Source organism: Streptomyces sp. NPDC050264, from assembly GCF_040655895.1.
GTDB lineage: Bacteria > Actinomycetota > Actinomycetes > Streptomycetales > Streptomycetaceae > Streptomyces.
The window spans coordinates 1-111,067 of the sequence record NZ_JBFAKV010000030.1 but is presented as its reverse complement, the minus strand read 5'-3'; the positions used below and the strand labels follow the sequence as shown (position 1 = coordinate 111,067).

Sequence of the window (111,067 nt, the reverse complement as noted above, 5' to 3'; positions counted from 1 at the left end):
GCGCGACGGGCGGCCGCGGCCGGGACCGCCGTGCTGTGGGGCGGCGGGCACGACGCCGAAGGGCACACCCCTTACGGGGCGTTCGCAGAGGCCCTCGACGGTTGGCTCGCCGAGTGGGACGCGGGGGAGCGGGCCCGAGTGGGCGCCGAGTATCCCGAACTGGCCGCGTTTCTGCCGTCCTTGGGGCGCGCCCGGGTCGAGGGCGAGCGCTCGCCGGAAGAGGAGCGGGACCGGCTGTTCCGGGCCGCGTCCGGGCTGCTCGGCGAGCTCGCGGCGGCCCGGCCCGTCCTCGTCGTCCTCGACGATCTGCACGCCGCCGACGAGGGCTCGTTCCAGCTGTTGAGTCACCTGGCGCGGCGGGTCGCGGGCGGCGGCCCGCCGCTGCGGTTCCTGGTGACGTACCGGGACGAAGAGATGCCGGACGGCGATCCGCGCCGCTCGGCGCTGGCCGCGCTGCGGAGGGCGCGGCTGACCGTACGCGAGGACGTGGTACGGCTCGACCGGGACGCCTGCCTTGCCGTGGCCCGCGATGGTGGCGCCCCGGCCGACCGGCTCGACCGGGTCTGGGAACTTTCCCTCGGCAACCCGCTGTTCGCGCTCGAACTCGCCCGTGGGCCGGTCGATGACGAAGCACCCGACGGTGTACGACAGTTGGTGGGGGTGCGGCTGGGGCGGCTCGGCCGGAACACCCGGCGCGTCGTGGAGGCGTTGGCCGTCGCGGGCGGCGAGACCGCGCTCCCCGAACTCCTCGACATCGCCGCGCACGGACTGCGGCCCCCGCTCGACGCGGCGGCCGCCGCCGACGCCCTGGAGGACGCCATCGGTGCGGCGCTCGTCGAGGAACGGCTGGTCGTCGTGGCCGGGCGGGCCGAGGCGGGCCTCGCCTTCCGCCACCCGCTCGTCCGGCTCACCTGCTACGAGCAGCTGACCGTGGTGCGCCGCCGGCAACTGCACGCCGCGTTCGCGCAGACCGTGCTGCGCCGCCGCCCCGACGCCGTCGACGCCCTCGCCTCGCACTTCGCCCGCGCCGACGACCCGCGTGCCGCCGAGTACCTGCGCCAGGCGGCCGAACGGGCAGCCGCCGTCTACGCCAACGACACCGCGGACCGCTACTACCGCGATCTGGTGGCCCGGCTCGATGTCGATGCCGCGCGGGCCCGGCTCGCGCACGCCCAAGTCCTGCGCCGCATGGGTCAGTTCGGCGCGGCCGCCGACGTCCTGCGGCTCGCGCTCGCCGAGTTCGTGCGGCGCGGAGACCACGACGACACCGTGCTCGCGGCGGCCCGGCTCGCCGAGACCCTCGTCAAGGCGGAGAACCCGGCGGCGGGACTCGACGTGCTCCGCGCCCATCCGCCGACCGAGGGGACCGGGCCCGAGCCCACCGCCTCGCACCACCTCGCCCTGGGCGTCGCTCTCGGTGTGCAGGGGCGGTACATGGACGGTTACGCGGCGACACGGCAGGCCCTGGACGCCGCGCTGCGCGTGCCCGGCGTCGTCGGGCAGGGGCTGCTCGCCCGGTGTCACGCCGGGCAGGCCACCAATCTGGCCCTGGTCGGCCGGTTCCGGGAGGCCCGGGAGGCCGCGGACCGAGCGCTCGCGCCTGCCGAGGCGTACGGGGACTCGGCGCTGCTCGGCTCCGTGCTCTCGGTGCTACGGGAGAACGCGCGGCGGGAGGGGCGACTGCGGGAGGCCGTCGACACCGGGGAGCGGGCGCTCGGCCTCGCCGAGGAGTCGGGCGATCCGACGGCGGCCGCGTTCGAACGGGCCAATCTGGCCGAACTGTGGCTGCTGCTCGAGGAGTTCGAAACAGCCCGGGGATCCGCCGAGGCGGCCGTGGCCGGGGTCGACGCGGACGACGCCTGGTCACTTCCGTACGCGCTGGCCGCGTTGGCACGGGTACTGATGCGGGACGGCCGCGCCGAGGAGGCGGCACCTCTGCTCGCCCGGGCCGAGCGGTCGGCGGGCATGGACCAGCAGGCCCGCTTCGAGGTGCGCACCGCCCGCGCCGAACTGGCGCTGCGCCAGGAGCGGCCCGAGCTGGTCTCCGGTCTGCTGCGCGAGGGCGAAGCGCCGGTGCTCACGGCGTGGGGGCATCTGCTGAGCGGAGAGCGGGAGTTGGCGCGGTCGGTCGCCGCCGGGGAGGTGGAGCGGGCCCGGAGCACCGGGGAGCGGTTGGCGGAAGTGGATGCCGGGGTGGTGCGTGCGGTGGCCCTGAGCGGGGCCGCGGGGACTCGGGCTCTGGAGGCGGTCGAGGCTCTGGCGCGGGGGTTGCCGTACCCGGCCGGGGTGGGGCGGATCAGCGTGGTGCGGGGGTTGTTGGGCTCGGGGTGACTGCGTAACCGCGCGGCCCGGTGCGCCCGCTGCGATGTAGGTCGCCGATCGGTTCCACCTGTGGCAGGGCATCGGCCGAGCCGTGCAAACCTGCGTCGCCGCCCACCGGGCTTGCCTGAACGGAGTCAGGCTTCAAGGAACCGGCCCAGCTATGCGCTCAGCCCCATGTCCAAGACCTTCGCTGCGGTGCTGATGGAGCCGGGCATGAGGCGTCGGTAGATCTTGTAGGTGATGTCGATGCTCTTGCGGCCCATCCATTCGGCGACGTCGGTGATGGGGATGTTGTGGTGGAGGCAGGTGGAGGCAGGTGGAGGCGAAGAAATGCTGACCCAACGCTGACTTGCCTGATGGCGCGTCAGGTGTACTCGCCTTGCGGAAGCCCACGCCTGAGTGCAGGAACGAGCGGGTGCGGCTGTCGCTCCCTGAGCACCCGGTACGCGTCGAGTTCCCGCTCGTTCGTGACGCGGATCCTCACCGCGAAGGAGTCCCGGCTGCAGCGCGGGTGGCTGCTCATCGAGAACGCCGGATGAAGGTCGGCCCTCCACCGTGTGCACCGCTCCGGGACCCGCACCGGTCCCGGAGCGGTGCGGGGACCCTCAGCTGTGGGCGACGTTGAGCCCGTAGAAGGCGACCCGTGCGCCCTTGGTCGTGCTGTCGGACGAGGACTGGTTGTACGACCCGGCCTTGAAGTACTGCTTGTACGGGAAGAACGACGAAGGTATCGCGTAGTGCGTGGTGCTTCCGTTGACGGTGATGTCGAGGGTGTCGCCGCCGGAGACCGCGATGGTGTAGCTCCAGGTTTTGCCGACCGAGACGTGTCCCACCGTGTGTGTCGTCTGGCCGCCCGACGGCGAGTTCTCCGTGCCCACCACGATGTCGCCGCTCGCCCGGTAGTACAGCTCGACCAGGGGCTTGGTGGAGCTTCCGCCGGTGCCGAGGTGGATCTGGCCGACGCACACGTTGGATGTCACGGAGACGACGCGCAGGGTCGCGTTCAGCTGGTGGCTGCCGCTGAGCGACCAGTCGGCGGCGCTGCCGCTGCGGTTCATCTCCCGCAGTTCGGACCGGGCGTAGTTCGAGTTGGGGGTGGTGACGCCCTTCTCGGGCGCCCAGAAGGTCATCGCTCCGTCACGGGTGTCGGTGTAGAAGTACGAGTCCTGGAAGCCGTTGGCGCCCTGGAGCCGCGACGAGGAGATGGTGGTCGGCGACCCTGGCGAGCCGACGGGCTCCTGCAACTGCCAGACCGACAGGTCGAAGTTGCCGCCGGGAGCCTTTCCGGGGTCGGCGGCGCTGGCGCTGGGTCCGCCCAGCACGGCGAGGGCGCCGACTGCTGCGGCGACTGTGGCGGCGGACAGGACTCTGGTTCTGGTCATGTGGGGGGTCCTCCAGGTACTGACGCGACGATGCGGAGTTCATACATATGAACGTTGAGTTCACTTATGAACTCCATGTGCGGCGAACGTAAAGGTCTGAACCAGCGCAGTCAAGAGGGTGAACATGAACCTCTCCCTCGCCGAACTCACCGCACAGGACGGAGAGTTGGACGCGCGTGGGGAGAGCGCATGGTGGCCGGTCGGCCAAGGCCATTGCGCGGCCACGGGCTGGCCCTGGACGGGTCGGTGCTGCCCAGCGGCCCTGCGTGGATCTACCTGACGATTCTGGGGACCGCGGTGGCGCTGACGTTCGCCACCCTTGTCTTCCCTACGTCGGTCGCACTGCGGGCGAAACCCGCGGAGGCGGCCGGTGCTCCCTGACCCGGGTCGTGGGCGGGCAGCGAACCGGTGCGGGGGCGGTGTGCCCGCCTCCTGGGCTCCGCCGCGGTCAACTCGTCGGCTGCGATCGGGACTTCGCCCAGGAACTCGGCGCCGACACCTGACGATGCGCCTCGCGCGGCTGGCAGACTGCACAGATGATCGACAATCTTCCCGCTGGCCTGAGGGCCCGGCACCTTGCCGAAGAAGACCATCTCCGCGTGCTCGGCGTACTCGACGCGTGGTGGGGTGGCTTGAAGGGGGAGGCGGGGGCGACGGAACGGGCGCTGCTCCTGCCCCGGCTGTACTTCCAGCACTTCACCGCCACCAGTTTCCTGGTCGAACGCGGCAGCGGAGAAGTTGCCGCCTTTCTGGTCGGCTTCCTGTCGCAGACGGAGGCCGAAACCGCCTATGTGCACTTCGTCGGCGTCGACCCGGCGCTGCACGGGCAGGGTGTCGGGCGTGCCCTGTACCGGGCCTTCTTCACGCTCGCTCGGTCGCGCGGGCGCCGTTACGTGCACTGCATCACCAGCCCGGAGAACACTGCGTCGCAGGCATTTCACACCCGGCTCGGCTTCACGGCCTCCGCCGTGAAGCCGGACTACGACGGCCCCGGACTCGACCGGGTGGCGTTCACCATCGACCTGTCCGCGGGGCCGGTGGCCACCCCGTAGGGCGTGTATCGAAAGTGCCGGCGAGGATGGCGGAGAGCCGCTCTTCTGAACCAGAATGATTCGATGATCACGCTTGAGACTCCCCGTTTGATCCTGCGCCGCTGGCGCGAGGAAGACGTCGCGCCCATGGCCGCCGTCCATGCCGACCCCGAGGTCATGCGGTGGATCCGTGACGGCAGCGTCCGGGACGAACAGCAGACTCGCGTCGGGATCCAGGCATGGGAGAGCGAGTGGGAGTCACAGGGCTTCGGCCTGTTCGCCGTGGAGATCCGGTCCACTGGCGAACTGGCCGGGTTCACCGGCCTTTCGGTGCCCAACTTCTTGCCGGAGGTGCTGCCGGCGGTTGAGGTCGGCTGGCGCCTTGGACGTTCCCACTGGGGACAGGGCTTGGCCACCGAGGCAGCTGAGGCCGCTGTGCGGTTCGGCTTTGAGGAGCGAGAGCTGGAGCGGATCGTCAGCATCACTCAAGTGGGCAACGACGCCTCGGAACGGATCATGACCAAACTGGGTATGCGTCCGGTCCGTGAGACCGTCGGTCCCACCGGCGGCCGGCGAGTACGGGTGTTCGAGTTGTCGTCGGAGCAGTACGCCACCGCCACTCGTTGATGGCGGCTACGAGGCCGGTAGCCCCGTAGCGGACCGCGAGTTGGTCGTATCCGGTGCCCTGGCCTGGTAGGCGAGGACGGAGTGACGGCAGTCGGCTGACAGCTCGGCCACCGCCATGCAGGTCTACGGTGCGGCGAGGTCGGCGGCGGTCCAGGCCATCGCGAGGGCGCCGTCGAGGACGGCGCGGTCCGCGGCCGGTGTGACGCACGCGGCGGTGAACTCGCGCTGGTGGTTGACCGCGGGCGCGCAGTCGAGGCCGAGCATGGGGTGGATGGTGGGCACGACATGGGAGACGTTGCCCATGTCGGTTGCGGCTCCGACGGCGGCGCCGGCCGGCAGGTCGACGAAGGTGCGGCCGAGGGCTTCGGCGTTCGCCCGGTACAGAGCCAGCATCGTGGGGTCGGGGCGCAGGTCTGCGTAGTCGGGGCCGACGGGGCTCGCGGTCAGTTCGCACCCGGTGGCCAGCGCTCCGGCTTCGAAGCAGCGCGCCACACGGGCTTTGAGGGGTACGAGCGCTTCCAGGGTGTCCGAGCGGACTATCCATCGGCCTCGGCTGGACTCCGGGATGACGTTCGCCGCGCTGCCGGCTTCGGTGACGATGCCTTGGATGCGGTCCGTGCCCGCGGTCTGCTGGCGCAGCAGCCCGATGGCCACTTGGGCGACGGTCATGGCGTCGGCGGCGTTGACTCCGCGTTCGGGGTAGGCGCCCGCGTGCGCGGGCGTGCCGCGGTAGTGGATGTCGAACTGGGAGACCGCGGTGCCGGGCATGGCATCCATCTCGGCAGCCGCGGGGTGCACCATCATCGCGGCGTCCATTCCGTCGAAGGCGCCGCCTTCGAGCATCAGGATCTTGCCGCCGCCGCCTTCCTCGGCAGGTGTTCCGAGCACGGTGACCGTCAGTCCGAGGTCGTCGGCGAGTCCGGCGAGGCCGAGTCCGGCGCCCACCGCGGCGGCGGCGATGATGTTGTGCCCGCAGGCGTGGCCGATCTCCGGCAGCGCGTCGTACTCCGCGCAGATGGCGATGTGCAGCGGCCCGGAGCCCACGGTGGCGCGGACCGCGGTGGGCAGGCCGTAGCAGCCGTGCTCGACGTCGAACCCGGCCGCGCTCAGGCTCTCGGCGACCCAGGCGCTGGCGCGGACCTCTTCGAAGGCCAGTTCCGGATGGGCGTGGATGCGGTGGGACAGGTTCACCAGGTCGCGCTCCGCGGCCCGGATCCGCTTCTGGACAACGGTCTTGGTGGCGGTCGTGGCGACGGTCTCGGCATTCATCGGCGCGGCTCTCCCGACGCGGTCCCGGCGGCGATGTGGACGGAGGCCGGGCGGGTGGCGGCGTCGTAGGCCGCGCGCGCACCGGTGGCGCCCATGCCGCTGTCGCCTGCCGGTTCGTAGAGGCGTTCGGGGCCACCGCCCTGCCACTGGTTGATCCAGACGACGCCCGCGGGGAGCCGGGTGGCTGCGGCCACGTGGTCGGGGTCGCGGGTGTAGACGGTCGCCGCCAGGCCGAAGCGGGAGCGGGCGGCGCGCTCGAGTCCTTCCTCGAAGGAGGAGACGATCACTACGGGGGCGAGCGGTCCGAACGTCTCCTCGGTCATCACCAGCATCGACTCGTCGACGCCGGTCAACACGGTGGCCGGGTAGAAGAAGCCCTTGCCGTCCGGTTCGGATCCTCCCGCGCGGACCGTCGCACCGCGCTCGACGGCATCGGCGACATGCCGGCGGACCGTGTCGCGTTGCCGCTCGTCGACCAGGGGCCCCATCATGACGCCCTCGCCGTGTCCGTCGCCGACGGTGTACGTCCCCGCCGCCTCCGCCAGCGCCTCGATGAACTCCTCGGCGATGTCCTGGTGCACGTACACGCGTTCCATGGACGTGCAGATCTGACCGGTGTTGATGAACGCGCCGAACGCCACCGCGGTCGCTGTCGCGACGGGGTCGACTCCGGCGTCGACGATGACGGGGTCCTTGCCGCCGAGTTCGAGGACGGCGCGGTGCAGCAGCTTGCCCGTTCCCGCACCGACCTTCCGGCCCGCCCCGACGGACCCGGTGAAGTGCACGAGCTGAATGTCCGCGTGCTCGGCCAGCGGCGCTCCGGCACGCGCGTCGCCGAGGACGAGGTTGACCACGCCGGGCGGGAGGTCGAGCAGTTCGAAGAGCCGCACCGTCGACAACGGTGATCGCTCGGAGGGTTTCACGACGACGGTGTTGCCGGCGGCCAGCAGCGGACCGAGCGCGCCGAGCACCATCGCGACGGGGAAGTTCCACGGCGTGATCACCGCGGTGGCGCCCAGCGGATGGCGCAGGATCTTCGTGGCGCTGCCGTCGGGATGGCTGATGGTCTCCTCGAAGTCGTACGACAGTGCCTGGGCGGCGGACGCCTTGAGGCCGGCGACCGCACCGTCGATGAACGTACGGCCGATGCCGACCGGCTTGCCCATCTCCCGGCACTCCAGGCCGGCCAGTTCGTCCGCGTGCTCGGCGACGGCGTCCGCCCACGCCGAGATGTGCGCGACGCGTTCGGCCACGGGCAGCGCCGCCCACGCGGGCTGCGCCTGCACCGCCGCTGCCACGGCCCGGTCCACGTCGGCCCGACAGCCGCCGGGCAGGCGGGCGATGACCTCCTCGGTCGCCGGGTTGACGACGTCGAGCGGCGTGTCCTCGAAGGAGTCTCCCCAGACGCCGCCGGTCAGGTTCTGCAAGGTCTTCATCGGGAATCTCCTTCATGTGGCGGAAGCACGCGCCGGATGCGGAAGCTGCGTGCTGGGGCCCGGCGGCGCGGCAGGGTCATGGCGCGCCGGCCGCGGTCGGGCAGGCGGCGTCGTGTCAGGCGATGCGGTCGGCCATGAGTTCGCCCGCCATGATCGTGGCCAGATTGGTGTTGGCCCGGGGCACGGACGGGAAGACCGAGGCGTCGACCACGTGCAGGCCCTCGACGCCGAGGACGCGGCACTCGCTGTCCACGACGGTGCCGGGGTCGTCGGCCTGGCCCATGCGGCAGGTGCTGGTGCCGTGTTGCGCGTCCATGACCGTTGTCAGCAGGTAGTCGTCCAGGCCGCTGTCACTGTCCAGGACGGAGAACAGCGCCGCGTTCTCCTCCTCCAGCGATCCTTCCGTGATCGCTGCCGTCTCGGGCCGGCGTGCCAGGTCGACGAGCGCCCGCATGCCGTGGCGCATCCGACGGAGGTCCCGCTCGTCGGACAGCATCCGCTGCCGCACCAGCGGCTGGTCGAAGGGGTCGGTGGACGCCAGCGTCAGTACGCCCCGGGAGTGGTTCTGGTTCAGCCAGACTCCGAACGCCCCGGAAGCGGTGGTCGTCGTGGCGGCGGCCATCGCCAGCACGTTCTGGTTGAGCGAGACGAACATGAGGTCGTTGGCGGGGGCGTCGTCGCCGCTGGTCCACTGGACACAGACATTGGTGTGCCGATCGTGCGGCGTCTTGACTGCCGCCGACTCCCGCAGCGGGATCGACACCAGCGCCATCGGGTGGTCCTGCATGCCGTGGCCCACCGGCAGGTCGTGGCGTACGTCGATGCCGAGCGCGCGCAGGTGCGACGCGGGTCCGATGCCCGAGCGCATGAGGAGGGCGGGGGAGTGGATGACGCCGGCGCTGAGCACGACCGTGCCGGCGTGCTCGGTCACCACCTGCCCGTCGACGAGCAGCCGGACCCCCACCGCCCGGTTCCCGGCGAACAGCACCTTCTCCACCAGGGCATCACCCCGGACCGCCAGCGTGCTCAACTCCCGGGCCTGTTCCAGGTATGCGTCGTTGACCGACACCCGGCGGCCGTTCCGCGAGTTGATCGGGTAGGGCGAAACCCCTTGCGCAGAGGGGGCGTTGACATCTTCGGCCCAGCCGTACCCGGCCGCGAGGGCGGAGCGGGACAGGGCGGTGTCGACGCCACCCCACTCGTCCTGCGGCGTCCGGTGGATCGGTGTCGGCCCACCGCGGCCGTGATACGGCTCGTCCCCGAACTGCTCGTCGTCCTCCAGTTTCGCGAAGTACGGCAGGACGTCAGCCGGAGACCAGCCCGTACACCCGATCCCGCTCCAGGCCTCGAAGTCCGCCATGGGCGGCCGGATCGCGATCTGCCCGTTGATGGACGAGCTGCCGCCGACACCCCTGCCGCGCCAGTACGGCGCCTGCGTCTGCGAGTCGGTGCGCGAGGAATTCAGGCCCGTCCACAGCAGTCCCTCGGCCGCGGCGGGGTCCATCAGCGCGACCGCCGGATTGGGCGAGCGCCACGCCTCGTGCATCTGCGCCGAACGGTAGTCGGGGCCGGCCTCCACGAGGAGTACGCGCTTGCCCTTCTCCGCGGAGCGCACCGCGAGCGCGGCCCCCGCGGACCCCGCCCCCACCACAATGACGTCCCAGCTCGTGTTCGTCATGCTTCTTCTCCCGCGTAGGGCGATCCGACGTGGCCTAGGTATCGGGCCGGAGAGCTAGTAATATCGACCCCATAGAGAGTTCAGTCAAGACTGAACGTTCATCTTCTACTGACTTCCGGGGGTTCCGTGTCCCAGGCGGCCGAGCACGGCGCGGCAGACTCGCCCGACACGCTTGTCGAGGAGTTCGGCACCCACGTCGGCAGAGCCATGGGCTGGCCGCGCATGGCCGGCCGCGCCGCGGGACTGCTGATGATGAGCGACAGGCCGCTGACCCTCACCGAGCTTCAGGAAGCCCTGGACGCCAGCAAGGGATCGGCTTCGGAGACGACCCGGCTGCTCATCGCCAACGGCACCGTGGAGCGCTACAAGGAGGCAGGAGCGCGGCACTTCGTCTACCGGTGGCGCGACGACGCCTGGGTCGGCTGCCTGCGTCACATCGTGACCGCGACCACCGAACTGCGCGAACTCGCGGCGCATGCGCGGGAGCGCGGCGCCGACATGTCGGAGGAACAGCGTGGACGGCTGCGCGACATGCACTCCTACTACCGATTCATGGTGGGGCACCTTGAGTCGATGCTGGCGGAATACACCGCGACCTGGACGGCGAGCAGGGACCGGCCGTGACATCCCTGCGCCCTACTGCTAAATCGCCGGTCCGCTCGTCGATCGCGCCACGGGAATGGCCCATTGCGTCGGCCCATTTCCTGGCCACCCGCTTTCGAGCAGGAAAGTATCCGCCTCGCGCGTCATGTTGGAAATCCCGCCGCGAAAAGGTCGGAGCGGACGCCGCCGGGCGACTTGCCGAAACGGCATCCGGGAGTTCGTGCACGGCGCGGCGTTCGTCGAAAGAGGGCGTTGCCCGATTCCGGAATGGTTCCTGGCTGCACGCGAACTGGACGGCGGGAGCAGGTGTCGACTGAGTGTCGACACCTGTTCGGGCGGTGGCGGTTGAAGATGCTGCCGCTTTGCTGACCGACCGAGCACAGGGACGCCTCTGACCTGCGCAAAGCGGCGAAGTACTCTCTGTGTGGTGGGACTTGACCGGCCGCAGCCATCAGGACGTCGTCGAGGCCCGCCACGATCACCCCGCCCGAGAACACGACCCGGCACCGACGGCCACCGAACGGCACTGAAAGGCCCACCATGACCCAGCCCGCCACCCCACCCACCGTAGAACGCCTCGACGCCCGCCATCGTTACGCGATCCAGGTCGACGGCAGCACCGCCGGATTCACCGCGTACCGCGACCGCGACGACCGCCGGGTCTTCTTCCACACCGAGATCGACGACGCCTACGCCGGGCAGGGCCTGGCCTCCGTCCTCGTACGGGAAGCCCTGGACGACGTGCGACGCGCGGGCCTGCGGATCGTGCCGGTCTGCCCGTACGTGGCGAAGTTCCTGAAGAAGCACGAGGAGTACGCCGACATCACGGATGCCGTGACCCCCGAGGTCCTGGAGTGGCTGGACGGGCAACTCAAGCGCTGACGCGCGGACTGGACGCCGCGCCTCGCGGGTAGGGCAGACCGGCAGAAGTACGTGGCCGCCCGTGAGGAGTGTTCCGTATGCCGGACGTCGGGATCGTCGGAGCGGGGGTGGCGGGCCTGCATCTGGGACTCATGCTGCGCGCCCACCACATACCCGTCACCCTCTACACCGACCGCGAACCGAAGGCCGCCGCCTCCGCGCGTCTGCCGGCGACCGTCGCCCACCACGCGCCCACTCTGCGCAGGGAGGAGGGTCTCGGCGTGCAGCGGTGGCCCGCCGACGCGCACGGCTACGGCAGCCACCACCACTACGTGGGCGGACCCGCCCCTCTGCGGTTCCGCGGCGACTTCACCGCGCCGTCCCGGGCCGTCGACCACCGGCTGTACCTGCCGGCCCTGGCCGAGGACTTCCAGGAGCGCGGCGGCCAGCTGAGAGTGGCGCAACTGGCGCCCAGCGAACTGGAGTTGCTCTCCGGGCGCCACGATCTGCTCGTGGTGGCGTCCGGCCGGGGGCCGTTGTCCGGCCTCTTCCCGGCCGTCGCGGGGCCCGCCACCCACCGCACGCCCGCACGCCTGCTCTGCGCGGGCCTCTACGAGGGAGTGACGCCGAGCGACCCGAAGGGCGTGACGCTGTCCCTGGCACCCGGCCGCGGCGAGGTGATCGAGATCCCGATACTCACCGCCGCCGGCGATGTCACCGCGCTGGTCTTCGAGTGCGTTCCGGACGGTGGCGCGGACGCCGTGGCCGGGACGGACCCCCGGGACGACGCGGGCCGCTTCCTGCGCACCGTGCTCGGCGAACTCGCCGTGCACCATCCGACCGTCCACGAACGCGTCGACCCGGCAGCGTTCCGGCTCACCGGCCCGCTCGACGTCGTACAGGGAGCGATCGTGCCGACGGTCCGGCAGGACTACGTCGCGCTGCCGGGCGGCCGCTACGCGCTCGCCGTCGGCGACGCGCACACCGTCGTCGACCCGATCGTCGGGCAGGGCGCCAACATCGCCTCGTACTCGGCGCAGATCGTGGCAGACGCCGTCGTCGAGGACCTGGCGTTCGACGAGATGTTCTGCCGCCGTGTCGCCCGGCGCCGCGCGGACGTGGTCCTGGGAGCGGCCCGGTGGTCGTCGCTCATGCTGCGGCCGCCACCCGAGCACATTCGCGACCTCCTGGGAGCGTTGAGCCTCCACAAGAGTGCGGCCGACACCTTCACCGACAACTTCGGGTACCCGGACCGGCAGTGGCGGATCGTCGCGACGCCCGAGCGGACACGCGCCTTCGTGGCACGGCACACGGCAGCGTGACGGCCTGTGCCCCATGAACGTCCGTGCCCCCGTCAGCGTCCGTGCTCGCCGGGTCGGTGCTCGTCGGGTTCGGGTCTGTCGGTGGCGTCGATCGGGGCGCCCGCGTCGTCGCTCAGGTCGAACACGCTCTCCCGCAAGGCCCGGATCACACCGTCGAGTTCGGCCACACCGCGCATCAGCCTCCGATGTGCGGGCCCGTCGCCGATCATCGCGGCCGTGCCGTGCAGGTTCAGCCCTGCCTCGAAGATCCTGCGCATCACGCTCTCACGGAGATCGTCGGCGATCCGGTCCCGCTCCCGGGTCAGGGAGAGCTCGCGAACCTCCGCCTGCAAGGCCGCGTTGGCCACCTGCGAGCCTCTGATACGGTCCCGCAGTCCATGGGTGGCCACCGCGATCAGCATGCCGAGGGCGCTCCAGAGCACGACGCGTCTGCCGATCACGGAGGCGGGGGCCGCCTGGGCGAGGGAGGACGCGGCCTGGACGGACACCAGCGCGACCACCACGCACACCGACTCCCAGCGGCGATGGAAGAGCACCGACCAGATCAGCGGCACCAGCAACACGAGGCCCACGCCGGTAGCCACACCCGACGCCAGGATCAGCTCCAGGACAGAACCGGTGTAGAGCAGCGGGACCAGAACCGGGGACCATGCGGGCATCCGCCGCCACGGCAGAAGGAAGGCTCCGGCGCACGCGAGCAGAAGTGCGACGCTCGCCAGGTAGGCGGACCAGGACTCCATGCCGACGTCCGGTACCAGGACGCTGAGCGTGGCCACCAGGGCGACCAGCCCGAACGGCACCGCTCTCGACGCCAGGCCGGGCTGCCGGAACTGCCAGCCGACGGTGTCGCCGTCGGTGCCGGTGAGTGCCTGCCAAGGATCGGGCGGTGACTTCACGGCACACCCCCGTCGGGCTGGAACGCTCAAAGGCCTCACCGGCGGCCATGTGTGACCGTACACATCATATCGGCGTACACCCTTGTCACGCAGGGCGGTTGGCTTCGAAAGCGTCGGGCCGGGCCGGGACGCGCCGTCGGCCGGGGAGGTGCCGGGTCAGGTGCGGTTGACGTTGGCGGTGAGCAGCCGGAGCAGTTGTTTGGCCGTGGCGTCCTGCTCGGGGGTCAGGCCCATGGCGTCGCCGATGGCCAGCGGGACGGCGCGGGCCTTCTCCTGGAGATCCACGCCGGCCTCGGTGAGGCTGACGGTCACCGAGCGCTCGTCGTCCGCGCGTCGCTGCCGAAGTATCAGGCCGCCGGCCTCCAGCCGTTTCAGCAGCGGGGAGAGGGTGCTGGACTCCAGCTGGAGCGCGGTCCCCAACTCGCTGACAGAGGCCGAGTGCTGATCCCAGAGCACCAGCATGACCAGGTACTGCGGATAGGTCAGCCCCAGCTCTTCCAGCAGGGGCCGGTAGCGCGCGGTCACCGACCGCGAGGCGGCGTACAGAGCGAAGCACAGCTGATCCCGGAGGAGGAGTGAGCCCTGTTCTGCGGCGTGGTCCACGAGCGCGGTCCTAACGTCGAATCTCGGCACCGTCCACTTTACCAGTTCCTTATGTCCACGATCGTATACGGTGCGATTAAGTTGTGCACGACTCAGTCGGGAGGTACCTTTCATGGCGTCCCCTTCGGACGGTCATCCGGCCGCCGACACGACCCCTGAGGAGCACCTCATGTCCGAGTCCGTCACGCCCCCGGTGCTGGAACCGGCTGCCGCCGCCTTCGCCGAGGCCACCGCGAACCCGCCCTACCTCTTCGATCTCGGTCCGGTCGAGGGCCGCAAGGCTGTCGACGAGGTGCAGTCCGGTGAGATCGGCAAGCCGGAGATCGCCGAGGAGTGGATCACCATCGAGGGCGGGCCCACCGGCTCGGTCCGGGCCCGCATCGTCCGGCCCGCCGACGCGGAGGGGACGCTGCCGGTCATCGTCTACATCCACGGCGCGGGCTGGGTCTTCGGCAACGCCCACACGCACGACCGGCTCGTGCGCGAACTCGCCGTCGGCGCACGGGCGGCCGTCGTCTTCCCCGAGTACGACCTGTCTCCCGAGGCCCGCTACCCGGTCGCGATCGAGCAGAACTACGCCGTCGCCCAGTGGGTCGTCCGTGAGGGGGCCGACAACGGCCTGGACGCCACGCGCATCGCGGTGGCCGGCGACTCCGTCGGCGGAAACATGACCGCCGCGCTGACCCTGATGGCCAAGGAGCGCGGCGACGTGCCGCTGGTCCAGCAGGTGCTCTTCTACCCCGTCACCGACGCGTCCTTCGACACCCCGTCGTACCACCAGTTCGCCGAGGGGTACTTCCTCCGCCGCGACGCCATGCAGTGGTTCTGGGACCAGTACACCACCGACGAGAAGCAGCGGGCCGAGATCACCGCCTCACCGCTGCGCGCCACCACCGAGCAGCTGCAGGGTCTGCCCCCGGCCCTTGTCATCACCGGCGAGGCCGACGTGCTGCGGGACGAGGGCGAGGCCTACGCGAGCAAGCTCCGGGAGGCCGGCGTTGCGGTCACGGCCGTGCGCTACCAGGCCGTCATCCATGACTTCGTGATGCTCAACCCGCTGCGCGAGACCCACGCGGCCGAAGCCGCCATCAACCAGGCCGTCGCCACCCTGCGCACGGCTCTCGGCACGGTGTAACCCCCCACCGCCTCGGTCCGTAGCCCGGGCGGCACACGCCGCCCGGGCTACGGCACGCGCGCCACGCCGACGTAGAAGCCGCTCGTCTCCTGCTCGGGAGCGGGGGAGTCCTTGTACCACTTGGTCGCCGTGACCAGCCCTGGATCCACCAGCTCAAGGCCCTCGAAGAACGGCTCGATCTCCGCCCGCGTGCGCATACGCAAGGGGATCTCGCCCTTGCGGTAGGTGGTGGTCACCGACTGCACGAGGTGCGGGTGCTCATCCGTGGTGCCGTGGGAGAACATGAAGTAGCTGCCCGAGGGCAGCGCGTCGAGAAGGGTCCGCGTCAGGCCGTACGGGTCCTCGTCGTCGGTGACGAAGTGCATCAGCGCGATCATCGACAGCGCGATGGGCCGGGTGAAGTCCAGGAACGACCGCGCGTGGTCGAGGATCATCTCCGGCCGGCGGACGTCGGCCTCCACGTAGTCGGTGGCCCCCTCCGCGCTGCTGACCAGGAGCGCCTCCGCGTGCCGCAGCACGATGGGGTCGTTGTCGGCGTACGCGATCCGTGCCGAGGGCACGATGCCCTGCACGATCTGGTGCAGGTTCGGCTCGGTCGGTATCCCCGTGCCGATGTCGAGGAACTGGTCCATGCCCTTACCGGCCAGCCAGGCTGCCGCGCGGTGCATGAACGCGCGGTTGCGCATGGCGTTGTGGCGCGCCTCGAGCGGCAGCTTCTCCGCCACTTCCTGGTCGACCAGATAGTTGTCCTTGCCGCCCAGCAGCCAGTCGTAGACGCGCGCCGGATGGGGCTTGCTCGTGTCGATTCGGCTTCCGGAGAACTGTGCCGTCATGCCTGACTCCAGCGTGCGTTGGCGAGACCGTGAAGGACCTGGTGATTATGCCATTGGCCATGCCCTCACTCAGAGCGCCGTGGCGGCGGTGATCGCGTCGAGGGCCGCGGTCAGTTCCTTGCCGGCGTGCGTCCGGGTCCAGCTCCGGTGTGCGGGGTCGTACCGGCGGGGCACCGTCTCGACGAGCATGATCAGGTACAGGTAGGCGCGGTACGGCTGGTAGCACAGGTCATGGAGTCGTTCCAGAGGGCCAGGCCGCCGCCTGTGGCGTAGCCGGTCAGGAAGTCCTCGTCCTCTTCTATTTCTACGTCACCGAACAGGGCGAGGGAGACGAACCCGGCGACCGGATCGCCGTAGAACATGCGCTCGCCGTCGATGATGCCGCTGAGCGTGCGGTTGCCCGGCGGGCCGGGTGGCGTCGTCCAGGACGTCCGCGGCCGAGGCGAGTAATTTGCGAAGGGGCGGGCGGGGTACCCGTAGGCAGGGCCGGTCAGTGTGTGCAGCCGTGCCGCGTGACCGACCAACTCCTCGCGCAGCGAGCCACGTTCGCGTGCCCTCAGCTCCTGATCGACCTGGTGCCAGGGGATTCCGGGGCGCTCGGTCGCGCGGCACGGGCACTCCGTCGACCCTGTCCGCGCTCAGCAGATCGTGCTCGTAGGTCATCGAGGACCCGGCGGCGCCGGGCGGCGGCACTCCACTCCAGGATGTCCTCGGGGGCGACGGAGGCCGCGGCGAGCGCGCGGACCACCGACGGGCTGAGCGGCTGACTCATGTGCGCTCCTGACGAGTGCGGGTGTGGGTGTGAGAGGTCGGCCCTCCCACTCAACCCGCACCTCAACTCGCCGGAATATTCCAGAGGTTGAAGGGTCTCAAGTCGTGACAATGTCAGCCCTTCACGTGGCAGGAGAGGCGTGCATGGCGACGTTCGTTCTCGTTCCGGGCGGGTGGCACGGCGGCTGGTACTACTCCGGCCTCGCCGACCGGCTCGGGCAGGCCGGACACCGGGCTCTGCCCGTCACGCTCATCGACGACGTGCTCGCCGTGCTGGAGTCCGAGCGGGTCACCGATGCCGTTCTCGTCGGTCACAGCTACGCGGGCATGGTGATCACCGGCGTCGCCGACCGCGCGGCTGCCGGTGTGGTGCGACGCCTGGTCTACAGCGATGCCTACGTTCCGGAACACGGGCAGTCCTGTTGGGAGTTGACCACCGAGGCGTTCCGGGAGCTCTTCCTCGAAGGTGCCGCGGCGGACGGCTTCTCGGTCCAGCCGCCGTCCGGCCTGGACCCCCGGGCCACCGCACACCCCCTCGCGTCGTTCCTCCAGCGGCTGACGCTCGGCGCCGGCGGCCTGGACCGGATCGAGACGCGCGACTACGTGTACTTGTCCGGGTGGGCGGGGGACCCCGTTCACCGAACTCCACAAGCGTCTCTCCGTGGATCCGCGATGGCGCACGCACGTGCTGGACTGCAGTCACCACGTCATGCGTGACGCGTTGGACGACTTCCGGCGCATCCTGCTGCTCGGCCCGTGAACCGGCAGGGCCGCGCCCCCAACTAGCGGGCAGATACATGAGGTTGTCACCTTCGCGGGACGTTTCGGCCGAGGCGCGGAGGACAGGTGGGGTGTCAGACAGACGGAGACGACTCCGGAGAACATCCGACACAGTCCGCGGACAGCGCTCGCGGCGGAGAGGACAGACCCATGAACGACAGCGTCCAGGTCTCCGGCACCACGAGTGAGTACCTCGCGCCTCCGGACCTCGTCGGCTACGCGGTCGAGGCGAGCGACGGCACGATCGGCAAGGTCGACCGCTACTCGGCGGAGGTCGGCCCGGACCATCTCGTCGTCGACACGGGCGGACCACTGCTCAGCAAGAAGGTGCTGCTGCCGCGGTGGGCCGTCGCGCGCGTCGACGAAGCGAACCGGACCGTGCACGTGGCCCACGCGCAGGGCCGGATCAAGGCGGCCCCGCGCTTCGACAGAGACATGCGCGTCACCGACGCCGGTTATCGCGCGCAGATCGACGACCACTACCGCCAGAAGCCCGCGCACTGACGGGCGTACGACAGACAACGGGGTGACCCACGCGTGAGAAGGGGAAGCACCCTTCGCGTGGGCACCCCTGTCCTGTTCCGTGAAGATTGCGCACCGCCCCCGCGTCCGGCCGGGTGACCGGGCCTTCGCCGGTGATTACCTGCCGGGGCGCACACGACCGTGCGGTCGACCATGTGATCCCTAGAACGACAGGAGGGGCGGCATGCCCACACTCCACTTGAAGACGCTCAAGTGCGTGGAGCAGGAGGACTGGACCTTCCACGACGACGTCCTCCTCAAGGTCAACGGCGCCACGGTGGAGTTCACCTCGATGGACAAGGGTGAGAAGCACTCCGTGGACCAGTACATATCGTTCGAGGGGAAGGCCGTCGTCAAGCTCTACGAGGCCGACTACGGGGCCGATGACGACGACTTCCTCGGTGCTCACGCGGTCAAGCGGGGCAGCGGAGTCCTGCACTTCACGCGGGACGACGCCACTTACCAGCTGACCTACGCGGTGAGCTGAGTCCCTCCCGCTGATCGCGCCCGGTGCGGGCGTGATCAGCGGGACCTGGTCGCCATCCGGCGGGCGAGAGCGCGCAGGCCGTCGGAGGCCTCGGGCGGAAGGTCGCAGCCGTACAGGGCGTCGAGGGCGCGGCCGAGGTGGTGCTGGGCGAGTGTGTGCGCGGCGGCGTGCCCTCCGAGGGCCTCGACCAGGACGGTGGCCTCGCGTGTCTGCGCCGCGTCGAGCGCCGAGTCCGTGTCGAGCAGGTCACGGAGCCGACCGGCGCCCCGCCCGGGAGCGTGCAGGGCGGCCACCACCGGCAGTGTCTTCTTCCGCGCGGCGAGGTCACTGCCGACGGGCTTGCCGGTGCGGCGCGGGTCGCCCCAGATGCCGAGGATGTCGTCGGCGATCTGGAAGGCGATGCCCGCATGACGTCCGAAACGCTCCAACGCCTCGACGACCGCCGCCGGTGCGCCTGCGAGCAGCGCGGCCAACTCGCAGGCCGCCGCGGTCAGCGCGCCCGTCTTGCCCGCCGCCATGGACACGTACTCCGCCACGCTGACCTGGCGCTCGTTCTCGAAGGCGAGGTCGTCGCTCTGGCCTCGCACCAGGTCGTCCATCACGCGTACGCACGCGTCGACGGCTCTGATGTCCTCGGTGTCCGTGAGCACGCGCAGCGCGAGTGTCAGCAGGGCGTCACCGGCCAGGAGCGCGGCCGGTGTGCCGTAGGCGACCCAGGCCGCCGGCCGGCCGCGGCGGGTTCTGTCGCCGTCCATGATGTCGTCGTGCAGCAGCGAGAAACCGTGCAGCAGCTCGACGGTCACGGCCGCCGTGATCGCGCGCCGGGGCTCGGGACCGCAGCGGGCGGCGGCCAGGGCCAGACGGGCCCGTAGCGCCTTCCCACGGGGCCGGGTGTGCTGGTGTTGTCCGCCGTCCGGGTCGAAGCCCATGTGATACGCCGCCACGGGACGCACCCGGGGCGGCAGCCGGTCGAGAGCGGACAGGAGCGCCGCGTCGACCTCGACCGGATCGGCGGCGTCGGACGCGGGATCGGACAGCGGGGAGGCGGGACAGGTCTCGGACGGAGTCATGGGCTCTCGGAAATCGGTGTGGTGCGAGGGTGTGCCCCCTCGTCGGGCCGTGCGCCCGGGCACCTGCGGCTGTCCGGCCGTAGGACTCGGCGGTCGGGGAGGCGGGGCGAGCCGGCCGGCAGCGCAGTGCGGCTCCGCCGAGCGAACGACCACGGCCACCGTACTTCAGACGCTGTACGGAGTCCGACGACGGCCTCGGCCGAGTCGCGCCGTCGGCCGCTGCGCCGTACAGCTGGCGAGTGGCCCCGGCAGGTTCGCCGTGCAGCGGACTGGGCACGCGGTGGGGGCGGCTGGACGACACGGCCGACGGACCGCCTGTGGCGCTCGGCCGCAGGTGCGAACAAGAGGGCAACAAGGGCATCCGGGAGGCACCGATGAATTTCGTGAAGATCGCCTACAAGCCGCTCGGCATCGGGCTCGGCATGGCGTCGGGTGCGGTGGCGGGCGCCGTGTTCCAGCAGGTCTGGAAGCGGCTCGGGCATGAGGACGACGCACCCGATGCCACGGACGAGCAACGCCACTGGCGCGAGATCCTGGTCGCCGCCGCGCTGCAGGGGGCCATCTTCGCCGTGGTCCGGGCGGCCGTCGAACGAGGCGGCGCGCGCACCACACAACGGCTCACCGGCGTCTGGCCGGACTGAGCCCGCCGAAGCCGTAGCCGAAGCCCCCGGCGGAATGTGCGGCCCGGCGCAGGTCATGCCTTACTGGACGTGGCCAGGGGGCGCCCCTCGTAGGGCCAATGTTGAGGAGCGCGGATCGGGGCACCCGGCGGGAGCACCGGCAGGACCGAACCCCCACGCGAACGCGGGAGGCAGCAATGGCGCGGCGTCATCGAATGGTCAAGGCAAGTCCCGCGGCGGTGTGGACCGTCCTCGCGGACGGCAGCCGGTACGCGGACTGGGTGGTGGGGACGTCGTCGTCCCAGCCCGTGAGCGGCCGGTGGCCGAGTGTCGGGGCGGCCATCGAGTACGAGGTGTCGCTCGGCCCCGTACGGCTCACCAACGAGACGGTCGTCCGCCACTGTGAACCCGGCACCCTGCTGGAGCTGGAGGCGAAAGCGGGGTTTCTGGGCACCGCGCGGATCTCCTTGCAGCTACGGCCGTGGGGCGAGCACTGTCTGGTGACAGTCGACGAACACCCGCTGCACGGCGCGGCCGGCACCCTGCACAACTTCGGGGTGGAGGCCGTGATCCAGCTGCGGCACCGCGCGATGCTCGCCCGCCTGGCCCGGGTCTGCGAAGCCGAACAGGCACACTCCAAGAACGCCGACGACCCGGCGACCGCCGGGAGTGGTGCCCGCCACGGCGCGGGCGGAGCGGCTCATGCCTGACGCTGTGGTGATCGGGGCGGGGCCCAACGGGCTCGTCGCGGCGAACCTGCTGGCGGATGCCGGCTGGAGCGTGACGGTGCTCGAAGAGCAGCCGGAGGCCGGCGGCGCGGTGCGCCACGACCGCGGCGTGGACCCGGACTTCGTCAACGATCTCTTCAGCTCGTTCTACCCGTTGGCTGCTGCGTCCCCGGTACTGGAACAGCTTCGGCTGCATGAGCACGGCTTGCGGTGGAGCCATGCGCCCAGCGTGCTGGCGCACCCCCTCACCGACGGCCGCTGCGCGGTCCTGGACCGCAGGATCGACGTCACAGCCGCTTCACTGGAGCGCTTCGCGCCCGGGGACGGTGCGGCCTGGCGGCGGCTGCACGACGTATGGGAAGACGTCCGCCCCGACATCCTGGGAGCGCTGTTCACCCCCTTCCCGCCCATCCGTTCGGGCGCGCGGCTCGCCTACCGGCTCCGGTCGGCCGGCGGTCTGCGCCTGGCCCGCTCACTGGTGCTCCCGGCACGCCGGCTGGGCGAGGAGGAGTTCACCGGCGAGGGCGGCCGGATCCTGCTCGCGGGCAACGCGCTCCACGCCGACCTCGCGCCCGAGGCGGCGGGCAGTGGCGGGTTCGGCTGGCTCATGGCGATGCTGGGGCAGACCTACGGCTTCCCCGTGCCGGTCGGCGGCGCCGGTGAACTCGTGCGCGCACTGGTCGCCCGGCTGGAGGCACGCGGCGCGACGGTGCAGTGCGGCCGCAAGGCGGAGGAGATCGTCGTGCGGGGCGGACGGGCGGTCGCGGTACGTACGGCGGACGGCGAGACCGTGAGCGCGTCGCGTGCCGTGCTCGCGGACGTGTCGGTGCCCGCGCTGTACGGCGAACTCGTCGCTCCCGAGCACCTGCCGTCCCAGCTCATGGACGACCTGCGCCGCTTCCAATGGGACTTCAGCACCTTCAAGGTGGACTGGGCGCTCGACGGGCGGGTGCCCTGGCAGGCCGAGGAAGCAGCCGGCGCGGGCACCGTCCACCTGGCCGACGGCGTCGACGAACTCACCCGGTTCGCCGCACAGATCGCCATGGGCCAGGTGCCCGACCGTCCCTTCCTGCTCTTCGGCCAGATGACCACCTCGGACGCCTCCCGCTCACCCAGCGGGACCGAGTCCGCGTGGGCCTACACCCACGTGCCGCAGCACATCCGGGGTGACGCGGGAGACGAGAAGCTCTCCGGAACCTGGGACCGCTCGGAGCAGGAACTCATGGCCGACCGGATGGAGCGGCAGGTGGAGCGGTTCGCTCCCGGCTTCCGTTCGACGATCCGCGCTCGCCGCGTTCTGGCCCCGCCCACCTTGGAAGCCCTCGATCGCAATCTGCACGGGGGCGCGATCAACGGCGGCACCGCGGCCATGCATCAGCAGCTCGTCTTCCGGCCCGCGCCGGGCACCGGCCGCGCGGAGACCGCGGTCACCGGCCTGTATCTCGCGTCCGCGGGGGCCCACCCCGGCGGCGGGGTCCATGGGGCGCCGGGTGCCAACGCGGCGCGCGCCGCGCTGCGCCGCCGGGCACCGGCCCCGCTGGCCGCGGTGCAGCGCGTGTTGGCAGGCCGTGACCGTACGGGCCGCACGTCTCAGCAGTGACCGGGAAAGGGCGGACACGCATGCAGGACAGCCCGTTGGCAGGCCGCACGGTCGTGGTGACCGGGGCCGCACGAGGCCTGGGCGCAGGCCTCGCCCGGGAACTCGCCCACCGCGGGGCCCGGATCGCGCTGCTCGGCCACGAGAAGGCGGCCCTCGAAAACGTGGCGGCCGGCCTGCCCACGCAGGCACTCGCGCTCGAAACGGACGTCACCGACGCCGAGGCGCTGCGGGCCGCGGCGGACACCGTGCGGACCCGGCTGGGGCGGCCGTCCGTGGTGGTCGCCAATGCGGGAATCGCGGAAGCGGGATCGCTCCACACGATGGACCAGCGGTCGTGGCGCCGCGTCATCGACGTGAACCTCATCGGGAGCGCGCTGACCGGGCAGACCTTCCTGCCGGACCTGGTGCACACCCGCGGCTACTACCTGCAGATCGCTTCGCTGGCCGCCGTCGGGGCCGTACCCATGATGAGCGCGTACTGCGTCTCCAAGGCCGGGGCGGAGGCCTTCGCCCACGCCCTGCGCACCGAAACGGCGCACCTGGGCGTCGCGGTGGGCGTCGCCTATCTCAACTGGGTCGACACCGAGATGCTCCACGACGCGGACAGCGATCCCGCGCTCCGGGACGTGCGCTCCATGCTGCCGCCCCCGGCCCGCCGTATCTCCCCGGTGGGACCTGTCGTCGACAAGCTCGCGCACGCCGTCGAACACCGCCGAACCTCCGTCTACCTACCCGCCTGGCTGCGCCTCGTCCAGACGGGACGGGGTCTGCTGCCGCCCGTGATCAGCCGCGTCGCCCGCGCCCACTTCGAGCGCCTGGCGGCGGGCCAGCCCCTCCAGCAGTCGGGCCCTTTGGGTCAGGGCGGCCGCGCCGACCAGGACACGTCGGATCGGAGCCGGGGCGCGGATCTCCGCCGGATCAGGTAGTCAGGAGTGGTGGAGAACAACCCTTCCGACCGGTTCGTGCGGGTACGGGGCGCGAACGAGCACAACCTGCGGAACGTCGACGTCGACGTGCCCCGGGACGCGATGGTCGCGTTCACCGGAGTCTCCGGTTCGGGCAAGTCCTCGCTCGCCTTCGGCACGCTCTACGCCGAGGCCCAGCGCCGGTACTTCGAGTCCGTCGCGCCGTACGCGCGCCGTCTGCTGCAGCAGGTCGGCGCGCCGCAGGTCCAGGAGATCACCGGGCTGCCGCCCGCCGTGGCGCTGCAGCAGCGCCGCGGAACCCCGACGTCGCGGTCCACGGTCGGCACCCTCACCACACTCTCCAACCTCCTGCGCATGCTCTACTCGCGGGCCGGCGACTACCCGCCGGACACCGAACGCCTGGAGGCCGAGGCGTTCTCGCCCAACACCGCGGCCGGCGCCTGCCCGCACTGCCACGGGCTCGGCGTCGTGCACGACGTCGCCGAGGACCTGCTCGTCCCCGACCCGTCGCTGAGCATCCGCGACGGGGCGATCGCGGCCTGGCCGGGCGCCTGGCAGGGGGCGAATCTGCGCAGCGTCGTCAGCGGCCTCGGCATCGACATCGACAAGCCGTGGCGCAAGCTCAGGAAGAAGGACCGGGACTGGCTGCTCTACACCGATGAACAGCCGTCCGTCCTCATCGAGCCGGAAGAGGACCGCATCGACTACGGCTACTACGGCAAGTTCTGGAGCGCCCGCGCGCACGTCATGCACGTCCTCGCCGACTCCAAGAGCGAGCGCATGCGCGAGCGGGCCCTGCGGTTCGTCCGGAGCGTGCCCTGCCCGGAGTGCGAGGGCAGCGGCCTCGGACCGGAGGCGCTCACGGTGACGTTCGCCGGTCACACCATCGCCGAGATCAACGCGCTGCCCCTCACCGACGTGGTGAAGCTCCTACGGCCCGTCGCGGACCTGCCCGACGCGGGAGCCGCCACCGAGAACGCCGGGTCGGGGGAGAGGACCGAGGTGGCGGTCCGTATCTGCGCCGACATCGTCGCCCGCGTGTCCGTGCTGCTCGACCTCGGTCTGGGCTACCTCGGCCTCGGCCGTCGCTCCACGACGCTGTCGCCCGGCGAGGCACAGCGACTGCGGATCGCCACCCAGCTGCGTTCGGGGCTCTTCGGAGTCGTGTACGTGCTCGACGAGCCCTCCGCGGGACTGCATCCGGCGGACGCGGAGCCCCTGCTGGACGTGCTGGACCGGCTGAAGGCGGCGGGCAACTCGCTGTTCGTCGTGGAGCACGACCTGGACGTCGTACGGCGGGCGGACTGGGTCGTCGACATCGGTCCCGGCGCGGGCGAGGGCGGCGGCCGGGTGCTCTACAGCGGTCCGGTGCCCGGCCTGGAACAGGTGGCGGAGTCGGCCACGAGCCGGTACCTGTTCGGCCGCGCGGAACCGCTCGAGAACCGTCCCCGCACGCCGCAGGGCTGGCTGCGCCTGGGCGGCGTCTCCCGGCACAACCTCCACGACGTGTCCGTGGCCGTCCCGCTGCGCGTGCTGACGGCCGTCACCGGAGTATCGGGATCCGGGAAGTCGACGCTGGTCACCCAGGTGCTGGCCGACGTCGTACGCGACCACCTCGGACCGGCGCCCGACGAGCCCGACGAGACGGTGGCCGGAATCGAAGTGGGGGAGGTCTCGGGCCTGGAGACCTTCGACCGCCTGGTCCGGGTCGACCAGCGGCCCATCGGTCGCACCCCCCGGTCCAACCTGGCCACGTACACGGGGATGTTCGACGCGGTACGCAAGCTGTACGCGGGAACGGACGAGGCGACGGCCCGCGGATACACGGCCGGGCGGTTCTCCTTCAACGTCGCCGAGGGGCGCTGCGAGACCTGCCGGGGGGAGGGGTTCGTCGCGGTCGAACTGCTCTTCCTGCCCGGCACCTACGCGCCGTGCCCGACCTGCCAGGGCACGCGGTACAACGCCGAGACACGTGAAGTGACCTACCGGGGAAAGAACATCGCGGACGTGCTGGCGATGTCCGTCGACACCGCCGCCCAGTTCCTCGCCGACGTCCCGAGCGCGGCCCGGAGCCTCGACACCCTCCAGGAGGTGGGCCTGGGGTACCTGCGGCTCGGCCAGCCGGCCACCGAGCTCAGCGGCGGCGAGGCCCAGCGCATCAAACTCGCCACCGAGCTGCAGCGGGCCCGGCGCGGTCACGCGCTCTATCTGCTCGACGAGCCGACGGCGGGGCTGCACCCCGCCGACATCGCGCTCCTGCTGAAGCAGTTGCACCGGCTCGTCGACGCGGGCAACACGGTCGTCCTGGTCGAACACGATCTGGACACCGTCGCCACCGCCGACTGGGTCATCGACCTCGGCCCCGGTGGCGGCGACGCGGGCGGCCGCGTGATCGCCACCGGGCCGCCCGCGAAGATCGCCCGGGCCAAGCGCAGCGCCACCGGCCGGTATCTGTCGCCTCGGCTCACGCACAGCCGGTGACCCACCCGCCGTGACATACGGTGTTCGAGGCCCGCGGTGGACGCGCCACCTCGGGGTCGAGATCGGAGTGCACGATGAAGGCGGTCCGCTTCAGCCGGTTCGGGGGCCCGGAGGTCCTCGAGATCGTGGATCTCCCCGCACCGCATCCGGGGCCGGGACAGATCCGGATCGCGGTGCGCGCGGCAGGCGTCAACCCGAGCGACTGGAAGAAGCGCCAGGGCCTGATGGACGAGGACCTCCCGCAGACCATGGGCCACGAGGCGGCGGGCGTCGTCGACGAGCTCGGCGAGGGCGTGACGGATGTGGCGGTCGGCGACCGCGTGTTCGGCTTCTCCGCCGAGCCCGCGTCCCAGGCCGAACTGGCGGTGCTGTCCCACTACGCGCCGGTCCCGCCGTCGCTCGACTTCTCCGGCGCCGCCGCGCTGCCCGCGGCCATCGAGACGGCCACGCGCGCGCTCGACCAGCTCGGTGTCGGGGAGGGCGGCACGCTGCTCGTCAACGGCGCCTCCGGCAGCGTCGGCAGCGCCGCGGTCCAGCTCGCCGTGGCGCGCGGCGCACGCGTGATCGGCACCGCGAGCCCGGCCAACCACGAGTACCTCCGATCCCTCAAGGCCGAGCCGGTCGCGTACGGCGAAGGTCTCGTCGAGCGGGTTCGCGCGCTCGCGCCCGAGGGTGTCGACGTGGCGCTCGACGTCGCGGGCAGCGGTGTCCTGCCCGAGCTCATCAACCTCGCCGGCGGTCCGGAGCACGTCGTGACGATCGCCGACTTCGCGGGTGCGCGGGAGCACGGGGTGCTGTTCAGCCGTGGGGACAGCGGCCGCGCGCTCCACGCGCTCGCCGGGATCGGTGAGTTGATCGAGGCGGGCCGCTTCTGGCTGCCGGTCGCGCGGGCCTTCCCCCTCGCCGAGGTCGCGGAGGCGCATCGCGCCGGCGAGAGCGGTCACGTACGGGGGAAGCTCGTCCTGCTGGTCGACTGATCCGGTATCGACGACCTCGTACGCTGCCGATCATCCGCTTGTTCTTTCTGTATCTGCTTGCGTATCGGAACGGATCATTGATGACCGTTTCCGACATGAATGATCGGAGTGAACACGATGAGTACGTCAGCGGCGTACGGGCCGAACTGACCGGCGGCTACTGGCTCGACACCCCCGGCCGGGGCGGGCGCGACGCGGACGGCTGCCGCTGGTGCGAGGAACTGCTGAAGGCCGAGGCCGCCGCCAGGGCACGGCGGAAGGGGCCGGCGTGATGCGGGCGGAGCACACCGGGCCCACGCGGTAAGGCCGCGATGGGCGGTAGGCTCGTCCATTGTCGACCCCCACTTTCGGACGGGAGGGTGCTGGGATGCCGCGGAGTCTGCCCTCCCGCACCCCTGAGCACGTGGCCCAGGTCGCGTGCCATGTGTCGGAACTGCTCGAGGTGCTGTGGGGACGCGGCCAGGAAGCCGCGTCGACCGGGCCGCTCCCGCCGTCGCAGTTCCGGGCGTTGACGGTGATCGAGGACCAGCAGCGGGTCAATCAGCGGGCCCTGGGCGAGGCGCTCGGATCGCGCCCGTCCTCGGTGAGCCGCCTGTGCGACCGGCTGGAGGCCGCGGGCCTGGTGGAACGGCTGGCCAGCACCACCAGTCGCCGAGAGGTGGATCTGCGGCTGAGCCGTCGCGGATCCGCCGTTCTCGATGACTTCCGGGCCTCTCGCGCACGCGAGATCGAGGCAGTGCTGCAGAGCATGTCACCGGCGCATCTGCGCACGTTGGCCGAGGGGCTTGAGCAGTTCCAGGATGCCGCCGCCGCGCACATCGGCCCGGGCGCTGCCCGGGGCGGAGCGGAAGGTCCCTCGGAAGCCATCGCCTGACCGGCTGGAGTCAGGGCCCTTCCGGCGGATCGGCGCGGGATAGAATCGTTCGATAGTTGCCTGATGGCAATTTTTTTTGGTGCTGTGACGTCCCGTTCGGCTCGTAGGTGCGGTTCGGCGGCGTCTGGCGCCCGCTCTCGCCTCCTGCTCGGCAGCCGGCTCGACCCATTGAAGAAGGCTGTCGTGAAGAACTTCCTGGCCGCGGAACACGCCGTCCGCACTGCCGCGCCCTTCGAACTCCTGGATGCGGTGCGCGCGACGCTGGTCGAGCACTACGACGCCCTGAGTGTCGAACTGTTGATGGCCGACTACGGTCTCACCGTCCTGCAGCCGGTGACGGAGTTGCCGCACACCTCCGAACCGCTGTCCGTCAACGGCACCCCGGCAGGCCGGGCCTTCGCCAGCCAGGACCCACTCAGTCATGCCGTCAGCGGCGGGGGAGCGGTGGATCTCTTCCTGCCGGTGACCGTCCGCGGCGACCGGCTCGGCATCCTCACCGTGCGGGTTCCGGAGGAGAGATGCACGCCGGAGGAGGTGGCGGAGCTGACCGCCCTCGCGGAGATCCTCGGCCGCGAGATCGTCGTCGCCGACCGGGACACCGACGTCTATCTGCAGGCGCGCAGGGCCAGCCGCCTCACCCTGGCGGCCGAGATGCAGTGGCAGCTGCTGCCGGGGCGGGCCTGCACCCGCACGGAATACGCGATCGGCGCACAGCTGGAGCCCGCGTACGCCATCCACGGCGACAACTTCGACTGGGCCGTGACCAGCGAGACGCTCACCCTCACCATCACGAACGGGATGGGGGAGGGGATCGAAGCCGCGCTCCTGACCAACCTCGCCGTCAACGCCCTGCGCAACGCCCGGAGGGCCGGAATCGGCATCGCCGATCAGGCGGCCCTCGCCGACCAGGCGCTCTACGCGCAGCACCGGGGCGAGGAGTACGTCTCGACCCTGCTGCTCTCCTTCGAGCTGGAGACGGGCCGTGTGCGGGCGGTGGACGCGGGCTCGCCCCAACTGTGGCGCCAGCGCGGCATGACAGTGGAGCACATCCCCTTCGAGGCGCAACTTCCTCTCGGCATGTTCGAGGAGTCCCAATACGTCGCTCAGGAGTTCCAGGTGCGGCCGGGCGACCGTCTGCTGTTCGTCAGTGACGGCGTCTACGCGGCACTGTCCGAGACGGGCGAGGAATACGGCGAGCGGATGCTCGCGCGGGCGATCCAGGCAGCGAGCCTCCTGCCGGCGTCGGCGGTGCCCCGCGCGATCCTGCAGGAGCTGGCGGACCACCTGAACGCCGTCGCCGACGATGACGCCCTCGTCGTGTGTTTGGACTGGTTCGGGCGCGAAACCCGGGCCTGAGCCGGAATCTTCGCGGGCGCCGGGGCGAAGCGCCCGGGGTGGTGGTTGCCAGGCACCCTCAGCCGTGCAACTGTTGCCCTATGGAAACTGTAATCGTGCACGCTGAAACCGGAGCGGGACAACTCCGCTCCCGTCAGCGACGGTTGCTGTCCTGAGATTCCCCAGCGAAGGGTGGTGGGGATCCGCAGTACGCGGGTCCCACGTGATGGTTTCCCCCACGGAGCCGATGAGCTCCCGAGGTGTCGACGCGGCTACCGCTGTCGGCCCGCGCGACCCGTATCCGACAGTCACCGTGGACGAAGCGGGCCGCGTCCTGTCCTGTAACGACCAGGCGAACGCGCTTCTCGAAGGCCTGCGCGCCGGTGCGCTGTTGGTGGACACAGCGCCTGCCTGGCTGGCCGAGGCCCACGCCGAGGTACTCAAGAGCGAGGACCCCGGTCTGCCGGTGGCGTGGGGCCGCGTCGACGAGCGGACGGTGGACGCCTTTCCCAGCCGCGGGGCCGACGGTGCGGTGTCCTGGTGGCTGGTCGACGACGGTGATCTGCGGTTCGCCCGCGATCAGTTGGAGAGCGAGCGGACCCGCTCGCGGGTTCTGCAGGAGGTCTCCAGCGAGCTTCTCGCATCGCTGAACGCGGACCGCTGCATGGAGGTCACCGCCCGCATGGCTGCGCAGCATCTCGCGGACGCGGCGGTCATCGTCGGCGTCCGCGCCGGCCGCACGTACCCGGTCACCCGTTGTACGACCGGGGGTGAGGTGGTGCAGGAGAAGATCTCGCTGGACCCCGGCGACCTGCCCGGCCTGTCGGAGGCGCTGCTGGGTTTCCCGCCGGTGCCCTCGCGCTGGATCGACCCGGCCCAGGTCCCCGCGTGGGCGATCCCGGCGCAGTTCACGGCCGGCGGCGGACGGATCGGCTCGGTCGTGGTGGTCCCGCTGCCCGGGCACGGCCTGCCCGCCGGCGCGATCGTGATGATGCGGCAGAGCGAGGAGGCGGCGTTCACCGAGGCCGAGGAGGCCTTCGCCCGGCTGTTCGCGGCCCGCGCCGGTGCCGCCCTGTCGGCCGCCCGGATATACGCCGAGCAGACGCACATCACCGACGTACTGATGCGGGAGCTGCTGCCGCCGGTGCTGCAGGGCGTACGCGGCGTCGACTTCTCCGGCCGTTACCGCGCGGCCGCCGCCAGCGAACGGATCGGCGGTGACTTCTACGACGTCTACCCCGCCGACAGCGACGAGGCGGAGACGTTCGCGGTCCTGGGTGACGTGTGCGGCAAGGGCCTTGAGGCAGCCGTGCTCACGGGAAAGATCCGCAACACGATCGAGGCGCTGCTGCCCTTCGCGGCCGACCACCACCGGGTGCTCACGCTGCTGAACAACGCGCTTCTCACCTCGCACCACACACGGTTCGCGACGCTGGCCCTGGCCTCGGTGCAGCGCGAGGGCAGTCGCGTGCGGCTGCGGGTGTCCAGCGCCGGTCATCCCACCCCGCTCATCGTGCGCAGCGACGGCCGGGTCGAGGAAGCCGATACGCAGGGCATGCTGATCGGCGCCCTGCCCACGGAGATGGTCAAGGTCACCACGGCGACGGTGGAACTCGCGCCGGGGGAGACCTGCCTGCTGTACTCCGACGGCATCACCGAGGCGCACGGCGGCCCGCTCGGCGACGTCATGTTCGGTGAGCAGCGGCTGCGCAACACGCTGGCCCGGTGCGCGGGCCTGCCGGCCGAAGCGGTCACCGAGTACGTACAGATGGTCGCTTCGCAGTGGGTCGACGGGGGCCCGCACGACGACATGGCCGTGCTGGCCATCACCGCACCGCGAAACAACCATCTCACCGCGGTGGACGGACATACTCGGGGCAGGTTCACAGCATGACAACAGGTGAGACAACCGCCGGCGCCCCCGCGGCGCTGACCTACGACGATCTGCGCGAGCAACTGTGGCGAGCACTGATCGACTGCGACGCCACGCACGCCGTCGCGCTCGTACGGTTCGCCGTGGGCGAGGGCGAACCCGCACAGGTCACGGCGGTCGCCGAGCGGGTGCTCCTCGAACTCATCGCCCCGGCGCAGGAGCGGATCGGCGTCGAATGGGCGGCCAACAGGATCACCGTCGCGCAGGAGCACGCGGCGACCGCGATCAACGAGCGATGCGTCTCCGCCGTCGCCGACGCGGCCGCGCCCTCCCTGGCCGGCCCGACGCGGGGCCGCGTGACGGTGGCGTGCGTGGACGGCGAATGGCACGCGCTGCCCGCCCGCCTGGTCGCCGAAGTCCTGCGCCTGCGGGGATGGAGCGTCGACTACCTGGGAGCGCAGGTGCCCACCGAGCACCTCATCGCCCACCTCCACCAGCGTCCGTCCGACGCGGTGCTGCTCTCCTCCTCGATCCCCTCCCACCTGCCCACCGCCCACACGGCGATCAGCTCCTGCCAGACGACCGGCACGCCCGTCCTGGCCGGGGGCGCCGCGTTCGGCCGGCAGGGCCGCTACGCCCACCGGATGCAGGCGGCCTGGGCGCCGGACGCCGTCGGCGCGCACCTGCTGTTGGAGCAGGGCCTGGAGCGGCCCACCGTCGACGCGGCCCGTCTGCCCGACCTGGATCTGCCGCACCTCTCCGACCAGGAGTACACCCTGGTCAGACAGACGAAACGGCAACTGGTCAAGCAGACGCTCGCCGATGTCGAGGACGCCTACCCACCGATGCGCTCCTACAGCGAGCCGCAACGGGAGCGCACGGCCGAGGACATCGACCACATCGTCACCTTCCTCGTCACCGCCCTCTACGTCGACGACGCCGAACTGTTCACGACGTTCATCGCCTGGACCGCGGGCATTCTCGATGCCAGAGGTGTCCCTCCGCAGAGCCTGCTGCCCGCACTGGACTCACTGCTGCACCAGCTGAAGGACTTCCCGCGCGCCACCGGAATCCTCACCGGAGCCCGCAAGGCCCTGACCGTTCCCGGACCGGGGCGGGCCGCATGACCACCTACGCCGCACTGAACCTCAGCACGTCCGCGTCACGCGACGGCGTACTCGTCCTTCAGGTCGACGGAGCGCTCGACTACGACACCAGCGGCTACTTCCTCAAGTACGCCACCCAGGCCCTGGCAGATCACCCCGACACCCGCGCCCTGCGCCTCGACTGCGCCGGTCTGAGCGGTGTCGACTCGATGGGCCTGTCCACCCTCCTCGGGCTGCGCCGCCGGCTCGACCAGGCCGACGCGACGCTGCACATCGATGAGCGCTCCCCGCGGCTGGACCGGCTGCTGACCATCACCGGCACCTTCGAGTACCTCGTCGGAGCGGCCGCGTCGGCAGAGGCCGAACAGGAGTCGAAGGGCGCCGAGTCCGAGTCCGGGCCGGGCTCCGAGAGCGATCAGTCCGACGGTTCGAAAACTGGCAGGCGTGCGGGCGGAGTGTCGGGGTAAGCGGGCGAGGCAGGGAAGAAAGCCGGTTCGAAGGGGCGGGGTACATGATCACCGTGGCGACGCAGCAGCAGCAGCGGAACCAGGACGCGGACACGCAGGTACAGCAATTGCTGGAGCGTGCCTACGAAAACCCCGCTTCCATCGCGCCGAGGGACGCCCGCGAGGTCGGCCGGCACTTCTTCGACCGCCTCACAGGTCTTGAGGAGGGCACGCGCGAGTACCAGTACGTGCGCAACGCGCTCATCGAGATGAACCTCTCGCTCGTCAAGTACGCGGCCTCCCGCTTCAAGCACCGCGGTGTGCAGGAGATGGAGGACATCGTCCAGGTCGGCACGATCGGCCTGATCAAGGCGATCGACCGGTTCGAACTGACCCGTGAAGTCGAGTTCACCTCCTTCGCGGTCCCCTACATCACGGGTGAGATCAAGCGGTTCTTCCGGGACACCTCCTGGGCCGTGCACGTGCCGCGCCGGCTGCAGGAAGCCCGTATCGAACTGTCCAAGGCCACCGAGGAGCTGCGCACCCGGCTGGGCCGCATGCCTTCCACGGCCGAGCTGGCCGAGCTGATGCAGCTCGACGCGGGCGAGGTCGCCGAGGTGCAGAAGGCGTCCAACGGATACAACTCCGTTTCCCTCGACGCGGCCGTGGGCGGCCAGGACGACGAGTCCGACACGATGCTGGCCGACTTCATCGGCATCGACGAGGACCGCTTCGAACTCGTCGAGAACTTCCATGCCCTGGCGCCGCTCATCGCCGACCTGGACGAGCGTGACCGCACCCTGATCCACCTGCGTTTCGTCGAGGAGCGCACGCAGAAGCAGATCGGCGAGGAGCTGGGCTGCTCGCAGATGCACGTCTCCCGGCTGATCAGCCGCGTGGTCGCCAAGCTCCGCACCGGCCTGCTGGCGACCAACGAGGCCTGACCGGGGCGCCCGGCCGGCGTCGATAGGGTGTCCAGGTGGAAAGTCGTGAACCTCACCCGGATCTGCAGGCCCTCGGCGTCCAACTGCGTCGTCTCAACGGTGAACTGAACCGCCTGGTGCACGGCTTCGCCGCCGGCCAGGGCCTGCACCCCACGGACGTGCAGGCCCTGGCCGCCATTTTGGATTCCGAGGTCCCGCTCACCCCGAGCCTGCTGCGTCAGCGGCTGGGGCTCACGTCCGGCGCGGTCACCGCGTGTGTGGACCGGCTGGAGCGGGCGGGTCACATCAGCCGGGTCCGCGAGAGCGCGGACCGAAGAGTCGTTCATCTGCACTACGTGCCGGGTGCCCGGGTACGGGCCAGACGGTATTTCGGCCCCCTGGCGGAGGCGGCCGACCGAGTCCGGAACGGCTACAGCGAACCCGAACTGGCCGTCGTGCTGCGGTTCCTGAAGGACCTGAACGAGGAACTCACAGAAGCGAAGTGAGGGTCAGCAGCACCCGCTCCTCTTTTAACTCAATCATTAAGATACTTTTTCATTGAGAGAGTTGCCTTCTCCGCACCGCTTTCTCTGCCCGCTTCCGTCTGCCCTGGGAGAACCATGTCCCGCACCACACGAGGCACCCGCTGGCTCGTGCCCCTCGTCCTGCTGATCGTCTGGCTCGCCGTGGGCGGCACACTGGGGCCCTACGCCGGACGGCTCGGAGAGGTCGCGACCAACGACCAAGCGGCGTTCCTTCCGCGCAACGCCGAGTCGACCCGCGTGATCGACGCCCAGCGCGCCTTCCAGGAGGACGAGACCCTGCCGGCCATCGTCGTATGGACCGCCGACGACAAGGGCCCCCTCGACGCCGGCCAGCGGGGCCAGGCCACCCGCGCGCTCGCCCAACTGCGAGGAACCGCCGGAGTGGTCGGACAGGTGTCGCCCGCGGTGCCCTCGAACGACGGGAAGGCCCTGCAGGGAGTCGTCCAGCTCCGCCCCGACCTCGGCGACGAACTCTCGCCCACCCTCGACCGCATCGAGCGGGCGGCGGCCGGCGCCACGGGCACCACGGTCGCCGTCGCCGGACCTGCCGCGAGCCAGGCGGACCTCTCGGGCGCGTTCGCGGGCATCGACGGACTGCTGCTCGTGGTCGCCCTGGTCATGGTCCTGGTGATCCTGCTGCTCGTCTACCGCAGCGTCCTGCTCCCCTTCGTGATCATCCTCGGCGCGGTGTTCGCCCTGGGTGTCGCGTGCGCGATCGTCTACGTCCTCGCGGATCACGACGTCGTCCGCGTCGACGGGCAGGTGCAGGGCATCCTCTCGATCCTCGTGATCGGCGCGGCCACCGACTACGCCCTGCTGCTGACCGCCCGCTACCGCGAGGAACTCGCCTCCGGAACAGACCGGTTCGCCGCGATGCGAGCAGCCCTGCGCCGGTCCACCGGCGCGATCGTCGCCAGTGCCGCCACCGTCGCCCTCGGCCTGCTCGCTCTCCTGCTGAGCGACCTCACCAACAACCGCGCGCTCGGCCCGGTCGGCGCGATCGGCATCGTCTGCGCCGTGCTGAGCACCCTCACGTTCCTACCCGCTGTGCTGGTGCTGCTCGGCAACGCCGCGTACTGGCCCGCGCGTCCGCGCCCTGCCGGTGCCGCGGGCGGCCGCGATGGGGTGTGGCCTCGTATCGCGTGCGCGGTGAAGAAGTCGCCTCGCAAGATCTGGGCCGTCGCGCTGGGCGGTCTGCTCGTGTGCGCGGCCTTCGCTCCCACGCTGGACTCCAAGGGCGTGCCGCTCGACGAGATCTTCGTCAATGACGCGCCGTCGGTCGCCGCGCAGGCGACCCTGGCCGAGCACTTCCCCGGCGGCTCCGGGAACCCGGCCGTGGTCATCGCCGACGCGCGGCATCAGCAGGAGGTCACCGAACGGGCCAAGGCGACCGGGGGCGTGGCCGACGCGGCGGCCCTGACCGGACAGGGACGGCCCGGCGGCGGCCCGGCTCGCGTCGTGGACGGCAAGGTCCGCGTCGACGTCACGCTCAAGGACCCCGCCGACAGCGACGCGGCCAAGGCGACGGTCTCCCGGCTCCGCTCCGCGCTGCACGACATCCCCGGAGCCGACGCCCTGGTCGGTGGCTACACCGCGCAGCAGTACGACACCCAGAACACCGCGGAACGCGACCGCACGCTGATCGTTCCCGTCGTCCTGCTCATCATCCTGGTCATCCTCGTCGGACTGCTCCGCTCCCTCCTCATGCCGTTGCTGCTGGTCGCGACGGTGGCCCTCAACTTCCTTGCCACACTGGGCATTTCCTCGCTCGTCTTCCAGCACATCCTCGGCTTCACCGGCACCGACGCCTCCGTGCCGTTGTACGGGTTCGTGTTCCTCGTCGCGCTCGGCGTGGACTACAACATCTTCCTGATGTCCAGGGCCCGGGAGGAATCGCTGGAACACGGTGTCCGCGACGGAATCCTCAAGGCGCTCGTCGCCACGGGCGGGGTGATCACGTCGGCCGGTGTCGTGCTGGCCGCGACGTTCGCCGCGCTCGGCGTCATCCCGCTCGCGTTCCTCGTGCAGATCGCGTTCATCGTGGCGTTCGGCGTACTGCTCGACACGCTGGTCGTACGATCGCTGCTGGTTCCCGCGCTGGTGCGGGACATCGGGCCGAAGGCCTGGTGGCCCGGACGGCTCAGCCGCCGGGGGGAGTGACGCGCCCGGCCCGTGGCTGGAGTCGCGGGTGCGACGCGGGGTACGTCCCAGGCGTACGACGTACATGCCGCCCCGTCCCAAGGACCGCGGCGCCCGACCCGTCGGGCGCCGCGACGCGTCCCCAGCCTCAGGAGTTGAGTCATGCCCTTCGATGTCGCCGCGATCCGCGCACAGATCCCCGCCCTCGCCGCCGGCTCCGCGCGCTTCGACTCGCCGGGCGGTACCCAGACCCCGCGGCCGGTCATCGACGCCATCGTCGCGGCGCTGACCGGACCGCTGGCGAACCGGGGCCACACCACCGAGGGCGAGCGCAACGCGGAGCGCATCGTGACCGGTGCGCGGCAGGCGCTCGCCGACCTGCTCGGCACCACGCCCGACACCGTGGTGTTCGGCCGCAGCGCCACACAGCTCTCCTACGACCTGTCCCGGATGCTGGCGAAGACATGGCACCCCGGTGACGAGGTCGTCGTCACCCGGCTCGACCACGACTCCAACATCCGGCCGTGGATCCAGGCCGCCGAGTCCGTCGGGGCAACCGTGCGGTGGGCCGACTTCGACCCGGCGACGGGCGAGTTGCGCCCCGAGCACATCGAGGCGCAACTGTCCGCGCGTACCCGGCTCGTCGCGGTCACCGGCGCCTCCAACCTCACCGGCGCGCGCCCGGACCTGGCGGCGATCGCTGCCCTGGCCCACTCGGCTGGCGCACTGTTCCACGTCGATGCCGTGGGGTACGCCGCGCACGCCGTCGTGGACCTGGCGGCGTTCGGTGCCGACACCGTCGTCTGTTCGCCGTACAAGTTCCTCGGCCCGCACCTGGGCGTGCTGACCGGCCGGGCCGACGTGCTGGAGTCCTTGCGGCCGGACAAGCTGCTGCCGTCCAGCGACAAGGTGCCCGAGCGCTTCGAACTGGGCACTCTGCCTTACGAGTTGCTGGCCGGGGCGCACGCCGCCGTGGACTTCCTCGCGGGACTCGACCCGGACGCGCGGGGAAGCCGCCGGGAGCGGCTGATCGCCTCGTTCGCCGCGCTGGCGCAGCACGAACAGGCGCTGTCGAAGCGGCTGGAGCACGGACTCGCGAACCTGGCCGGCGTCACCGTGCACGCCCGGCCGACCTCGCCCTCGCCGATCCTGCTGTTCACCGTGGCCGGTCATCAACCGGGCGAGGTGTCACGGCACTTGGCCACGCACGGCGTCGACGCGCCGGCCGGTTCCTTCTACGCGGTGGAGGCCGCGGACCGCCTGGGCCTGGGCGTCGAAGGAGGCGTGCGGGCAGGGCTCGCCCCCTACAGCAATGCGGAGGACGTCGACCGGCTGCTCGCGGCCCTGGCGACGCTCGGTCAGGCCTGAACGCCACGGCATGCCCGTTGGATGGGGCCGCGCTCGCGGGGTAAGCGGGAGGCCTGACGAACGGGGGTGTCCAACGTGACGAGTACGGCGTGGAACGCGGACAGGCACGAGCACCGGCGCTGGGTGGCATGGCAGGTGCTCGTGTCCGTACTGGCATCGGCGTTCATGGGTTTCCTGATCGGCGCGCTGCTGAGTTACTCGGAGAGCTGGATCGTGTCCGGCTTCGTCACGGGCGCGACGCTGCTGGCCTGCGTGACGGTTCTTCTTGCCGTGATCTGGCGACAGGAGGGAAAGCGGGCGCGACGCTACGGCCTCAGTGCCGGGCAATTCATGCGCATAGGCCGGGTGACCGGGCGGGGGCGTCCTCCCCTGGAACCAGAAGTGCGCCCCGCGGTACTGGCTGTTCTGGACCGTCAGCGCAAGGCGGTCGAGCAGCAGAACAGCAGGCCGTACATCTGGATGCGCGTCGTGTTGATCGCCCTGTGGGTGCTGATGGCATCCGAAAACATCGCGAGCGGGTCGTACGGACCTGCCGCGCTGATGCTGTGCGGCGCCGCCATGTTCCTGCTGATTCCCCTGTCCCTGCGCCGCCGGCAGCGCCAACTCGATGCGGCGCAGCGATCGGTCGACGCCGCCCAGTGACGTGAACGCGCATCACGCGCACCGTGCCCGGTGCCTGTCAACGGCATTGCGTGTGGCGGCAGTTCACTCGCCCGGCCGGTACCTCCGCTCGACGTGGCCCTTGAGGTCTGCCGGGTAGAAGTACACCGGGCGCCAGGGCGCCGTCGGCTCGAGTTGAACGCCCAGCCGCTCTTCGGGTTCACGACGTGCGGCATGCTGTCCAGGCTGTGCAGCCCGTGCCAGTCGGTCGCCGGATCACTGCCGTGGACGGGTTTGAGATAGTCGAAACGACCGGCCCGCCTCGGCATGAACTGCGGCATCAGGAAGGCGATCTCACCTTTGGAGTCCGCGAAGAGCGTGTTGTTCGAACTGTTGGCCTTCAGGCCGGCCACCCGGAGGTAGTCCGCGTAGCTGCCCGTCGTCGTGCGCAGGAAACTCTGCTGGAGCGCCTCCACGGGCTTGTTCATCAGCGCGCACGCGATCCACTTGCCGTGCGCTTCGCGCACGACGGGTCCCTGATGTGTGGCGAACGTCGTGAAGTCCCGCTTCTCCTGTCCGCCGTCCTCGGTACGGAAGGAGAGGGTGATCGTCTTCGTGGTGACGGGGCGCAGTTCATCGCCGTAGCGGTAGGAGCGGGTTCCGTCGGCCGCCGTCACGATCGTCTCGGCGAACTCGTCGATGTTGTCGACACCGCTCGTCGTGTGCATCCAGCCGGTGTGCGCGTTGAAGCCCTGGTAGATGAAGAACTGGCCCCAGGTGGCGGCACCGTGGACATTGAGCCCCTCACGGCTCGTTCTACGCCGGCCGCGACGTGCCGATGACCGACGAGGAGCGCGGCCTGGTGCTGCGCGAACCCACGGGGTCGAACGGCCTTCGGAGCCGATGTCGCCCACTCCCTCCACGACATCCTGAAGGGCGAGCGGGTCACTGCCCGCCCGGTGCCGACGCCGACCTCCACTCCGCGCGGCTCCACGGCGGCGACCCGCGCCCGAGAGGGAACGGCGCGGGGGCGGTCTGACACTCCCCAGTGATATTGACCGCCCCCGCAGCACATCCTGGTGTTGTGTGTCCCCGAACCGGTCGGCTACTCCTGCGATCATGCACGTACATATGTGTCGCTGATCACTGCCCGCCGGATCGGAGTGCTCGCCGGGACACCGGCGGGCGGGTCAGATGGCCAGTTCGCGGACGGTGTCGGCCATGCGGCTGAAACGGGTGACCCGCTCACCCGGGCCGTCCTCCTCCCCGGCCAGGATGCACAGCACGAGCAGGACCTGGCGCAGCTGCCCCAGCAGGGCGAGGGAGAGCGGCAGGGCAGGGGAGTGCGGGAAGTCCTTGCGGAGGTGCTCGAGTTGGGCGTGGACGGTGCGCGCTTCCTCGTGGTTCCGGGCCAGCCCGTATTCGAGCAGTGCGCAGATGGCCGTGACAGTGCGCTGTGGGGTCGCGATCAATCGCTCATCGGTCGGCATAGCTCACGGATAAGCCGGATTTCCCCCGTCGGCAACCGTACGCCTCCCGCGGGGTGACGCGGAGCCGAGAGGTTGCGCACCACGACGCACGCATCCGCGGCGCTCGACCGGACATCCGCGAAAAGGGTCGAAAGTCCTGCTTTGAAGCGGTATCCGACGGAGCAGACGGTAGGTCAGGAAGGGCTTCGGGGTCCGGGATGCCGGACGGTGCTAGGAGATCAGAATGTTGCTGCCCACAGCTCGTGACCTGCGTGGGGCGTTGACCCGCTACGCCGAGGCGGTCATCGAGGACGAGCGTTTCCCGACGGCCGCCACGGCGCGGACTCGCGAGGACCGCGCGTACACGCTGTGCGTCATGACCGGGGCCGCCGAGGTCGTGGCGGCGCTGCACGCCGCCGATGCCCTCCTGGAACGGCGGGGCACGCGAGTGCGGCGTACGAAGAGGCTGCCGGCGGTGCTTCCTCTGGAGACACTGCGTGGTGACCGTGTGGGTACGCCGAAAGACGTGCGGCCCATGTCCGCGCCCTCGCCCCGGCCGGTGCACAGCGTCGACGAGGCGGCCTGATCCGGTGAGGTGGCGGGTGAGGGCCTGGCTGAAGACCGTCGTCACGTGGGACCGGGCGGAGGCTCATCCGGCACTCCCGGGGGAGCGGTAGCCCAGACGGCGCAGGTCGGCGGAGCGGCCGCCGGCGGGCTGCAGGTCGGCCCACGCGCCGATGCTCGCTCCGGCGGTGCCGTCCTCCAGGACACGTCCGCGCGTCGCCCGGTCGGCCGGCGTGGGCGCGGTGCTGTCCTGTCCGAGGAGGTCGAGGGCGGCCTGCGGGCCGTGATCGCGGCGGGCGGCCGCGACGGCCTCCAGGTCCCAGACCATGTCGCCGACGACAGTGCGGCGGGGACCGCGGGCTTCCACGGTGCCGCGGACCAGGAGGAGACCGGAGTGGAAGATGGTGTGGGCGCACGCCTCGTGCGAGTCCTCGAAGAAGGCGAGGTCGACGAGACCGGCCCCGTCTTCGAGCGTGACGAAGATGACCCGCTTCCCGGACGGGATGGGCGGCGTCTGCGTGGAGGCGCGCACTCCGGCGACCAGGACCTGCTGCCCCGGGTGCAGACGCCGCAGATGAGCGGCGTCGGTGGCGCCGAGTTCACGCAGCAGCCGGTGATGGTGCTCCATGAGGTGCTGGGAGACGTCGATGGCGAGGACGTCGAGTTCGGCGCTCATCCGCTCGCGGCCGGAGAGTTCCCGCAGTCCGCTGGGCTCGGAGGTGACGAGTTCGCCGCCGAGGGCGAGCTGGCCGTCGGCGGTGGTGCGGTTGCGCGCGTGCCGGTGCAGTTCGCCGGCCTGCAGCATGAGGTCCCGGCGCGTCAGCTTCCCCTTGACGGCATCGAGCGCGCCGATCCGGATGAGCCGTTCGGCGATCGGCAACGAGGGTCTCGCACGCTGCCAGAGATCCTGCAAGGACGTGTAGGGCTGCTGGGCGGCGATACGGGCGGCCTCGGCCTCGCTCATGCCCTTCACCGTGGACAGGGCGAGGCGCACGCCCCAGCCGTGGGCGGTGGCCTCGACCCGGTGCTCGGGCCGTGAGCGGCTGATGTCGACGGGCAGGACGGGCACGTGGTGGCGGCGGGCGTCGGCGACGATGACGCGCATCGGCCACATCCCCGGATCGTGCTCGAGGAGCCCGGCGTACAGGGCGGCGGGATGGTGGGCCTTGAGCCACGCCGACTGCACGGCGGGGACGGCGAACGCGACCGCGTGCGCGCGGCAGAACCCGTACGCGCCGAATTCCTTGACGACGTTCCAGACCTCGTCGACGACCGCGGGGGTGTAGCCGCGCTCGGCTGCCGCACCCCTGAACCAGGCCTCGACACGGGGCAGACGCTCCCGGTCGGCCAGAGCACGGCGGGCGACGTCACCGGCGGCCCGGTCGCAGCCGGTCATCTTCGCGAAGATCGCGATGATCTGCTCGTGCCAGATCACCACCCCCTTCGTGTCGTCCAGGATCGGCACCAGGTCGGGGTGCGGATAGTACGGTTCCGCGCCGTGCCGGGCCGCGATGAACCGCGCGGGCATACCGCCTTTGACCGGGCCCGGCCGGAAGAGGCTGATGTCGGCGATGACGTCCTGCATGTGCCGTGGCTGGAGCCGCCCCACGAGGTCCATCTGGCCGGGGGACTCGATCTGGAAGCAGCCGAGCGTGTCCGAGCGGCGGATCATCTCGAAGGTCCGGTTGTCATCGAGAGGGACGTGGTCGGGGTTGTCGAGGTCGAGCTGGCGGCCGGTGGCGCGACGGATCTCGTGCACGGCATGGGCCATCGCGGACTGCATCCGCACGCCGAGCACGTCGAGCTTGAGCAGGCCGAGGTCCTCGACGTCTTCCTTGTCGGCCTGCACCATCGGGTAGTCGCCGCCGGGGGTGGGCTGCACCGGCAGCCGGTCCAGCAGGGTGACGTTGGACAGGATCACGCCGCACGGGTGCATGGCGTAGCCCCGTACGAGCGCGTCCAGGCCCTCCGCGAGTTCGAACAGCGGCCCGTACTCCGCCGCACGCGCGGCGAGTTGCCGAAGCTCGGGCAGCTCGGCGAGGGCGGAGCGGATGTCACAGGCCCGGATGTGCGGGAAGCTCTTGGCGATCATGTCGACGGTCTGCGGCGCCAGCCCCAGCGCGAGGCCGGTGTCGCGCAGCGCGTGCCGGGCCCGGTAGGTCTCGGGCATGCCGGTCACCGCGACCCGCTCGGAGCCGAACCGCTCGAAGATCCGGTCGTATACGTCCAGGCGTCGCGCGGACTCCACATCGACATCGATATCCGGCAGTTTCGTCCTGCGCTCGGACAGGAAACGTTCGAACAGGAGCCGGTGTTCGAGCGGGTTCGCCGTCGCCACGAACAGGCTGTGGTTGACCATCGACCCGGCGCCGGACCCGCGGGCGGCGACCCGGATGCCCATCGCCCGCACATCCGCGACGACTTGGGCGACGGCGAGGAAGTAGCCCTCGAAGCCGAGCCGGCCGATCACATCGAGTTCGTGGTCGAGCTGCCCAGTGGCACGCTCGTCACGGTCCAGGCCGCGGGCGACCATGCCCGCCTCGCAGCGCCGCCGCAGCAGCCGCATCGCCCCGCCCCGCTCCCGGTCCGCGCCGACCACGTGCGGCTCGGGGAAGTGCTGCGTGCCCAGGCCGAGGTCGCGGACCGGATCCACGACGCAGGAAGCCGCTGTCTCCTCGGTCTCGGCCAGCAGCGCCGCCGCCCGCTCGGGCCCGTGCCCGGCGGCCTCCGCGATGCGCGCGGCGACCGCGGTCATCTCCGCCGGAGCCTTCAGCCAGCGCTCGCCGCCGTCCAGGGCGCGGCGGTCGATGGGGCGCAGCAGCCGAGCCGCGTCCAGAACGTCGGCCAGGCGGTGCTGGGCGGGATCGGCGTAGCGGACGGCGTTGGAGACGATGACGGGAACCCCGCACCGGTCGCCGAGCTGCACCGTCCGCCCGGCCAGCCGCAGCGAACCCGGACCGGTCCCGGTGTGTCCCAGATGGACGGCCTCCAGGCGCAGCCCCGCACCGGCCACCACCTGCCAGGGCGCGAGCAGTTGCTCCGCCACGTCCGGGCGCCCCGTCATGAGCGCCCGCACCGGCTCCGAGGCGGGACCGAGCAGCACCACCAGGCCGTCGCCGAGGTGCTCCTGCAGCACCGGCCACGCCACCACGGGCACTCCCGCCACGGGCGCGGCGTGCGCGGCGGAGACGATCCGGCACAGATGCGCCCACCCGGCCGCGGACTGCGCCAGCAACGTCACCCGAAACCGCGCCTCCACAACGTGCGCGCCGCCGCGCACCGGTGTCCGTTCACGCCTTGCCGGGCCCGGGGCCACAGCTGCGGGGGACACGGCGACGTCCACCCCGAAGATCGGCCGGACCCCGGCGGCGCTCGCGGCCTTGGCGAATCGGACGGTGCCGGCCACGGTGTCCCGGTCGGTCAGCGCGAGCGCGGTGACGCCCCGGTCGGCGGCGCGGCGCACCAGGTGGTGGGGGAGGGCGGCGCCGTAGCGGGCGGAGTAGCCCGAGGCGGTGTGGAGGTGGACGGATCCGGACATCCGGGCCACCTCCGATCACGTGAGACACGATTCAGGCCACTTGGCTTGATCTGTCAGCAATGTATCGAACATTATTCGAACATCGCGACTGCGCGACAGCGCGCTGGAGTCCTGCGGGGCTTGTTGTGACCTTTCGAGCCGCATGACACTTGATCGAGTTGGTTGTCACTGAAGGGCGGTGCCGGCGAAGGCGCGGAGGGGGCTGGGAGGTGTCCCGTCCCGTCCCGGCGATGTGTAGGCAGTCACTCTTGTGTAGGCGAGTGGGCCCCCGCGTCCCAGTTGTCTGTAGACGGGTTCTGAGCCCGTCGGTCTTGAGCCGGTAGCCGGGCGCCGCCGGCTCGGCGTGCCCCCTCTGGTCTGGGACAAGGCAGGTGGATACGTCGGCGGAACAGGCGGTGGCCGGGCAGGGCGTTTCCGAGAGCGCGGATGCTCTCGCCCGTGTGTCCTTCGGGGATGGCGAGCGGCCGAATCTCGCTTTGGATGGCACTTCTGACGTTCTCATTTCGCGGAAGAGTGAGGTCGATGCCAGGGACTGCCGCGAGAGTGCCGCTTCGGGATGACAGCGAGCTTCGCAGCGTGACGTACCTCGAGCTCTTCTTCGACCTCGTCTACGTCTTTGCCGCCACCCGGCTCTCCCACGGCCTGCTGGGACAGATGGACTCGACCGGTGTCGCCCAGACCGCGGTCCTCCTGCGGGCCGTCTGGTGGGGATGGTCCTCCACGAGCTGGTTCACCAACTTCTTCGACCCGGATCTGCCCTCCGCGCGCCTGGTGCTGCTCGGTCTGATGCTCGCCTCGCTGGTATGTCGGCGGCGCTGCCCGCGGCGTTCGACGACCCAGGCGCGGTCTTCGTCGGCGCGTACCTGGTATTCGAACTCACACCGCTGTGCGTGCCGTCCGTGAGGGACTCCCGAACGGCACGCCGGTGTGCCCGTTCAGATCGCTGTGGTGCCGCCGTCGGTGGTCAGTTCCAGGCCGTTCACATAGCTCGAGTCGTCCGAGGCGAGGAACAGCGCGACCGTCGCGATCTCCTCGGGGCTGCCCATCACGCCCCGGGGGATCAGCGACTCGAACTGCCGCTTGGTCTCCTCGTCGAACAACTCCTCCTGCTTGGCCGTGGCGACCTGGCCGGGCGTCAGCACGTTCACCCGGATCCGCCGGTCCCTCAGCTCGTTCAGCCACACACGGGCCCAGGCCTGCTGCACGGCCTTGCTCCCCGCGTACACGCTCCACCCGGGGTATCCCTTGAGCGAAGCGTTCGACCCGGTCATGAAGATCGAGCCACCGTCGTTGAGCAGCGGCAGCGCCTTTTGCACCGTGAACAGCGTGCCGCGCGCGTTCAGCGAGAACGTGCGGTCGAACTGCTCCTCGGTGATCTCGCCGAGCTTGCCCTGCTCACCCATGCCGGCGCTTGCCCACAGCACGTCGATCGAGCCCTTTTCCCGCCTGACCGTCTCGTACAGACGGTCCAGGTCCTCCAGGTCGGCCGCGTCGCCCTGCACGGCGGTCACGTTCCGGCCGATCACCTTGACGGCGTCATCAAGCGCTTCCTGCCGCCGGCCCGTGAGGAAGACATGAGCCCCTTCCTCGACGAACAGCTTCGCGCCGGCCAGTGCCATGCCGGTCGACCCGCCCGTGATCACCGCAACCTTGCCATCGAGCTTTCCCATGACCACTCCTTAAGTGAACCGAACTGTGTACTTAACGTATTCGGCGATCGGCGGGAACGCAAGCTAAGTACACCGATCGGTACCGTGCTGGGTTATGGTGGAGTCATGACGAAGCTGGAGAAGGGCCCTCAAGGCCGGCGCCGAGGCAGGGGGGCGCGCGAGCGCATCCTCAGTGCGTCACAGCAACTGTTCCGTGCTCAGGGCATCAACAGCACCGGCATGGACCAGCTCTGCGCAGTGGCGCAGGTCTCGAAGCGCACGGCCTACCAGCACTTCACCAGCAAGGACGACCTGGTCGCCGAATATCTGCGCCGATTCGATCCCGACGTCATGGCCGGAGTGTTCGACCGCACCGACCTCACGCCCCGCGAACGGCTCTTGGCCGCCTTCGAGGTTCCCGCAGCCGGTCCCGGGGAGATCACGCCCCTGTGTCCCTACATCGCGGCGACCGTCGAAATCCACGACCCCCAGCATCCCGCGTCCCAATACGCGCGCGACTACAAGCTCGCCGTCGCCGCGCGGCTCGCCGAAACCGCCCGCGAAGCCGGCGCCGCCAACCCCGAGCAACTCGGCGAACAACTGGCACTGCTCCTTGATGGCGCCTCGGCCCGCACCCGGGTCCTCAACACCGAATCCTTCCCAGCCGCCGCCGCCATCGCCGCCGTCCTCATCGACAACGCCCTCCCTGCGGCGGACCGGGACCGGGGAAGCGAAAGTGCGACGGCCGGATAGTCCGAGGGTGCGACTCCCTCGGGTTGCCGATGGTGGCGCAGAACGACTCGGCCAGTGCGTTGTCCCAGCACTGTCCGGTGCGTCCGACCGACAGGCGAACTCCGAACTCCGCGGCCAGGGTTGCGCATTGCTGGCTGCCGCGGTCGGAGTGGAAGATCACCGGGTCGGCGGGGCGGCGCCGGCAGCAGGCGGCGGTGAGGGCGGCGGGACCCGGTGGGTGCGCATGTGGTCGGCGGTCGCCCAGCCGACCACTCGCCGTGAGGCGATGTCGATGACGGTGGCCAGGTAGAGCCGACCCTCATCGGCCGGGGGTAGGTGATGTCGCGTCAGCTCGGCGGGTCGGACTGAAGGTCCCGGACGATGAGGTCGGGCCGGGCGGCCGCCCGTGGGTCGGGGACCGTCGTCCGAGGTGTCGGCCGGAGAGACCGGCCGACACCTCGGACGTGCCACCCGTCGGCGGCTGCCTTGACGCCCGACGATTGAGCTCGTCACGGCGCCAGTACTTCGCTCTCTGTGGGCGCGCACGGTGCCTTGCCCGCACTTCTGCGGGACAACGCACCCTCAGGTGTCCCGCAGAAGTGTGGGCAAGGCAGGTCGCAGGCGCGCCTTGCCCACCGTCATCCGAGACGGGACAGAAGGCCGATGTGGGGCTGCGCGTCAGGCGTTGGCGTGGATACCGAGTCCGCCGGAGACGGTGAGGTTGTCGCCGGTGATGTAGGCGGCGGCGTCCGAGGCGAGGAAGGCCACTGCCTCGGCGATGTCGGTGGGGGCGCCGACGCGGCCGAGCGGTACGTCCCGGCCCCACGCGTCGAGCATCTCCTGGGAGACGCCCATCTTGCTGTAGACGGGCGTGTTGATCATTCCCGGGCTGACGGCGTTGACGCGGATGCGGCGGGGGGCGAGTTCGAGCGCGAGGGACCGCATGAGAGGCAGGAGGGCTCCCTTGGCCGCGGTCATGGCGGGTCCGATTCCTTCGGCGGCGCCCACGGTGAACACGACCGAGGCGCCCTCGTTCAGGAGTGGGAGCGCCTTTTGAAGGGTGAAGAAGTTGCCCTTGACGTTGATGTCGAACAGGGCGTCGAAGGCGGCTTCGTCGGTGGCCTCGATCGGGCCGGGGCGGGAGATGCCCGCGTTGAGGAAAAGCAGGTCGAGGGAGCCGAGGTGCCGGCGTGCCCGGCCTATCGCCTGGTCGATGTCCGGCAGGGACCGCGCATCGGCCCGTACGACCGTGACGTCGTCGGGAAGCCCCGCAGCGGAGACATTGCCGAGCCCGGTGACCATGACGCGATAGCCGCGGGAGTGGAGCAGTTCGGCGGTTGCCCTGCCGATACCGCTGGTTCCGCCGGTGATCAAAGCTGTGGGTGCGGGCATGGAGTGTTCCTTTGCGTGCTAGTCGGGGCGGCACTTGGCCGGGGGTGAGTGAGCGCGCCGCGAATGGCCAATGCAGGCAGCGTACGCCTACCTGGCAGTGACTGCCAAAGCTCGTGCGTGTGCCTTCTTGGCAGTGCTGCGCTAATCTGGCAGGATGCAGAAGGACGCCGAGGCGGCGAGACGAAGCACGACCACGCTGTGGGACCGGACACGACAACTGGCGTCCCGGGAGATCCTCGAAACGGCTCTGCGTCTGTTCACCGAGCAGGGCTACGACGAGACGACCATCGCCCAGATCGCCCGAGAGGCCGGAGTCTCCCAGCGCACCCTCTTCCGGTACTTCGGCACCAAGGAGGACCTCCTCGGCGGCGACCAGGAACGCTTCGGGCAGGTCCTGACCGACACGGTCGGCGAACAGCCCGCCGAAGTCGACGTCTGGGAGGCCTTGCGCGCGGGGATCGCCGCCGCACTCACTCTGCATGACAGCCGCGATCAGGCCCTGGAGCGATTCCGCCTCCTGCACAACACCGGCTCCCTGCGTGCCGGTTGGCTCGAAAAGCGCCTGCGATTCCAGGAGGATCTGGTGCCGCTGATCAAGCCCCGCATGGGCTCCGGTGCCGGAAACACGGGACACAAGGCCCGCGCGGTGATCGCGACCGCACTCGCGTGCCTGGACGCCGCCTCGATGGCCTGGGTCGCCGACGAAGGCGAGGGGGACATCATGGACTTGTACGACGAGTGTCTGGTCGCCGTACGCGGCTGACCCCGGACAACGTGCAGCGCCCTGAACGGCAACAGCGGACGGGTGTGGGTGTGCCGGTACGTCTTCTCGTCCTGCACCGCCGCCGCGGTACGCGGCCTGCCCTTCCGGTGGCCGCAGGGCTATGGAGCTCGGACCCGAATTGCTTGATCAGATGGCCGGATTGATGCCCTGCAGGAGGTCCCGGGCCGGAGGGGCAGATCGTCCACGCCCGTGCCGGTGAGGACGAGGCGGGCGGCGTGGGGCGGTTCCACTTCGGTGACCGGAACCGGGGACAGCGTCGGATCTCCGTCAGTGTCGGGCCGACGGTACGGCCCTGCTGGTCCACGCAGTGAAAGCGGGCACCCAGTCGTGTCGTCGCCAGACATCGCACCACGATGGCGAGCAGGCCAAAAGTGCCGACGGTGTCCATCTGCACGATGCGGACCTCGGGTGCGGCGCTGCGGAGGGCCCGGTCGTGCTGCCTCTCAGGGCGTCGGGCGCTCAGTCAGAGGAGCGCGCGCGGCGTCGGCACGTACGCGGCGGCAGACCCGGCGCAGCCAGGCCGGGCCAGTGTCAGTGGGAGACGGCCGGGGCGCGGCATCACGGCCGCCATTCCTCCTGCCACATCCGGTGCACTTCGTAGCGTGCGGCGAGCGCCTTGAGGTTCACCAGGGCGGTCAGTTCGTTGTGCGGCCAGGCGGGGGCGGCGTGGTCGGCTTCGCGGATCGTGGTCTCGCTGGTGCGGGCGATGTTCCTGCGGACCGCGATGTCCTGGCGCGCGCGGTGGGGGGCGCGGCAGTCGCAGCGGCCGAGGGGGCGGTCAGGTGCGCCGGCTGTCGTGCATCCGGCTTCATGGAGAAGGTCCGCGGCGGTCGCCTCCTCGTCCAGACGTGCGTGCACGAAAGCGGTCAGGGCGGTGAGCCGTACGGCAGACGCCGGGCTGTCGAGCGGGAGCGCGCCGGACCCGCTCGCATCGTTCTCCTCCTGGCGCGGGGGGCGTCGGTGCCGGAGGCCGGCGCGGATCTTCGCCGCTTTCAGCCGGATCTGCACCGCCTCCGACCGCATCCGGCGGGCCCTGGCAGCTGTCTCGCGGGCTTGGCGGTGCAACTGCTGGCAACGCTCGAAGGTGTCGGCAACGCTCAGTGGCGTCGGGCTAGGCATCGTGCCTCCTGACACATCGCTCGCATCCCGTCGTTGGCGTTTCCGTGGTCGACGCCGAAGTCCGGGCGTCTGCTGCGGCACCGTCCGAGGCGGCGGTGCGCCGAGAGTACTCCCAGGCCACGCGACAGGTCATGGCGCGCGTGCCTCGTACTCAGTCGGCCGCCCCGAGCCGGCCCTGCGGACGGGCGACAGGCGCGGCTCGGGGAAGGTCCTGATCGTCCATGACATTTTGGGCGACGGTGCGCAGCGGCAATCGGTGATGGCGCGCGTGGCGGCGCAAGGTGTCGAAGGCCTCCGTGGGAGAGATGCCGCGCCGGGCGGCGAGGAAGCCTTTGGCCTGCTCGATGAGGACGCGGCTGTGCAGGGCGGCCTGCAGCTGTTCATTGACGGTGTCGGCCTGCTGGAGAACACGGGCGTGGAGCAGGCCGATGGCGGCCGCGTCGGCGAACGCCTGGGCCAGGGCCAGGTCGGCGGCGGGCGGCGGGCCGTCGTCCGTGCGCAGGAGCAACAGGCTGCCGAGGGTCTCGTGGCGTAGCCGCAGGGGCACGGCACACGCGTGGCTGTAGCCGGCGTCGCGGGCCCGGGCGGTGAAATCACGCCAGGCGACGGGCGCAGCGGCGAGGTCGCCGGAGGTGACGGCGGAGGCGGTGCGGCGAGCGTCGGCGGCGGGGCCCTCGTACACGGCCACATCCAAAAGCGAGGCCAGAGCGGGACCGGATGCGCAGGGGACCGGGCTGTACAGAGGTGCGTCCGGGGAGGCCAGCAGGACCGCGGCATCGGAGATGTCGAGGATGTCGCGGCAGCGGAAGGTCAGTTGCTGTAGGAAATTGATGACGTCGAAGCCGTCCGCCATGGTGTCGGCCAGCTCCACGAACGTCCTGGTGATCTTCTCTTCCCTGCTCATCCCTGCTCCTGGAGGTGCCGACACGGGCAGCGCGGCCGTCATGCGGACAGTCGTTCATGGGGCCGCCGCCGGGGAGGCGCTCGGCCTCGGCCGGAGCCGGTCTAAGAGGGACATTCGGGCTCACGTCCGCGGCAGCACCTTGTCGCCGGTACAGACCCCGGGCTCCATCACTGTTTCTGCCGAGGACGGGTGTACGGGTTTCAAAGGGCAGCCGTGTTCCGTGTCCGAAAAGGCTACCCGTCACAGGCCCGGCGGACCCGGCTCTTGGCGAAAGCGGTCGCCGTCCGAGCGGACCGGAGCCGCCGTCCTACGGCGAAGGGCAGGACCCGGGGCCGGAAACTCCGTGGACATCTCCAGGGACGTCACCTTGGACGAGCCGGGTGATGGCGGGTCCGATCGCGGTCAGGGGGAGGACGATGTCCACCTGCCCTGTTCCGATCGCGGCTTTGGGCATGCCCCGGAACGGGGCGGTCTCAGGATCCTGCACGATGACCGTGCCGCCGTGGGCCTTGACCGCTTCCACGCCCCGGGCGCCGTCGCCGTCCGCGCCGCTGAGCACGCAGCCGATGACGCCGGCCCCGAACGTGTCCGCCGCCGACTCGAAGAGCGGATCGGCGGCGGGGCGGGCGAAGTTGACCCGGTCCTCTTGAGTAAGGGACAGGACCCCGCTCTGCTGGACGCAGAGGTGGCGGTTGGGCGGCGCGATATAGACGGTCCCTGCCCGGGGGAGCCGTCCGTCCTCGGCGAGCTCGACCGTGAGCGCGGTGGAACGCGACAGGACGTCCACGATGCGTGTCTCGCGGGAGCGGTTGAGGTGGTGAGCCACCAGCACCGGCACGGGCAGAGTGGCGTGCAGCCCGCCCAGAAGCGCCACGAGGCCCTCGACTCCTCCGGCGGAGGAAGCGACCAGTACGGCCGCCCACCGGTTGTGTCCATCGTCGCGGGAGCGTGTCTGCACTCAGGAAGACTAACGCGTCCACGATGCCGTCGGGCGGCGTGAAGGCGGGCCATGGTGCGGAACAGTGGCCGTTTCGGGCGGCACGGTGCGGATTATCACCCGATGGTGCATCCGGCCGTGTCGGTACCCGGACAAACAGGGCCCGGGCTTCCGAGGTGGAGCTCTCGTCCGTGCGAGGCTGGCGGCATGCCGTCCGCACATCCGACGTGAGGAGCCCGATGAACTGGCGTGATTTTGCTGTGCACATGGCTTCGATGGCGCGCGGCTTCCTGGCCGAGGACTCCGTACCCATGACTCTGGACAAGATCACCTCCGCGGCGGTGGGGCTGGTCGACGGATGCGAGGCGGCGGGCATTCTGCTGCTGCGGAAGGGGCAGGCGGAGACCCTGGCGCCCACCGAACAGCTCGTCATCGACAGTGACCGGCTGCAGGAACAGCTCGAAGAGGGCCCCTGCTTCGATGCCGCCCGCACGGGACATCCCGTCTTCCGTATCGCGGACGTGAGTACCGAAACGGTGCGCTGGCGGTCCTATGCTCCCCAGGCCGCCGCGCTCGGGGTCGGCAGCATGATGGGCTTTCTGCTCTACACCGACGACAAGAGCGACCTGGGCGCCCTCAACATGTATTCGAGGCACCGTGGTGCGTTCACCGAGGACAGCGAGACAGCTGGATGGCTGTTGGCCTCGCACGCCGCCGTGGCCTTCTCGGGTGCCCGCGAGCACGCCTCAATGGAGCGGGCTGTCGAGACCCGCCACATCATCGGGGAAGCCATGGGCCTGCTGATGGCCCGCCACGGCCTGGACGAGGACGCGGCCTTCGACGTGCTGCGCCGCTACTCGCAGGACAACAACGTCAAGGTCCGTGAGGTCGCGCGGCGCCTGTGCGAAGGCGGCACTCTGTAGGTCCGGGGCGGCTCTCCTGGCTACAGCCTGAACCAGGAGAGCCTCGACGCGGCAGACCCCCGGAGGGTTTCACTGCTGCGCGCGCCGTCCCCCTTGAGTCCCCCCTCCGGCGACAACCACACATGAAACCCCTCCGCCTCGGGGCGCGCATGTCCGGGAAGAGGACCAAAGTCCTGCTATGAGCTCGCTGCAGGTGGGCAAACCGGACAGTGGAGAGGGCCCGGCGCACGGGTACGGGACGGACGACCATGGAGATGACGATGCTGCTTACCGCGGTCGGCGACCTGAGCACTACACCGCCGCGCCCGCTGCACAGTCGCGAACCGGTGAGGCAGTCCGGCCCCCGACGGCGTCCGCGGAACCGGTCGGCAGCGGCGAGGAGCGCGGGTGGGCTCGACTCCGGTCAGGCGGCGCTCCCGCTGACGGCGGGGTTCAGATGGAGGGCGGCGGTGATGCGTTTGCCGACGACGGTGGGCTGCATGGTGAGGGAGTGGGCGAGGATCGTGACGATCTCCAGGCCGTGCTGCCCGACCCGCTCCGGGTTCGCGGCAAGCGCGGCCGGCAGCACCGGGTCGCTGTCCCACACCTCCACCTGCACGGTCCCCTCACTTATCCGCAGCTGCAACAAGCCGGGTCCGGGCGCGTACTTGACGGCATTGGTGACCAGCTCGCTGACGATCAGCTGAGTGTTCTCCACGGCCCGGGCGGCCACCGTCACCTGGTGCTGCTCCCGGGCCTGGGCCAGGAAGTGTGCGGCTGCCTGGCGGGCCTGGGCTATACAGCCTCTGGTCCCGTCCAGGGAGATCGCCACCTCGAGCGGCCCCGCGCCGCTCGACGAGGAGGCGCTCGCGCCTGGCGTAGGTTCTTCCGGCATTCACGGTCCCCGATTTTTGTTGCGTGCCGACCGGTGCCTGTACGGGCCACGGGATACCCCCGGTACGTTACCCGCGCACTCCGCCGAATGGACAGGAGCGCAGGGATGCGGGGGCCGAGGTCGGTATCGGGTGGTCCGTATTCGCATCAGGCCGTGGTCATGGCCGCATGGCCACGGGCGTAGGAAAGGTTGAGAAGCGCGTGGTGGACATTCACGACACGGCAGAGCCGTCTGCCCTGCTGACGATCGCTCGCAGTTCTGTCTCCGGTATCAGGCTGCTCACCGCACGCGGAGAGATCGACGCCTCCTCCGCCCCTGAGCTGACCGAAGCCCTGACCGGACACGTCGGCGAGGCCGGTGAGCCACCGCGCACGGTGCTCGACCTGGGCGCGGTGACCTTCATGGACTCCACCGGTGTCAACGCTCTGCTCATCGCACACCGGGTGATGGCCGAGGCGGGCGGCTGGATACGTCTTGCCTGTCTCGACGGCCCGGTCCGCAGGCTCGTCGAACTCGTCGGCGTCGACTCGGTCATCGCGTGTCACCCGAGTGTGGACCAGGCGCTGGGTTCCTGAGGTCATGAGTTCCGCAGCCGTCCGCCTCGGCGTGGCTCAGGCCGAGCGCCGCGGCTTCTTCGCGGCGGTCTTCTGCGCTGTCGCTGTCGTCTTTTTCGCCGTCGCCCTTTTCGCTGTCGTCTTCTTGGCAGGTGTCTTCTTCGCGCTCTTCTTGGCCGCGCTCTTCTCTTTCGGTATTTCGTGCACCGTGGCGTGCCCGCCGTCGGCGCGGGACTCCTTCGCCTGCTGCACGGACTGCTCCAAAGCGGCCATCAGATCGACGACCCGGCCGGACGGCGCCTCCTCGGTCTCCACGGCCGGCGGTTGCTTGCCCTCGGCCTTGGCGTCGATGACCTCCTGCAGCGCTTTGGTGTAGCGGTCGGTGGCCCACTCGGCGTCCTCGATGGGTTCGTCCCTGGTCATCGAGTCGATGAGCAGGAGGGCCTCGTCGACCTCCTTGTCGGTGATGTCGACGCTCGGGGGCGCGAGCTGCTCGGGGGAGCGGACCTCGTCCGGCCACCGCAGGGCGTGCAGCGCGATCACGCCTTCCTTCACCCGCAGCAGGCCCAGCCGCTCGCGGCCGTGCCAGGCGAACTTCGCCACGGCGGCCTTGGCGTTGCGGTCCAGGGCTTTGCGCAGCAGCGTGTACGGCTTGTTCGCGACCTGGCCGTCGGCCTCCAAGTAGTAGCCCTCGCCGATCTGGATGGGGTCGATCGACTCGTACGGTACGAAGGCGACGATGTCGATCGCCTTCGCGGTCGGCAGCGGGATCTCCCGCAGTTCCTCGTCGGAAACGGCCACGACCTGGTCCTTCGAGACCTCGTAGCCCTTGCCGATCTCGTCCTGGGTGACCTCGCGGTCCTCGAGTTCGCACACCTTGCGGGTGCGGACCCGGGCCATGTCCTCCAGGTGGTACTGGTGGAAGCGGATGCTGTGGTTCTCCGTCGCGGACGTGACCTTGATGGGGATGGTCACGAGTCCGAAACTGATCGCGCCGGTCCACACGGGGCGGGGCATACGAGACCTCCCTCTCGGCCCCGAGCCCTCCCAGGCTATGCCGACCGCCTTATCGGGGCATCTGGTGCCCGATGCGACGAAAGTCCCGGCCGCACATTGTGCTGGAGTCAACATTCGGTATATATGCGAAGGCGTGGGTTCGGCAGTGAGCCCGCCAAACGCTCCCCGGCGCTCGCGCCGGGGAGCAAGGCTCTACCGCCGGGCGCGGGCGGTGACGCCGTCCGGGGCGGGTGCCGCCGGCTTCGAGTGGCGCGGCGGCAACTGGCGCCGCAGTTCGCCGCTGACCTCCGGAACCAGGTCGCCGGTACGCGCCCAGGAGATGAGCTGTCGGGCCACAGAGCGCAGCTTGATGTCCGTACGCATGGACACTTCGCGCAGGACGTCCCACGCCTCGGCGGGTGATATCCGGCCCACCGCCACGATGACGCCGACTGCCTGGTCGACCTCGGAACGGGCCCGCGGTACCTGCTTCAACCGCGCGATCTCGTCCTTCAACTCGGCTGCGCGCACCGCAACTTGGGCGGTGGCACCCGTGTCGTGCTGCGAAGCGTGGGCCATGGTGTCCCTCCGGGTGGCGGGCGTGGGTCGTCTTCGGGTCCCTGCCCTGGCCTGTGGGGGCAACACGTATCGGGGGCGTGAACACTCGGTTCCGCGCCTCTCGCGGCGCGATTCACCACATGCAGGGCGGACGCCTGTACCGATGTACGTCTGTGCGTCGGCGTCACTCGTGTGGCCGCCGCTTCCGCTGTTGACGTCGCAACTCCCCATGCTGGACAGGCCTGTTGAGGTGCGGAGGTGGGGCCCGCATGCGTGGCGCGTGGCCGCACGGCAATCGTGAGAGCCTCGACACTCCGATGGTGCGCGAGTAGCTTTGTCACTAGTCCGTGGAATATGCCTCACCGTCAGCGCGGCGATGTGCTTCCGGCGATCTCTCGGGCCCCGCCAGGGTCCTCACGTCAGCGGCTACCTTCTGGCGGGAGTCTGCGCCCGCTTCCATCAGCACTGTCGCGCGTCCTCTGTGGAGCCAGGCCCCCTGTTCAATGCGACGGCGCATTGCCCTCTGGACGACCTGATGCCCGCCTACTTCGTAGACGAACTCCTTCTCATCGCTCCCTTGCGCCACTCCGTCGGCGTGCGCCTGTTCGGCGAGGTCGTCGGCGTGCACAAAGCGCCCTTGTCGCGTGCGGTGGCGGAGCGCACCCGGGAAACGGTCGAGATCACCGTCGACCTCACCAGCGTGCACTATCTCGCCAACAGCGCCTTGGAGACCCTCGTCGCGCTCGCGCAGACTCTGCATCCGCCCCAGCGCCTGCACATCATCGCCTGTCCCGAACTCGGGTTGCGGCAGCGTCTCGCCGCACACGCATGGGACCAGGCGGAGACACTGCGCCTGAGTTCCTGAAGAAGGGCCTCGGCAGGGTTGGCCGGGTGACCGGATTCGAACCGGCGTCCTCGCGGTTTTGGAGACCGCGCGCGTCGACCACTGCGCTACACCCGCCCGCGGGGAATCGTAGCGGGCCGCGCACCTGCTCCCGGCCACTCGGTGTGCGCTGGACAGGAATGAGCTTCCCGCGGTTGAGGTGCGCGGACCGGGGCACTCAGGGGCAGGTATGGATCAAGCGGTCAGCCGGCGCTCGAAGTCGTCGCGGGTGGCGTGCTCGCGGACCTGGGTGCAGCTGCGGGCGATGAGGCGGGAGACCTGCATCTGGGAGAGGCCGACCTTCTCGGCGATGCGCAGCTGTGACAGGTCCTCGAAGTAGCGCAGATAGAGGATGGTGCGCTCGCGCTCGGCCAGTTGCCGGAGGCCTTGCTTGGCGGCCTCCCGGTCATTGATCAGTTCATAGGCGCCGTCGGAATCGCCCAGGGTGTCGGCGAGGGTGAACCCGTGCTGGAACGTGCGGTACTCGGCGTCCAGGGACAGGCTGCTGTAGCTCTCCAGGGCCTCCATGCCGTCGCGTGCTTCGTCCAGGGTGAGTCCGGCCTTCGCGGCGACGGCGGCGAGGTCCGGTTCATGGCAGTGGCCGGGCGCGTTGAGGAGGTCGCGGCGGGCGGCCCGGACCTTGTTGCGCAGGTCCTGGACCCGCCGGGGAACGCGTACGTCCCAGCCGTGGTCGCGGAAGTGGCGCCGTAGCTCACCGGTGATGGTGGGCACGGCGTACGCCTCGAAGGCGCCGCGTTCGGGTGCGTACCGTTCGATGGCCTTGATGAGGCCCAGGGCCGCGACCTGTTTCAGGTCCTCCAGGTTCTCGCCCTTGCCGCGGAACCGGGTGGCCAGCCGGTGGGCCATCGGCAGCCAGGCCTCCACCAGTTCTTCGACCAACACGTCGTGCTCGCGTCCTGCAGGCGTCGCCGCGAGGCGGGAGAAGGCCTGTTCGGTGCGTGGGGCATCGGTGTGCGGGTGGCGCGCGGGCATGGCTCGCTCCTCATCTCTCTAGAGCGCGCCTGTGTTCTCAAGCACACGAGAGTCGTCTGCTATTCGACTTTACGGACATATAGCTCATATCGACCACTCGTCCAGGAGTGCGCAGCGTCGGGCGCGGCCGTTCACCCGGTTCGCACTTTGCTCGTGCGTCCCTGGCGTTTGACGCGGGTGACGGCTGGCTACTCGTGCTCTGAGGTGGGCCGATCACCCGGGTCCGCCGCGCACAGAAGGAGTCAGCAGCATGTCGAATCCGGCCAGTAGCACAGTGTTGGGGGCGCCGTGCTGGGTCAGCCTGTCCACGCGTGATCTGGGCGTCGCGCAGGACTTCTACCAGGCGGTGCTCGGGTGGGAGTGGCGCACCGGGAAGCTCGGTGACCAGTACCGGTTCGCGAGCGTGAACGGGGTGCCGGTGGCGGGTCTGTCCGCGGTGGAGAGCATGCTGCCGACGACCGTCGCCTGGACTCCCTTCTTCGCCGCGTCCAGCGCGGACACCACCGTGGCCCGCAGCCACGAGCGCGGCGGGACGACCGCGGTGGGGCCGCTCTCCTACCCGCCCGGCCGGGCCGCGCTGCTGTCCGACCGCGACGGCGCCGTCTTCGGGATCTGGGAGGGCGAGCTGGTGTCGGACTGGGAGAAATGGCGCCGGGCCGCGCCGACCTTCGTGGAACTGCACACCCGTGACGCCTTCGACGCGGTCATCTTCTACGCCGAGGTCCTGGGCTGGGCGTCCAGTGCCCCCGGCTCCTGCGACGTCCAGTACGAGGACGAAGAGGTGGTGCTGCGCAGCGGCGGCGACGTCGTGGCCCGCATCCACTCGGGCGCGGTGGAATCCGCGCCGGATCCCGCGATCCGGCCGCACTGGCGGATCCACTTCATGGTCACCGACGTCGAGGCGTGCGCGCAGGCCGCCAGAGACCACGGCGGCCAGGTCCTGGAGATCGCCCTCGACGCGACCGAGGCCGTACTGACCGATCCCGGCGGAGCCCGCTTCGTAGTGAACTCGAAACAGTGAACGCCGCGGTTGAGGTGTGCGCACGGGGGCACTCAGGTGCGGCTGTTGATCAAGTGGCCAGCAGAGGTGAGCCGTCGGAGGGTGGGAAATGAAGAGGTCCCCGCGGGCGCCCGCGGCCAAGCGGGCTTGGCTGCCGGCGCCGCGCGGTGTGGACGCGCCGCAGTACGACACGGAGCTGCTGACGCGCGCTCCGCGCCTGAGTGACCGGCGGCCGACCGGGACGTGCGTGCGCCGGTCAGGTGAGCGCGGTGTCGGGGCGGCAGTGCGTGCAGGCCGGGACGGGCCCGTGGCGGAGGGCGTCGCGGGCCTCGTCGGCCGTGATGGAGCGCGTGCGGGTGCCCGCCGAGTGACAGCCGCCGGTGTGGACGTGGACGGCGGCGCGGCCGGTGGGCCCCAGCTCCAGCAGCCACGTCGCCGGCGCGCGGCGGGCAGCGCGCCGGCGCTTCTCGTCCTCGATCCAGCGTCGCGTCCTGGCGAGCTCCTGCAACTGCACACGTTCGAGGAACTCCAGGTGCGCGAGCCGGTCGGCCGCGGGCTGGTCCGTGTCCACCGTTCTCAGGCCGCCTTGTGCAGCAGCGCTGCCGGACCGACGCTGCCGGTGCCGTACCGCTGGTTGGCGCGGTCGACGGCCTGCTCGGCGCGCAGGCGCATCTCCCGGCCGTGGTCGAAGGAGATCTGCTCTGCCGTGGGGCCTGCGGCCACCAGGTCCTCGGCCCGCACGAGCAGTCCGACGAGGCGGCCGCGCTGCAGGCCGGCGCGGTCCATCAGCCGGTAGGCGGCGGTGCGCAGGTCCTCGTCGTGTGCGGAGGCCTCGGGCAGGCGCAGCGTCCTGGTCCAACGGGCACCGGCCGCGAAGTCGAGTTGCAGGGTCAGACCGCGGGCGACCTGGTCGCGGGAGCGCAAAGTGGCGGCGAGCCGGACGACGAGGTCCAGGAGACGGGCCCGTACGGTGGCGCCGTCCATTTCCTGACGTTCGAAGCGGTGCCGTACGGCCGCGGACAGCGGCAGGGTTTTCGGGGTCACCGTCCTGGGGTCGATGCCGCGGGCCCGGTCGAAGGCCAGACGTCCGGGCCGCCCGCCGAGCACCCGCTGGATCGTGCCGAGCGGCAGGGCGGCGAGGGCGCCCGCGGTGTGAATCCCGTAGTCGGTCAGCGCGGCCGCGTGCACCGGGCCGATGCCGTGCACCGCCTCGACCGGCAGCGGCGCCAGGAAGGCGGCGACCTCGGCGGGCTCGACGGCGACGATGCCGCCGTGCTCCGGCGCCCGCGCGGACGCGGTGGCCGCCACGGCCCAGGTCGGCGCGAGACCGATCCGCACATCGACGGAGAGCCGGGCCAGGCACCGGATCCGGGCCCGCTCGGCCAGCCGCACGGCCGACACCCCGTGATACCGCAGCGCGCCGCGCAGTTCGACCACCGCTGCGCCGGGCGGCAGGGCCTGCACGACGGGCGAAATCTCCGCGAGCAGTTCCAGCACCTCACGGTAGGCAGGCTCCGCCAGACCTCCCGGCATGCGTACGTGCATCACCGATGCCACATCATCTGTCCTGGTCATCACGGCACCTCCCACACCCCACAATATCGAACTGGAATTCGAACACGCGAGGCGAGCGGGATGGGACGTGATGGGTGGGGCAGCACGGGGCCGGGCCCGGCCAGGCGTTCCCGTTACCGTGTGGGCACACGATCCCGGCCGGGGGTTCGATGCCAGGGGAGCGGCATGACATTGACCGCAGACGACTTCGACCGCCTCAGCGTCTTTCTGCAGAACCGACTCGCCGATGCCCGCGCCCAACTGCCGGCGGACGCTCGCGACGCGGCCCTCGCTCTGGACGCCCTGCACTACGAAATCGCGCGCGCCGCGGGGGCCGTGGGCCTGTTGCGGGCCGGGGTGCCCGACCCCCGGGTGGCCGACGCCTGGGAAACCCTGCGCCACATGGCACGCCTCTGGAAGGATCACGCCGACTTCGAGGTGGCGTTCGCCCTGCCTTCCCGAGACCTCTCCGGAGCAACAGGGCACGTCCCCCTGGCGGGGTGATCTCAGGGCCGAACGCCGGGGCCCGGTATCCCGGGCGCAATGGGGACGCGCAGTCATGGTCCTGCACAGTCCTGACGCGATACGCCCCTACGCCTCCCGATACCGGTCCCGGATCTCGGGGAGCGGTCGGAAGCCGGCCGACCTGTACGTGGCGACGGCGCCGACATGGGAGCTCGGGGCGCAGACGAGCGCGCTCGACGAGCCCAGCTTCTGGAGTGCGGACGCCGCGGCGACGGTGACCGCGCGGCCGTGCCCTCGGCCGCGATGTTCCCGGTGCACGCCCATCGGTTCGAGCAGGCCGGGTCTGCCCGGGCCGGCCGACCACACCGTCACCGCCGCCACCGCGTGACCCTGACCGTCGTTCGCGAGCAGACACCTGGCATCGGTGAACGGCGCTCCTGTCGCCATCGCCTGCCAGAGCTCGTCCGTGAACCGCGAGCCGTCGAACGCCGCCCGGTGCACGGCCGTGAACGCCCGCACCTGCTCGGGTCCGATCACCTCGATCCGCCCGACGGGGTCCCGCACCGGCTCCCCGAGGTCGCGCCGCAACGGCGTCCACGGCTCGTCGGTGCCCCAGCCGTCGCCGGCCAGCAGATCGTGGATCAGTGCGCCCGCCGGCGCGTCGACGCACACCTTCCCCCGTACCGTCAGTACGCCGTGCTCCGGCACGGTCACGTCAGCGAGGAGCTGTCGCGCCAGCTCCTCGTCCCGCTGGGCGTCAGGCGCGATCGTCAGCCGCAGCAGCTCGGGCCCGTCCAGCAGTCCGACGGCGAGAATCCGTCCGTCCCGCTCCCACGTCCGGACCGCCGCGGCCGTCGCCTGCGCACCCGACCGCCAGAACCAGCCCAGGTCTCCCGGATGCAGCTGCATCGGCGCACCGTCGTACTGCCACTCCCGCAGCACATCCACGATCTCGCCCAGGCTGTCGACTCCCGGCCGCCCCATACCCATCGTCATCCCTCGATCACACACCACCGCGACGACCGCCCGCACCTGGTTTCCGCGCGCCCCGCTCCACGCATACGTTCGGGGCGAACCGGCCCCGCGGGTGGTACGCGCGGCCGGTCGGCGGGGACCAGTGGGCCATGACTGAGAATGAGGAAGGCCCTGCCCGTGCACATCAGCGGCCCGAGGGCGTCAGCGACGCGACGGTGGAAGCGCTGGGATCGGTGTCGAAAGCGCTGGAGACGGTGGAGCGGGCCCGCGGCCACCTCTACGCGTTCCACCAGTTGACCGGTACCGCCGATCTCGAACTGGGCCGCGCCGTCGGCCTGTTGCGCACCGCGGGCCATGAGGAGTGGGCGGAGCGGATCGACCGTGAGCTGGTGGGCCGCAATGTTCTGGAGGGGCGGTGGACGTTCCAACTCGTGGAGGAGTACGACGCCACCTTCTACGAGCCGTACAAGGACCTGGAGCGGCAGGTGCGCGATGCTCTCGTCCAGGGGCGCGAGCACGTGTACGAGGCGGAGATGAAGGAAGCCCGCCGTACGAAACAGCACCCCGATCACATCGCGCGTCCCTCCGACGAGGAGTGAGTCCGGGCCGGACGGGTGTGCTCGTATGCTGGGCGCCGATCCGGAGGAGGGACCCATGCCGACGTGGGGGCTGGTCGTCGAGACGACCACGGGGACAGGGGAGCGCAAGCACGTCGAGGCGTATGTGCTGGCTCAGCTGGACGCGACGCGGGACGACGCGCTGCGGGAACTGGAGCGGCGGGCGCACCAATATCAGCCCACGCATCCCATGAGCCCGAAGCGGCGACGGCTCTTCCGGACGGGCGACGGCTTCCTGCTCGTCGTGGACGGCGCCTGGCAGTCGTTCAGTACGCGCTTCACGCTCGCGGAGTTGCTGCACGACTCGGCGGCTCCGGCTCCGGCTCCGGCACCCGAACCCGTACAGGCGCCGGAACCGGCGGACGTCGCGCCGCCCGCGGACGTACCTCGGCCGGCACCGGCACCGGTACCTGAGCCGGATCCGGTGGCGCGGTACGACGACGGTGTGCCGGTGAAACCCTCGTGGCTCGGGCGCACCGACCTGTCGTGACGGCACGTCGAGGGATGGCGCCCGGGGCCGCTGGCCACGGGCGCCGTCAACGGCCCTCCGTCGCCACGATGAACAGCGGAGATCCCGGCTGACGGGCCCTTCGGCTTATCCGGCCCTGAGCCGGCCTTCAACGCAGCCTTAAGGATCATGAGCGGGGCCCGACAGGCCCCGATTCGGGGCCCGCCGCCGTCTACGTTCGGCCTTGTGAGTTCCGAAGCAGCCGTCCCAGATCCGTCCATGTACCCCGCGCTCTCCTCCTACTTGACGCGCCCCGCGGACCGGGAACCGCGTACGGCGCCCGGAATGCCGCACCCCGTGGCGGGACCGACGTACACGACGCCGCCGAGCGTCCCGGCCACACGGGGGCGTCATCGCGCCGCCGCCTCCACACGGCGGCGGCCTCGCCGTCACGTCCTTGCCCGGCGGCGCACCCCGTCGCCCCCGTTCGCCTACGCGTCCGCAGCCCTGCTCGCCTTCGCCACCGCCGCGCTCCTCGCGCCGTCCCACAGCCCCGCTCCCGGCCAGCCGCATGCCGCGCCCCCGCAGCAACCGGACGCTCCCGGCGGGCTGTCTCTGCCCGTGCCCGACGAGGCGCCCACGACACCGGTCCCGACCGACCGGCCCACCCGCACACCACACCCGGACCCGTCGGCGAGAACCGACGCCCCGACTCCCCGTTCGGAGCCGTCGAATGTGCTGCGTTTCGGCAGCACGGGGAGTTCGGTCCTGCGGCTGCAGGAACAGCTGGGGCAACTGCGGCTCTATACCGGCCCCCTGGACGGCTACTACAGCCATGACGTCGCCGCCGCGGTCGCCCGCATGCAACAGGCGCGCGCCATCGACGAACCGCTCGGCGTCTATGGCCCGGCCACCCGCAGCGCCATCAGCACGGCGGCTCTCTGACTCTCGGCAGAGGCGGCACACGGCGCCGAGCAGGAGCAGCGTGTCCCCGGCGAGCCGCCCCCGCCCGCGCGGCGCACTGCGCCGTCTGCAGGACGGGATCGCGCGTGGGCGCACTCGGACGTGCCCTGTGCCGCCCGGGGCCGCGAGAGCGGCACGGCTCGCGGGCACACCTGTCAGCACCCGGTGTTCCGTTCCCTGTTGTGGAAGGTCCTCGTGCTCGGACTCGAAGTCGTCGTGCTGCTCGCCGCGGTGCTCCTGGCCGGGCACGTTCTCGCCGCCCGGCTGCGACTGCCGCCGCCCGTGGTGCTGCTGGCCTGCGGGCTCGCGCTCGGCTTCGTGCCGGCGCTGCGCGAAGTGCCCCTGAGCCCCGAGATCGTCCTGCTGATCTTCCTGCCCGTACTGCTGTACTGGGAGAGCCTGACCACCTCGCTGCGGGAGATCCGCAGCAACTTGCGCCCCATCACACTGATGGCGACCGCCCTCGTGCTCGGCACGGCCGCCGCCGTCGCCGTCACCGCCCACGCACTGGACATGCCCTGGGGGCCGGCCTGGGTGCTGGGCGCGGCCGTCGCCCCCACCGACGCCACCGCCGTGGGCGTGCTGGCCCGCGCCCTGCCGCACCGCAACGTCACCATGCTGCGCGCCGAGAGCCTCGTCAACGACGGCACCGCCCTGGTCCTGTACGGGCTGGCCGTCGGAGTCACGGTCGGCGAGGAATCCCTCACCGCCGGGCACGTCGGCCTTCTCCTGCTGCTCTCCTACCTCGGAGGCGTCGCGGTCGGTGCCGTGATCGCGTGGGTCGGAACCTGGCTGCGCCGGCGGCTGAGCGACCCGCTGCTGGAGAACACGGCGATCATCGCGCTCCCGTTCACCGCCTACCTGCTCGCCGAAGTCATCGACGCCTCCGGTGTACTGGCGGTCGTGTCCTGCGGGCTGATCATGAGTCAGAAGGGTCCGTCCGTAGGCCAGGCACACGGACGGCGCCAGACCGAGGCGTTCTGGTCGCTGGCGACGTTCCTCATCAACGGCTCCCTGTTCGTGCTGGTCGGGATGAAGGCGCAGGACGCGGCCCGCGGCCTGGACGGCATCAGCGTGGGCACCGCTCTCCTCCTGGTCGGCGCGGTCACCGCCGTGACCATCGGGGCACGCTTCGCGTTCCTGTTCACCACCCCTTACCTCATCCGCCTGCTGGACCGGCGCCCCCAGCAGAAGGCCCGCCGCGTCGGTGCCCGCCCCCGCATCGTCAACGCCACCGCCGGCTTCCGGGGCGCCATCTCCCTGGCCCTCGCGCTGGCCGTGCCCACCACCCTCTCCAGCGGAGCACCGTTCCCCGACCGGGATCTGATCGTGTTCGCCACCTGCGGCGTCATCGTCTGCACCCTGGTCCTGCAAGGCATCGTCCTGCCCTACGTGACCCGCTGGGCCCGGTTCGAGCACGACACCGTACTGGCCGAAGAACTCCATCTCGCTCAGCGGGCCGCGACCGAACGGGCCCTGACCGCGCTGCCACAGCTCGCCGACCGCCTGGACGTCGAAGCCGATGTCGTCGAGCGCCTGCGCCGCGAATACGAGGAACACCTCTCCCTGGTGGAGGCGAACGCCTCGGACACGGAGGACGATCCCGCCCTCGCCCAGGCCGAGCAGTACAGCCGTCTGCGACTGGCCCTCCTGGACCACAAGCGCGACACCGTCATCCAGCTCCGCGACGAACACCGCATCGACGACACCGTGCTGCGCCGGATGCAAGCCGCTCTGGACGTCGAGGAGGTCCGGCTGCGGCGCACGGCCACCGGCCCCTGACTCCCTCTCGTCACCAAGAACACCGGCCCGCCCTGTCACCCGTGCGCGACGGCGGAGGAAAGCACTCCGGGAGGCGGGCCCGTCGTACTGTCGGCGCCATGACGGATCCTTCTGTGCGGACGCGGCCCGCTGAGGACGGCTCGAGCGTGGCGCGCCTCGTCGCGTTGTCCGACGGTATCTATGCCATCGCGATGACGCTGCTGGTCATCGACGTGGCGATTCCGGAGCACCTGGACGACGCCGCCTTCCACCATGCCTTGAAGGACGTACTGCCCAACCTTGGTGCTTTCGCCCTCAGCTTCACGCTCATCGCCGGATTCTGGCGTGACCATCGCAGGGTCCTCACCGGCCTGCGCTCCGGCAGCACCCTGGTGACCCGCGTGACGCTGCTCGGGCTCGGCCTCGTCGCCCTGCTTCCCTTTCCTACGGCTCTCCTGGCCGAGTACGCCTCGCAGCCCGACGCGGTCGCTCTGTACGCAGGGGCCATGGCCGCGATCCACGCGGTGCACGTCGCTCTGTTGCTGCTCACCCAGCGCCAGGTACATCCCTCGGCCGCGTCCGCGGAGGCCACGGACCGGCGTCGCTTCACCGCCCGGCTCGCGGCCGGGGCCCTGGTCTTCGTCCTCTCCATCCCCCTGGCGTTCGTCGATACGAACGTGGCCATGTGGTTCTGGCTCGTCCTGATCCCGGCCCGGCACCTGGCCCGCCTCCGGCCATCACGGCAATGAGCGTGGCGGGGCGGGCGACCCCTGGACACCACCGGCAGACGTCGCCCGCCCTGACCACTGGCAGACCCGTGGACGGGGGGGCGTTGCACGAGCCTGCTCCCCCTCCGGGTGCCCCCTGCGCAGCTGTGCACACGTCCCGGGCGAGGGTCCGCCCGTGGGGCCCAAGTGGCGGCGGCCTGAAAACCTTTCGGCATCGTCGGCGGGCGGCTGTACCCTCACGCCTCATGAGCTGGCTGCCTGACGACTTCGTCCACCCCGTCCATGTGCCCGTGCCCGGCACCGCGCTGCACCTGCGGCCGATCCGGGAGGCGGACACCGCGATCGACCACCCGGCCGTGATGGGTTCCCGGGACCGCCTGTGGGAGATCTTCGGCCCGGCCTGGGGCTGGCCCTCGGAGACGATGACCTATGACGAGGACCGCGTGGACCTGCTGCGGCACGAGCGGGAGATAGCCGCGCACCAGTCGTTCAACTACGCGCTGTTGGACGAGGAGGAGACGGTGCTTCTCGGCTGCGTCTACATCGACCCGCCGGAGCGCACCGGCGCCGACGGTGAGATCTCCTGGTGGGTGGTGGACGACCTGGTCGGCAGTGATGCGGAGCGGGCGTTCGACGCGCTCGTGCCGCGGTGGATCGCCGCCGACTGGCCTTTCCGGCAGCCCCGTTACATCGGCCGCGACCTCACCTGGCAGGACTGGCTGGAGTTGCCGTCCGCCTCGTGACCGGTGTCCTGCGGCGCTGTGGTCGAGTCGGGCAGGAGCAGGCGGAAGGTGCACCCCTCGCCGGGGCGGTTGTCCAGTTCGAGACGTCCGCCGTGTGCTGTCGCGATAGCGGTGGCGATGGCGAGCCCGAGGCCGGAGCCGGGGTCCGTGTCGCGTCCCGCTTCGCCGGACTGCCCGGACGGGGTCGCGCGGTAGAAACGGTCGAAGACGTGAGGGGCCTCGTCGGACTCGATGCCGGGTCCGTTGTCGGCGACCTCGATCACGCAGACGGGGGCGCCGGGCGGCAGTGGCGGGTTGCTGCTGAGGCCCTGCGGGGCAGAGGTGCGGGTGGCGCCGACCCGGACGTGGATACGGGTGTCGGCGGGGGTGTGGGCGCACGCGTTGGACAGCAAGTTGCCCAGCACTTGGGCGAGTTGGTGAGGGTCGCCGAGTGCCTCGATGATGTCGAGGTCGCTTTCCGGGGCCGGGGGACGGGTGGCCAGTGGCTCCAGGGTGATGCGGTGGCGGGGGTGGTCTATCGCGGTGGTGGCGATCGCGTCGGCCGCCAGGGAGAGCAGGTCGACGGGTTCGCGGTGTGCGGCGGGCACACCGCTGTCGCCGTCCCCGTCGCCGAGCTTGGCCAGGAGGAACAGGTCGTCGACGAGACGGCTCATGCGATCGGCGTTACGGGCTATCAGGGTGTGCGCCTCCCGGCGTCGCCGGTCCGCCATGCCGGGTTCGTCGAGGAGGAGTTCGGCGAAGCCCTGGATGGCGGTGAGCGGAGTGCGCAGTTCGTGGCCGGCGTCCGCGAGGAAGCGGCGCAGCTGCTGTTCGGAGGTCTCCGTGCGGTGCAGTGCCGTGCGCAGGCGGTCGAGCATGGTGTTGAGGGCGAGGCCGAGGCGGCCCACCTCGGTGTCCGGGTCCGCCACGGGCACGTTGAGTTCGAGGGCGCCTTCGGTGATGTGCTGCGCGGTGCGCTCGACGCGGGAGAGCGGGCGCAGTCCCAGGCGGACGGCGCCGTTGCCGAGGACGACCACGCCGACGGCCACCGCGACGCCGAGTCCGAGACTGAGCCAGAGCAGTTTGGTGGTGGCTCCGTCCACCGTCTCCAGCGGCAGGGCCACGACGGAGCGCATGCGGTCGGGGCTGGAGTAGGAGATCACCCGCCAGCCGGACCCGGCGCCGCCGTCCTCTGAAGGAACGGTGCTGGGGCGTCGGTCGGCCAGGTCCAGGTCGGCCTCGCTGCGCGGGAGTCGCGGACCCGGGCTGTCGCTGCTGCCCAGGGAAGCGGGCACCAGGTGACCGTTCTCGTCGTAGAAGAAGACGCGGTAGTCCGAGGGGAGCGCGTTGTCCGGGCTCGGCGGGTGCGGTGTTCTGTCCTCGGCGACGTCCTCGTAGGCGTGGTCCGGGGGCCGGAAATGGGAGAGCCGGTCGTCGACCTGGTGGGTGAGCCAGCCGCGCAGGACGGCCAGGCCCGCGCCCTGGCACAGGAGGACGGCGCTGGTGGCGAGCAGTCCGGCGATCAGGACGAGGCGGGCGCGCAGTGAGTGCGGGCGCGGAAGGCGCCTCCACCTCATCGCGTGGCCGTGTCGGTCTCGGCGCGCGGCAGCCGCAGGCAGTAGCCGACCCCGCGCACGGTGTGGATCAGCGACGGCGCGTCACGGTCGATCTTGCGGCGCAGGTTCTTGACATACGTGTCGACGATGCGGGTGTCGCCCGAGAAGTCGTAGCGCCAGACCTGCTGGAGGATCTCCGGCTTCTCCAGAACGCGTTCGGGGTGGGCCAAAAGGCAGGCCAGGAGCCGGAATTCGGTCGGCGACAGTTTCAGCGGGCGGCCCGCCCTGCGCACCTCGTGGGTGCTCTCGTCCAAGGTGAGGTCGGCGTACCGGAGGGGCGGACGGACGCCGGTGGCGGACGCGCCGCTGCGGCGCAGGATGGCGCGGATGCGCAGCAGCACCTCCTGGACGTGGAAGGGCTTGGTGACGTAGTCGTCGCCGCCGGAGCTCAGGCCGATGATGCGGTCCTCGACACCGGTCCGCGCGGTGAGGAAGAGGACCGGCGTGTAGACGCCCTGGGCGCGCAGCTCGCGGGTGAGCCGGAAGCCGTCGGTGTCGGGCAGCATCACGTCCAGGACGATCAGGTCGGGCCGGCGGCTGCCGGCCTCGGACAGGGCTTCCTGTCCGCTGGACGCGCTCGCCACGGCGTAGCCGGCCGCGCCGAGCGCGGAGGTGAGCAGGGTGCGGATGCTGGCGTCGTCCTCCACGACCAGGACGGTGTGCCCGGCGACGGGCATGCGCGAGGGGGTGTGCTGGTCGGTCACGTTCTTGCACCTCGGAGTACGGACAGGGGGAGCCGTGCGGCGCGATGGTAGACAGAGATCCTGTACGCGAAAGGCGTGAATCCGTGTCAACGGGATGAGATCCGGCATCCTGGACGCCGCCCTCTGGAAGCGGCGCCCAGGATGCCGGAGCGGTCAGCCGGTCACCTGTTTGTCCTTGGCGAGGGCCGTGGCGCGGTCGGTGACGGTCTTTTCGAGCTTGGTCACGGCGCTGTCCAGCCCCTTGGAGCCGGCGCCCGCCGCGCGCGCCTGTTCCGCGATGGCCTTGAGGTCCTTCGCCGCCGTGCCCGAGGCGAAGAACTTCTGGAACAGCTCCCGGTACGCCTTCTTGTACGTGCCGTCGAGGGCGTCGGAGGCGAGGAACTTGGTCTTCAGGACGTGCTCGGCGAAGCCGCCCCTGCCGGCATTCCCGCCCTTGTCCCCGTTCCCGCCCTGGCCGCCCTTCGCGTCCGCCCCGCCGTCTTGGCCGGGCATCCCACCGGGCTGCCCTTGCGGCGCGCCGGACGGGGCCGCGGAGGGTGCGGCGCCGGATGTGGCACCGTCGGGCGCCGCACCGCCCGGCATGCCGCCGCCACCCATGCTGATCGAGTCGTCAGGGCCGGACGTCGCGTCACCGCTGAAGGTCATGTTGTAGTCCCAGCCCAGGACGGAGAACTTCTTGGTGTCCAGGTCGTACCAGAGCAAGTAGTTCTTGCCGGGGCCCGCCATGTCGTCGAAGTTCAGCAGCAGGTTCTGCGAGGCGACATAGTCGGCCAGGGAGTCGACATCGACGTACTGGTCGAGGTCCTTCGCGAACTCCTTGTCCGAGGCGCTGTTGACCCACTTGATGAGCTTCATCACCGGTTCGAGGTCCTGGCTGCCCTTCTTGTTGAGCTGCTTGAAGGAACTCTCGTAGTCGCTGGGGTCGTCACCGCGGTAATCGAAGCTGCTGCCCGCCCGCGCCTTGTACATCACGCCGTTGCCGTCGGCGACGTCCTCGGCGTAGTCGGTGTCGGGCGCCTCGACCATCAGGCGGGTGGCGGTGGGCCGGTTGTTCATCTTCACCTTGGTGAAGGCGTACCGCTCGGCCTTCTGCCCGCTCTGCGTGGTCAGCGACAGCGACAGCGCTTCGTTGAGGGGCACCTGGTCGTTGCTGCCGGGGCGCAGCGAGATCTCCCGCTCGCCTTGGTAGGCGCGGCCCTCGACGTACTCGTCGATCTTGACGAGCAGCGGCAGTTCCTCGGGCTTCTGCGCGGACAGGTTGAACTGCGTCATGCCGCCGCCCATGCCCCCGGCTCCGCCGGGACCGCCGCCCGCCTTCTGGGCCTGGCCGCGGTCCCGGCCTCCGGCGGCAGCGCCCCCGGCACCCGCGGCGCCGGCCGGAGCGCCCTGCGCGCCCTCAGGCGCATTCCGGCCGCCACCGGGCATGCCCTGGGTGCCGCGCAGGGACGACAGGGTGGAGTTTCCCTTGAGACGGATCCCGACATCGTTGAGGTAGACGCCGTCGATGGTGAGGTCGGCCTCGATGTAGTCCTTGGTGCCGTCCTCCTTGAACTCCTTCATCATCTTGTCGAAGTCGGTCTGCTGGTAGGTGAGTTGGACCGAGTGCTGCGCCGAGGTGTCGTACAGGCCCGTCGTCCCCCGGACGTCGTCGGTGATGGCGTCCGCCTCGGCCCGCGAGGACGATGTCACATACGGGGAGATCCGCGCGTCACCCAGGAAACAGACCATTGCGGCGAGCCCGACGCCCAGCGACGCGGCCGGCTTCCAGTGGTGCCGCAGCCGGACGGGCAGCCGGTCCCGCAGCCGCCGCCGGCGCTGCGCGGTGGTCTCGCCGCTCATCACAGGTCCGTCGTGTCGTAGCCGGTCAGCACGGTCACCCGCTGGCCGGACGTACGCTCCTGCAGCGCGCTGACCAGCTCGCCGGGCTCGGCGCCCTTCTTCAGGCGCACCGTGTAGAAGACCTCGTTCAGCGCGCCGCCGCGGATCGTCTCCGTGCTCACCAGCTCGAACTCACTGGTGTACTTGATCAGTACGTCACGGATCTGCGGCGTGTGGTCGTCACCGGCCGGCACCTGCACCTTGACGACCTGGCGCTGCACGTTCAGGGCGAACCAGTTGAACTTGAACATCACGAGGACGACCGCGCAGATGACCACGGCGCCGACCGCGGCCAGCGTGTAGAAGCGGGCACCGCACGCCATGCCGATCGCCATGGCGAGGAAGATGAAGCCGACGTCCCGGGTCTCCTTGACCGCGTTCCTGAAGCGGACCACGGACAAGGCGCCGACGAGGGAGAACGCGCGGGCCAGGTTCGATCCGACGACCAGCATGATCAGGGCGACGATCATGCCGACGATGACCAGGGTCTGCACGTAGGACTGGCTGTAGGAGACGTTGCGGTGCGTGTACCGGTAGGTGTAACCGATCAGCGTGGACAGGATGAACGACAGCGCCATCGCCGCCACGACATCGGCCACGCTGAACGTGCCGCTGAGTTCCTGCAGATCGAAATTCACTGTGCTCCTACCTTCAACGGCGCGTCCTGCGCCGGCCGCTGCGCGAGCGGCTGTTCTTCAGTGGGGGTGGGTGGCGGACAGTCCGCCTCGTCGACGTGGAAGATCGAGCGGGGGGCGAGGCCGAACGTCTCGATGGACTGCACGTATTTCGAGATGCGTACGAGGTTGAGGTTGCGCCGCGCCGCGAGGTCGGTGATCCAGTGCGGTGTGCGCTCGTTGACCTTGATCTCCATGACCGACATGTGCGGCGGAATGGTGAACCGGTTCTCCGGTGCCGGTGTGTCGAAGCGGAAGTCCCGGTCCCGGCCGCGGACACGGCGGTCGAAGGTGACGCGTAGTCCGGTGTCCGAGGCCCGCCCGACCAGCGCCTCGCGCTGATATCCGGTGATCGCGGCGGGCCGCAGGTCCAGCCGCACGATCAGGTCGAGGACCTCGTGCACGAAGGGGCGCTCCGCCGGGGCGTGCTCGACCATCTCCCGGCCGTCGCACAACTGCCGCGCCGTGCCGTACGGGAGGGTGATGCGCCGCTTCTGCGTGACACGGTTGACGCGCTGCTTGATCTCCACGCAGACCGGTGTCTCGTCGGTGGCCCCGTCGAGGTCGCCGTAGTGCCGGATGCGCAGCTTGCGGCGGAACTTGAGACCCTCGATCTTCTCCCAGTAGAACCGGAGTTGAGGAGTGTCGTAGTACAGGCTCCACACGCCGTAGCCGCCCACCGGGCTGTGCAGGTCGCGGTCCATCCGCTCGGCCAGCTCGTCCCGGATGTCCGCGGCCTGTTCCACGGGGACCAGGTATTTGAGCTCGAACCGGTTGAACGCGTGCAGCCGGCTTGCCACATGCAGCGGTTCCTCGCTCCCCGGACTCCCGCTGTCCTCCGCCCGGGCTTCCTCTGCCCGGTCCTCACGCGCCGCGGCTGCCTTCGACAGGAACACCATGCGCCTCCTTGCTCATACGTTGCGGACCGTCCGGCTGTGCACACGCAACCAACGGCGTATGAGGAGCCCATGAGAATCACGGGTTGATTTCAGGAGTCTTCAAGGCGACGCGAAGGTGAACACGGGGCAACCGGGGGAGAAGCGCACAATATGAAGGAACGTGTTCCGCTTCGTGGAGGTAGTCCCGCATGCGCTTGCTGCTCATCCGTCATGGCCAGACCCCGTCCAACGTCAAGCACCTCCTGGACACCGGACGGCCGGGCCCGGAGCTGACGCCGCTGGGGCAGGAGCAGGCGGCCGCGCTGCCGCAGGCGCTGGCGGAGGAGAAGATCGAGGCGCTGTACGCGTCCACGCTCGTGCGCACCCGGATGACGGCCGCGCCGCTGGCCGCCGCCACGGGGCTGGAGGTCCAGGTGCGGGACGGCATCCGGGAGCTGATCGCCGGAGAACTTGAGATGCGGGGCGACGAAGAGGCGGCCGCGACCTATCTCACCACCGCTTTCGCCTGGTCCGCGGGTGACCTCGGACGGCGGATGCCCGGGGGCGAGGACGGCGTGGAGGCACTCGGCCGCTTCGACGCGGTGGTCGCCGAAGCGGCCGGGACGGGAGCGGGAACGGTCGCTATGGTCAGCCATGGCGCGGCGATCCGCATGTGGGTGGCCGCGCGGGCCGTCAACGTCGACGTGGCCTACGCGTCCGCACACGCCCTGGGCAACACCGGCGTCGTCGTCCTGTCCGGCTCGCCCGACGAGGGCTGGCAGGCGCTCGTGTGGGAGGGCCGCCCGCTGGGCCCGGAGGGAAGCTCCCCCGAGGACGGCGGCCCGGCCGGAGAGCCCACCCCGACGCCCTGACCCGAACCGTACGACGCGCGTGATGACCGCCCGCTGCGGCGGACTCACTACCTGGTTGCGCGCGTGTCCGACTGTGAAGCCAGCAACTCGGCAAGGCCGTGGCGGGTGGCGGCCAGGACGACCCGGTCGGTGGGGCGCAGCACATAGCCGGGGTGCAGATCCCAGATGAGGCCGGGCGGCGCGGCGGGGCTGTCCTCCTGCGGTGACGCGGCGAGGTCGGGACGCCGCTCGCCCGGGGCCGTGGAGTCGACGGCGATCACCCGCCACGACCCCGGCCGAAACGATTCTGCGATGGTGCGTCCCTCCAGTGGCGAGTGACCGGCGACGTCGAGTACGGCGAAGAGCAGCACCCTGCGTTCGACCGGGATCGCGCCGAGGATCTGGCGGCCCATCATCGCCCCGGCGAAGGCCGGCGCGGCAAGCGTGGTGACACTGCGGCTGCGGGTCAGGGCCCGGGGATGGGCGGCGCGCAGGGTGCGGTAGACGGCCGTGGCGAACGCGTCGTCGTACAGGCGCAGCGAGACCCGCAGATTCGGCTTGACGGACCGGGCGTACAGCGCGGCTTCGAGGTTGGTCGTGTCGTGGCTGGTGAGGGCGAGCAGGGCGTGCGCGCGCTGGACCTTGGCGGCCTCCAGGACGCCTTCGTCGCGTACGTCGCCGAGGATCGTCGGGACATGCAGGCGGCGGGCGAGCGGGATGCCGCGGGCATCGGGGTTCTCCTCCACGCACACCACGGGGATGCCGAGTTCGTGCAGCCGGGCCAGGACGCGGGTGCCGACCTTGCCGAGGCCGAGCAGGACGACGTGCCCGGACAGGCCGCGCGGCGGGCGGCGCAGGGCGGTGGCGGTGCGGAAGGTGCCCAGAGCTTCGAGCACGGCGGCGAGGAGTACGGGGAGCAGCAGCAACCCGGCCAGGCCGGTGAGGAGTTGGAGGATCTGGCGTGCGGCCGGTTCACCGATCGCGGGGTCGTCGATGGCGAACAGATCGAGCAGCGTGATGTACGCCGCGCCCAGCGGATGGCGCTCCGTGGTGGCCCAGGTGGCGAGGGCCAGGCCGAGGACACAGACCGCGAGCCCGGCCAGCGACCAGCGCAGCCTGCGGGAGAACAGGGAGCCGAGCGGCAGCCCGCGCGCGGTCAGGCGTCGTGGCGGCAGGGCGGGGCCCGCCGGGGCGACGGTGTCCAGGACGACGGTGCCCCGGCCGGTGGCCGCGCCGACCGTCCGGTCGTCCGGGAGGAGCAGAGGGCCGTCCTGGCCCGAGGAGTCCGAACCCTCCGCGCCCGCCGGGTCGTTGGTCGTCGCCGACAGCAGGGCGAGGGTGCACAGCCCGGTCCGGGCGACCGTTCCGCGGCCGGGCGGGTTGCGTTCCACCGCGCGCAGCAGCAGTCCGTCGGCCTGGATGACCTTGCTGGTGCCGGCGACCGCGGTGCCGGCGAGCGCCGGGGCAGCGGTGTCCGCGTCCGACAACACGGTGGTGGACGTGTCCAGCGTTTCAGGATCGAGTCCGGGTGACGCCAACGCGGCTGCCTGGTCCAGGAGTTGGGCCAGATGCTGGCCGAGCCTGCGATCGTAGAGCCGGATGACCAGGCGCAGGCGCGGATTGAGCCGTCGGGCGGCGAGCGCGGCGCGGATGTTGGTCTCGTCGTCGTCGTGGACGAGAGCCAGCGCGTCGGCCTCCGCGACCCCCGCCTCCGTGAGGGTCTCCTCGTCCAGCAGCGCCGCTTCCATGACGCGGGGCGGCTCTCCGGCGGGCGAAGCCGTCGGGGACGGCACCGCCCGGTTCATCGCGGCCTGTAAGCGACTCAACAGGGCCGCGGCGCGGACCCGGCCGCCGTTGCCGACCTGTGGTTCGGCGGCAACACGCATCGGCGGGACGACGATGGTGACCTGAGCACGGTAGAGATCGCGCAACTCCGCACCCAGCCGTTCGGCGAGTGCGTCGTCACCGCAGACGATCATATGGCGGGGCAGAGGCGGGTGTTGGGCCTGGTGAGGAAGCGACACGAGTGTCATGGTGCGGTCTCGACTCCGCCCGCGTCCACCGGAGCGGTGCGCGAGCCAGTCGCCCGGCAAGGTGTCGGCGCCCCTGCCGGGTCCGCGGTGCGTCGGTCAGCGTTCGAGCATCTTCAGCTGCGCCTCGTTGTGCGTGGCGCCGGCCGCGGGCGGGAGGTCCGTCAGACGCTCGAGCTGGGCGGGGGTGAGCAGGACGGCGTCGGCGGCTGCGTTCTCCTCCAGCCGGCTCACCCGCTTGGTGCCGGGGATGGGGGCGATGTCGTCGCCCTGGGCCAGCAGCCAGGCGATGGCGACCTGGGCGGGTGTGGCGCCCACCTCTGCGGCGACTGCCTGGACCTCGTCGGCCAGGCGCAGGTTGTGCTGGAAGTTCTCCTCGGAGAAGCGCGGGTTGTCGCGGCGGAAGTCGTCCTTGTCGAAGGCGTCCACGGAGCGGATCGTCCCGGTGAGGAAGCCGCGGCCGAGGGGCGAGAACGGGACGAAGCCGATGCCGAGTTCGCGGAGCGCCGGCAGGACACGGGCCTCCGGGTCACGGGTGAACAGGGAGTACTCGGACTGGACGGCGCTGACCGGCGTGACGGCGTTCGCGCTGCGGATCGTGTCGGGCCCGGCCTCGGAGAGGCCGAACGCGCGGACCTTGCCCTCGGCGATCAACTCGCCCACGGCGCCCGCCGTCTCCTCGATGGGGACGTTCGGGTCGACGCGGTGCTGGTAGTAGAGGTCGATGTGGTCCGTGCCGAGTCGCGCGAGCGACCCCTCGACGGCGGTGCGGATGTTGGCCGGGCTGGAGTCCAGGTTCCCGGGGCCTTCACCGCCGTGCGACACCATGCCGAACTTCGTCGCCAGCACCACCTCGTCGCGGCGTCCCTTCAGCGCACGGCCGAGCAGCTCCTCGTTGGTGTACGGGCCGTAGATCTCGGCCGTGTCGATGAAATCGACGCCCAGGTCAAGGGCGCGGTGCACGGTGCGGATGGACTCCGCCTCGTCGGTCCCCGCTCCGGTGTACGCCTGGGACATGCCCATGGCCCCGAGGCCGATCCGGGAGACTTCCAGGTCGCGCAGGTGGATGTGGTGCATCGGTGCTCTCCGTCCGTTCCGTCCGTACGTCTCGTGGGAAGCGTACGTCCAGGACGCGGCTGGAATCGCGTTCGCGCGCCCTCGTCGAGGGGCCGGACTGTTCAGGGGAATGACAGGGCTCCCCACGCCGCGCGGAGGGTGGCGGAGGTGCCTGCGAGCGGTACGTCGTAGGCGAGTGTTGAGACCTACCGCGTTGTGTTGCGGCCCTGTTGCAACCTTGTGCGCACGTGGCGGTGAACCGCTCCGGTCCGCCCAGGTCTGTGGTTACCTGCAGTCATGACCGCGTTCGTGACCCGCCGCTACGTCGACCTCGTGCGTGTCACCACCACGGGTTGTCGCGCCGAGAGCTGACCTCACGCCCGGCCTCTGACGCGGTCTTTCCCCGCGCTCAACTTCGGCCCCTTCCCGGCCTTTTCCGCCGTACCCCGTTTCCGCCGTAGCGAGCCCACCCCTGCCCGGGTGCGGCACGGCCCCTGTCCCCGCATCGCCATCCGAGGGAGAAGCATGACTCAGCCCATCGATTCCGTCACCGCCGGCCACACCCCCGACGACGAGCCCGCCGGGCCCGACACATCGGCATGGTCGTTCGAGACCAGGCAGGTCCACGCCGGTGCCGTCCCGGACCCGGCGACCGGGGCCCGGGCGACGCCCATCTATCAGACGACGTCGTTCGTCTTCCGCGACACCCAGCACGCCGCCGACCTGTTCGCACTGGCCGAGCCCGGAAACATCTACACCCGTATCCACAACCCCACCCAGGACGTCTTCGAGCAGCGCGTGGCCGCCCTGGAGGGCGGAGTCGCGGCCGTCGCCCTGGCCTCCGGGCAGGCGGCCGAGACCCTGGCGATCCTCACCCTGGCGAGCGCCGGTGACCACATCGTCTCCAGCGCGTCGCTGTACGGCGGCACCCACAACCTGTTCCGGCACACACTGCCGAAGTTCGGCATCGAGGTGTCCTTGGTGGACGACCCGGACGATGTCGAGGCGTGGCAGGCCGCGATCAGGCCGAACACCAAGGCATTGTTCGCGGAGACGCTGGGCAATCCGCGCGGGAACGTACTCGACGTGCGGGCAGTGGCGGACGTGGCGCACGCGGCAGGCGTACCGCTGATCGTCGACAACACGGTGCCGACCCCTTATCTGCTGCGGCCGATCGAGCACGGCGCGGACATCGTCGTGCACTCGGCGACCAAGTTCCTCGGCGGGCACGGCACCACCGTCGCGGGCGTCGTCGTCGACGGCGGCACCTTCGATTTCGGGGCGCACGCGGAGCGCTTCCCCGACTTCACCGAGCCCGACCCGAGCTACCACGGACTGCAGTACTGGCCGGCGCTCGGCCCGGGCGCCTTCGCCGTGAAACTGCGGGTGCAGCTGTTGCGCGACCTGGGTCCGGCCATCTCCCCGCACTCGGCATTCCTGCTCCTGCAAGGTGTGGAGACGCTCAGCCTGCGCATCGAACGGCACTCGGCGAACGCCCAGGCCCTGGCCGAATGGCTGGAACAGCGCGACGAGGTCGCCGCCGTCCACTACCCCGGGCTCCCTTCCAACCGCTGGTACGAGGCCGGGCAGCGGTATCTGCCGCGCGGCGCGGGCGCCGTGCTCGCCTTCGAGCTCCGCGACGGCGTCGAGGCGGGCAAGCGGTTCGTGGACGCTGTCGAACTGTTCAGCCACCTCGCCAACATCGGCGATGTCCGCAGCCTCATCATCCACCCGGCGTCCACCACCCACAGCCAGCTCGACGAGGCACAGCTGGAGGCAACCGGAACCAAGCCGGGGCTGGTGCGCCTCTCCGTCGGCATCGAGAACCTCGCCGACCTGAAGGCAGATCTGGAGGCCGGGTTCCGCGCGGCGAAGGGCGCGTCCTGAACACGATCCTGACGCCGTCCCAGGCCCCCCTCCCGCCGGCCTCCGGGGCCTGGCGGGACGGGGACCCGCTTGGGCGCCGCCAGTGGTACGTCCGGGAGCGGCCGCTGTCGCTGGAGGCGGGGGGTGAACTCCCGCGCCTGCGCCTCGCGTTCGAGACCTGGGGCCGTCTCGATCCGGATGCCTCCAACGCCGTCCTCGTACTGCACGCGCTCACCGGTGACAGCCATGTCGCGGGCCCCGCCGAGCCGGGGCACCCCTCGCCCGGCTGGTGGGACGGGCTCGTCGGTCCCGGCCGGGCGCTGGACACCGACCGCTGGTTCGTCGTCGCCCCGAACGTGCTCGGCGGCTGCCAGGGCAGCACGGGTCCCGCCTCCGCGCGGCCCGACGGGCGGCCCTGGGGCGGCGATTTCCCCTTCCTGACCCCGCGTGACCAGGTCGCGGCCGAGTCGGATATCGCCGACACTCTCGGCATCGACCGCTGGGCCCTGGTGATCGGTGGCTCGATGGGCGGAATGCGGGCCCTCGAATGGGCCGTGTCCCGGCCGGAACGGACCCGGTCCCTGCTGCTGCTCGCCACGGCCGCCGCGGCGAGCGCGGAGCAGATCGCCTGGGCGGCCGTCCAGCTGCACGCGATCCGCTCCGACCCCGGCTGGCGCGACGGGCACTACCACGACACGGGCCGCGGCCCCCACGCCGGACTCGGCCTGGCCCGCCGCCTCGCCCACATCACCTACCGGAACGAGCCCGAGCTCCAGGACCGCTTCGGACGTGCCCCCCAGGAAGCCGAGGATCCCTGGCGCGGCGGCCGCTACCGGGTCGAGTCCTACCTCGACCACCAGGCGGCCAAGCTGGTGCGCCGCTTCGACGCGGGCAGCTATGTGGTGCTGACCGAGGCCATGAACAGCCATGACGTCGGCCGTGGGCGCGGTGGCGCGCGGGCCGCGCTGCGCCGGGTCACGGCGCGGACCCTCGTCGCCGCTGTCGGCTCCGACCGGCTCTATCCGCCGTCGCAGCAGGCCGAGTTGGCGGCCGGTATCACGTCCGCGGACCGCCTCCGGGTGATCGAGTCGGCGCACGGGCACGACGGGTTCCTCGTCGAGACGGAGCAGGTCTCGGCGCTGGTCGCGGAGTTGCTTCCCTAGGGGCGTTTCCGGGTTGAGTCACACATCAACGGCCCCTGCGGTCGCCGGACTTGTGTCATGTCTCCTCGCGTCGCTCACCGGGAGCCAGTAGCAGCACCTCAAGGGCCCGCGCACATGTGCGGGCCCTCTCCAGGAACCACGGCAGCCGGCCGTCCGGGATCAGATCCGGGGTCGCCCGCACCGCCAGCGCGAAGCGGGCGTGGCCGGCCCGGTCGAGGACCGGCACCGCGAGGGTGCGGACCCCTTGCGCCGACTCGCCGTCGTTGAGGGCATGACCCTCCTCGCGTACCCGCGCCAACTCCCTTATAAGAGCGTCCCGTTCGACGATCGTGCGCTCGGTGAAGGCGTGCAGTGGCGGCAGTGCGTCGAGGTCGGCGTCGCCGGGGCGCGGCCACGCCAGCAGCACCTTGCCGAGCGCCGTCGAGTGCAGCGGACGGCGCAGCCCGACCTTCGGGGTGACCGAACCGCCTGCCACGATCACCGCGTACGGGCCGCTGCGCAGCGCCAAGTCGGCCGTGGCGCCCGTGCGTTCGGCCAGGTCGGTGAGTTCCGGCGCTGCCAGGTGCAGACCGCGCTGGTGGTAGGAGAGCCGGCCCAGCTCGGTGACCGAGGGGCCCAGCCGGTAGCGGGACGTGCGGAAGTCCTGCTCCAGGAAGCCCGCGGCGAGCAGCGTGCGGGCCAGTCGGTGCGCTGTCGAGACCGGCAGCTCCAGGCGCCGGGCCAGATCGGAGGCGCTGAGGTCGGGCCCGTTGTCGTGGAAGCAGTGCAGAAGGTCGAGCGCGCGACGCACCGCCTGGGCGCCGGACGGTGGGCGCACCGCGTGAGGGGAGTCGACGGGAGAGTCGGTCAAGGCGGGCCTCAAGGCTGACGACGACAAGGATCTCCCACATTACGGCAGGGACGAGCCCACTAAATCGGCCTCTGCAACAGTGCGTTCACACTCGTTCCCACATCATGGGAAGGCGCTTGCCGGGCTGTCGCGCGACATGTCAGGCTGCGGCCACACCGAGGCATCGAGCCCGTACCGGAGAGAGGAGCTGTGCCATGCGCCGTCGCACCGACCGCGTCACGCCCGCCCTCCTCCCGGTCCCGGCCGCGTTCACGCTGCGCCGCCACATCGACCTGGCCCGCGTGACCAGCGCGGCCTGTCGCGGCGCCCGCGCCTGACGCGCCGCTCCCTCTCCCTCCCGTACGACTCTCCCTTTCCCGTACGACTTCGCGCATCCCGGCACGCCCTGCCGCCTGCCTTCCTTCCCGCCCTCAGCGCCCCTCTCCGACTCCCGGGACCCGCCATGCCCACGCTCGCCGTCACCCGCTCCGTGCCCGACACCCTCTGGTTCACCCGCTGTCCCGTGCCCACGGCCACCGGCATCGCCGCCGACCGGCACTGGCTGGCCGACGAGTTCGCCGCCGACGGCATCGCCGTGCGGTCCTTGCAGGACGCCGCGCCCGATGTCGACCGGCAGACGCACTACACGCACGCCCTGCCCGGCCTGTTCCGCGAGGGAGGCAACGTACCCGCACTGTGGGCCCGTTCGCGGGGCGAGCGGACCCGGCTCATCGGTCTGACCTGGATCGAGGAACGCCAGGCGATTCTCGTCGCTCCCCACAGCACGGTGCGCGGCGCCGACGCGCTGCGCGGCCTGCGCCTGGCCGTCCCCCGGCACCGCATCGCCATCGACTTCTGGCGGGCCATGGCCCTGCGCGGCTTCGAGGGCGCTCTCGCCTCCGCCGCCCTCACCCTGGACGACGCCCGCCTCACCGACGTATCCGCCGACGGATACACCGGACAGTGGGCCGCTGAACTCGCCGCACTGCAGCGCGGCGACGTCGACGCCGTCTACGTCAAGGGCGCCCTCGCGGTCGAGGCGGCCCGCCGCGCGGGGGCCCACGTCGCAGTGGAACTGGACGAGTTGCCCGACCCCGTGCACCGCGTCAACAACGGCACCCCGCGCCCCATCACCGTGCACCAGCACCTCCTCGACGAGCACCCCCACCTCGTCGACCGGTTCCTGGCCGTCCTGCTGCGCGCCGCCGACTGGGCCGTGGACCACCCCGACGACGTCGCCCGCATCCTCGGCGCGGAGACCGGGGCGGGCGCCGAAGGCGTGGCCGGGGCCTATCGCCCCGGCACCCACCGCACCCTGCACCCCGACCTGTCCACGGCCCGACTCGACCTGCTCGCCCTGCAGGAACGCGGTCTGCGCGCGCACGGCTTGCTGCCCGGTCCCGTCGACGTACACCAGTGGGCCGATCCGGAGCCGCTGCGCCGGGCCCGCCTGCTCCACCCCGCCCCCGAAGCAGTCTGAGGACGCCCATCATGCGCATACCGAAATCTGTCGCCGCCCTCGCCGCGGCCGCGGCGCTCACCGCCCTCGCCACCGGCTGCGGCACCTCGGAGGCCGACGCGGGGAAGGCGGACAGCCGGCAGGTCACCGTCCGTATCCCCGACCCCGGCAACTCCGGCGCCCTTGCCGTCGGAAAGAAGGACGGCAGCCTCGCCAGGGCGCTCGACAAGGTGCACGCGAAGGTGCAGTGGACCGGCAGCGCCGGCCCGTTCGCGCCCGCCGCGCAAGCCATGAACGCCGACCAGCTCGACATCGCCACCGGCTCCATCACCTCCGGCCTCACCTCGCTCACCCAGACGCCCGGCTTCAAGTTCTTCACCGCGACGGCCCCCGACGGAGCGGGCGAGGGCATCCTGGCGAGGAAGGGTTCCGGCATCGACTCCGTGGCGGACCTGGCCGGCAGGAAGGTCGCCGTCAACCAGGGCGGAACCGGCGAGTACCTCCTGCTCAAGGCCCTCGCCCAACACCACATCCCCGCGTCCGAGGTCAAGCGGGTCCACCTGCGGCCCGACCAGACAGCCGCGGTCTTCAACAGCGGGAAGGTCGACGCCTGGGCGGTCTGGGCGACGTACTCGGTCGCCGAACTCGGCACCGGAAAGGTGAAGTTCGTCGCCACCGGTCAGCAGATCGGCTCCGACAACTACAGCCTCACCGCCGTCCGCACCGCCTTCGCCGACCAGCACCCCGACGTCGTCCGCGCCCTCTACGACTACCTGCACACCGCGAGCGGCAAAGAGAAGCAGGACCCGGCCGCATACCTGAACGTGAACACGGACGCGGGTCCGCAAGCACTCACCGGCGCCGCGAAGACACAACAGATCGCCATCACCCGCAAGAGCGGCACCGTCGAACCCATCACGGCAGAAGACATCAAGCGGTTCCAGGGAGTCGCCAGGTTCTACGCCGACCAGAAGGTCACCAAGACGACGGTGGACATCGCGGCACACGTCCTGGACGTGGAGAACCTCTCATGACGGCGCCGACCACCACACTGGTGGCACCCCGCCCGCCCCGCGTCCGCCCCCGCCGCGGCGGCCACACCGCGGCGATCCGGGCACTCGGCCCCATCGCCCTGCTCACCGTGTGGTGGGTGGCCTCCGCGACCGGCGTCCTCACCAAGGACGTCCTCGCGTCACCCGCACAAGTCATCGCCGCAGTAGGCGAGTTGTGGGGCAACGGACAGCTCTCCGACGCGCTCGCCACCTCCCTCACCCGCTCCGGTCTCGGACTGGTCATCGGCCTCACCGTCGGGCTGACACTCGGTGTCGTCACCGGTTTCACCCGCCTCGGCGACGAACTGCTCGACTCCTCCATCCAGACCCTGCGCACCATCCCGTTCCTCTCCCTCGTGCCGCTCTTCATGGTCTGGTTCGGCATCAACGAGACGGCGAAGATCCTGCTCATCGCGGTCGCCACCACGTTCCCCATGTACGTGTCCACATACAGCGGCGTCCGCAACGCCGACCGCAAACTCGTCGAGGCCATGCGCAGCTTCGGCATGAGCCGGCTCGCGATCGTCCGCGAGGTCGTCCTGCCCGGCGCCCTGCCCTCACTCCTCGCGGGCCTGCGCCTGTCGATGACGCTCAGCGTGATCGCACTGATCGCCGCCGAGGAGATCAACGCCACGGCCGGCATCGGCTACCTGATGGCCCAGGCCCAGAGCTACGCCCGCACCGACATCCTGGCGGTCTGCATCCTGGTCTACGGCCTGCTCGGCCTGGCCGCCGACGCCGTCGTACGCCTCCTGGAACGCGCCCTGATGCCGTGGCGCCGGGCCGGACAGGGAGCAGAGCGATGACCGACACCGCCGTCACCGCCGACACCGCCGTCCACATACACGGCCTGCGCCGCGTCTTCGGTGACCGGGCCGTCCTCGACGGCATCGAACTCACCATCGCGCGCGGCGAGTTCGTCGCCCTGCTCGGGGCGAGCGGCAGCGGCAAGACGACCCTCCTGCGCATCCTCGGGGCGCTCGACCGGGCCGACGACGGTGAGGTGCTCGTGCCGCCGGCCCGCACCATCGTCTTCCAGGAACCGCGCCTCGTCCCGTCCAAGCGGGTCCTCGCGAACGTCGCCGTCGCCCTGCCGCGCGGCCGAGCCTCGCGGGACCGGGCCCGCGGCGCGCTCACCGAGGTCGGCCTCGACCGGCACACCGACGCCTGGCCCGGCACCCTCTCCGGCGGCGAGGCCCAGCGCGTCGCCCTCGCCCGCGCCCTGGTCCGCGAACCCGAACTCCTCCTTCTGGACGAGCCGTTCGCCGCGCTCGACGCGCTCACCCGCCTCAAGATGCAGGACCTCGTCGGTGACCTCTGCCGGATCCACCGCCCTGCCGTCCTCCTCGTCACCCATGACGTGGACGAGGCGGTCCGGCTGGCCGACCGCGTCTGCGTCCTGCGCGACGGCCGGCTCGTCACCGACGAGCCCGTCACCGTCGAACGCCCCCGCGACCCCGGCGACCCCGCCTTCGTCGCACTGCGCCGCCGCCTCCTCGCCGACCTGGGCGTCCACCCCACCACCCGCACACACCTCCCGACAGGAGTCCACTGAATGACCGTCACCATCGGCGTCCACAACAGCAATCCGACCCTCTACTACCTCTCCCGCCTCGACTACGCCCAGGAGGAACTGGCCCCTCTCGGAGAGAGCGCCGCCTTCCACCCGTACACCAACGGCGTGCGCACCGGAGCCCTCCTGAGCGACGGGACCATCGACTTCGGCGGCACCGGCTCGACGCCGCCCGTCACCGCGCAGGCCGCCGGCCACGACATCGTCTACACCGCCGTCTCCGCGCCGCGCCCCGACCACGGCGCACTGCTCGTCCTCGAAGACAGCCCGCACCGCACCGCCGCCGACCTCAAGGGCGCCACCGTGCACCTCGCCATCGGCTCCTGGCAGACCCACCTCATCGCCAAGGCCCTCGACGACGCCGGACTCTCCTACGCCACCGACATCACGGCCGTACGGTCCGACGAGGACAGCGAACAGCGCCTGCGCGCCGGGGAGACCGACGCCTGGGTGGCACAGGGACCGCAACTTGTCGCCGCCCTGCGCACCGGCGGCGTCCGGGTCCTCCTGCGCACCGGTGACGTCATCACCGACCGGTCCGTCTTCTTCACCCGCCGCGACCTCGCCGAACAGCGCCCCGACATCGTCGCCGCCCTCGTCCGCGCCCTGCAGCGGGCCGACGACTGGGCGAAGGCGCATCCCCGCGAAGCCGCCGAGATCGCCGCAGGACACCAGGGCGGCTCCGTCGACGACTGGGAGACCGCGCTGACGGCGCTGCCCTGGCGCATCGAGGACGTGAGCGACACGTTCCTCGCGGAACAGCAGGAGGCGGCCGACATCTTCGCGCGGACCGGATTCGTGGACGGAGCCGTGACGGTCGCGGACGCCGTCGCCCGGCCGGGGGAGCGCCGACCGTGACGACCAGCGCCGCGCCCGAGGTCCTCTGGTACATCATTCCCCGCGAAGGCGCCTACCCCTGGGAGCCGGAGGGCCGCCGCCCCGTCGACCTCGGCTACCTCCAGCACCTCGCCGCCACCGTCGAGCGCCTCGGTTACACCGGAGCACTGCTCGCCACCGACCTCTACGACGTGTGGCCCCTCGGCAGCGCCCTGGCCGCCTCGACGAGCACGGCGTTCAAGCCGCTGCTCGCTGTCCACCCCGGTCTGATCCCGCCCACCCTGCTCGCGAAGATGGCCCTGAGCTTCGACACGCTCTTCGGCGGCCGCCTCCGGTTCAACGTCGTCAACGGCTCCACCAAGTCGCTCCAGGAGTACGGGCTGCACGTGGAGCACGACGAACGGTACGAGCTCAGCGCCGAGTACTGGTCGATCGTCAAACGGCTCACGGCCGGCGAGGTCTTCGACCACAAGGGCCGCTTCTACGACCTGCGGAACGCGGGCGCCTCCTTCCGCGACCTGAAGCCGGTCCAGGCACCGCATGTACCGCTGTGGTTCGGCGGGTCGTCGGCGCCGGGCATCGAGATGGCGGCCGAGCACGTCGACGTGTACCTGACCTGGGGCGAACCCCCGCACCTCCTCAAGGAGAAACTCGACCGGGTGCGGGAACGCGCCGCCGCGTACGGCCGGACCCTGCGCGTCGGGCTGCGTCTGCACCTCATCGTCCGCGACACGGAGGCCGCCGCGTGGGCCGCCGCCGACCACCTTCTGGACGTCACGAGCGAGGCGACGTACGCGCGTCAGCTCGGTGACAGGGCGGGGGAGGACGGCATCGGCTGGCAGCGCCAGTTCCGCCAGCACGGCGGCCGGGTCCCGGCCCGGGCCCGGGAGCTCGAGACCCACCCGAACCTGTGGCCCGGTATGAGCCTGTTCCGCCCGGGCCCCGGCACAGCGGTCGTCGGCTCGGCCGCCCAGGTCACCGAACGCCTCCTGGAGTTCCGGGATCTGGGCGTCGACACCTTCATCCTCTCCGGCAACCCCCTGCTGGAGGAGGCCTACCGGGTGGCGGAGACGGTGCTGCCCGCACTGGGGGTGGCCGGACGCACATGACGACGGCGCGCGCGGGAACGGGTGATCGTGGCCCGGACTGACTTTCCCCGTCCGGGGCACACGATGGTCATGAAGCTACTGATCATCCTGGTCGTCATCGCCGTCGCCGCCGTGTGGTTCGTGAAGTCGGGCAAGGGCCGATGAGCGGCCGTCGCGCAGGTGTGGCGAGCGCCGCGATAGGCGTGCACACGGCGCTCGGGACGGGCGGCCGCAGGGTGACGGCGCGGGGACGGATCCTCGGCCTCGCCCACTCGGACGCCGAGGTCGTCGAACTCCTGCGCGGCGCCGGACTGGCGGACGCGGAGGCGCTCCTCCACGACCCGGCACGGGTGACGTGGCGTGGCGGCCGCGCCCATCACTACGAGGCGGCTTGAGCATCGGCGCAGCCGTCCCGTACCCGCCGCGCTTGCCCTGCGCACCACCCGATTGATCACCCGTCCCGGTGACGGCGTGCGTGCCCGGGACAGGGCCGGGCAATCGGTCGGAGCAGAAGGGGTGCCCCCGCGCGCCGCACGGCGGTGCGGGGCTCGGGGGCCGGGCCGGTCGCATTGGGGTGCGGCCGGCCCGGCCCGCGTCCGAGGACGGCGATCAGGACGATTGGGCTAGCCGGGCCTGCGGTCCCGGCGGTACTCGGCAAGCCTGAAGGGGTGGAGATCCCTGTCGCTGTCGCGCTCGCCGAGTCCGTGGCCAACCTGCCCGCCGGTCCGGGCTGGTGGTACGAGCCCAAGTTCGACGGGCTCCGGCTCGTCATGCACCGCACGCGGGAGACCGTGAAATGTCAGGCCCCCTCGGGGCGCACCATCACCGGAGCGTGGGTGGACCTCGCCATCGCCGGGCAGGCCGCGCTGCGCCCCGGCACGGTCCTCGACGGCGAGGCCGTCGTCTGGACCGACGGCCGGCTCGATCCCTCGGCGGCACAGGTCCGCGGGAACTCGACGCCCCGCCGGGCGTCCGCGCTCGCGGCGGAGTACCCCGCGTACTACGCCGTGTGGGACTGCCTCGCGGTCGACGGCGTGGATCTGCGCGACCGGCCGTACACCGAACGGCGCGCGGCCCTGCTCGAAGTTCTCGCCGATGTGCCGCCGCCGATCCAGCCCGTGCCCGCCACGGACGACGCGGAGGTGGCGCTGGTCTGGTTCGAACAGCTCCGGAGGCAGGGGATCGGGGGCGTCGTCGCGAAGCGTGCGACGTCCCCGTACCAGCCGGCCAGGGTCTGGCAGAAGATCCGGCACTCGGAGCCCGTGGACGCGCACGTCGTCGGCTATGTCGGGCCCATGGTCCAGCCGCATCGGGTCGCGGTACGGCTGCCGGACGGGCGATGCGTCCTGTCGCAGGCGGTGATCGCGCAGGTCGCCGCGGAGATGGCCCGGCACATCACGGAGTCGGGGCCGGGGCGGCGGGCGCGGACGGACGACGGCGAGGCGTACACGACGACGGGGGAGGGGCTGGTGGTGGAGGTCGTGGCGGGGATGGCCCGGCACGCGACGGTGGCGGTCATCTGCGTGCGCTGACCGACACGGTCCAACAGGCGTCTCTCGGCGGCCGGTCGTCATGACCGGAGCCCTCCGGTGCGCGCGGCGTCCGACGGGACGCCGCGCGGTCCGGTCGCTTACGTGGCGAGGGCCGCATCCGGGGTGCCGCCGGGCCCGGCCGCCAAGGGCGAGGACACTTCGCCCCCGGTGTCGTCGCCGGAACGGTGAGCGTGGACCCCGGTCATGCCGAACGCGGTCAGCGCCGCGGCGAGGGCGGCCGTGGCTCCGCCCACCAGGAACGCGGAGCTGAAGCCGCTGCCCAGGGTGTCCGGGGCGAGCGCGTGCGCCGCGGAGCCCGGGGCACCGGACGGCAGGGCGTTCACGGCGATGGGGCCGCCCGCGTTGCCGACCGTGTTGCCGACCGCGTGCGCTGCCGCGGCCTGATCGGCTGCCAGGTCGGCACCGGAGAGGTTCACCGAGAACGCGGACCCGGCCCAAGCCGTGGCCTTGGCTTCGCCCGCACCCGGGGTACGCGCAGAAGGGGCCCGCGCTTCGCGGGCCCCTTCTGTGTGACGCGTCATCCGGTTGCGGCCACCGTCACCCGGTCCGCAGCCACACCGTGGTCCAGGGCGGGAGCTGCCCGTCCGGCAGGGGCGCGGAGGCGAGCAGGATCTCGCCCTCCGGCAGTGGCGCGGGTTCGTCGGACAGGTTGCCGACGGTGTGCCAGCCGCCGGTGCGGGCGAAGTGCAGGAGGCCCCGCTCCGTCTGCAGGTCCGTGCCTGCCCACTCCAGGGTCTCGTCCACCACGAGCGCACGGCGCAGGCGCAGCGCCGCGCGGTACAGCTCCAGGGCCGAGTCCTTGTCGCCGCGCTGGACGTCCGCCGCGTACGTGCCCCAGTCCGCCGGCTGGGGCAGCCAGGACCCGCCGGCGCCGAAGCCGAAACTCGCGCCGTCACGAGTCCACGGCAGCGGCACCCGGCAGCCGTCGCGGCCCTTGACGCGTCCGCCGCTGCGGACCCACATCGGGTCCCGCAGATCCTCACGGGCGAGGTCGGCGACCTCGGGCAGTCCCAGCTCCTCGCCCTGGTATACGTACGCGGAGCCGGGCAGCGCCAGCATCAGCAGCGTCGCGGCGCGCGCCTTGCGCAGGCCCGACTCCCTGTCGGGGGTGGGCTGTTGACCGTCCGTGCGGAGCCACGCCTCAATGTCGGGCTTGGTGTATCCATCGGGCAGTGCGTACCGGGACGGGTGACGCACCACGTCGTGGTTGGACAGCACCCATGTGCTGGTCGCGCCCGCGCCACGGGCGTCGGCGAGCGCGGAGTCGATGGTGGAGCGCAGTTCGGGGGCGTTGAGCCGGGCGCCGAGGAAGTCGAAGTTGAAGGCCTGGCCGAGCCCGTTCGGAGAGGCGTACGCGGTACGCCGTGAGGCGCGCACCCAGGCTTCCGCGACGGCGAAGCGCGGGGGGTCGTACGCGTCGAAGACCTGCCGCCAGCCGCGGTAGATCCCGTGCACCGCGTCCCGGTCCCACAGGGGGTGGCTGCCGTCGTCGGGCAGGGCATCGGGCTGGTAGCTCAGGGCCTCGCCGAGGTCGCGCAGCGGTTCGCTCAGGTCCTTGGCGAGGCCGTGGGCGACATCGATCCGGAAGCCGGACACGCCCCGGTCGGACCAGAAGCGCAGGGTGTGATGGAAGTCCTCGCGGACCTCGGGGTTGTCCCAGTTGAAGTCGGGCTGTTCCGGCGCGTAGAGGTGGAGGTACCACTGGCCGTCGGGGACCCGGGTCCAGGCGGGGCCGCCGAAGCTGGACGGCCAGTCGGTGGGCGGGAGTTCACCGGCCGCGCCCTTGCCGTCGCGGAAGACATAGCGGTCGCGGGCGGCGGAGCCGGCCTCGGCGGCGAGCGCCTCCTGGAACCAACGGTGCTGGTCCGAGGAGTGGTTGGGCACGATGTCGACCATGATCTTCAGGCCGAGCCGGCGGGCCGAGGCGACCATCGTGTCGAACTCGTCGAGGGTGCCGAGCCGGGGGTCGACGTCGCGGTAGTCGGCGACGTCATAGCCGCCGTCGGCCAGTTCCGAGGGGTAGAAGGGGCTCAGCCAGACGGCGTCCACGCCCAGGTCGGCGAGGTAGGGGAGGCGGGAGGTGACGCCGGCGATGTCACCGAGGCCGTCGCCGTCGGAGTCGGCGAAACTGCGCGGATAGACCTGGTAGATGACGGCCTGCCGCCACCAGTCCGCGTCGTTCGGCGCGCCGGCGGGGGTGGGGTGCTGGGTCATGCGGGGCCTTTCAGGGATGTGCGGCGGGGCGCTGGGCGTCAGCCCTTCACGGCACCCGTGGTCATGCCGGAGACGATCGACCGGCGGAAGATCAGCACCAGGAGCGCGATCGGTACGGTGGCCACCATCGCGCCGGCGAAGATGACGCCGTACGGCACCTGGTACTGGCTGGTGAACAGTGCGATGCCGACGGGGACGGTGCGGCGGTCGTCCGCGCCGTTGAAGGTGAGTGCGAGCAGGAACTCGGACCAGGTGGCGGTGAAGGAGAACACCCCGGCCGTGAACAGGCCCGGCCGGGCCAGCGGCAGGATCACGGTCAGTGCCGTACGCAGTGGGCCCGCGCCGTCGACGGTCGCGGCCTCTTCCAGCTCGCGGGGGATGCCGCTGAGGTAGTTGCGCAGGATCCAGATGGCGAAGGGCAGGTTCAGCGCGACGTAGGGGATGACCAGACCGGGATAGCTGTTGAGCAGCCCAGCCTGACGCTCCATCAGGAAGAGCGGCACCAGCATGGCGATCGGCGGGAAGACGGAGAGCATGAGGAGCGCCGTCATGATGGCGCCGCGGCCGCGCAGGGGGAGCCGGGCGAGCGCGTAGCCGGCGAGGAAGGCCAGGGAGAGGATCAGCACGGTGGAGGCGGACGCCACGATGACGCTGTTCAGCAGGTAGCGGCCGATGCCGTTGCGGACGAACGCGATGTCGTAGTTGCTGAGTGTCGCGTCCTTGGGCAGGAGCGAGGGAGGCGTCGCGCTGATCTCGCCGGGACCCTTGAGGGAGGCCGAGGCCATCCAGAACAGAGGCAGCGTGGTGCACAGCACGATCAGCAGCCCGCCGAGGTTGACGAGGTTGACGTACCGGCGGACTCCGGAGCGCGGAGTGTGGCGGCTCATGCTCGGCCTCCATCGTCGACCTGGGCGCGGAAGACACGCAGTGACAGCAGGCAGCAGCCCATGACGATGGCCGCGGTGGTGACGGCGACCGCGGCGCCTCCGCCGAAGTCGAGGTTCTGGAAGAGGATGCGGTATCCGAGGATCGCCACCGACTGCGTGGCCGTGCCGGGTCCGCCCTGCGTCAGGACGAACGGCAGGTCGAAGATCCCGAATGCCTGCAGGATGCGGAAGAGGACCGCGATGGCGACGATGGGCCGCAGCTGCGGCAGCGTCACCTTCCAGAAGGTCGTCCACGCGTTGGCGCCGTCGATCTCGGCGGCTTCGTAGACGTCGCCCGGGATGAGCATCAGGCCGGCGAGAACGACGATGGCGACGAACGGCGTGGTCTTCCAGACGTCGACGACCACCATCGCGGCCATCGCGGGCGCCGGCTCGCCGAGGATGTCGGGCTGCCCGCCGAAGAGCTGCGCGCACACCCAACTGACCGCGCCATACGTACCGTTGAAGAGGTACGACCACAGCTGTGCGGCCACCACGTTGATCAGTGCCCAGGGCAGCAGGAGCAGCGCGAGGATCCAGCCCCGGGCGGCGCCGAGCCGCTCCAGGACGAGGGCCACGACGGTACCGAGGACGAGTTCGAGGAAGACGGAGACGACCGTGAAGCCGAGGGTGAAGGCCAGCGCCCGGTACCACTCGGGGCTGGTCAGCAGCGCCTCGTAGTGCGCGAGCGTGGGCGAGCCGAGGCGCAGGCCGCCGTATTCGAGCTTGACCTCGCAAAAGGACAGGATCAAGGAGAAGACGACCGGGAAGACCGTCACCGCCGCCACGACCAGGAGGGCCGGGGACGCGAACAGCCAGCCGGTGCGGCCGCGGCGCCCGGCGGCGCCCGGGGCGACGGTCTTGAACGCCTTGCGCGGGGAGCCTTCCCGTGGAGCCGGATCGGTGGGCGGCCGGGACCTCGTCTGTGGTGCGGAGTTCACTGGGCCTTTCCTTCCAGCGCCTTGCGCAGACCCTCGCGTGCGGCGCGTACTCCGGCGGCGGGGGAGAGATCGCCGCCGACGACGCTGTTGGCAGGTGTGTAGAGCGCCTTGCTGACCTGCGGGTAGTACGGGGTCTGCACAGGCCGGTCGACAAGCCGCAGGCCGGCGGCGCGCAACACGGTCGGATCACCCGCGGCCCGCGCCTCCTCGCTGCGCAGCGCGGAGGTCAGGGCGGGGACGACGCCTGCCTCCCGGGCGAGCAGCCGCTGCACTTCGTCCCCCGCGCAGAACCGGGCGAACTCCATGGCGGCGCCCAGCTCTTGGGAGCTGGGATTGACGAAATTGCTCCAGCCGCCTGCGCAGGAGACACCGCTGCGGCCGGTGCCCTCGAAGCCGGGGCGGAGCGTGACACCGATCTTTCCGGCGACGCGGGAGACTTTGGGATCGGCCGCATTGACCCACGCGTAGGACCAGTTGCGCAGGAACAGTCCGCGGCCGCCGACGAACGCGTCCTGCGCGTCGGACTCCTCGTACGTCGTCACGCTGCGGGGAGTGACCCCGCTCGACGTGAACTCCGCCATCAGGGAGAACGCGCGTTCCGCCTTGTCGCCGCCGAGCACCGCCCTGCCCCCGCGGTCCAGGACGGGTGCGCCCGCGTCCGCGAGGAACTCGGCGACATTGGCCGTCAGCGCTTCGGTCACCGCGGCCTGCCAGAGAAAACCGGCGTCGATGTCACCGGACTTCTGCACGGTGCGGGAGGTGCGCAGGAGCTCCTCCCAACTGCGCGGGACGCGCAGGCCGTGCTTGGCCAGAAGGTCTTTCCGGTAGAAGAGATAGGTGCTGTCCGTGAAGAACGGCACCGCGTAGACGCTGCCCTGGTACGTGGAACTGCGCCGCAGCGCCGCCGGATAGGCGTCCCAGAAGCTGTCGGGAAGCAGCGTCTCCACGGGCAGTGCGAGCGAGGAGTGGCCGAACTGCGCGGGCCACGTCGTGTCGCCGAGATACACGTCGGGTTGCGGTGAGCCGCCCGCGAGCTGGGTGGCGATGGCGCTGCGGTTGCCGTCGCTGGTGGACAGCGCGTTGATCTTCGAGACGCGGATGCGGGGATGCCGGTGCTCGAAGGCCCGGATGATCAGGTCGGCGACGACCGCCCCGCGGCGCGAGGGGATCTCCGAGACCCACCACGTCAGCCGGGCCCGCGCCTTCGGGGTGGTCGCAGCCCGCGTGAGCAGGTCGTCGAGGTTCTTGCCCCCGCAGCCGGACAGCAGCCCTGCCGCGACGGTGCTCACGCCGCCCGCGAGCAGGGCTCTGCGATTCAGGGCCATGGCATGCTCCTCACCTTTGAGCGCTGCCCGATGACAGCGCTAGCACAGTACGAACCTGGTTTTTGACATGTCAATGGGAAAGGCCGGGTGAAGCTGAGTCATTGGGAATGACAGCGCTGTCACTCCCATGCTCGTGCGGGACGCAACGCTGTGTTAGCGTCCCGTGCATGGCAGGTGAAAACGGCGCCACGCTCGCGGACGTCGCACAGCGGGCCGGAGTGTCCCCCTCGACCGTCTCGCGCACGATGCGCGGCCTGTCGACGGTCTCTCCCGAGACCCGGGCGCGCGTGGAACGGGCGGCGCGCGAACTGTCGTTCTCGATCTCGCGCAGCGCCTCCAGCCTGGTCACGGGACGCACGGGCCGGGTCGCCGTGCTCGTACCGAACCTGGAGTCCTGGTTCCTCGGCGCCGCACTGGCCGGGATGGCTCCCGCGCTGTCCGCGGCGGGCATGGACATGCTGGTCTACAGCGTCACCACCCCCGAGGAGCGGGCGCACTTCTTCGACCGCCTGCCCGCCCGGCGCAACGCGGACGCCCTGCTCGTCGTCAGCTTCGCCCTCTCGCCCGAGGAGCGGGAGCGCCTGGACGACCTCGGCATCCCGTTGGTCTTCGTCAGCCAGCACGAACAGGACCGGGCCAGTGTGTACGTGGACGACGCGGAGGCCGCCCTGCGTGGCACCCGGCATCTGCTCAACCTCGGCCACCGGCGCATCGCCTACCTGGAGCCGGCCGACGCCTCGGGCTTCGCCTGGAGCAGCAGGGCCCGGCTCGACGGCTACCGCACCGCGCTGGCGCAGGCGGGTATCGGGCACGACGAGGAACTCGTGCGCCAGGTCGCGCAGTGGCAGGGGCCGGTCCTGGACGCGGCGGTGGGGCGGTTGCTGAGCCTCGCGGAGCCGCCCACGGCCATCTTCGCCGAGACGGACGACATCGCCTTCCGGCTGCTCACCGTCTTGCGCGGGGCCAATGTCCGCGTGCCGGACCGGGTGTCGGTGCTGGGCTTCGACGACCATGCGATGGCCGCGGCATGGGACCTGTCCACCATGGCGCAGCCGGTACGCCAACTGGGCCGGGCCGCGGCGGAGTTGGCGCACGCGGTCATCCAGGACCCGGAAGCCAACCTGGCACGGCACGTGGTGCTGCCGGTGGAACTCGTACCGCGGGGCAGCACGGGTCCGGCGCCGGGGCACGACGCGGCATAGCGTGCCCATGTACCGGCACCGGATCCGGGGCGCAGGCGAGGTGACCGTCCGGAGGGGAACCCCACCACGCCCGGGGTGTCGGCGACACCACCGACCGGCACGGTTCCCGGATGTCCTCGGGGCCGGATCCCGACGAAAGACGGAGCTCGTTCGAAATCAACGGCACCATCAGTACTCGGGGATCACCGTGGATCCGGTCCGGGGCAAGCCCCGTGCGACACGGGGTGCCGGTGCGGCGCGCAGCGCGCCGGGCCGCTTACGCGGCATCGGCCTTTTGTGATGCGGGCATGGACATCATGATGACAGGGGCCACGGGCCGTAGGCCGCCCCTTACGAGGTGGTGCCCACGGCCGGAGCTCTCGGACGCAGGCCGCTCAGGGGTGTTGCCCTCGCCCCTCGTAATAGCCCGCGAGCCTGCTGGGAGACAGGTCCGTCGGGTCCTCGCCCGCCTCCAGAAGGGTGTCGGCGGGACCGATGACCAGCGGATCGGCCTTCCCGACCGCGTTCTCGTCCCGCGCCTCGTAGTCGAACCGCAGCAAGAGGTGGCGCATGGCTTCCAGGCGGCCGCGGCGCTTGTCGTTCGTCTTCACCACGGTCCACGGAGCGTGGTCGGTGTCCGTCGTCCGGAACATCTCCACCTTCGCGTGGGTGTAGGCATCCCACAGATCCAGCGAGGCCATGTCCGTGGCCGAGAGCTTCCACTGGCGTACGGGGTCGACCTGGCGGATCGCGAAGCGCGTGCGCTGTTCGGTGCGGGAGACCGAGAACCAGAACTTGATCAGGACGACACCGTCGTCGGTGAGCATCTTCTCGAACAGGGGAGCCTGTTGCAGAAATTGCTGGTGCTGCTGTGGGGTGCAGAAGCCCATGACGGGTTCGACGCCTGCCCGGTTGTACCAGGAACGGTCGAAGAAGACGATCTCACCGGCGGCCGGAAGATGCGTGACGTAGCGCTGGAAGTACCACTCGCGCGCCTCCCGCTCGGTCGGTTTGTCCAACGCCACGACCCGTGCCCCACGCGGGTTGAGCCGCTCGGTGAAGCGCTTGATGGTGCCGCCCTTGCCGGCCGCGTCGCGCCCTTCGCAGACCACCACGACGCGCCGCCCCTGGTCACGGACCGACTTCTGCAGCTTGAGCAGTTCGATCTGCAGGACCCGCTTGGCGCGCTCGTACTCCTTGCGCCTCAGCTTCTGCGTGTACGGATAGTTCTCCCGCCAGGTGCGCAGCGGACGGCCGTCCTCTTCGAGGAGCACCGGCCGCTCGGGGTGGGAGTCGTCGACCCGCAGCCCATCAAGGAGATCTTCCTCTTCGTTGCCGTTCAACGTGACCTCCTCACGAGCCCGCGGAGGGCAGCGGCCACAGGGAAAAAGGGAGAAAGCGGATAAGGGCGTGAACTGTGGGATGTAACCGCATTATTACCCCTGTAAAAACAGCCTACCCAGTCGGCAGCCGAATGCGTCAGGTGTCTGCGCCGACGCGTGACGGCCACGCCAGGTGGTCGACCTCGTCGCAGGGCACTGTGTCGCGGCTTCGGATACGGTGCCCGGCGTGAAGGACGACATACAACGGGTGGAAGCGATCGAGGCGCGGCAGGTGACCGACGCCTGGCAGCGCGTCGAGGCCTGGCTACGGAGATACGCTCCGGCGACCCGGGAGGCACTGCGGCCCGGAGCCGGTGAGGAGGAGATCGCCGCCCTGCAGCAGACGCTCGGCGTCCGTGTCCCCGCGGGGCTGAAGGCTCTGTGGGGTCGGTGCGCAGGGGTGTACCGCATGCCGGGCGCCGGGTTCCTGCTGGATCAACGGGCCTTGATGCCCCTCGACGCCGTGGTCACCGTGTATCGGGAGAAGATGGCGCAGGAGAAGGAGGACGGCGACGGCGAGTTCCAGTTCTGGCGGGCCGCGTGGATTCCGTTCTGCTCGTTCGGTGTCGACGACCTCGTCTATGGGCTGTGTCTGGATGCCGAGACCGGCAGGCTCCTCACGTGGAGCAGGTTCTACGGGCACGATGTCGCCTACGAGTCGCTGACGACGTACTTGGAGGAGATGGCCGACATCCTCGAAGCACCGACGCTGGCCGTCGGAGCCGGGCCGGGCCTGCTGAACGGCACCTTGGCATGGCGTCGGCCGACGGCACCCGAAGAAGCGGCGCTGTGGGTGCCGTTCACCGGGGGAGCGGAGCAACCGGCCGCTGTGGACGTCGACTTCGAGACTCTGGTGCGGCGGGTGAGGGACACCGGGGAGCGTGTGCGTGTGGAGGCGGATGGCCGGCCGGCCGCCACCCTTTACCCGGTGGCAGAGCTGGCCGAACTGGACGAGTCGGCAGGCGGGCTCGGCCGGTTGCCCTCGGCGGACGACGACGGGACGCTCGTGCCCGCACCGGTGAGAGTCGGTGACTTCATCCAGCACACTCACCTCGGGGGTGAGGGAAAGACCTTCACCGAGGGCGGTGCGGCCGTGGCGGTTCTCCTCACGGCCGTCGAGGTCGAGCGCCTGGAGGAGCGTGCGGCGATTGCGCGGCAGGGCAGGATGAGCCCCGAACAGGCCGCGGCGTTCGCGGAGTTCCTGGCCCGGCAGCCGACGCGGCCGGACGCCTGACCACGGGGGCGGCCCGGTATGTGCCAGGGTGGCGCCCATGACGTCCGGCAGTCGAAAAGTACGGGTTGACCAGCAGGAACGGGTGGCAGTGGTCACCCCGCGCGGTGAGGTGGACCTGAACGACCTCACCGAGATCGTCGACACTTTCGCGCAGGTCCTCGCCGACGCGTCGACGGACGCGACGTTGATCGATCTCTCGCGGGTGACGTTCGCCGACAGTGTCTTTCTCAACCAGATCCTGGTCACCGTCTCCGGCCATGCGCTGAAGCGCCGCCCGCTCGTCCTGTGCGGACCGCTCCAGCCGGACGTACACCGTCTCCTGCGCATCACCGGCGCCGACACCGTCCTGCCGCTCGCGGCCACCCGGCCGGAGGGCCTGCGGCAGTTGCACGCCCCGGACCCCGAATAGCGTCATGCCGCGCTCGCGCACCGCTCGATCACCGCGGCGACCTGTTCCGCGGCCGGGGAGTTGCGATGTGCACGGCGGGCCAGGAGCAGGTCCACGGACTCGGGGTCCTCCAGCGGAACGTACGTCACCCCGTCGAGGCTGAGACTCCGTACCGACCGCGGCACCAGGGCCACCCCGTGGCCTGCCGCCACGAAGACGACCAGGGTGGCCGTCTCGCCGACCTCGGTCAGGGAGGCGGGCCGGAATCCCGCCCGTTCGCACGCCGACAGCACACGCTCGTACATGGAGGAGCGGGACTGCGACGGGTGGACGACGAACGGTTCGTCGGCGAGGGCCTTCAGCGGGATGCCTGCCCGGCCGGCCAGCGGATGGTGCGCGGGAAGCACGGCCACCAGGGGCTCGGACCGCAGCGGCGTGACGCGCAGGTCCGCGTCGGCGACCGCGCCCCGGACGACCGCGAGATCGTACGTACCGGAGAGGAGGCCCTCGACGAGTTCCGGGGTGAGGATCTCGCCGCGCAGGTCCATGGTGATCCCGGGCAACTCCGCGCGTACGGTGCGCGAGACCCGCGGCAGCACGTCGTACGTGGCCGTGCCGATGAAGCCCACGGAGACCCGCCCCGCGTGACCGGTCGCCAGCTCCCGCATGTGGACCCGGGCGCGCTCCTCCTCGGCGACGAGGACACGCGCGTAGTCGGTGAGCCGGCGGCCGGCCTCGGTCGGTTCGACGCGCCGCGTGGACCGGTTGAACAACAGGATGCCGAGGTCGCGTTCCAGCTGCTTGATCTGCTGGGACAGAGCCGGCTGTGCCACGTGCAGACGGGCCGCCGCGCGGCCGAAGTGGCACTCCTCGATGAGGGCGAGGAAGTACCGGAGCTGACGGAGTTCCATGGCTCCATCGTAGAGGCACTTATGCGGATGGCTTATCAATCCATGCCGACTAGGTCTTGGACGGGATGAACCGCGCGCTCCTACCGTGAGTCCGTGACCGACAGCTATCTGTACGCAGCAGCACGAACGCCCTTCGGACGGTTCTCGGGCGCGCTGGCGAACGTCCGCCCCGACGACCTCGCCGCCCTGGCCATCACCGGGACGCTCGCCAAGACCCCCGGGCTCGATCCGGCGGAGATCGGCGACGTCGTCTGGGGGAACGCCAACGGGGCCGGTGAGGACAACCGCAATGTCGGCAGAATGGCCGTCCTCCTGGCGGGGCTGCCGACATCGGTGCCCGCCACGACCGTGAACAGGCTGTGCGGGTCCTCGCTGGACGCGGCCATGATCGCTTCCCGCGCCATCGAGACCGGCGACGCGGACATCGTGCTCACCGGCGGGGTCGAGTCGATGACCCGGGCGCCGTGGGTGCTGCCCAAACCCGCGAAGGCGTTCCCCGCCGGGGACGTGACGGCCGTGTCGACCACCCTCGGGTGGCGGCTGGTCAACGAGCGCATGCCCAAGGAGTGGACCGTCTCCCTGGGCGAGGCGAACGAGCAGCTCGCCGACCGCTTCGCCGTCACCCGCGAGCGCCAGGACGCGTTCGCCGCCCGCTCCCACAATCTCGCCGACGACGCCTGGAACGCGGGCTTCTACGACGATCTGGTCGTCCCCGTCACCGTCGACGCCAAGGGAGCCACGCTCGACCGGGACGAGGGGATCCGCCCCGGCTCCACCGCCGAGAAGCTGGCCGGGCTCAAGCCCGTCTTCCGCACGGACGGTGTCATCACGGCGGGCAACGCCTCACCGCTGAGCGACGGCGCTTCCGCCGTGTTGCTGGGCTCGGGCGCCGCCGCCGCCCGGATCGGCACCGACCCCGTCGCCCGGATCGCCGGACGAGGCGTGTCGGCACTCGATCCGCAACTGTTCGGATACGCCCCCGTCGAGGCGGCGAACAGGGCGCTGAAAAGCGCGGGCATCACCTGGTCCGACGTGGCCGCCGTCGAGCTGAACGAAGCGTTCGCCGTGCAGTCCCTCGCCTGCGTCGACGCCTGGGGAGCCGACCCGGACATCGTCAACGCCAAGGGCGGCGCGATCGCACTGGGCCACCCGCTGGGCGCGTCCGGAGGACGACTCCTCGCCACGCTGGCCCACCGGCTCCGCACGTCGGGCGAGCGCTGGGGTGTCGCCGCCATCTGCATCGGAGTGGGCCAGGCACTCGCCGTGGTCCTGGAGAACGCCACAGCCACAGGAGGCAACCGGTGAGTACGCAGTTGTGTGCCGACGCGGACGAGGCCGTGGCCGGGATCGAGGACGGATCCACGGTGCTGGTCGGCGGGTTCGGCATGGCCGGGATGCCGGTCGACCTGATCGACGCGCTCATCCGGCAGGGCGCGGGCGACCTCACCGTCGTCTCGAACAACGCCGGCAACGGCGACACCGGGCTGGCCGCCCTGCTGGCCAAAGGCCGGGTCCGCAAAGTGATCTGTTCCTTCCCGCGCCAGGCGGACTCGTGGGTGTTCGACGAGCTGTACCGCGCGGGCCGGATCGAGCTGGAGGTCGTACCGCAGGGCAACCTCGCCGAGCGCATGCGGGCGGCCGGGGCCGGAATCGGCGCCTTCTTCTGCCCCACCGGCGTCGGCACCCTGCTCGCCGAGGGCAAGGAGACCCGCGAGATCGACGGCCGCACCTACGTCCTCGAGTACCCGATCAAGGGCGACGTCGCGCTGATCGGCGCCCACCGCGCCGACCGCATGGGCAACCTGGTCTACCGCAAGACCGCACGGAACTTCGGCCCCGTCATGGCCACCGCGGCGACCACCGTCATCGCCCAGGTCCGCGAGATCGTCGAGACCGGCGAGATCGACCCCGAGACCGTCATCACCCCGAGCATCTTTGTCGACCGAGTGGTGCAGGAGGCGCGTCGCGCATGACCCGGACAAGCGAACTGAACGAAGTCACCGACAAACAGGGCCCGTTGGGCAAGCACGACATCGCCGCCCTGATAGCGCGCGACATCCCCCAGGGCGCCTTCGTCAACCTGGGCATCGGCCAGCCGACCCTCGTCGCCGATCATCTGTCGGCCGACTCCGGCGTGGTCCTCCACACGGAGAACGGCATGCTCAACATGGGGCCCGCCGCGCAGGACGACGAGGTCGATCCCGATCTGACCAACGCGGGCAAGGTCCCCGTCACGGAGCTGCCCGGAGCCGCGTACTTCCACCACGCCGACTCCTTCGGCATGATGCGCGGCGGGCATCTGGACATCTGCGTCCTCGGCGCGTTCCAGGTCTCGGCCGGCGGAGACCTCGCCAACTGGCACACCGGCGCGCCCGACGCCATTCCCGCCGTCGGCGGCGCCATGGACCTGGCGATCGGCGCGAAGAAGGTCTTCGTGATGATGACCCTGTTCACCAAGGACGGCACGCCCAAGCTGGTGCCCGAGTGCGGCTATCCGCTCACCGGCCTGGGCTGCGTCGACCGCGTCTACACGGACCTCGCGGTCTTCGACATCACGCCGCAAGGGGTCAGGGTCGCGCAGACCTTCGGCATCACACCGGACGAGCTCGCCGCTCGCCTGAAGGTGCCCCTGATGTTCGCCTGACCGCCGAACTCGCCGAACTCGCCGCCCGGCTGTACGCGGCGCTCCTACTCCGTCGGAACCGCCCAACTCGCCCTCACGCCAGCAGAGTTCCGGCTTCCTGCCGCGCTGATGGCGGCGTCCGGAGGCGTGGTGCGGCGCCGCGACCTGATCAGCGCGGGCCGGCCGGAAGGTGCCCGGGTCGACGACAACCCCCTCGACACCGGGCCTCTACGAAGCTGTCACGAGGTCAGGCTCGCTGGATCCCGGCGAGCAGGATGTCCGCGAGTCTGTCGGCATAGGTGTCGGGGTCGATGTGGGGGTTCTCGGTCCCCAGGTACTCGATCATCATGTCGATCGCACCTTGGTAGGTGATGGCCATCACGCGCGTGTCGAAGTCGCGCAGAGTCCCCTCGGCCTGGCCGCGCCGGAACAGCGATTCCTGTGCCTGGTACGTCGATTCGTAAGCGTCGAGCGTCAGGCGCGGCGTGCCGTCGGGGTGACGCAGGTTGTGCACGATGTGGTTGAGAGCGCTGAGTTCTCCCCGGTGGGTGCGGGTCAGAGCCGCCGCTCGGCGCAGGGCCGCGCGCACGATGTCCGGGACGGGCTCGGTCAGGTCGAGCGAGTCGGCGACGCGGTCGCGGATGGTGGTCATCGTCGCCTTGGCGGTGGACTCCATCAGGTCGTCCTTGTCGGCGAAGTAGTGCCAGATCAGGCCCTTGGAAACACCGGCCCGCCGGGCGACCCGGGCCAACGACAGGCCGTCGTAGCCGTACTCGGCGAGTTCCTCCAGGGCGGCGGTCATGATTTGCTCCCGGCGCTGGTTCTCGTCCAGCCGCTGCCGGCGTGCACCCGGCTTCGTGCTCTGCGCGGGTGTGGTGGGTGAGGGCGGAGTGCTCATGCCGTCACTGTGGACCAGTGGCCAGGTCGGCCGCGACCCGCCGGCTGTTCTTGCGAACCTGGATCGAAAGGATCATGAGCGTCAGCATCATCGCGGCGATGACGAGCATCTCGCCGCGCATCCACGCGGGGAAGACGCCGGGCAGCACGGCCTCGACGAGATTCACCACCAGCAGGACGGCTCCGATGACGGTGAGTGCGCGAACCCCGGAAGGACTTCCGTCCAGTGCGGCGCGTGTTCGCAGGGGAAGGACGACCGCGAACACGGCGACGATCACGGCGTGACCCCATGCCTCCGAGATCGCCAGGCGTGGCGCCGAAGCAGCGAGAACGGCCAGGGCCACAAGTGTGCCCAGGGCCACCACAACGTAGGCGGCCACCAGTCGTCTCGCCCTCGCGAGCGGTACGGACACGTGTGATGCCGTTTTGAGCTGGTCCCTGTCTGAGCTATTGACCATGCGGTCAATATTAGTTGGATTGACCGCTCGGTCAATAGTTGGATCGACAGATGGGGACAGAGAGCCGCGTCGGGAGTTCTGCGAGCGGAAATCCGGTTGCTTGTTTCTAGGGGCGGTGGATGCAATGTCCGGCGTGATCCAACAGACGCCCCCGCCTCGCCGGGATGGGCTGCCGAACCGTCGCCCGGAGGACGCCGACGCATGAGAAATCCAGCAACGCTTGCCGTAGCGAGGCGAACTGACGGACCGTCCGTCCGCATCGGTGCCCTCGTGCCGCTGACCCGGCCCGGCTGGTCCGAGGCGGGCCGGCACTTGCTCGCCGGCCTGGAGCTGGCCGTCCGCGATGTCAACGACGACGGCGGGATCGTCGGCAGACCACTCGAATTGGTGGTCCGGGACACCGCGGCCGACCCTCAGAAAGCCGTGGCGGCCGTCGATGAACTGGCTCGCCTCGGCGTGGCCGCCTTGGCGGGGGAGTACCACAGCGTCGTCGCTCGCGCCGCTGCCGGCCGGGCCGACGCCCTCGGCCTGCCGTACCTCTGCTCGTCAGCGGTGCTCGACACGCTCACCGATCGGCCGACGGACTGGGTCGCGCGCCTCTCCCCGCCGCAGTCCCGCGGCTGGCGGGTCTACGCGGACTTCCTCCTCGGCGCCGGACACCGCCGCATCGCCGTGGCGACTCAGCCGAGCGTCTACTGGGCCGGCGGGACGCGCATCTTGCGGGACCACCTCGCTCCACGCGGCGGCACCGTCATGGAACTCGACATGAGCGCCCTCACCCCCACGGCCGTGTGCGACGAACTCGCCCGCCACGGCGCTACGGCTCTCCTTCTTCTGGTCGGCCACCCGCAACCGGCCGTGCCGATCGTCGAGTCCGTCCGCCGCGACCAGCGCCTCACCGAGGTCATGATCGGCGCCCCGGCCGGGCAGCCGGAGTTCGCCGAATGGAAGACGTCGCTGGGTGAGGGCGGCGCCGCCGTCCCGTTCCTGCGCTACCTGCCCGAGCGCCTCGGCCCACTCGGCGCACGCGTCGGGTCGGCCCTGCGCGAACGGCTGGCGCAAACACCCTCCTTCGTCGCCTTCGAGGGCTACGACACGGTCGCCGTCCTCGCCGAAGTGCTGCGTTCGCACGGCACGGACCGGGCACGCATCGCCGAAGCCTGGCCGCGCGTCGCAGTCCAAGGCACCCGCGGGCGGATCCAGTTCTCCCGCACGCCGGGGATCAGCGTGTGGCAGTGGGCCGGGCCGTCGATCCAGGTCGTCGACCGAGATCCGGCTGACCCCGAACGCTTCCGGGTCCTCCACACCGGCTGACCCTGCCTGCGCGTTCGCGAGCACCCGAAGCAGCGCGCGAGGAGTTCAGCGTGCGAGGGAGACGGCGAACGGCTGGAACCCTTTGGCACGTAGTACGTGGGGGACGAGCAGAACGAGCGCTTCGGTGGCGCGGGCGGTGGTGATGTCGCCGAGATCCTCGATCCATTCGGGTCGCCAGCCCAGGTCGGCGAGGAGACCGGCGGTGACGGTCTTGGCATCGGCGTCGTCGCCGGACAGGTAGGCGGTGGGCGGCGTGGACAGGGTGGCGGGGGCTGTCATGACCGGGAACAGCATGGTGTTGAGCGTCTTGACGACCCGGGTGGCGGGCAGCGCCTGCTGCAACTGCTCGGCGAGACTGCCGCCGGGGTAGCAGAGGTCCGCGGGGAGTCCGTCGGGGCTGTGGTGCGTGGCGTTGGAGACGTCGACGAGGATCTTGCCGCTCAGTTCGGTGGCCAGGGCGGAGAGTCGCGCCAGGGCGCTGTCGCCCGGGGTGGCATTGACCACGATGTCGGAGGTGGCGGCCGTGGCGCGCTGGTCGGCGAAGCGGATCGCCCGGGCCGCGCCGGACTCGTGGACCTCGGCCTGCCCGGGCGGCTGCCGGTGGCCGAGCGTGACCTCGTGGCCGGCGGCGGCGAGTGCGCGGGCGAGACCGCTGCCGACGCGGCCGGCGCCGAGGATGCCGATGCTGGGCTTGCTGGTCTCGGTGTTCTTGCCGGTCATGCTGGTGTGCTCCTTCTGGGGCAGGGGTGATCAGGCGAGGGGGGACAGGACGGTGGAGATCGCGGCATGGATGCCCGGGGCGGCGGCCAGGAAGTCGGGGGCGGCCAGGTTCCAGGGGTTGCCGTCGATGTCGGTGACGGTGCCGCCGGCCTCGGCGACCAGCAAGGCACCGGCGACCAGCCCCGAACGCACGTCGGAGAACTGCCAGAAGGCATCCGTACGGCCGGCTGCGACGTGGATCAACTGCAAGGTGGCGGGCACGGAGACGCGGACGACGAGGCCGTGGATCAGCAGCTGCGTGACGGACGCGCCGATCCGGCGGAACGTCTCCTCGTCCTCCCCGGGCCTGGCCTGGCCCGTCCCGGTCAGGGCCGCGCGCAGATCGGTCTTGGCGGACACGTGCAGCGGAGCGCCGTTCAACTGGGCGCCGCGTCCGGCCACCGCGGTGTAGGTGTCGCCGGTCAACGGAAGGTGGACGACCGTGAGGACCGGCTCGTTGTCCCGTACGAGGGTGGCGGTCACGGCCCAGTCCGGCATGCCCTGCACGTGGTTGATGTTGCCCTCGGCCGGGTCGACGATCCACCACTCGCCCAACGGCAGCGCGCCACCGGCGAGTTCGTCCTCGGCCCACTTCGCTCCTGGCCGGGCGGACAGCAGCGGCGCCTTCAAAAGGTCGAGCACCGCGTCGTCGTTGGCGTAGATCGCCGAGACGATCTCCTCGGTACTGGTGGCGCGGGCCTGCGCTGTGAAGCGCTCGAGCAAGAGGTCACCGGCTGTGCGGACGGCTGCGGTGACCTGGCCGAGGAAAGCGTCGTCGAGGTCGGTACGTGTGGCGGAGGACCGGCTGGTGTCAGAGGTCATGAGCTGCGCTCCCAGGGACTCGGCCGGACACGGAAGAAGTGCCGGCGGATTGGCGGGCGGTGTGGTGTGCTCCGCCGCTGTGCATGACGCTAGGCAACCCATGGATTAACAGCAAGTGCATGCTTGTAACCCCTAGCATTACCCTCATGCAACTGAATCTGAATCTGCTCACCGCGCTGGACGCGCTCCTGGAAGAGGGCAGCGTGGCCGGCGCCGCCGCCCGGCTGCACGTCACCTCCCCGGCGATGAGCCGGACCCTGGGCCGGATCCGCCACGCCACCGGCGACCAGATCCTGGTCCGCACCGGCCGCACGATGGTTCCCACGCTGTACGCCCTGGAGGTCCGCGCGCAGGTCCACGACCTCGTCCACCAGGCCCACCAACTCCTCGCCCGGGAACGGGAATTGGACCTGGCCACCCTGAACCGGACGTTCACCGTTCGCTGGCACGACGCGCTGGCCTCGGCCTGCGGCCCCGCCCTGCTCGCCGCGGTCCACCGGCAGGCCCCGGGCGTACGGGTTCGACTGGTGGCCGAAGCGCACGCCGACACTCCTGAACTACGGCGCGGCGAGGTCGACCTCGAATCGAGTTCCGCCGAGCCCTCCATGCCCGACACCCGCCACCAACTCATCGGTGAGGACCGTCTCGTCGTGGCGGTCCGCTCCGGTCATCCGCTGACCGAAGGCACCTTCACCCCCGAGCGCTACGCCGCGGCCGGACACGTCACCGTCTCCCGGCGCGGACGCCTGCGCGATCCTGTCGACGACGCCCTGGTCGCCCTCGGACTCGAACGCCAGGTCATCGCCGCGGCGCCGAGCGCGGCAACAGCGCTTTCCCTGATCCGTGACACCGACCTCGTCGTCACCGTCCCCCAGGCCGTCACCGACTCCGCCCGGCGCGGTCTCGGCCTGCGCGCGCTGCCCCTTCCCCTCAAGATGCCGCCCATTCCCCTGCACCTGGTCTGGCACCAGCGCCACGACAACGACCGCGCTCACGCATGGCTGCGCACGCAGGCCCAAGCCGCTCTGGAGGCCGTGTTCGAGGAGAGCAGCCGCGGCTCGGCCGACATCGTTTGAAATCCGTGGCCCGGCCCAGGTGTCGTTCTCGCGTATTCGGGGGTACGCGGTCGGCACAGGAAGGAGGGCCCGGAATGGATGAGACACCCAGGCAGACGACCGGCAGCACGACCGTTCGCCCCGGCGCGTCCGAGGAACCGGTGGGCGATCTGGTCCAGCGCGCCTCGCAGCAGCTGACAGAGCTGGTACGCGGCGAGATGCGGCTGGCCCAGGCGGAGATGAAGGAGAAGGGCAAGCGCTACGGCAAGGGTGGCGGGCTCTTCGGCGGGGCCGGACTGGTCGGCTTCCTGACGCTGCAGGCGCTGGTCGCCACCGCGATCGCCGCACTGGCGGTGCCGTTGCCGGTCTGGGCCGCGGCACTGATCGTGACGGCCGTACTCGGGCTGGTCACGGCCGTGCTGGCGCTGACCGGGAAGAAGGAGGTCAGCCAGGCCGCGCCGCCGACCCCCGAGCAGACCATCGACAGCGTGAAGGCCGATGTGGCCGAAATCAAGGAGAGTGCCAAGCGATGACGCAGCCGCCCCACGACGAGCCCACGGCCGCCAGCACCGAGGAACTGCGTGAGCAGGTCGAACAGACCCGGCACGAGCTGGGCGACACGGTCCAGGCGCTGGCCGACAAGACGGACGTCAAGGCCCGGACACAGCAGAAGGCCGCCGACCTCAAGGAGCAGACGGCGGCGAAGGCTTCGGAACTGACGGCGCAGGCCAAGGTGAAGGCGTCCGAGACGGTTCAGGCGCTGCAGGAGCACCTGCCCGACGAGGCCAAGGACAAGGCAGCCGTCGCCGCCGGGCAGGTGAAGGCCAAGGCATCGCAGGCGCAACGGGCGTGGCAGGAGAAGGCGCCCGAGTCGGTGCGCGACAACCGCACCGTACTGATCGCCGCGGGCGCGGCCCTCGTGGCTGCCTACGCTCTGCTGCGCCGTAACAAGAAGAAGTAGCAGCGGGCCCCCGCTGACGACTGGTGTCGGTGCGGCGGTGGGGGCAGAGGAGCAGCTCGGACGGCCGGTTCCGCTCTCGGGCCTCGACTCGCGAAGCTGAGGCGACGCGTCGGGGTCCGAAAGCCGGTCCGCCGGTGCGCGACCGGGGACTCGGCAGTGCGGAGCCCGCCGCAGGATTTCAGCGGCATTCCCACGGCACAGCCGCAGGCACATGCCGACCAGTGAACGCCGAAACCGCCCGCCTGCTCGACAAGTTCACGGCCGAGCCCACGGACGGCGCCCCCGGCGCCGCGCCACCCGTCTACCGATGGCGCAGCACCAGGGGTTCAGTGCCTGGTGTGGCTGGTCAGTCCAGGTCCATGTCGCCGAACTGGACCACGGTGGCGGTGTGGTCGATGACGTTGATGCCATCGTCGCCGACGCCGAACCCGTCGGCGGCGGCGATACCCGAGCCGCCGAGGACGGCGATGGCGGCCAGAACCGTGGCGGTGACAGCTGTACGCAAGCGCATGAGGCAGTCCTTTGCTTCGTGTGTGGAAAAATCAAATGAAGATCTATCCGGCCTGTTCGAGCCATAACGGGCTCCGGGCCAAGCTCACCCGACTGCGTGCGTTCCGTCGCCCGATACGCGGAATGCTTCCCGGCGTCCGGGGAGGCAGGTCAGTCGCCGTCGGCGAGGGTGACCCGGGCGGTCGACGACCCGGGATTCTGCGATGGATCCCACTGCACGACGACGTCGGTGCCGAGGACGTCGCGCGCGAGTCCCGCCACCAGGTGCGTGGCCGCGGCCCGCGCGTCCTGGGGGTCGGCGTGGGCCGGAACGTCCAGGCGCCCACAGATGATCCCGCCCCCGACCGTGACGACACTGTGGCGCCGGCCGCCCGGCGTCGCGACCAGGACGATCCTTTCCGGAATGGGGAAGGGGGGCCTGATCTTCTCCCCCTTCTCGCGTCTCACCATGCCGCTGTCCAACATCGTCGGGTCCGTGGCGTTGAGTTCGGGTGGGAGATCGCCTCCTGCGGCGCGGCCGCTGGCCCGTCAAGGAGTAGCGCGCAGAAGCACCAGGGAACCCGTGTACGTCGGTCGGCTGCGCAGGTGGCCGAAGGCTTCGTCCCAGGCGCCGGAGCCCAGGGCACGGCGCAGGGAGATGTCGAAGCCCTGGCGGGCGCGGTCGTCGATGAAGCTCCAGGCCGAGCAGGCCTGGCGGGCCGCGGGGTCGAGGAGCATCTCGGGGCGGCCGTAGTACGCCTCGTTGAAGCCGTCGGTGCAGTCCAGCGGGATGGGGACGGACCGGGTGGTGACGGTGCCGCCGAGGGCGTCGGCCAATTTGCTCAGGCTTGGATGGCGGCGGGCTTCGACATCGAGGACGTCGGGTGCGTACTCGTAGAGCCAGAAGTCGCGGACGAGCGCGGGGTCGCAGGTCAGGATGGTGACCGGGCCCCGGGTGACACGTCGCATCTCACGCATCCCCGCTTCGGCGTCGGACCACTGGTGGACGGTGAAGAGGGCCATGGAGGCGTCGAACTGACCGTCGGTGAAGGGGAGGTGCTCGGCGACGGCGTCGATGGCGGTGGCGAGCCGGGCCGGGCGCTGGGCGCGCAGGGCCAGGGAGGGCTCGACCGCGGTGATGGTGTGGTCGGCGCTCTCGTAGGAGCCGGTGCCCGCGCCGACGTTGAGGACGCTGTGCGCGTCGCCGAGGGCTTGCGCGACGGCGCGGGCGATGCGTTCGTCGGGGCGGCGGGAGGAGGCGCGGCCGCCGGAGCCGGCGGTGCCGCAGTCGACGTCGCCGGCACTGCCGGCGTAGGTGCGCATGACCATGGGGGACCTCGCCTTGTGGGCCTGGACCTGGCCGGGGCGGTGACCTCCGCATCCCGAACAACGCCTTCTATATTGCATCTGCTGCCGTATATGCGACAGAGGGCTGGTAGATGCTTGGGTGATCGGTCTAAGAGCGACGCATCTGCGTTCGGAGTTTTGGAGGTTCTGTCGGCGCGTGGCCGGGCCGGTGACGCCGGGGCGACGGCGGGCCCGGCACCGCTCACCGCTCGACGTCTTCCTGGTAGGAGTAGCGCTGCCCGGCCCAGGGGTCGGCGAGGTTGTGATAGCCGCGTTCCTCCCAGAACCCGTGCCGGTCCCGCGTCATGTATTCGATGCCGCGCAACCATTTGGGGCCCTTGTAGCCGAACAGGTGCGGGACCACCAGGCGGAGCGGGAAGCCGTGTTCGGCGGTGAGCGGCTCGCCGTCGTGGTGCGAGGCCATCACGGTGGTGTCGGCGGTGAAGTCCGCGAGGCGGAGGTTGGCGCTGTAGCCGTACTCGGCCCAGGCCATGACGTGCGACACGTCCGCCGCGGGCGGGGCGAGGTCGAGCAGGGTACGGGCCGGCACGCCGAAGAACGCGTGTCCGGTGGTGCTGGTGCCGGACGCGCAGTGCAGATCCGCGTTCACCGTGACCTTGGGCATGGCGGCGACCTCGTCGAAGGTCCAGGAGTAGGTCTCCCTGTTCGCGGTGGCGCCGAAGACCTGCAGATTCCACCGATCCGGGCGAAAGCGCGGCACCGGCCCGTAGTGCGAGACGGGCCACCCCTTGGCGAGCCGCTGGCCCGGCGGCAGCATGCCTTCACTCATGACCCCAGTCCCATCGCTCTCATCGTCTGTGCCGCAGAAGCAAGGTATAAGCGTATGTCAGGCCAGTAGATGCGAGCCTAGTTGGCCACGCCGTCTGGACTATGCGGGGCCATGGGGCGTGATCCGCGGGCGCCGTACAGTCGGCGGCCGGTGGGCAGGACCTTCATCAGTACGCCGGTGATCCATACGTTGTCGTCGCTGAGCCACAGCATGCCGAGCCCGGCGAAGTGGTGGAGGGGCGCGAGCGCATACAGGGCCAGCCAGAAGAAGAGGATGGCGGCCGCGGTGACCAGCGTGCCCAGGCCGAGGGTGCGCCGCCGTGCGCGACGGGTCAGCACCCAGGAGCGGTACAGCGCCACGAAGGGGACCGGCGCTCCACCACCGTCTCGGCCGTGGCCGGTGCCAACCGCGCGTACAGCGGCGGGCCGAGACACCACACGGCGATCGGCAGCGCCCCATCCCACCAGCGTGTACCGCGGGGTCGCGGTCTCGTGCGGGGGCGTGGGCTCGACGCCGGGCACGTTGCCCCGTTGGACGAAGTGCCACAGCCATACGCCCGTCCACTCCACGGCGGCTACTGCCGGTCCGGTCAGCGCGTTGACCACGAGGGCGGCGGGCAGACGCGCTCGGGAGCGTACGCGGTGTGCAGGACGGAGAGAACGAGGAGAGCCAGAACGAGCAACAGCGGTGTCATCACGAGAAGGACCCTCGCCAACTCGGGCATGGCGTTTTCGGCATAGGCCGAGCAGGAGTCCTCGTCGGCGATGTTGTGGTCCGCGTAGTCCCGGACGTCCTCGAAGGTGTCCCGGGCCGCCGCGAATCCTCCGGCGAGGAGCGCGCGGCCGAGCACGGCGGTCAGGGCGGACACGCGGAGGGTGAAGCCGTACAGCCCGCGGCGGTACCAGTGACCGACGGCGCCGAGCACCCCGCCGACGCTGCCGCCCGGCCGCTCGGTGGAGTGGTCACCGATGCCGTCGGCCTCCCGGCCGTTCGGCTGGTCTCCGTCGTGTGCCATGAACTGCGCTGCCCCCCCGTGCCGGTTCCGTGGTGGTGGCAATCAAGACGCCCTGCGGGGCGTGTGGGGTTCCTGGGGGCCGAGTGCATTTCCGCAGGTCCGCGTCGCCGGAGGCCGCCTCCTGGACCGGCGGAACTTCAGCGGACCTTCCACGGAATCGAATGGGGGAACAGGCGTGAGGACTGTGTGCGAATTCTGCGGGTGCATGACCGTTATCGGGCGCAAGCCCTGTTCGCGGGGTGTGCGCCGGGCGGCGCCCGGGCGATGGTAACCGCTTGTTGTTGAGTGTTCAAAGGGTCGGTGCCATACACAGCAAATCATGGGAACCCTCCCATCACGGTCGGTGCCGGATACAGGTGAGGGTTGCGGAAATATCCGCATCTAGTAACGCCATCCGATCACCACCCGATTAGGCCCGCGGCAGGCTCCGCGGCGGTCCACAGTGTGGGTCTCCCGGCAGCACGCCGGGAGACCCGCACCGCCCAGCGTCCCGTGCACCGGGGTTCTGGACATGTCTCAAGGGGGCACTCATGTCCACAGCACGCAGCAAGCGCCGTATCGCCGCGGCGATCCTGGCATCCGGCGTCATCATCGGGACGGCCGCCGTGCCGGCCGTCGCCGACGGGCACAGGGCACCGCACCGGTCCTCCGTCGTCA

113 protein-coding genes, 1 tRNA gene and 1 pseudogene (1 of these 115 cut by a window edge) are annotated in these 111,067 nt (G+C 70.8%); 64 read left to right on the top strand and 51 right to left on the bottom strand.

The genetic code is table 11. The features are described from left to right. Positions 1-2,331, top strand: the 3' portion of a protein-coding gene (locus AB0J02_RS37640; protein WP_363198374.1) for an AAA family ATPase. It extends 957 nt beyond the left edge of the window; only the last 2,331 of its 3,288 coding nucleotides appear in the window; the start codon falls outside the window, past its left edge; it ends in the stop codon at positions 2,329-2,331. Between the two features lie 596 nt (positions 2,332-2,927). On the opposite strand, the gene AB0J02_RS37635 is transcribed toward AB0J02_RS37640, so the two are convergent. Then, complete coding sequence (locus AB0J02_RS37635) at positions 2,928-3,704, bottom strand: polysaccharide lyase family 7 protein (RefSeq protein WP_363198373.1); 777 nt, start codon at positions 3,702-3,704, stop codon at positions 2,928-2,930. A 189-nt stretch (positions 3,705-3,893) separates the two neighbouring features. On the opposite strand from AB0J02_RS37635, the gene AB0J02_RS37630 reads away from it, so the two are divergent. The 3 genes from AB0J02_RS37630 to AB0J02_RS37620 all read left to right on the top strand — a co-directional run bounded on the left by AB0J02_RS37630 (position 3,894) and on the right by AB0J02_RS37620 (position 5,362). Continuing rightward, positions 3,894-4,085 carry a hypothetical protein gene (locus tag AB0J02_RS37630; protein ID WP_363198372.1) on the top strand — a complete coding sequence of 64 codons (192 nt, stop codon included), beginning with the start codon at positions 3,894-3,896 and terminating at the stop codon, positions 4,083-4,085. 155 nt (positions 4,086-4,240) lie between these two features. Next, positions 4,241-4,756, top strand: coding sequence for a GNAT family N-acetyltransferase (locus AB0J02_RS37625; protein WP_363198371.1), 516 nt, complete (start codon positions 4,241-4,243; stop codon positions 4,754-4,756). A gap of 63 nt (positions 4,757-4,819) precedes the next feature. Further along, positions 4,820-5,362: a GNAT family N-acetyltransferase gene (locus AB0J02_RS37620; protein ID WP_363198370.1), complete on the top strand. Its 543-nt coding sequence runs from the start codon at positions 4,820-4,822 to the stop codon at positions 5,360-5,362. A gap of 123 nt (positions 5,363-5,485) precedes the next feature. On the opposite strand, the gene AB0J02_RS37615 is transcribed toward AB0J02_RS37620, so the two are convergent. From AB0J02_RS37615 to AB0J02_RS37605, 3 genes are all read right to left on the bottom strand, one after another. Then, a complete protein-coding gene (locus AB0J02_RS37615) occupies positions 5,486-6,631 on the bottom strand; it encodes a M20 family metallopeptidase (protein ID WP_363198369.1) in 1,146 nt (381 codons plus the stop codon). Then, on the bottom strand, positions 6,628-8,067 hold the full coding sequence (locus AB0J02_RS37610; RefSeq protein WP_363198368.1) for an aldehyde dehydrogenase family protein: 1,440 nt from the start codon (positions 8,065-8,067) through the stop codon (positions 6,628-6,630). Before AB0J02_RS37610 ends, AB0J02_RS37615 begins: the two co-directional genes overlap by 4 nt. 115 nt (positions 8,068-8,182) lie before the next feature. Then, positions 8,183-9,745, bottom strand: coding sequence for a GMC family oxidoreductase N-terminal domain-containing protein (locus AB0J02_RS37605; protein WP_363198367.1), 1,563 nt, complete (start codon positions 9,743-9,745; stop codon positions 8,183-8,185). A 126-nt stretch (positions 9,746-9,871) separates the two neighbouring features. On the opposite strand from AB0J02_RS37605, the gene AB0J02_RS37600 reads away from it, so the two are divergent. The 3 genes from AB0J02_RS37600 to AB0J02_RS37590 all read left to right on the top strand — a co-directional run bounded on the left by AB0J02_RS37600 (position 9,872) and on the right by AB0J02_RS37590 (position 12,531). Then, on the top strand, positions 9,872-10,369 hold the full coding sequence (locus AB0J02_RS37600; RefSeq protein WP_363198366.1) for a hypothetical protein: 498 nt from the start codon (positions 9,872-9,874) through the stop codon (positions 10,367-10,369). 519 nt (positions 10,370-10,888) lie between these two features. Next, the gene (locus AB0J02_RS37595) at positions 10,889-11,230 is read left to right on the top strand and encodes a GNAT family N-acetyltransferase (RefSeq protein ID WP_363198365.1); all 342 of its coding nucleotides are present in this window, start codon (positions 10,889-10,891) and stop codon (positions 11,228-11,230) included. Between the two features lie 77 nt (positions 11,231-11,307). Further along, positions 11,308-12,531 carry a styrene monooxygenase/indole monooxygenase family protein gene (locus AB0J02_RS37590; RefSeq protein ID WP_363198364.1) on the top strand — a complete coding sequence of 408 codons (1,224 nt, stop codon included), beginning with the start codon at positions 11,308-11,310 and terminating at the stop codon, positions 12,529-12,531. A 32-nt stretch (positions 12,532-12,563) separates the two neighbouring features. Here AB0J02_RS37590 and AB0J02_RS37585 read toward each other — a convergent pair whose 3' ends face one another. Together AB0J02_RS37585 and AB0J02_RS37580 are read right to left on the bottom strand one after the other, a co-directional pair. Further along, on the bottom strand, positions 12,564-13,427 hold the full coding sequence (locus tag AB0J02_RS37585) for a hypothetical protein (protein ID WP_363198363.1): 864 nt from the start codon (positions 13,425-13,427) through the stop codon (positions 12,564-12,566). A 156-nt stretch (positions 13,428-13,583) separates the two neighbouring features. After that, positions 13,584-14,030 (bottom strand): MarR family transcriptional regulator, encoded by a 447-nt coding sequence (locus tag AB0J02_RS37580; protein WP_363198362.1) that lies wholly within the window; start codon positions 14,028-14,030, stop codon positions 13,584-13,586. A 169-nt stretch (positions 14,031-14,199) separates the two neighbouring features. On the opposite strand from AB0J02_RS37580, the gene AB0J02_RS37575 reads away from it, so the two are divergent. Further along, on the top strand, positions 14,200-15,165 hold the full coding sequence (locus AB0J02_RS37575; RefSeq protein ID WP_363198361.1) for an alpha/beta hydrolase: 966 nt from the start codon (positions 14,200-14,202) through the stop codon (positions 15,163-15,165). A gap of 47 nt (positions 15,166-15,212) precedes the next feature. Here the strand turns inward: AB0J02_RS37575 and AB0J02_RS37570 are convergent, their stop codons facing one another. Together AB0J02_RS37570 and AB0J02_RS37565 are read right to left on the bottom strand one after the other, a co-directional pair. After that, entirely contained in the window at positions 15,213-15,998 is a 786-nt protein-coding gene (locus AB0J02_RS37570) for an SAM-dependent methyltransferase (RefSeq protein ID WP_363198360.1), read from the bottom strand. 191 nt (positions 15,999-16,189) lie between these two features. Then, positions 16,190-16,360 carry a hypothetical protein gene (locus AB0J02_RS37565; protein ID WP_363198359.1) on the bottom strand — a complete coding sequence of 57 codons (171 nt, stop codon included), beginning with the start codon at positions 16,358-16,360 and terminating at the stop codon, positions 16,190-16,192. A gap of 553 nt (positions 16,361-16,913) precedes the next feature. Between AB0J02_RS37565 and AB0J02_RS37560 the strand changes: the two genes are divergently transcribed. The 3 genes from AB0J02_RS37560 to AB0J02_RS37550 all read left to right on the top strand — a co-directional run bounded on the left by AB0J02_RS37560 (position 16,914) and on the right by AB0J02_RS37550 (position 18,558). Beyond that, the gene (locus AB0J02_RS37560; protein WP_363198358.1) at positions 16,914-17,486 is read left to right on the top strand and encodes an alpha/beta hydrolase; all 573 of its coding nucleotides are present in this window, start codon (positions 16,914-16,916) and stop codon (positions 17,484-17,486) included. 213 nt (positions 17,487-17,699) lie between these two features. Next, positions 17,700-18,053 (top strand): PRC-barrel domain containing protein, encoded by a 354-nt coding sequence (locus AB0J02_RS37555; protein ID WP_363198357.1) that lies wholly within the window; start codon positions 17,700-17,702, stop codon positions 18,051-18,053. Between the two features lie 202 nt (positions 18,054-18,255). Next, positions 18,256-18,558 (top strand): hypothetical protein, encoded by a 303-nt coding sequence (locus AB0J02_RS37550; protein WP_363198356.1) that lies wholly within the window; start codon positions 18,256-18,258, stop codon positions 18,556-18,558. A 35-nt stretch (positions 18,559-18,593) separates the two neighbouring features. On the opposite strand, the gene AB0J02_RS37545 is transcribed toward AB0J02_RS37550, so the two are convergent. Further along, complete coding sequence (locus AB0J02_RS37545) at positions 18,594-19,628, bottom strand: polyprenyl synthetase family protein (RefSeq protein WP_363198355.1); 1,035 nt, start codon at positions 19,626-19,628, stop codon at positions 18,594-18,596. A gap of 374 nt (positions 19,629-20,002) precedes the next feature. On the opposite strand from AB0J02_RS37545, the gene AB0J02_RS37540 reads away from it, so the two are divergent. From AB0J02_RS37540 to AB0J02_RS37465, 16 genes are all read left to right on the top strand, one after another. Beyond that, positions 20,003-20,269, top strand: a complete 267-nt coding sequence (locus AB0J02_RS37540; protein WP_363198354.1) for a DUF4235 domain-containing protein — start codon at positions 20,003-20,005, stop codon at positions 20,267-20,269. A gap of 176 nt (positions 20,270-20,445) precedes the next feature. Then, positions 20,446-20,958 carry an SRPBCC family protein gene (locus tag AB0J02_RS37535; RefSeq protein WP_363198353.1) on the top strand — a complete coding sequence of 171 codons (513 nt, stop codon included), beginning with the start codon at positions 20,446-20,448 and terminating at the stop codon, positions 20,956-20,958. Beyond that, complete coding sequence (locus AB0J02_RS37530) at positions 20,951-22,576, top strand: NAD(P)/FAD-dependent oxidoreductase (protein ID WP_363198352.1); 1,626 nt, start codon at positions 20,951-20,953, stop codon at positions 22,574-22,576. Before AB0J02_RS37535 ends, AB0J02_RS37530 begins: the two co-directional genes overlap by 8 nt. Positions 22,577-22,596: 20 nt before the next feature. Beyond that, entirely contained in the window at positions 22,597-23,502 is a 906-nt protein-coding gene (locus tag AB0J02_RS37525) for an SDR family oxidoreductase (protein ID WP_363198351.1), read from the top strand. A gap of 9 nt (positions 23,503-23,511) precedes the next feature. After that, a complete protein-coding gene (uvrA, locus tag AB0J02_RS37520; RefSeq protein ID WP_363198350.1) occupies positions 23,512-25,983 on the top strand; it encodes an excinuclease ABC subunit UvrA in 2,472 nt (823 codons plus the stop codon). 74 nt (positions 25,984-26,057) lie between these two features. Next, positions 26,058-26,960 carry an NADP-dependent oxidoreductase gene (locus tag AB0J02_RS37515; RefSeq protein WP_363198349.1) on the top strand — a complete coding sequence of 301 codons (903 nt, stop codon included), beginning with the start codon at positions 26,058-26,060 and terminating at the stop codon, positions 26,958-26,960. A 95-nt stretch (positions 26,961-27,055) separates the two neighbouring features. Beyond that, complete coding sequence (locus tag AB0J02_RS37510) at positions 27,056-27,232, top strand: hypothetical protein (protein ID WP_363198348.1); 177 nt, start codon at positions 27,056-27,058, stop codon at positions 27,230-27,232. Positions 27,233-27,327: 95 nt separating this feature from the next. Then, complete coding sequence (locus tag AB0J02_RS37505) at positions 27,328-27,834, top strand: MarR family transcriptional regulator (RefSeq protein ID WP_363198347.1); 507 nt, start codon at positions 27,328-27,330, stop codon at positions 27,832-27,834. Between the two features lie 183 nt (positions 27,835-28,017). Continuing rightward, positions 28,018-29,190, top strand: coding sequence for a PP2C family protein-serine/threonine phosphatase (locus AB0J02_RS37500; protein ID WP_363198346.1), 1,173 nt, complete (start codon positions 28,018-28,020; stop codon positions 29,188-29,190). 226 nt (positions 29,191-29,416) lie between these two features. Next, positions 29,417-31,063 carry a PP2C family protein-serine/threonine phosphatase gene (locus AB0J02_RS37495; RefSeq protein WP_363198345.1) on the top strand — a complete coding sequence of 549 codons (1,647 nt, stop codon included), beginning with the start codon at positions 29,417-29,419 and terminating at the stop codon, positions 31,061-31,063. Further along, positions 31,060-32,169, top strand: a complete 1,110-nt coding sequence (locus tag AB0J02_RS37490; RefSeq protein WP_363198344.1) for a cobalamin-dependent protein — start codon at positions 31,060-31,062, stop codon at positions 32,167-32,169. Before AB0J02_RS37495 ends, AB0J02_RS37490 begins: the two co-directional genes overlap by 4 nt. Beyond that, the gene (locus tag AB0J02_RS37485; protein ID WP_363198343.1) at positions 32,166-32,615 is read left to right on the top strand and encodes an STAS domain-containing protein; all 450 of its coding nucleotides are present in this window, start codon (positions 32,166-32,168) and stop codon (positions 32,613-32,615) included. Before AB0J02_RS37490 ends, AB0J02_RS37485 begins: the two co-directional genes overlap by 4 nt. A 44-nt stretch (positions 32,616-32,659) precedes the next feature. Continuing rightward, on the top strand, positions 32,660-33,538 hold the full coding sequence (locus AB0J02_RS37480) for a SigB/SigF/SigG family RNA polymerase sigma factor (RefSeq protein WP_363198342.1): 879 nt from the start codon (positions 32,660-32,662) through the stop codon (positions 33,536-33,538). Positions 33,539-33,573: 35 nt separating this feature from the next. Further along, positions 33,574-34,023 carry a helix-turn-helix domain-containing protein gene (locus AB0J02_RS37475; protein ID WP_363198341.1) on the top strand — a complete coding sequence of 150 codons (450 nt, stop codon included), beginning with the start codon at positions 33,574-33,576 and terminating at the stop codon, positions 34,021-34,023. Positions 34,024-34,137: 114 nt separating this feature from the next. After that, entirely contained in the window at positions 34,138-36,222 is a 2,085-nt protein-coding gene (locus AB0J02_RS37470) for an MMPL family transporter (RefSeq protein ID WP_363198340.1), read from the top strand. A 141-nt stretch (positions 36,223-36,363) separates the two neighbouring features. Then, positions 36,364-37,569: a cysteine desulfurase-like protein gene (locus AB0J02_RS37465; protein ID WP_363198339.1), complete on the top strand. Its 1,206-nt coding sequence runs from the start codon at positions 36,364-36,366 to the stop codon at positions 37,567-37,569. 413 nt (positions 37,570-37,982) lie between these two features. On the opposite strand, the gene AB0J02_RS37460 is transcribed toward AB0J02_RS37465, so the two are convergent. Together AB0J02_RS37460 and AB0J02_RS37455 are read right to left on the bottom strand one after the other, a co-directional pair. Beyond that, positions 37,983-39,083, bottom strand: coding sequence for a penicillin acylase family protein (locus tag AB0J02_RS37460; protein ID WP_363198338.1), 1,101 nt, complete (start codon positions 39,081-39,083; stop codon positions 37,983-37,985). A 276-nt stretch (positions 39,084-39,359) separates the two neighbouring features. Next, entirely contained in the window at positions 39,360-39,659 is a 300-nt protein-coding gene (locus AB0J02_RS37455) for a hypothetical protein (protein WP_363198337.1), read from the bottom strand. Positions 39,660-39,882: 223 nt separating this feature from the next. Between AB0J02_RS37455 and AB0J02_RS37450 the strand changes: the two genes are divergently transcribed. Continuing rightward, entirely contained in the window at positions 39,883-40,224 is a 342-nt protein-coding gene (locus AB0J02_RS37450) for a DUF5133 domain-containing protein (protein ID WP_363198336.1), read from the top strand. A 63-nt stretch (positions 40,225-40,287) separates the two neighbouring features. On the opposite strand, the gene dnaE is transcribed toward AB0J02_RS37450, so the two are convergent. Next, on the bottom strand, positions 40,288-43,740 hold the full coding sequence (dnaE, locus tag AB0J02_RS37445; protein WP_363198335.1) for a DNA polymerase III subunit alpha: 3,453 nt from the start codon (positions 43,738-43,740) through the stop codon (positions 40,288-40,290). Positions 43,741-44,316: 576 nt separating this feature from the next. Here dnaE and AB0J02_RS37440 point away from each other — a divergent pair. After that, positions 44,317-44,643, top strand: coding sequence for a low temperature requirement protein A (locus AB0J02_RS37440; RefSeq protein WP_363198334.1), 327 nt, complete (start codon positions 44,317-44,319; stop codon positions 44,641-44,643). A gap of 32 nt (positions 44,644-44,675) precedes the next feature. Here AB0J02_RS37440 and AB0J02_RS37435 read toward each other — a convergent pair whose 3' ends face one another. Continuing rightward, a complete protein-coding gene (locus tag AB0J02_RS37435; protein WP_363198333.1) occupies positions 44,676-45,410 on the bottom strand; it encodes an SDR family oxidoreductase in 735 nt (244 codons plus the stop codon). A gap of 105 nt (positions 45,411-45,515) precedes the next feature. Between AB0J02_RS37435 and AB0J02_RS37430 the strand changes: the two genes are divergently transcribed. Further along, the gene (locus AB0J02_RS37430) at positions 45,516-46,142 is read left to right on the top strand and encodes a TetR/AcrR family transcriptional regulator (RefSeq protein WP_363198332.1); all 627 of its coding nucleotides are present in this window, start codon (positions 45,516-45,518) and stop codon (positions 46,140-46,142) included. Between the two features lie 216 nt (positions 46,143-46,358). On the opposite strand, the pseudogene AB0J02_RS37425 reads toward AB0J02_RS37430, so the two are convergent. After that, positions 46,359-46,549: pseudogene (locus tag AB0J02_RS37425) on the bottom strand (IS3 family transposase); the annotation flags it as partial. 250 nt (positions 46,550-46,799) lie between these two features. Further along, entirely contained in the window at positions 46,800-47,513 is a 714-nt protein-coding gene (locus AB0J02_RS37420) for an SDR family oxidoreductase (protein WP_363198331.1), read from the bottom strand. A gap of 154 nt (positions 47,514-47,667) precedes the next feature. On the opposite strand from AB0J02_RS37420, the gene AB0J02_RS37415 reads away from it, so the two are divergent. After that, positions 47,668-48,276: a helix-turn-helix domain-containing protein gene (locus tag AB0J02_RS37415; RefSeq protein WP_363198330.1), complete on the top strand. Its 609-nt coding sequence runs from the start codon at positions 47,668-47,670 to the stop codon at positions 48,274-48,276. A 579-nt stretch (positions 48,277-48,855) separates the two neighbouring features. On the opposite strand, the gene AB0J02_RS37410 is transcribed toward AB0J02_RS37415, so the two are convergent. The 3 genes from AB0J02_RS37410 to AB0J02_RS37400 all read right to left on the bottom strand — a co-directional run bounded on the left by AB0J02_RS37410 (position 48,856) and on the right by AB0J02_RS37400 (position 51,278). Beyond that, the gene (locus AB0J02_RS37410) at positions 48,856-49,416 is read right to left on the bottom strand and encodes a DUF6221 family protein (protein ID WP_363198329.1); all 561 of its coding nucleotides are present in this window, start codon (positions 49,414-49,416) and stop codon (positions 48,856-48,858) included. 151 nt (positions 49,417-49,567) lie between these two features. Continuing rightward, positions 49,568-50,320: a GAF and ANTAR domain-containing protein gene (locus AB0J02_RS37405; RefSeq protein WP_363198328.1), complete on the bottom strand. Its 753-nt coding sequence runs from the start codon at positions 50,318-50,320 to the stop codon at positions 49,568-49,570. Positions 50,321-50,627: 307 nt separating this feature from the next. Beyond that, positions 50,628-51,278, bottom strand: coding sequence for a chemotaxis protein CheB (locus AB0J02_RS37400; RefSeq protein ID WP_363198327.1), 651 nt, complete (start codon positions 51,276-51,278; stop codon positions 50,628-50,630). 218 nt (positions 51,279-51,496) lie between these two features. Here AB0J02_RS37400 and AB0J02_RS37395 point away from each other — a divergent pair, with 218 nt between their 5' ends. Continuing rightward, complete coding sequence (locus tag AB0J02_RS37395) at positions 51,497-52,180, top strand: GAF and ANTAR domain-containing protein (protein ID WP_363198326.1); 684 nt, start codon at positions 51,497-51,499, stop codon at positions 52,178-52,180. A gap of 403 nt (positions 52,181-52,583) precedes the next feature. On the opposite strand, the gene AB0J02_RS37390 is transcribed toward AB0J02_RS37395, so the two are convergent. Continuing rightward, complete coding sequence (locus AB0J02_RS37390) at positions 52,584-53,054, bottom strand: ATP-binding protein (protein WP_363198325.1); 471 nt, start codon at positions 53,052-53,054, stop codon at positions 52,584-52,586. A gap of 200 nt (positions 53,055-53,254) precedes the next feature. Here AB0J02_RS37390 and AB0J02_RS37385 point away from each other — a divergent pair, with 200 nt between their 5' ends. Then, on the top strand, positions 53,255-53,629 hold the full coding sequence (locus AB0J02_RS37385; protein WP_363198324.1) for an STAS domain-containing protein: 375 nt from the start codon (positions 53,255-53,257) through the stop codon (positions 53,627-53,629). A 36-nt stretch (positions 53,630-53,665) separates the two neighbouring features. On the opposite strand, the gene AB0J02_RS37380 is transcribed toward AB0J02_RS37385, so the two are convergent. Next, a complete protein-coding gene (locus tag AB0J02_RS37380; protein WP_363198323.1) occupies positions 53,666-54,625 on the bottom strand; it encodes a Ku protein in 960 nt (319 codons plus the stop codon). A gap of 192 nt (positions 54,626-54,817) precedes the next feature. After that, a complete protein-coding gene (locus AB0J02_RS37375) occupies positions 54,818-55,183 on the bottom strand; it encodes an ANTAR domain-containing protein (protein WP_363198322.1) in 366 nt (121 codons plus the stop codon). A 514-nt stretch (positions 55,184-55,697) separates the two neighbouring features. Here AB0J02_RS37375 and AB0J02_RS37370 point away from each other — a divergent pair. Continuing rightward, positions 55,698-56,027, top strand: coding sequence for a hypothetical protein (locus AB0J02_RS37370; RefSeq protein WP_363198321.1), 330 nt, complete (start codon positions 55,698-55,700; stop codon positions 56,025-56,027). A gap of 21 nt (positions 56,028-56,048) precedes the next feature. On the opposite strand, the gene AB0J02_RS37365 is transcribed toward AB0J02_RS37370, so the two are convergent. Both AB0J02_RS37365 and AB0J02_RS37360 read right to left on the bottom strand, forming a co-directional pair. Next, positions 56,049-56,123 (bottom strand) — tRNA-Trp (locus tag AB0J02_RS37365). A gap of 117 nt (positions 56,124-56,240) precedes the next feature. Beyond that, a complete protein-coding gene (locus tag AB0J02_RS37360) occupies positions 56,241-57,038 on the bottom strand; it encodes a SigB/SigF/SigG family RNA polymerase sigma factor (protein WP_363198320.1) in 798 nt (265 codons plus the stop codon). A gap of 250 nt (positions 57,039-57,288) precedes the next feature. Between AB0J02_RS37360 and AB0J02_RS37355 the strand changes: the two genes are divergently transcribed. After that, positions 57,289-58,059: a VOC family protein gene (locus tag AB0J02_RS37355; protein ID WP_363198319.1), complete on the top strand. Its 771-nt coding sequence runs from the start codon at positions 57,289-57,291 to the stop codon at positions 58,057-58,059. Between the two features lie 235 nt (positions 58,060-58,294). Here AB0J02_RS37355 and AB0J02_RS37350 read toward each other — a convergent pair whose 3' ends face one another. Continuing rightward, positions 58,295-58,609 carry a DUF6233 domain-containing protein gene (locus AB0J02_RS37350; protein WP_363198318.1) on the bottom strand — a complete coding sequence of 105 codons (315 nt, stop codon included), beginning with the start codon at positions 58,607-58,609 and terminating at the stop codon, positions 58,295-58,297. 5 nt (positions 58,610-58,614) lie between these two features. Further along, a complete protein-coding gene (locus AB0J02_RS37345) occupies positions 58,615-59,613 on the bottom strand; it encodes a hypothetical protein (RefSeq protein ID WP_363198317.1) in 999 nt (332 codons plus the stop codon). 165 nt (positions 59,614-59,778) lie between these two features. On the opposite strand from AB0J02_RS37345, the gene AB0J02_RS37340 reads away from it, so the two are divergent. Next, positions 59,779-60,096: a hypothetical protein gene (locus AB0J02_RS37340; RefSeq protein WP_363198316.1), complete on the top strand. Its 318-nt coding sequence runs from the start codon at positions 59,779-59,781 to the stop codon at positions 60,094-60,096. A gap of 87 nt (positions 60,097-60,183) precedes the next feature. Here the strand turns inward: AB0J02_RS37340 and AB0J02_RS37335 are convergent, their stop codons facing one another. Then, positions 60,184-61,053 (bottom strand): GNAT family N-acetyltransferase, encoded by an 870-nt coding sequence (locus AB0J02_RS37335; RefSeq protein WP_363198315.1) that lies wholly within the window; start codon positions 61,051-61,053, stop codon positions 60,184-60,186. Positions 61,054-61,181: 128 nt separating this feature from the next. Here AB0J02_RS37335 and AB0J02_RS37330 point away from each other — a divergent pair, with 128 nt between their 5' ends. The 6 genes from AB0J02_RS37330 (at position 61,182) to AB0J02_RS37305 (ending at position 66,292) form a co-directional block, all read left to right on the top strand. Continuing rightward, entirely contained in the window at positions 61,182-61,631 is a 450-nt protein-coding gene (locus AB0J02_RS37330; RefSeq protein WP_363198314.1) for a hypothetical protein, read from the top strand. Between the two features lie 55 nt (positions 61,632-61,686). Then, the gene (locus AB0J02_RS37325) at positions 61,687-62,139 is read left to right on the top strand and encodes a hypothetical protein (RefSeq protein ID WP_363198313.1); all 453 of its coding nucleotides are present in this window, start codon (positions 61,687-61,689) and stop codon (positions 62,137-62,139) included. A gap of 204 nt (positions 62,140-62,343) precedes the next feature. Next, positions 62,344-63,042 carry a peptidoglycan-binding protein gene (locus AB0J02_RS37320; protein ID WP_363198312.1) on the top strand — a complete coding sequence of 233 codons (699 nt, stop codon included), beginning with the start codon at positions 62,344-62,346 and terminating at the stop codon, positions 63,040-63,042. Between the two features lie 213 nt (positions 63,043-63,255). Then, positions 63,256-64,842, top strand: coding sequence for a Na+/H+ antiporter (locus tag AB0J02_RS37315; protein ID WP_363198311.1), 1,587 nt, complete (start codon positions 63,256-63,258; stop codon positions 64,840-64,842). A 98-nt stretch (positions 64,843-64,940) separates the two neighbouring features. Next, a complete protein-coding gene (locus AB0J02_RS37310) occupies positions 64,941-65,570 on the top strand; it encodes a TMEM175 family protein (RefSeq protein WP_363198310.1) in 630 nt (209 codons plus the stop codon). 224 nt (positions 65,571-65,794) lie between these two features. Beyond that, entirely contained in the window at positions 65,795-66,292 is a 498-nt protein-coding gene (locus tag AB0J02_RS37305) for an N-acetyltransferase (RefSeq protein WP_363198309.1), read from the top strand. On the opposite strand, the gene AB0J02_RS37300 is transcribed toward AB0J02_RS37305, so the two are convergent. From AB0J02_RS37300 to AB0J02_RS37280, 5 genes are all read right to left on the bottom strand, one after another. Next, the gene (locus AB0J02_RS37300; RefSeq protein WP_363198308.1) at positions 66,235-67,848 is read right to left on the bottom strand and encodes a HAMP domain-containing sensor histidine kinase; all 1,614 of its coding nucleotides are present in this window, start codon (positions 67,846-67,848) and stop codon (positions 66,235-66,237) included. The genes AB0J02_RS37305 and AB0J02_RS37300 overlap by 58 nt on opposite strands. After that, positions 67,845-68,564, bottom strand: a complete 720-nt coding sequence (locus AB0J02_RS37295) for a response regulator transcription factor (RefSeq protein ID WP_363198378.1) — start codon at positions 68,562-68,564, stop codon at positions 67,845-67,847. Before AB0J02_RS37295 ends, AB0J02_RS37300 begins: the two co-directional genes overlap by 4 nt. Before the next feature lie 180 nt (positions 68,565-68,744). After that, positions 68,745-70,430: a CotH kinase family protein gene (locus AB0J02_RS37290; protein WP_363198307.1), complete on the bottom strand. Its 1,686-nt coding sequence runs from the start codon at positions 70,428-70,430 to the stop codon at positions 68,745-68,747. Further along, positions 70,430-71,107, bottom strand: a complete 678-nt coding sequence (locus AB0J02_RS37285; RefSeq protein WP_363198306.1) for a DUF4956 domain-containing protein — start codon at positions 71,105-71,107, stop codon at positions 70,430-70,432. Before AB0J02_RS37285 ends, AB0J02_RS37290 begins: the two co-directional genes overlap by 1 nt. Further along, on the bottom strand, positions 71,104-72,042 hold the full coding sequence (locus tag AB0J02_RS37280) for a polyphosphate polymerase domain-containing protein (RefSeq protein ID WP_363198305.1): 939 nt from the start codon (positions 72,040-72,042) through the stop codon (positions 71,104-71,106). The genes AB0J02_RS37285 and AB0J02_RS37280 overlap by 4 nt, the downstream gene beginning before the upstream one ends. A gap of 188 nt (positions 72,043-72,230) precedes the next feature. Between AB0J02_RS37280 and AB0J02_RS37275 the strand changes: the two genes are divergently transcribed. Beyond that, the gene (locus AB0J02_RS37275) at positions 72,231-72,893 is read left to right on the top strand and encodes a histidine phosphatase family protein (RefSeq protein ID WP_363198304.1); all 663 of its coding nucleotides are present in this window, start codon (positions 72,231-72,233) and stop codon (positions 72,891-72,893) included. A 47-nt stretch (positions 72,894-72,940) separates the two neighbouring features. On the opposite strand, the gene AB0J02_RS37270 is transcribed toward AB0J02_RS37275, so the two are convergent. Both AB0J02_RS37270 and AB0J02_RS37265 read right to left on the bottom strand, forming a co-directional pair. Then, a complete protein-coding gene (locus AB0J02_RS37270) occupies positions 72,941-74,905 on the bottom strand; it encodes an NAD-binding protein (RefSeq protein WP_363198303.1) in 1,965 nt (654 codons plus the stop codon). A gap of 96 nt (positions 74,906-75,001) precedes the next feature. After that, a complete protein-coding gene (locus tag AB0J02_RS37265) occupies positions 75,002-75,979 on the bottom strand; it encodes an aldo/keto reductase (RefSeq protein ID WP_363198302.1) in 978 nt (325 codons plus the stop codon). A 504-nt stretch (positions 75,980-76,483) separates the two neighbouring features. Here AB0J02_RS37265 and AB0J02_RS37260 point away from each other — a divergent pair. Both AB0J02_RS37260 and AB0J02_RS37255 read left to right on the top strand, forming a co-directional pair. After that, positions 76,484-77,845, top strand: coding sequence for a bifunctional o-acetylhomoserine/o-acetylserine sulfhydrylase (locus tag AB0J02_RS37260; protein WP_363198301.1), 1,362 nt, complete (start codon positions 76,484-76,486; stop codon positions 77,843-77,845). Beyond that, positions 77,842-78,987, top strand: a complete 1,146-nt coding sequence (locus tag AB0J02_RS37255) for a homoserine O-acetyltransferase (protein WP_363198377.1) — start codon at positions 77,842-77,844, stop codon at positions 78,985-78,987. The genes AB0J02_RS37260 and AB0J02_RS37255 overlap by 4 nt, the downstream gene beginning before the upstream one ends. A gap of 55 nt (positions 78,988-79,042) precedes the next feature. On the opposite strand, the gene AB0J02_RS37250 is transcribed toward AB0J02_RS37255, so the two are convergent. Then, positions 79,043-79,804, bottom strand: coding sequence for an IclR family transcriptional regulator (locus AB0J02_RS37250; RefSeq protein ID WP_363198300.1), 762 nt, complete (start codon positions 79,802-79,804; stop codon positions 79,043-79,045). A 227-nt stretch (positions 79,805-80,031) separates the two neighbouring features. Between AB0J02_RS37250 and AB0J02_RS37245 the strand changes: the two genes are divergently transcribed. The 9 genes from AB0J02_RS37245 (at position 80,032) to AB0J02_RS37205 (ending at position 87,357) form a co-directional block, all read left to right on the top strand. Beyond that, on the top strand, positions 80,032-80,154 hold the full coding sequence (locus tag AB0J02_RS37245) for a putative leader peptide (protein ID WP_363198299.1): 123 nt from the start codon (positions 80,032-80,034) through the stop codon (positions 80,152-80,154). A gap of 125 nt (positions 80,155-80,279) precedes the next feature. Then, on the top strand, positions 80,280-81,296 hold the full coding sequence (locus AB0J02_RS37240) for an ABC transporter substrate-binding protein (protein WP_363198298.1): 1,017 nt from the start codon (positions 80,280-80,282) through the stop codon (positions 81,294-81,296). Positions 81,297-81,307: 11 nt separating this feature from the next. Further along, positions 81,308-82,309, top strand: coding sequence for an NrtA/SsuA/CpmA family ABC transporter substrate-binding protein (locus tag AB0J02_RS37235; protein ID WP_363198297.1), 1,002 nt, complete (start codon positions 81,308-81,310; stop codon positions 82,307-82,309). Next, a complete protein-coding gene (locus tag AB0J02_RS37230; RefSeq protein WP_363198296.1) occupies positions 82,306-83,133 on the top strand; it encodes an ABC transporter permease in 828 nt (275 codons plus the stop codon). Before AB0J02_RS37235 ends, AB0J02_RS37230 begins: the two co-directional genes overlap by 4 nt. Continuing rightward, positions 83,130-83,882 (top strand): ABC transporter ATP-binding protein, encoded by a 753-nt coding sequence (locus AB0J02_RS37225; protein WP_363198295.1) that lies wholly within the window; start codon positions 83,130-83,132, stop codon positions 83,880-83,882. Before AB0J02_RS37230 ends, AB0J02_RS37225 begins: the two co-directional genes overlap by 4 nt. Further along, positions 83,883-84,758, top strand: a complete 876-nt coding sequence (locus AB0J02_RS37220) for an ABC transporter substrate-binding protein (RefSeq protein WP_363198294.1) — start codon at positions 83,883-83,885, stop codon at positions 84,756-84,758. Further along, entirely contained in the window at positions 84,755-85,846 is a 1,092-nt protein-coding gene (locus AB0J02_RS37215) for an LLM class flavin-dependent oxidoreductase (RefSeq protein WP_363198293.1), read from the top strand. The genes AB0J02_RS37220 and AB0J02_RS37215 overlap by 4 nt, the downstream gene beginning before the upstream one ends. 140 nt (positions 85,847-85,986) lie before the next feature. Beyond that, on the top strand, positions 85,987-86,220 hold the full coding sequence (locus tag AB0J02_RS37210; RefSeq protein ID WP_363198292.1) for a hypothetical protein: 234 nt from the start codon (positions 85,987-85,989) through the stop codon (positions 86,218-86,220). Between the two features lie 273 nt (positions 86,221-86,493). Beyond that, positions 86,494-87,357: a DNA ligase gene (locus AB0J02_RS37205; protein ID WP_363198291.1), complete on the top strand. Its 864-nt coding sequence runs from the start codon at positions 86,494-86,496 to the stop codon at positions 87,355-87,357. Between the two features lie 98 nt (positions 87,358-87,455). Here AB0J02_RS37205 and AB0J02_RS37200 read toward each other — a convergent pair whose 3' ends face one another. The 5 genes from AB0J02_RS37200 to AB0J02_RS37180 are packed head-to-tail and all read right to left on the bottom strand — an operon-like array spanning position 87,456 to position 92,784. After that, entirely contained in the window at positions 87,456-87,899 is a 444-nt protein-coding gene (locus tag AB0J02_RS37200; protein ID WP_363198290.1) for a hypothetical protein, read from the bottom strand. 16 nt (positions 87,900-87,915) lie between these two features. Next, on the bottom strand, positions 87,916-89,592 hold the full coding sequence (locus AB0J02_RS37195; protein WP_363198289.1) for a glycoside hydrolase family 13 protein: 1,677 nt from the start codon (positions 89,590-89,592) through the stop codon (positions 87,916-87,918). 38 nt (positions 89,593-89,630) lie between these two features. Next, positions 89,631-90,479, bottom strand: a complete 849-nt coding sequence (locus tag AB0J02_RS37190) for a carbohydrate ABC transporter permease (RefSeq protein ID WP_363198288.1) — start codon at positions 90,477-90,479, stop codon at positions 89,631-89,633. Further along, a complete protein-coding gene (locus tag AB0J02_RS37185) occupies positions 90,476-91,459 on the bottom strand; it encodes a sugar ABC transporter permease (protein WP_363198287.1) in 984 nt (327 codons plus the stop codon). Before AB0J02_RS37185 ends, AB0J02_RS37190 begins: the two co-directional genes overlap by 4 nt. Further along, positions 91,456-92,784, bottom strand: a complete 1,329-nt coding sequence (locus AB0J02_RS37180; protein ID WP_363198286.1) for an extracellular solute-binding protein — start codon at positions 92,782-92,784, stop codon at positions 91,456-91,458. The genes AB0J02_RS37185 and AB0J02_RS37180 overlap by 4 nt, the downstream gene beginning before the upstream one ends. A 167-nt stretch (positions 92,785-92,951) precedes the next feature. Between AB0J02_RS37180 and AB0J02_RS37175 the strand changes: the two genes are divergently transcribed. Then, entirely contained in the window at positions 92,952-93,986 is a 1,035-nt protein-coding gene (locus AB0J02_RS37175; protein ID WP_363198285.1) for a LacI family DNA-binding transcriptional regulator, read from the top strand. 374 nt (positions 93,987-94,360) lie between these two features. Here the strand turns inward: AB0J02_RS37175 and ppk2 are convergent, their stop codons facing one another. Beyond that, positions 94,361-95,308 (bottom strand): polyphosphate kinase 2, encoded by a 948-nt coding sequence (ppk2, locus tag AB0J02_RS37170; RefSeq protein WP_363198284.1) that lies wholly within the window; start codon positions 95,306-95,308, stop codon positions 94,361-94,363. A 226-nt stretch (positions 95,309-95,534) separates the two neighbouring features. Between ppk2 and AB0J02_RS37165 the strand changes: the two genes are divergently transcribed. Further along, positions 95,535-96,581 (top strand): SMI1/KNR4 family protein, encoded by a 1,047-nt coding sequence (locus tag AB0J02_RS37165; RefSeq protein ID WP_363198283.1) that lies wholly within the window; start codon positions 95,535-95,537, stop codon positions 96,579-96,581. Positions 96,582-96,618: 37 nt separating this feature from the next. Then, positions 96,619-96,990 carry an STAS domain-containing protein gene (locus AB0J02_RS37160; protein ID WP_363198282.1) on the top strand — a complete coding sequence of 124 codons (372 nt, stop codon included), beginning with the start codon at positions 96,619-96,621 and terminating at the stop codon, positions 96,988-96,990. 2 nt (positions 96,991-96,992) lie between these two features. Here AB0J02_RS37160 and AB0J02_RS37155 read toward each other — a convergent pair whose 3' ends face one another. Further along, a complete protein-coding gene (locus AB0J02_RS37155; protein WP_363198281.1) occupies positions 96,993-97,880 on the bottom strand; it encodes a LysR family transcriptional regulator in 888 nt (295 codons plus the stop codon). A gap of 93 nt (positions 97,881-97,973) precedes the next feature. Here AB0J02_RS37155 and AB0J02_RS37150 point away from each other — a divergent pair, with 93 nt between their 5' ends. From AB0J02_RS37150 to AB0J02_RS37140, 3 genes are read left to right on the top strand one after another with little or no spacing between them, the layout of a single operon-like run. Then, the gene (locus AB0J02_RS37150; protein WP_363198280.1) at positions 97,974-99,185 is read left to right on the top strand and encodes a thiolase family protein; all 1,212 of its coding nucleotides are present in this window, start codon (positions 97,974-97,976) and stop codon (positions 99,183-99,185) included. Then, on the top strand, positions 99,182-99,853 hold the full coding sequence (locus tag AB0J02_RS37145) for a 3-oxoacid CoA-transferase subunit A (protein WP_363198279.1): 672 nt from the start codon (positions 99,182-99,184) through the stop codon (positions 99,851-99,853). The genes AB0J02_RS37150 and AB0J02_RS37145 overlap by 4 nt, the downstream gene beginning before the upstream one ends. After that, positions 99,850-100,524: a 3-oxoacid CoA-transferase subunit B gene (locus AB0J02_RS37140; RefSeq protein WP_363198278.1), complete on the top strand. Its 675-nt coding sequence runs from the start codon at positions 99,850-99,852 to the stop codon at positions 100,522-100,524. Before AB0J02_RS37145 ends, AB0J02_RS37140 begins: the two co-directional genes overlap by 4 nt. Before the next feature lie 226 nt (positions 100,525-100,750). On the opposite strand, the gene AB0J02_RS37135 is transcribed toward AB0J02_RS37140, so the two are convergent. Then, positions 100,751-101,401, bottom strand: coding sequence for a TetR/AcrR family transcriptional regulator (locus AB0J02_RS37135; RefSeq protein WP_363198277.1), 651 nt, complete (start codon positions 101,399-101,401; stop codon positions 100,751-100,753). A 4-nt stretch (positions 101,402-101,405) separates the two neighbouring features. Beyond that, positions 101,406-101,780, bottom strand: coding sequence for a hypothetical protein (locus AB0J02_RS37130; protein WP_363198276.1), 375 nt, complete (start codon positions 101,778-101,780; stop codon positions 101,406-101,408). Between the two features lie 279 nt (positions 101,781-102,059). On the opposite strand from AB0J02_RS37130, the gene AB0J02_RS37125 reads away from it, so the two are divergent. After that, entirely contained in the window at positions 102,060-103,172 is a 1,113-nt protein-coding gene (locus AB0J02_RS37125) for an ABC transporter substrate-binding protein (RefSeq protein WP_363198275.1), read from the top strand. Between the two features lie 45 nt (positions 103,173-103,217). On the opposite strand, the gene AB0J02_RS37120 is transcribed toward AB0J02_RS37125, so the two are convergent. After that, positions 103,218-103,892, bottom strand: a complete 675-nt coding sequence (locus tag AB0J02_RS37120) for an NAD(P)-binding domain-containing protein (protein WP_363198274.1) — start codon at positions 103,890-103,892, stop codon at positions 103,218-103,220. Between the two features lie 30 nt (positions 103,893-103,922). Further along, complete coding sequence (locus AB0J02_RS37115; RefSeq protein ID WP_363198273.1) at positions 103,923-104,753, bottom strand: inositol monophosphatase family protein; 831 nt, start codon at positions 104,751-104,753, stop codon at positions 103,923-103,925. A 146-nt stretch (positions 104,754-104,899) separates the two neighbouring features. Here AB0J02_RS37115 and AB0J02_RS37110 point away from each other — a divergent pair, with 146 nt between their 5' ends. The 3 genes from AB0J02_RS37110 (at position 104,900) to AB0J02_RS37100 (ending at position 106,769) form a co-directional block, all read left to right on the top strand. Then, positions 104,900-105,829, top strand: a complete 930-nt coding sequence (locus AB0J02_RS37110) for a LysR family transcriptional regulator (RefSeq protein ID WP_363198272.1) — start codon at positions 104,900-104,902, stop codon at positions 105,827-105,829. Positions 105,830-105,903: 74 nt separating this feature from the next. Then, positions 105,904-106,341, top strand: a complete 438-nt coding sequence (locus AB0J02_RS37105; protein ID WP_363198271.1) for a phage holin family protein — start codon at positions 105,904-105,906, stop codon at positions 106,339-106,341. Then, positions 106,338-106,769, top strand: coding sequence for a DUF3618 domain-containing protein (locus AB0J02_RS37100; RefSeq protein WP_363198270.1), 432 nt, complete (start codon positions 106,338-106,340; stop codon positions 106,767-106,769). The genes AB0J02_RS37105 and AB0J02_RS37100 overlap by 4 nt, the downstream gene beginning before the upstream one ends. Before the next feature lie 346 nt (positions 106,770-107,115). Here AB0J02_RS37100 and AB0J02_RS37095 read toward each other — a convergent pair whose 3' ends face one another. The 6 genes from AB0J02_RS37095 to AB0J02_RS37070 all read right to left on the bottom strand — a co-directional run bounded on the left by AB0J02_RS37095 (position 107,116) and on the right by AB0J02_RS37070 (position 110,410). Beyond that, entirely contained in the window at positions 107,116-107,280 is a 165-nt protein-coding gene (locus AB0J02_RS37095; RefSeq protein WP_363198269.1) for a hypothetical protein, read from the bottom strand. Between the two features lie 149 nt (positions 107,281-107,429). Next, complete coding sequence (locus tag AB0J02_RS37090) at positions 107,430-107,729, bottom strand: hypothetical protein (protein ID WP_363198268.1); 300 nt, start codon at positions 107,727-107,729, stop codon at positions 107,430-107,432. A 78-nt stretch (positions 107,730-107,807) separates the two neighbouring features. Continuing rightward, on the bottom strand, positions 107,808-108,581 hold the full coding sequence (locus AB0J02_RS37085) for a class I SAM-dependent methyltransferase (protein ID WP_363198267.1): 774 nt from the start codon (positions 108,579-108,581) through the stop codon (positions 107,808-107,810). Positions 108,582-108,807: 226 nt separating this feature from the next. Next, positions 108,808-109,395 (bottom strand): molybdopterin-dependent oxidoreductase, encoded by a 588-nt coding sequence (locus AB0J02_RS37080; RefSeq protein ID WP_363198266.1) that lies wholly within the window; start codon positions 109,393-109,395, stop codon positions 108,808-108,810. Between the two features lie 77 nt (positions 109,396-109,472). Continuing rightward, positions 109,473-109,754, bottom strand: a complete 282-nt coding sequence (locus tag AB0J02_RS37075) for a hypothetical protein (RefSeq protein ID WP_363198265.1) — start codon at positions 109,752-109,754, stop codon at positions 109,473-109,475. Positions 109,755-109,984: 230 nt separating this feature from the next. Continuing rightward, entirely contained in the window at positions 109,985-110,410 is a 426-nt protein-coding gene (locus AB0J02_RS37070; RefSeq protein ID WP_363198264.1) for a hypothetical protein, read from the bottom strand. Between the last annotated feature and the right edge of the window lie 657 nt (positions 110,411-111,067).

Coding starts and splice junctions, on each gene's coding strand:
- AB0J02_RS37635 (WP_363198373.1), bottom strand. CDS start 3,704: ATGACCAGAACCAGAGTCCTGTCCGCCGCCACAGTCGCCGCAGCAGTC.
- AB0J02_RS37630 (WP_363198372.1), top strand. CDS start 3,894: ATGGTGGCCGGTCGGCCAAGGCCATTGCGCGGCCACGGGCTGGCCCTG.
- AB0J02_RS37625 (WP_363198371.1), top strand. CDS start 4,241: ATGATCGACAATCTTCCCGCTGGCCTGAGGGCCCGGCACCTTGCCGAA.
- AB0J02_RS37620 (WP_363198370.1), top strand. CDS start 4,820: ATGATCACGCTTGAGACTCCCCGTTTGATCCTGCGCCGCTGGCGCGAG.
- AB0J02_RS37615 (WP_363198369.1), bottom strand. CDS start 6,631: ATGAATGCCGAGACCGTCGCCACGACCGCCACCAAGACCGTTGTCCAG.
- AB0J02_RS37610 (WP_363198368.1), bottom strand. CDS start 8,067: ATGAAGACCTTGCAGAACCTGACCGGCGGCGTCTGGGGAGACTCCTTC.
- AB0J02_RS37605 (WP_363198367.1), bottom strand. CDS start 9,745: ATGACGAACACGAGCTGGGACGTCATTGTGGTGGGGGCGGGGTCCGCG.
- AB0J02_RS37595 (WP_363198365.1), top strand. CDS start 10,889: ATGACCCAGCCCGCCACCCCACCCACCGTAGAACGCCTCGACGCCCGC.
- AB0J02_RS37590 (WP_363198364.1), top strand. CDS start 11,308: ATGCCGGACGTCGGGATCGTCGGAGCGGGGGTGGCGGGCCTGCATCTG.
- AB0J02_RS37575 (WP_363198361.1), top strand. CDS start 14,200: ATGTCCGAGTCCGTCACGCCCCCGGTGCTGGAACCGGCTGCCGCCGCC.
- AB0J02_RS37570 (WP_363198360.1), bottom strand. CDS start 15,998: ATGACGGCACAGTTCTCCGGAAGCCGAATCGACACGAGCAAGCCCCAT.
- AB0J02_RS37565 (WP_363198359.1), bottom strand. CDS start 16,360: ATGTTCTACGGCGATCCGGTCGCCGGGTTCGTCTCCCTCGCCCTGTTC.
- AB0J02_RS37560 (WP_363198358.1), top strand. CDS start 16,914: ATGGCGACGTTCGTTCTCGTTCCGGGCGGGTGGCACGGCGGCTGGTAC.
- AB0J02_RS37555 (WP_363198357.1), top strand. CDS start 17,700: ATGAACGACAGCGTCCAGGTCTCCGGCACCACGAGTGAGTACCTCGCG.
- AB0J02_RS37550 (WP_363198356.1), top strand. CDS start 18,256: ATGCCCACACTCCACTTGAAGACGCTCAAGTGCGTGGAGCAGGAGGAC.
- AB0J02_RS37545 (WP_363198355.1), bottom strand. CDS start 19,628: ATGACTCCGTCCGAGACCTGTCCCGCCTCCCCGCTGTCCGATCCCGCG.
- AB0J02_RS37540 (WP_363198354.1), top strand. CDS start 20,003: ATGAATTTCGTGAAGATCGCCTACAAGCCGCTCGGCATCGGGCTCGGC.
- AB0J02_RS37535 (WP_363198353.1), top strand. CDS start 20,446: ATGGCGCGGCGTCATCGAATGGTCAAGGCAAGTCCCGCGGCGGTGTGG.
- AB0J02_RS37530 (WP_363198352.1), top strand. CDS start 20,951: ATGCCTGACGCTGTGGTGATCGGGGCGGGGCCCAACGGGCTCGTCGCG.
- AB0J02_RS37525 (WP_363198351.1), top strand. CDS start 22,597: ATGCAGGACAGCCCGTTGGCAGGCCGCACGGTCGTGGTGACCGGGGCC.
- AB0J02_RS37515 (WP_363198349.1), top strand. CDS start 26,058: ATGAAGGCGGTCCGCTTCAGCCGGTTCGGGGGCCCGGAGGTCCTCGAG.
- AB0J02_RS37510 (WP_363198348.1), top strand. CDS start 27,056: ATGAATGATCGGAGTGAACACGATGAGTACGTCAGCGGCGTACGGGCC.
- AB0J02_RS37505 (WP_363198347.1), top strand. CDS start 27,328: ATGCCGCGGAGTCTGCCCTCCCGCACCCCTGAGCACGTGGCCCAGGTC.
- AB0J02_RS37495 (WP_363198345.1), top strand. CDS start 29,417: ATGAGCTCCCGAGGTGTCGACGCGGCTACCGCTGTCGGCCCGCGCGAC.
- AB0J02_RS37490 (WP_363198344.1), top strand. CDS start 31,060: ATGACAACAGGTGAGACAACCGCCGGCGCCCCCGCGGCGCTGACCTAC.
- AB0J02_RS37485 (WP_363198343.1), top strand. CDS start 32,166: ATGACCACCTACGCCGCACTGAACCTCAGCACGTCCGCGTCACGCGAC.
- AB0J02_RS37480 (WP_363198342.1), top strand. CDS start 32,660: ATGATCACCGTGGCGACGCAGCAGCAGCAGCGGAACCAGGACGCGGAC.
- AB0J02_RS37470 (WP_363198340.1), top strand. CDS start 34,138: ATGTCCCGCACCACACGAGGCACCCGCTGGCTCGTGCCCCTCGTCCTG.
- AB0J02_RS37465 (WP_363198339.1), top strand. CDS start 36,364: ATGCCCTTCGATGTCGCCGCGATCCGCGCACAGATCCCCGCCCTCGCC.
- AB0J02_RS37455 (WP_363198337.1), bottom strand. CDS start 39,659: ATGCCGACCGATGAGCGATTGATCGCGACCCCACAGCGCACTGTCACG.
- AB0J02_RS37450 (WP_363198336.1), top strand. CDS start 39,883: ATGTTGCTGCCCACAGCTCGTGACCTGCGTGGGGCGTTGACCCGCTAC.
- dnaE (WP_363198335.1), bottom strand. CDS start 43,740: ATGTCCGGATCCGTCCACCTCCACACCGCCTCGGGCTACTCCGCCCGC.
- AB0J02_RS37435 (WP_363198333.1), bottom strand. CDS start 45,410: ATGGGAAAGCTCGATGGCAAGGTTGCGGTGATCACGGGCGGGTCGACC.
- AB0J02_RS37430 (WP_363198332.1), top strand. CDS start 45,516: ATGACGAAGCTGGAGAAGGGCCCTCAAGGCCGGCGCCGAGGCAGGGGG.
- AB0J02_RS37420 (WP_363198331.1), bottom strand. CDS start 47,513: ATGCCCGCACCCACAGCTTTGATCACCGGCGGAACCAGCGGTATCGGC.
- AB0J02_RS37415 (WP_363198330.1), top strand. CDS start 47,668: ATGCAGAAGGACGCCGAGGCGGCGAGACGAAGCACGACCACGCTGTGG.
- AB0J02_RS37410 (WP_363198329.1), bottom strand. CDS start 49,416: ATGCCTAGCCCGACGCCACTGAGCGTTGCCGACACCTTCGAGCGTTGC.
- AB0J02_RS37405 (WP_363198328.1), bottom strand. CDS start 50,320: ATGAGCAGGGAAGAGAAGATCACCAGGACGTTCGTGGAGCTGGCCGAC.
- AB0J02_RS37395 (WP_363198326.1), top strand. CDS start 51,497: ATGAACTGGCGTGATTTTGCTGTGCACATGGCTTCGATGGCGCGCGGC.
- AB0J02_RS37390 (WP_363198325.1), bottom strand. CDS start 53,054: ATGCCGGAAGAACCTACGCCAGGCGCGAGCGCCTCCTCGTCGAGCGGC.
- AB0J02_RS37380 (WP_363198323.1), bottom strand. CDS start 54,625: ATGCCCCGCCCCGTGTGGACCGGCGCGATCAGTTTCGGACTCGTGACC.
- AB0J02_RS37375 (WP_363198322.1), bottom strand. CDS start 55,183: ATGGCCCACGCTTCGCAGCACGACACGGGTGCCACCGCCCAAGTTGCG.
- AB0J02_RS37370 (WP_363198321.1), top strand. CDS start 55,698: ATGCCCGCCTACTTCGTAGACGAACTCCTTCTCATCGCTCCCTTGCGC.
- AB0J02_RS37360 (WP_363198320.1), bottom strand. CDS start 57,038: ATGCCCGCGCGCCACCCGCACACCGATGCCCCACGCACCGAACAGGCC.
- AB0J02_RS37355 (WP_363198319.1), top strand. CDS start 57,289: ATGTCGAATCCGGCCAGTAGCACAGTGTTGGGGGCGCCGTGCTGGGTC.
- AB0J02_RS37345 (WP_363198317.1), bottom strand. CDS start 59,613: ATGACCAGGACAGATGATGTGGCATCGGTGATGCACGTACGCATGCCG.
- AB0J02_RS37340 (WP_363198316.1), top strand. CDS start 59,779: ATGACATTGACCGCAGACGACTTCGACCGCCTCAGCGTCTTTCTGCAG.
- AB0J02_RS37335 (WP_363198315.1), bottom strand. CDS start 61,053: ATGACGATGGGTATGGGGCGGCCGGGAGTCGACAGCCTGGGCGAGATC.
- AB0J02_RS37330 (WP_363198314.1), top strand. CDS start 61,182: ATGACTGAGAATGAGGAAGGCCCTGCCCGTGCACATCAGCGGCCCGAG.
- AB0J02_RS37325 (WP_363198313.1), top strand. CDS start 61,687: ATGCCGACGTGGGGGCTGGTCGTCGAGACGACCACGGGGACAGGGGAG.
- AB0J02_RS37310 (WP_363198310.1), top strand. CDS start 64,941: ATGACGGATCCTTCTGTGCGGACGCGGCCCGCTGAGGACGGCTCGAGC.
- AB0J02_RS37305 (WP_363198309.1), top strand. CDS start 65,795: ATGAGCTGGCTGCCTGACGACTTCGTCCACCCCGTCCATGTGCCCGTG.
- AB0J02_RS37300 (WP_363198308.1), bottom strand. CDS start 67,848: ATGAGGTGGAGGCGCCTTCCGCGCCCGCACTCACTGCGCGCCCGCCTC.
- AB0J02_RS37295 (WP_363198378.1), bottom strand. CDS start 68,564: ATGCCCGTCGCCGGGCACACCGTCCTGGTCGTGGAGGACGACGCCAGC.
- AB0J02_RS37290 (WP_363198307.1), bottom strand. CDS start 70,430: ATGAGCGGCGAGACCACCGCGCAGCGCCGGCGGCGGCTGCGGGACCGG.
- AB0J02_RS37280 (WP_363198305.1), bottom strand. CDS start 72,042: ATGGTGTTCCTGTCGAAGGCAGCCGCGGCGCGTGAGGACCGGGCAGAG.
- AB0J02_RS37275 (WP_363198304.1), top strand. CDS start 72,231: ATGCGCTTGCTGCTCATCCGTCATGGCCAGACCCCGTCCAACGTCAAG.
- AB0J02_RS37270 (WP_363198303.1), bottom strand. CDS start 74,905: ATGACACTCGTGTCGCTTCCTCACCAGGCCCAACACCCGCCTCTGCCC.
- AB0J02_RS37265 (WP_363198302.1), bottom strand. CDS start 75,979: ATGCACCACATCCACCTGCGCGACCTGGAAGTCTCCCGGATCGGCCTC.
- AB0J02_RS37260 (WP_363198301.1), top strand. CDS start 76,484: ATGACTCAGCCCATCGATTCCGTCACCGCCGGCCACACCCCCGACGAC.
- AB0J02_RS37245 (WP_363198299.1), top strand. CDS start 80,032: ATGCGCCGTCGCACCGACCGCGTCACGCCCGCCCTCCTCCCGGTCCCG.
- AB0J02_RS37240 (WP_363198298.1), top strand. CDS start 80,280: ATGCCCACGCTCGCCGTCACCCGCTCCGTGCCCGACACCCTCTGGTTC.
- AB0J02_RS37235 (WP_363198297.1), top strand. CDS start 81,308: ATGCGCATACCGAAATCTGTCGCCGCCCTCGCCGCGGCCGCGGCGCTC.
- AB0J02_RS37230 (WP_363198296.1), top strand. CDS start 82,306: ATGACGGCGCCGACCACCACACTGGTGGCACCCCGCCCGCCCCGCGTC.
- AB0J02_RS37225 (WP_363198295.1), top strand. CDS start 83,130: ATGACCGACACCGCCGTCACCGCCGACACCGCCGTCCACATACACGGC.
- AB0J02_RS37220 (WP_363198294.1), top strand. CDS start 83,883: ATGACCGTCACCATCGGCGTCCACAACAGCAATCCGACCCTCTACTAC.
- AB0J02_RS37210 (WP_363198292.1), top strand. CDS start 85,987: ATGAGCGGCCGTCGCGCAGGTGTGGCGAGCGCCGCGATAGGCGTGCAC.
- AB0J02_RS37200 (WP_363198290.1), bottom strand. CDS start 87,899: ATGACGCGTCACACAGAAGGGGCCCGCGAAGCGCGGGCCCCTTCTGCG.
- AB0J02_RS37195 (WP_363198289.1), bottom strand. CDS start 89,592: ATGACCCAGCACCCCACCCCCGCCGGCGCGCCGAACGACGCGGACTGG.
- AB0J02_RS37190 (WP_363198288.1), bottom strand. CDS start 90,479: ATGAGCCGCCACACTCCGCGCTCCGGAGTCCGCCGGTACGTCAACCTC.
- AB0J02_RS37180 (WP_363198286.1), bottom strand. CDS start 92,784: ATGGCCCTGAATCGCAGAGCCCTGCTCGCGGGCGGCGTGAGCACCGTC.
- AB0J02_RS37175 (WP_363198285.1), top strand. CDS start 92,952: ATGGCAGGTGAAAACGGCGCCACGCTCGCGGACGTCGCACAGCGGGCC.
- AB0J02_RS37160 (WP_363198282.1), top strand. CDS start 96,619: ATGACGTCCGGCAGTCGAAAAGTACGGGTTGACCAGCAGGAACGGGTG.
- AB0J02_RS37155 (WP_363198281.1), bottom strand. CDS start 97,880: ATGGAACTCCGTCAGCTCCGGTACTTCCTCGCCCTCATCGAGGAGTGC.
- AB0J02_RS37140 (WP_363198278.1), top strand. CDS start 99,850: ATGACCCGGACAAGCGAACTGAACGAAGTCACCGACAAACAGGGCCCG.
- AB0J02_RS37135 (WP_363198277.1), bottom strand. CDS start 101,401: ATGAGCACTCCGCCCTCACCCACCACACCCGCGCAGAGCACGAAGCCG.
- AB0J02_RS37125 (WP_363198275.1), top strand. CDS start 102,060: ATGAGAAATCCAGCAACGCTTGCCGTAGCGAGGCGAACTGACGGACCG.
- AB0J02_RS37120 (WP_363198274.1), bottom strand. CDS start 103,892: ATGACCGGCAAGAACACCGAGACCAGCAAGCCCAGCATCGGCATCCTC.
- AB0J02_RS37115 (WP_363198273.1), bottom strand. CDS start 104,753: ATGACCTCTGACACCAGCCGGTCCTCCGCCACACGTACCGACCTCGAC.
- AB0J02_RS37110 (WP_363198272.1), top strand. CDS start 104,900: ATGCAACTGAATCTGAATCTGCTCACCGCGCTGGACGCGCTCCTGGAA.
- AB0J02_RS37105 (WP_363198271.1), top strand. CDS start 105,904: ATGGATGAGACACCCAGGCAGACGACCGGCAGCACGACCGTTCGCCCC.
- AB0J02_RS37100 (WP_363198270.1), top strand. CDS start 106,338: ATGACGCAGCCGCCCCACGACGAGCCCACGGCCGCCAGCACCGAGGAA.
- AB0J02_RS37095 (WP_363198269.1), bottom strand. CDS start 107,280: ATGCGCTTGCGTACAGCTGTCACCGCCACGGTTCTGGCCGCCATCGCC.
- AB0J02_RS37090 (WP_363198268.1), bottom strand. CDS start 107,729: ATGGTGAGACGCGAGAAGGGGGAGAAGATCAGGCCCCCCTTCCCCATT.
- AB0J02_RS37085 (WP_363198267.1), bottom strand. CDS start 108,581: ATGCGCACCTACGCCGGCAGTGCCGGCGACGTCGACTGCGGCACCGCC.
- AB0J02_RS37080 (WP_363198266.1), bottom strand. CDS start 109,395: ATGAGTGAAGGCATGCTGCCGCCGGGCCAGCGGCTCGCCAAGGGGTGG.
- AB0J02_RS37070 (WP_363198264.1), bottom strand. CDS start 110,410: ATGGCACACGACGGAGACCAGCCGAACGGCCGGGAGGCCGACGGCATC.